The organism is Vibrio xiamenensis (assembly GCF_900100015.1).
In the GTDB taxonomy this organism is placed as follows: Bacteria; Pseudomonadota; Gammaproteobacteria; order Enterobacterales; family Vibrionaceae; genus Vibrio; species Vibrio xiamenensis.
The window spans coordinates 1-115,343 of sequence record NZ_FNDD01000015.1 but is presented as its reverse complement, the minus strand read 5'-3'; the positions used below and the strand labels follow the sequence as shown (position 1 = coordinate 115,343).

Below are 115,343 nucleotides of genomic sequence, written 5' to 3'. Positions count from 1 at the left end.
TCGATTCGATTCAAATTTTCCAAACCATTTTGAAAACACCTGATAACAAAATGGTTGTGGTACCAAACTCATCGGTTATCGGTGGCCCAATTACCAACTACTCAACTCACGACACTCGTCGTATCGATTTGATCATTGGCGTTTCTTACGGCGCTGACTTGGCGAAAACCAAAGAAGTGTTGATGAAAACCATTGAGGCAGAATCGCGCCTATTAAAAGACCCAGCGCCAACGGTTGGTGTTCTAGAGCTTGGCGATTCTTCAGTGAATTTTGCGGTTCGTCCTTGGGTGAAAACCGCGGATTACTGGCCGGTATACTTTGATTTGATGCAACAAATCAAAGAGAACTTGGATGCTGCGGGTATCGAAATTCCATTCCCACAAATGGATGTGCATCTTGACCGTGTTGACGCACCTGCGCCACAAGGTGAACAAGAATAAGCACCAAAGCGCTATAAAAGAGAAAAGCGAGGAATGATTCCTCGCTTTTTTTTGCACTTAGAAAAGTGCATTCAGGGTGACGGACTGACTAAAAAGGAGTTTTATAATTGTTTGCTGAGCATAAATGCGATGGTAAACATCATTACAGCGATCAAACCATCGATGATCCTGCGCACTTTAGGCTGCGATAAAATATGGCTCATTTTCGATGCAGCATAAGAAAGGCTGTAGAACCACACAATCGATGCGAGCATAGTGCCAAGCGCAAATGCAACACGCTCTAAACCAGAAAATTGACCGCCAAGCGAACCAAGAATGACCACGGTATCGAGGTAAAGGTGTGGATTAAAGACGGTGACCCCAATCGCGCCGAGAATCACGCCTTTGCGACCTAAACTCATCGCGGTTGGCGTTTCCTCTTCGTTTGGCTGCGCAGTTTTTAGTGCGCTTTTTAGCGATAACGCACCATAGACAGTTAAAAACACCATGCCCGCAATGGTCACGCCGTAAAGCAGTGTTTGACTTTGTGAAAGCAATGCTCCACCACCAAACATACCCAAAGAAATGAATAGCATGTCTAGCAAACTGCAAGTGGTCGCGGTAGTGAAATGATGGTGACGCTTAATCCCTTGATTGAGCACGTAAGCGTTTTGTGCCCCAATTGGAATGATCATAGTTGCGCCTAGTCCAAACCCTTGCAACAGAACCCAGAAATTCATTACTTCTCCAAACGATGAATATTTCAGAGCGCGAAAGATATTATAAATTGGGATTATTAGTATAATGAATAATTCTAATTAATTATTAGTATCTCTAATGGTGATAAATGCGTGGTTTAGATTACAAAGGCATTGAAGCTTTGGATGCGGTACTTGCGGCAGGGAGTTTTGAACGAGCAGCGATGATGTTGTTTATTTCGCAATCTGCTGTGTCTCAGCGGATTAAGCAACTTGAGAAGTTCGTTGCCCAGCCAGTATTGATTCGAGAGCAGCCGCCGCGGCTGACAGAAATCGGTAAAAAGCTAATGGGCTTATATCGGCGAGTGAAGTTGATGGAGAGCGAGTTGCTTCCAGACTTAATGAATGAAGCACTCGATAAACCACTGAAGGTATCAATTGCCACCAATGCAGATAGCCTCTCCACCTGGTTGCTTCCCGCCCTAGAGCCTGTGATGAAACGTCGCCATGTTGAAGTCTCGATTCAAGTCGATGGTGAGGCGCGAACCATTGAAAAGGTCAGAAGTGGGGAAGTCTCTGGGGCGATTGGCTCCGGTGCGCATCCGGTGTCTGGTTGCCTAGCCGATTATTTGGGACGAATGGATTATGTATGTGTTGCCAGTCCAGAATTCTATCAGCGGTATTTCGCTGATGGTGTCAATCAGCACAGTTTAGTTCAGGCTCCATCCGTGTCTTATAACCAGTATGATGATTTACATCAGCAGTTTCTCAGCCAATTTTTCGGCTTATCGATTCAGGGGACCGTGCGCCATCAAGTGGCGAGCGCGGAAGCGTTTGTTAAGCTCGCGCAATCTGGTGTGGCGTACTGTTTAATTCCCAAACTCCAGATCCTTACTGAATTGGAACGAGGAGAGCTGATTAACGTCACGCCTAAATGCTATCTGTCTTGTCATATTTATTGGCATCACTGGCAGGCCGAAAGCGGTATTCTGAAAGAGATCAGTCAGGCGATTATTGATTATGCCCGAGCTGTGTTAGAGCAGGAGTAAAAGCGTTAAGCTTTTGCAAGATTGGCGCTAAAGTGATGGTTAATTCGCCATAATTGCCTAATATGGTGAGTGGAATCGTGTTTAGGTATGCAAACAAATGACAAAACTTTCGCTTATTGCAGTGTGCTCTTCATTGATGTTAGGAGTGAGTGCTCCGGCATTGGCCGTCGATTTTCCTCACTTGACCACTTCAGGCTATGGTGAAGTAGTCGCCAAGCCAGATATGGCGACGTTCTCAGTCAGTGTGGTTGAATCAACCATGACCGCAGAGCAAGCTAAATCAAAAGTTGATGATGTCGTTGGGCGTTTTTTGAATAGTTTAAAGCAAGCCGGAGTAGCCGATAGCAATATCGCCAGTTCCAATCTTTATCTGACGCCACAGTATCATTATCCAAAAGACGAGAAACCGGAATTAGTCGGTTATCGCGCTTCTCGAAATGTAGCCGTGACAGTGAAAGATATCAGCAAGCTTAACCAGTTTCTTGAAGTCGCTTTGGTTGACGGTATCAATCAAATTGACAATATTCAGCTCACTGTCAGTGATGAGGCGATTTATCAGGAGCAGGCTCGCCAAGCGGCGATTAAAGATGCGAATCAGAAAGCTCGATCCCTCGCGAAAGGGTTTAATCGCGATCTCGGTGATGTGTGGGAAATTCGTTACAACAACTCGAATACTCAACCCGTGCTACTTAAAAGCATGAAGATGGATAGTTCAAGAATGGAATCGGACAGTTACCAAGACGCATCGATTACGATTCGAGATCGAGTAGAAGTAGTTTACAAACTAGAGGATTAGTTATTTTCATAAAAGCTAACCTTAAGTTTAAAAAAATCATCATCCTTAAGTGATAAAACTTTAACCAAATTGATTAAATACTATATAATCCTCACCTTTTTATAAGTTAGGTTTTGGGTTGTGAAGTATCGTCGTACGTTGATTAAAGTGCTCATCGCGGTTGTCGTGCTGATTGTCGCTATGACAGCGCTTTATCACTACCAACGTGTACAAGAAATTTATCAGCAGAACCTTTCAGAAACGACAGCGCGCGCGCGTGAACATATTGCCTTTACTCAAAGCGAATATGAGCACTCATTTACCGCGTTTCGTAGCACCCTTGAACTTGTCGCTGGTGGCCAGGTTTTTCAACAATTTCTGCGCACTTCCAGCACGCCTGAGCAGCAGCGATTGGTGAAACATTGGCAAGTGTTACTTAAGTCGCAACCGATGTTTTTGTCCCTGTCTTTTGTGGATATTCGCGGTAACTATCCTGTGACCACGGCCGCTAACGAGAGAGCTCTCGGCGATAAACCTAAGATTTCAGCGGCGTTGATGAAAGAGAATATTCTCAAATATGCCGAAAGTATCGATGACGGTCAGATCGCGCTGTGGGATAACCGTTTTTCAATCAGTGACACGTTACAAAATCATCAAAAGCTCAAAGCCAAGCTCATTAGACCAGTGAGTGTGAATGGCCAACGCGTGGGTTATTTGGTTCTCAGCCTCAATACTGTCAAAATATCGGACCGTATAAATACCAGTTCCGATCCTTTAATTCGATCTTATGTGATTGATCCTCAGGGATATTTTGTGATAAATCGCCTGCCTGAAGCGCTATCGCATCAAGTTGACTCCTCTAATCAATTGCTCAAATTCGCCCAGTTTTTCCCTAAATCTTGGCAAAAAATGCATCAGTTTGAGGATGGGTTTGTGGTAGAAAATGGTACCTTGAACGTTTTTCAAACGATGTATTTATCCAACCAACACCGAGCATATGTTGTTATTTCATTGAGTGAATCACAACTGATGAGCTTCGCTGCCGATGAAATTTACGCGTTAAACCGAGAGACGGGGTTTGCACTGTTTATCAGTTTGTTGGTATTTGTGCCGACGATTTTCGCTCTGATGTATTATCGTCGTAACAGTATTGATAGCCACTTAGCCCGTGCGGCATTAAGTGGAATGTCGGCAGTGATGATTTTGGATCGTTACTGCAAAACGGTGTTGGTGAATCCGGAATTTTCGCGTTTAACTGGCTTATCAGGGCCGTTGGTTGAATCAAAAAATGTGCTTAAAAGTTTACTTGGCCCTAGCCATATAGGTCTGCTTAAAAGTATGTTTAGCGAAGTGAAGCAGAACCATATCTGGGAAGATGAGGTGATTCTGTATTCTGGTGAGCGAGAGATTACCACCATTATGCGAGTACAAAGCTCGTTTAATAGCAAAGGTAAGCTCAGCTATTACATCGTGTCTTTTGTTGATATCAGTGAACGTAAGATGCTTGAAGAAAAGCTGCGCATACTGAGTGAGAAAGATACTATGAGCGATCTGTGGAATCGACGTAAATTTGAGCTGGAATTGCGCCGTTGTGCGATGACATCTCAACTGCACCACAGCTCGAAACCAACATGTTTAGCGCTTATCGATATCGACCATTTTAAACGCATTAACGACGAACTTGGCCATGATGAGGGCGATCGTATCATCAGCCATATTTCTAGGGTCATGGCGTCACAAGTTCGGTACAGCGATTTTCTTGCTCGTATTGGTGGTGAAGAATTTGCGGTGATCATGCCTAACACCAGTATCTCGGATGCCAACCTTGCGCTTAATCGTCTGCGCGAGCAAGTGCAAAATGATGATTCAACACATGTGACAGTCAGTATTGGCTTTACCCAACTTACAACCGACTATACCCGTAGCTATAAATGCGCCGATATTGCCTTATATGAGTCAAAGACCATTGGACGAAATCAAGTTTCAGTGTGTTTGGATTGTGAAGAAATTGCTTAGTTGATAGCGATATAAAAATGCCGAGGCAATGCCTCGGCGTTTTTATATTATGAAAAACAAGCGATGACGGCAGGTTAAGCTGCTGCAATGCTTTTTTCAATGGCCATCATTGAGTTGGACAGATGAGTTTCCAAAACTTCAGCCGCTGCTTTGGCATCCTTAGCTAAGGCAGCTTTCATCAGTTTTTCATGCTGTTCAATATTGTAGAGGTCTTCGTTCTCTGGGTGCGATGTAATAGCGAAATAACGATAGCGTTTGATCTGATTAATCAAATCATTAAAAAAGGCCATCATGGTTTTAGAGTTGGCACCTTCCACTAAAGATTTGTGGAATTGCATATGGCGTTCTTCCCATTCCGTCCAATCGCTATCGGTCTTGGGTGTATCCAAGCGAGAGAATTTGTGGAAAGAAGTGAGTACATCAAGTTCCCAATGTTCATCACCAGATTGAATAGCTTTTTGCAAAAGAACTGAAGAAACAACACGTAAGCTATCAAAGAGATCTTTGAGTTCATCTTGGCAAACTGACGCAACCCAACTGCCTTTTTGGGGTTCGAGTTTAACGTACTTAGACCAAGAGAGTTGAACCAGTGCTTCACGAATAGGAGAAGCGCCTACGTTATATTTTTCTTTTAGTTCTGCAACAACCAATTTTTGTCCTGGGCGCAGTTGACCCGTGAGTATATCATGGCGTATAAACTTAGAAACCTTATCGGTTAAAGTTGGACTAGACACGACGGTTACCTCTGAGCATCCTTGTTACAATTTTAGTATTAGCAGTATGTTATACTGTTTCTATTGGATAATACCGTGCGCGATCAGGTCCGACAAGAGAAAGAATAAATAAAAAAGAGGGCTTTAGCCCTCTTTTTGTCATTTGTTTGATATGTGTCTTGTTTATTATAAAACGTGTACAGACGCAGTGTTAGTTGTACCCGATGCAACTAATGCACCAGAGACCATAACAACGATATCACCTTTTTTACCTAGACCAGTTTCTAATGCCATTTCTTTACCTAAGTGGTAGAAAGCATCAGTGTTCTCAATTGAGTCAACCACGATAGGTGTTACGCCTTTGCTTAGTACAAGCTGAGCTGCAGTTTTCTTGTTAGTTGTTAGAGCAAGAATGTTTGCAGTTGGGAAGTACTTACGAACAGAACGCGCTGATTTACCGCCTTCAGTTGCAACAACAATCAGTGGTGCAGCCAATTTCTCTGCTGTATCTACAGCACCTTTACATACCGCTTCAGTGATACGTAGACGTGGGCTGTCAAGACGTGAACCTAGCTCTGCTTTTACGGCAGCGTCGGTGCGAGTCGCGATTTGCGCCATGATAGTCACAGCTTCTACTGGGTATTTACCTTTCGCAGTCTCGCCAGATAGCATTACCGCATCAGTTCCGTCCATGATGGCGTTCGCAACGTCACCCGCTTCTGCACGAGTTGGACGAGGGTTTTTGATCATCGAATCTAGCATTTGAGTTGCAGTGATAACCACTTTACGTGCGCGGTTACATTTTTCGATCATCATTTTTTGCGCGAAGATAACTTCTTCTGCTGGGATTTCAACACCTAGGTCGCCACGAGCAACCATGATGCCGTCAGAAAGCTCAAGAATTTCGTCGAAGTTATCAACACCTTCTTGGTTTTCAATTTTAGAGATGATTTGGATGTTTTCGCCGCCGTTCGCTTTTAGCACTTCGCGGATTTCTTTCACGTCAGAACCTTTACGGATGAAAGAAGCAGCAACGAAATCAACACCTTGCTCACAACCAAATTTTAGGTCGCCTTTGTCTTTATCAGATAGAGCTGGAAGGTTTACAGAAACGCCAGGTAGGTTAACACCTTTGTTTTCACCTAGAGCACCGTTGTTCAGTACTTTACATTTCACTTCTGTGTCTGTTGTTGATAGCACTTCCATTTCGATCAGGCCATCGTCAACAAGAATAGTGTTACCTGCTGATAGATCTTTAGCAAAACCTGGGTAAGTCACAGCAACAGTGTCTACGTTACCAACAACGCTTGTGTCAGTAGTGAAAGTGAATTCTTGACCCGCAACAAGCTCTACATCATTACCGCCTTCAAGCTTGATAGTACGGATTTCAGGACCTTTAGTGTCTAGAAGAATAGAAAGAGGTTTACCTGTGGTTTCCATTACTTTGCGGAAGTTCGCGATACGAGTGCCGTGTTCTTCGAAATCACCGTGAGAGAAGTTCAGGCGCATTACGTTCATGCCTGCGTTCACTAGCTCAGTTAACTTCTCTACAGATTCGGTTTTAGGGCCAATCGTACAAACGATTTTGGTCTTTTTCATGGAAGATACTCTCCGGTAAATAATTATAGTTACAATTTGAAATTTGGTTCGCCTGCCTAAAGTCCGCCTTTTACGTCTTAGTTTTGACGAATCTTTGCCTATCTTTTATAGGCGGCGGTCAGACTTCAGAACTGAAAGTCTTACAAAAAGTTTAGTCATTTTATGACTAACTTGTATGGGGCTATCGGTGGTTTTTTCAGCGATATTCACCTAAATGCGACACTAGACCCCAAAAAATTTGTTCAATTCTGTAATTTTTTTTCTTTTCGCGGACGAATTCTACCACCGAATTATTTCAATATCACTGCTTTAGAATTGTCTTAGGACAAGGTTTTAACAGTAAAGATTAATTTTTTGGTTCAAAATAAATGGACATTAAAGTTTCGATTCGACTACAATAAGTTTTACTTCGAAACCTTTATTGCGATTTTAAATGTCGAAACGAAATACTCAGCTTAGACGCTTATCGATCTCTAACTTAGTTAATGAGCAGGGAGAGGTCAGTGTTGAAGAGCTTTCCCTCAAATTTGAAACCTCAGAAGTGACTATCCGTAAAGATCTTGCCTCGTTAGAAAAGAATGGCCAGTTATTGCGTCGTTATGGTGGTGCAATTGCGTTACCGAAAGAAGTCGTAAGCGATGAGTTCGATAAAAATGTTTCGATTCGTAAGATTGAGGTGGCGAAAGCCGCCGAAAAATTGATTCGAGATCACAACCGTATCGTTATTGATAGTGGCAGTACGACAGGGGCTTTGATTGAGCAGTTGAACCGCAAGCGTGGCTTAGTGGTGATGACCAACTCGCTGTCACTCGCGAATGCGATTAATGAGTTGGAAAGTGAGCCGACGTTATTGATGACAGGTGGTACTTGGGATGCGCACTCTGAATCCTTTCAAGGGCAAGTCGCTGAGTCTGTTCTGCGTTCTTACGATTTTGATCAGCTTTTTATTGGTGCCGATGGTATCGACCTTGATCGCGGTACCACCACGTTCAATGAGCTGGTTGGCTTAAGCAAAGTCATGGCAGAAGTGTCTCGCGAAGTGGTGGTGATGGTGGAATCTGAAAAGATCGGCCGCAAAATCCCTAACCTAGAATTAGCTTGGGATTCGATTGATGTATTGGTGACCGACTCAGGATTGTCTGAGCAACATTTGGCACAAATCGAGTCTCATGGCGTAAGAGTTATTCGCGCCAATTAATCATTTTTGCTCTCGCGGCTAGGCGAGAGTACCAGTCATATTTATAAAAATAGTGGAGAACAATTATGTGTGGAATCGTTGGTGCTGTTGCACAGCGTGATGTCGCAGAAATTTTGGTTGAGGGTTTACGTCGCTTAGAGTATCGCGGTTACGACTCTGCTGGTGTTGCAGTGGTCGATGCGCAATCTAATCTGACTCGTATTCGTCGTCTTGGTAAAGTTCAAGAGCTGGCGGACGCGATTGACGCTCAAGAAGTGGTCGGCGGTACTGGTATCGCTCATACGCGCTGGGCGACTCACGGTGAGCCTTCAGAAGTGAACGCGCATCCACACATCTCCGCTGATATTTCTGTGGTTCACAACGGCATCATTGAAAACCACGAAGAGCTACGTGAAGTGCTTACTGAGCGCGGCTATCAATTTGTTTCTCAAACCGACACTGAAGTCATCGCTCACTTAGTAGAATGGGAAATGCGCAGTGCAAGCTCGCTACTAGAAGCAGTGCAAAAAGCGGCCGTACAGCTTGATGGTGCCTACGGTACAGTTGTATTTGACCGCAAAGACCCAAGTCGTGTTGTGGTTGCTCGCTCGGGTAGCCCAATTGTGATTGGCCTTGGTGTTGGCGAAAACTTTTTAGCGTCAGACCAATTGGCACTGCTCAATGTGACACGTCGTTTTATCTATCTTGAAGAAGGTGACGTGGCTGAGATTACGCGTCGTGAAGTGAATATCTTTGCAGCAGATGGCCAGGCTGTCGAGCGTGAAGTGGTTGAATCAAGTGCAGAACACGATGCCGGCGATAAAGGTCAATATCGTCACTTTATGCAAAAAGAAATTTACGAGCAGCCAACAGCACTTATCAATACCATGGAAAGCCGTATTTCAGGTTCATCGGTAGTCACTGAAAGTATTGGTGTCAATGCCGCAGAAATTCTGGAAAAGGTTGAACACGTTCAGATTGTAGCTTGTGGTACTTCGTATAATGCGGGTATGACTGCGCGCTACTGGTTTGAAGCTATTGGCGGCGTAAGTTGTGACGTTGAGATTGCTTCTGAGTTCCGCTACCGCAAATTCGTCACTCGCCCAAATAGCTTGTTGATTACGTTATCTCAATCAGGTGAAACCGCCGATACCCTTGCCGCGCTGCGTTTGGCGAAAGAGAAAGGCTACATGGCAGCGATGACGATTTGTAACGTAGCAGGCTCGTCTTTGGTTCGTGAATCTGATTTTGCATTTATGACTCGCGCGGGCGTTGAAATTGGTGTGGCATCAACCAAAGCTTTCACGACTCAGTTGTGTGCCATGCTGATGCTTGTTACCGCGCTTGGTAAACAGAAAAAACTTATCGATCAAGCGAAAGAGAAAGAGATCGTTGATGCCCTTCATGCGTTACCGAAACAGATCGAATCAGCATTAAAACTGGAAAAAGAAATCGAAGCACTTGCCGAAGATTTTGCTGATAAGCACCACACGCTATTTTTGGGTCGTGGTGAGTTTTATCCAATTGCGATGGAAGCGTCACTTAAGCTTAAAGAGATCTCTTACATTCACGCAGAAGCTTACGCTGCTGGTGAATTGAAGCATGGTCCATTGGCGCTGATTGATGCGGATATGCCAGTGGTGGTGGTTGCGCCAAGCAATGACTTGCTTGAAAAGCTTAAATCGAACGTTGAAGAAGTCCGTGCTCGTGGTGGTTTGTTGTATGTCTTCGCTGATGCCGACGCAGGTTTTGAAGGCGATGAGACAATGAAAATTATCACCATGCCGCATGTTAGCGAAATTACGGCGCCTATCTATTACACCGTGCCAATGCAGCTGCTGTCTTACTACGTTGCTTTAATCAAAGGTACGGACGTTGACCAACCTCGCAACTTAGCAAAAGCGGTAACGGTTGAGTAAAACCAACCTTTAAAATCAGTAACCTAAAAAGCCCGAGTGTCCACTCGGGCTTTTTTATTGGTTCATCGAGGCTTTTTTGAATAAAGCTGCTTTTATCTCTAGAAAGAAGTAATCGATATCTTGATAACTGTAACCCATTGTTTGATTAACTTTATCTTGTTGTTTATGCCTTCAAGCGTACATGCATGGAGTGGTTAAGGTTTAGAAGCAAAAGACCGTGAAAGTAGGCTTCAGCTTTCTCCTAAAGTTCAATCGGGTGCTTGGATACCGCTATCTTAACGTTTCCCCCACCATGCTCTCCACAACGCTTTCACTTGATCAACTCTGATTGTATCCAATCGAGGTTGCTTTTATCGAATACTTACATCTACCCAGTCAATAACTCGTTAATATCAATGTACGTGACGAGTGAAACAGGTCTCCTAAAATGATACGCCACGGTTATGGTTTGTATGTTTTTGGGGGGAATCTATGTATTAATTGTTTCTTTATTTTTAATCATAATTTGTATATTAAATAAACTTTAGATTCCAAATTTATTCTCTGTTTTTCTCTTGTAGTCCTATCCTTACTTTTATTTTTTTATAATTTAAACAATATTGAAGATCTAGTATTAAGGTTAGTTTTGTTTTTTGTTTTAGCTAGTATTTTTATATTAAATTTACCTGGTTTTATAGTGTATGTTTTAGATTTGTTCGCTGTTTAAATTATTGTTTTTAAATTGTTATTTTCAGAATTATGAAAATGAAAAAATGACATTCCTCTGACCTAATATATAAACTTCCTTGTGTTATAGTCTGCGTGCTTTCTACTGATTAATTTATATCCAGAAAATAATTTTAAATTTAAATTCAAAATTTAAATGTGAGTAGCATTGTAAATAATATTTTTCAATACGAATAAGTTGCGTGTATTGGAAGGTGTTTTTTACGATTTTATTTTTAACTAATTGTAATTTAGAGATAAAAATCTTCTTTTAGGTAAGAGTTTATTAAAGGCTTATGTGATTTGCCGAAATATCAATGGGCGGTAGCGTGCCTATTTTTTTGTTTGTTATAAATAAAAAATATTTATTTCGGTAATTTATTTGTCTAACTCATTGTTACTGTAACATTAAAGTAATATTGAGAGATTCTTTTATTGTTGTTTTAGCAAATTACGGTGTATTGCTGTTTTTCTACTAAGTTTGTGACGTAAATGAAATTTAATAAGAAATTAGCACTGGTAGCATTAATTTCGGTATATATGACTGGATGTGCAGTGCCAGGTTCACATCTCGATATCTCTGACAAAAATGTAGTAAATACTGCAGAAGAGGATTCGCCTTATGTGCGCGATAGCTCGATGTCTGACAAAGTGAATGTGTTTCCATTAACAGCAAAAAATGTTTCATTTTTTGGAGGGGAGATTGCTGTCAATTCCCAGCCAAACCAAATGCTGGACACATTAATCGCCCAATATGAATATCATATCGGTATTGGTGATGTACTGGATATCACCATTTGGGATCACCCTGAATTGACTATTCCTGCAGGTTCTTACCGTAGTGCGGAAGAGTCAGGTAACTGGGTTGGTGCTGACGGTACGATTTTTTACCCTTATGTCGGAATGGTTCATGTACTGGGTAAAACTGTAAGCGAAGTACGCTATGAGATCGCCAAACGATTAAGCCGTTATATCGAAAGCCCTCAAGTTGATGTACACGTGGCGGCGTTCCGCTCGCAAAAAGCATATATCACCGGGGAAGTTAACCAACCTGGCCAGCAAGAAATTACCAATATACCAATGACGATCCTTGATGCTGTCAATAAGGCCGGTGGATTAGCTGAAGATGCAGATTGGCGCGATGTTACTTTAACTCGCAATGGTAGCATCGAACACTTATCACTATATGCGTTGATTCAAAAAGGCGACTTGACCCAAAACCGATTACTGCAACCCGGAGATATTCTGCACGTTCCACGGAATGACGGCCAAAAAATCTTCGTTATGGGCCAAGTGAATGCGCCACAGATGCTTAAGATCGATCGAGAGGGTATGACATTAACCGAAGCTCTAAGTACAGCGGGTGGTATCGATGAATTGTCTGCGGATGCAACTGGCGTGTTTGTCATTCGCTCCTCTCTCGACAAGACCGAATCTTTGGCCGATGTATATCAGCTCGATATCAGTGATGCGTCATCGTTAGCTGTAGGAACTGAGTTTCACCTCAAACCTTATGACATCATTTACGTGACGGCTGTTCCTTTATCTCGTTGGAACCGTGTGATTAACGAGTTGATGCCAATGATTGATGAAGTTCATTCGTTGACAGAGACCACGAATACAATTCGTAACTGGCCATAAACATATTTGGTTGCGGTTGTGATGCCTTGACTGAGGGAGAAATCATTCTCCCTCGAATATAGCCATCTTTACTGGCAAATTTTCTTATCCAACCCAACCAACTCTCCTATTTTCCGAAGCACTTAAGTGTATGGACTGATTTTCAGGCACATTCCAGAGAAGAACTGAATCCGATGACTTCCCAAGCTTTACCTCCATCATCCTCTGATGAATATCCAGATCAAATTATTGATTTAAATAAAATCTTTGCTCTATTTTTTGATGCTAAATGGATCATCATCGTCACAGTTGCCATTTTTGCTTTGATTGGTATCGGCTACGCCATGGTGGCAACTCCCGCATATCGAGCCAATGCACTTATCCAGATTGAAGAAAAATCTCCTGGTGGTGTGTCAAATTTGATGAGCGATCAACTGAGTGACATTTTTTCTGCAGAATCGAGTACGCCTACAGAAATCCAGATTATTAAATCGCGAATGATCTTGGGTAAGACGGCTGAGCGTTTCCATCTCGATATTCTGGTAACACCACACTATTTCCCAGTTGTGGGCAAGTTAATTAATCGTCTAAAAGGCGAGAACCATTCTATACAGGTCTCGAAATTTGATATTCCTGAAGATGCAGCTGATGGGGCGTACAAACTCGTTATCCTTGATAGTGATACTAAGCAATATCAACTTGTACAAAATGATGCGGTAATTTTACGAGGCGTAGCAGGTGAAACGCTCGAAAAAGATGGCTATCAGCTGTTGGTCGATGATTTTGAATCTAGTAACGGGTTTGAATTTTATATTCAAAAACGCAGTGATTTGGACGCGATTAAATCTTTATCTGACAACCTTACCATCAGTGAAATTGGTAAACAAACGGGTATCGTTGAGCTCGATTTAGTTGGGGGAGATCCAGAACAAATCGAACAAATGCTTGATGACATTCAGCAAAACTATTTTTTGCAAAGTACTCAGCGTAACGCTTCTGAAGCAGAAAAAAGTCTCGAATTCTTAAGAAAGCAGTTACCTAATATAAAGTCTGAGTTAGATAGAGAAGAAAACCAACTTAACGAATATCGTCAGAAAAATGAAACGATCGATCTGAGTATGGAAGCTAAGGCTAAACTCGATGCAATGGTTGCGCTTGATGCACAGTTAAATGAGCTAACTTTCAAAGAGAGTGAAATTAGCCAAAAATTCACCAAAGATCACCCTGCTTATATCGCATTAATTAAGAAACGCAATACCTTACTCGCACGAAAAAACAGCCTTAATAAAGACATTAAAAATCTGCCAAAAACACAGCGAGAGATCTTGCGCATGACGCGAGACCTAGAAGTCGATCAACAGATCTACGTGCAACTGATGAATGAGATGCAAGAGTTGAGCATTGTTAAAGCAGGAGCTGGCGGTAACGTTCGCATTCTTGATCATGCTCGATCATCAATTCATCCGATTAAGCCAAATAAACCTATGATCGTCATCATGGCTTTGATCGCTGGTGTTGCGCTTAGCGTCGGCTTTGTATTGGCGAGAGCGGGAGTTAAAGCCCTACTGTTTGGTGGTGTTGAGCAAACGTCAGAATTTCAAAGCTTGGGTCTTCCTCTCTATGCCAGGGTTCACAAATCGAGTGCCGAGATAAAGTTGAGTAAGAAGCGTCAACGTAAAAAGTCGGTCAGACAACCTTTTGAAAGCCAATTACTTGTCGGACATAGTGCAACAGATAATGCCCTTAAAGGAATAGAAGCGCTTCAATCGAATTTACGCTACGCACTGTTAGATAAACAAGCCAATAATGCTTTGATGATCACCAGTCCAACTGAGTCTGCGGGTACATCATTTATCGCAGCTAACTTCGCGGCCTTGATGGCGGAAAAAGGCGAGAAAGTATTATTAATTGATGCCGATATGCGTCAACGAAAAAGTGATAAGCCCTTTGCTTTGAATTGTGAAATAGGCCTTTCAGACTATCTGATTGACAACGTGACTTTTGAGCAAGTCGCAAAATCCACTTCAATTACAAATTTAGATGCTATCGCATCCGGTGCTATTCCACCAAATCCGGCCGAGCTACTCGCATTACCAAGTTTTAATAAGCTGCTGAGCTGGGCGGCGGAACAATACGATTTAGTCATCATCGATACTCCTGATTCTCAAACAGGACAAGAGGCGTTGGTGATTGGGCCTTTAGTTAATAGTGTGTTGTTGGTTGCTCGCTATGGCAAAACGGCAACAACAGATATTGAGTTGACTCAGCAAAAATTCACCCACGCAGGTTGTTCTATTAAGGGCGTTATATTCAATGCCGATGAGAATAAATCTTAAGCGTGTCGCTAACTATCACTTTAGTTATTCATGAACAAGATTGCTTTATCAGTAAATCCATAACTAACCCTTGGATTTACTATCCTAATTTATCGACTTCTAATTAGATTTCGAACGCTAAGAGAAAATAAATGAAAGTTGCAATTATAGACTTCAGCTTAAAAAGAAATTTGAGTGAGAAAATTAAAAACTCTTTAGATGACCTTAATGTCAATTATGACAGTTATTATATGGAATCAAGTGAAGACTTAAATAAAATTTCTTCAGGTGGTTATAGCCATGTAGTGGTAAGAGCTCCTTGTGATATCAATGAGCGTAAGCAGCTTGCTAATGAAGTCATATATTTATTGGAAAATTATACCAACATAAAAGTATTGCCTACTTTAAAAGAGTTGCTTCCTTACGAAAATAAGCGGTATTTGAGTTTGTGCTTAGAGATGAACAATATTCCTCATCCGAAAACGAATGTATTTTTTACCAAAGAATCTGCGACTAACTTTATTAAATCAGCGCAATATCCGGTGATTTACAAGTCCAATATTGGTGCTGCTTCATCGGGTGTAAGAATCATTGAAAATGAAAAAGAAGCTAATTCGGTTATTAAGAAAGCTTTTGGTCTTCATCCTTATATGGCCCGCGGTAATGCACCAACTAGAAAAAAATGTGGTATTACTCTTCCTGAAGTTGGTCGCTCTGAGAAACATTTTGTTTTATTTCAAAAGATGGTCAAGTTTAAGTGGGAATGGCGTTTAATTAAAGTGAATGATTACGTAATAGCTTACAAGAAACTCCAGGACGAAAATGGTTTTTCAAGTGGTTCTGGTAAGTTTGGTTACGGATTACCCCCAGAAGAATTGCTAAAACTTAATGAAGAGAACTCAAGAAAACTAGGGATCAATGTTGCCGCCTTTGACTATTTTGAAACAGAAGATGGCCAATTTTTGGTAAATGAAATTCAATGTTTATTTGGTGCTAAACCTGACTACAAAGATTACGATTCAAAAATGTTTGATGAAAATATGAATCCAATATATATCCAAGTGGATAATGGTAATTTTAATGTTATGCAGGGTGATATATGCAAACATGAAGTTTGGGATTTAAGAATGAAAGAGTTCTTAAACCTCTGAATTTCATAAATTGAATTTTAATTAATATTTTAGTTTTAACCATTTAGGGTTGTTTTGAAAAATCCAATTTTAAAAAATATACTAAGTGTCGGGTTGGTTGAAGGTTTATCTTTAATCATCCCTATCGCCACGATGTCTTTGTTGAGTCGTGTCATTAGTGTTACTGAGTACGGTAACTACCTGCTCTTCATATCTATTGTGGTTTTTGGACATACATTTGCAGATTTTACCTCCCAGATAAAAGGTATAAGGGAAAGTGCAAATGTAGATGATAAAGATGGATATGATAAAATATATTATCGAGTTCAGTTTAAAAGATTTATTTCTGTATCAGTATACTTTTTTATTGTTCTTGCATTTTTATTTTTTATAGGTAATAAGGAGCTTTTAAATAAATTTTCAATTTATGGTTCAATATATCTATTTGGTTATGTGCTTACATCAGCATGGTACTATCAATCAATAAATAAAATGGAAAAGCTTGTAATTAATACTTTAATTACAAAAGGCGGCGCTTTGATTGCAATATTTTTATTTGTAAAAGGCGATGATGATATAGGGGTTCTTTATATATCTACTGCCTGTACCATGCTTTTGTCAGGTTTATTGTTAAGATATAATTTAAATAATTATAATATTAAGTTTGGGTTCTTAAGATACCCTATTAACATCTTCAGAGAGATTAATTCAGATTTAAAAGTCTTTTTGGGATTGTTAATGCCTAATTTATATAACTCTATTCCAGTTATTGTATTTGGGTCTTTATATAATGATAAAAACTTTGTTTATTTTGCTTTGGCTCAAAGACTTGGGTCCATTCTTTTTACCGCCCAAAAAGTAATGCAGAAAGCACTTTACCCTATCATTGTGAAAGATAAGGATAATACAAAGTTCCTTAAGAATTTATTATTATTTAATGGTAGTTTGGCAATGATATTTATCATATCAAATTACTTGTTTGGTGGTCAGTTAATTGACGCATTTTTAAGCGAAAAGTACGCTAAAGTACACTTGTATTTCTATCTTATATTATTTGGTCTTTTGTTTAGTGGGATGAGCTCTGCTCTAACTACTGCATATCTTCTACCTAATGGTTTGGATGACATATATTCGAAAGTGTCTATTAGAGTTTCTATATTCGCATCTTTAATATCAGTTGCTCTTGGTTATCTGTACGGTGTGTTTGGAGTATTGGTTTCTATTACTATTGCACGGATATTATTGTTCTCATATTACAGCTTTCATTGCATTAAATTTAGGAGATTGAATAATGAAAAATATAGCAGTTCTAATGAGTGTATATAAGAACGACAATTATGATATGTTTAAAAAAGCTTTGAATTCCATGAGAAATCAAGTCGGCGATTTTAATATACATGTATATTTAATGCTTGATGGTCCAGTGGAAGAAGCGATTGTTGATTTTATCCATGATCTTAATGAGCCAGATAAGATATTTGTATTAAATAATGAGAAATCAAAAGGTTTGGCTTTCTCTCTAAATCGGTTAATGGAATCTGCAACAAGAAAAAAAATTACATATGATTTTTTCGCTCGAATGGACTCTGATGATATATCCCGATTGGATAGATTTAAGATACAAGTAGAAGAACTTGAACAATCTGATATCGATATTGTCGGTTCAGATATGATTGAGATTGACGAAAATGAAAATCATCTAAGTTATAAAAGAATGGCTAAAGACAATAATGAAATCATAAAAAATATTGTTTATCGCTGTCCATTGAATCATCCATCCGTCACATTTAAATCTCATGTTATCTATAATGGTTTGCGGTACAACGGAGAGCTTAAGAATACTCAAGACTACTTTATGTGGGTAGATGCATTGAAAAAAGGATATAAGTTAGGAAACGTAAATCTACCTCTCCTTTATTTTAGAGTGTCCGGTGATTTTTTATCTCGTCGCACAAGTAAAAAAGCGATGAATGATGTTAGAGCCAGACTCTATGCGTCAAAAGAACTTAATAAAAAGAAATTTAAGATTAAGGATTACTTATTTATCCTAAGTATTTTAATTGTTAGGTTTTCACCAAAATTTGTAATGAAATTTGTATATAAGATGACAAGAGAGTCAATGGCATGAGTAAATATAACGGTTTCGAAAAGAAAATTGCTCAATTTTTATCTAATAACCCTAAGATAAAGAATAATATAAAATTTTTATATCAATTGACGCTTTCATATGTTTACCGCCCAAAGTCAAAATTAAGCGTTGAATCTGGTTATGATTTGGTTTGCTTAGGTGATGACAATAAAGAGAGTTTTTATGGCTATTATGACCACTCTCCAATTAATGATTCTAATCTTGTTGCGTATTTCGAACTCAATGATAAATCTGGAAAAACTAGCAAGTTACCCAGAGATTACCGGGGTAGCGTCGCAGTAGTTGTTAAGTCGCTAGATACAAGTAAAGTGATTTACCGTGGAGAATCTCGCGCATATAACTGGCAGCAAGGGGCTAGAATTCAGTGGTTAAATGATGAATGTATCATTTTTAATGATTACGATGCAGAGAGTAATCATTATTTTTCCAAAGTTGTTAATATCCTCACTTCAGAAGAGAAAAGGTTCGAACTTCCAGTTGCTGATGCATATTCTGACGAATTCTTTATCACTCTAGATTATAAAAAATTAACAAATCTTCGACCAGATTATGGCTATTTTCACCATTATGAAGATAAGACATCAGATCAAGATACAATCATCTATTCAGTAGATATTGATACTGGTGAAAGTAAAAAAATGTTTTCTCTTTCTGATGTGGCAGATAAAGGGGTTTCTTTAGAGTTTCAAAAAATTAATCATATAATGATATCACCTAATGGTGAGAGTTTTATCTTTATGCACCGTGTTAATGAAGGTAAGCGAAGACAAGATAATCTCTATTTATTTGATATTACTACAGCCAATATGGTCAAGTTGAACACAGGTTCTATGGTTAGTCATATGTGCTGGGTTGGAAATGATAATTTATTTGGGTATTTATCTGATAAGGATAATACTCCAGGTTTTTATCATGTTGATTTAAAAAATAATATTTTAACTCCAGAAAAAGCTTTAGCCGGGTTTAGTGATGGACATCCATCATATAACGAAAAAACTAATGAGCTGGTATTTGATACATACCCCGATAAATCGCGCTTACAAACTCTATATAAATTTGACCTATCTACTAAAAAGTTAGATTCGATTGCTAAGTTTTATCATTCAATGAGCTATGTCGGTGAAAGCCGCTGTGATCTTCATCCTCGTTTTCTAAGTGATGGTTCAGTCTGTGTCGATACTGTATATACAGATAGCCGTAAACTAGTCAAGCTTGCAAGGAAATAATCATATGGCGGCCAAGCTAAATAAAGTAGCCTTTGTTATTCCTTCAATGGGGAATGGCGGAGCAGAGCGTGTATTTCGCGACGTGATCATTAACTTAGATAGTGAGTGTTTCGAAGCACACCTCATCACACTGGTTTCTGATGGGCAAAATATCGATTCGGTTAGACATTTACCAAACGTGCATATTCATAGCATCCAGGGTGGGAAAATTCTCAATCCAGTAGCGATTTTGAAAATGCTTAAGCTGCTACGCAGAGAAAAGTTCACGACCATAATCAGTACACTGATGCAACTTAATGTCATCTTGGGTCTTTGCAAAGGATTCGTATCAAGCAAATCAAAGTGGATTGCTCGCGAGGCGAATATTCCATCTATTTATATTAAGTCTAAAAACTACAACTCTTTATTTGAGCACCTGTATACCAAAGCGATGAATAATTTTGACCTGGTGATTGCGCAATCAGACGATATGTTAGAAGACATGCGTGACAGCTACGGTATTTCTACCCAGATCGTGAAGATAAACAATCCTTCACCTATAGCTGAACCAGTGGTATATCAGCGAGTTATACGTGATGAGCAATGTTTAGAACTGGTTACCGTTGGTCGATTAAGCTACCAGAAAGGCTTTGAGCGTTTAATTCGAACAATGGCACAAGTTAAGCGTAAGTTTCGCCTACGTATTTTTGGTGATGGGCCATTTAAAGCCGATCTAGAAAAGGTCATTGCCGAGTTAGGGCTTGAAGAATCGGTATTTTTAATGGGGATCGAAAGAGACCATGACAAAGTCTATAAAGATGCAGATTGCTACCTGCTCTCATCCTATTTTGAAGGCTTTCCTAACGTATTATTAGAAGCACTCAGTTACGGCTTACCTTGTATCGCTTTTGATGCTAAAGGTGGTATTAACGAAATTATTAATCAAAGCTTTATTGGTAGAGTTGTCAATAGCCAAGAAGAATATGCACAAACTGTCGAGTCGTTTGAACGAGATAACTACAGTTCAGAACAAATCCAAAGGAATGGCACCGAGCGCTTTAATCCTAAGTTGATCTATAAACAGTACGAGCAAGTGTTGATTAATTAGATGAATGTTTATTACATTGTCGCTGGGCCTTTAATCCTATTTAGTTTCTTGTCTCTTGGATTAAAACATAAGAATAATTTGGGTGTTGGTTTTTTAGTATTCCTCTCTCTGGTTATTCTCAATTATGTTCGAGGCCCAGTTGGTTCAGACTACCTTCCCTACGATGCTATTATCTCAGGTGTAGGAAGAATGGGACCAGATTCGTACGCGTACTTAGAATCAGGTTTCCGGCATGTAACGTATTTTCTTAAATGTATATTTGATGATAATGTCCATGTTTTTGGTGTATACGGGACATTTATTCTCTTGTGTATATATATTGGAATAAGCCGACTAAAAATTAATGTTGTTATTTCTTTAGTCCTTTATTTTCTGTTGTTCTATATTAACTATTTATTTAATGGGTTACGTCAAGGTATCGCTATGGGGCTATTTATTCTAGCTTTACGCGATATTCTTTATGACAATAAGAAAGGTGTTTTTTCTATTGGCTTAGCTGCTTATTCTTTCCACTTTTCTGGTATTTTTGTTATTGTTTCATACTTCTTTTCTAAGCTCGATATAAAAGTAGTTTTCTACATACTTATCGGTTCTTTGCTAATGTCTGTCGTTGGTCTGTCGAGTATTCTATTTCAGATATTTTCAGCAGCAGGCATGGTTTCAAAAGTTGAGATGTATCAGAAGTTAAGCGAACCAACCAGTTTTGTTCAATATATAATGCGGTTAATTTTATTAGCTATGGTTGTATATTGTTATCTGGAGAGTCGTTCTGTCACTATGATGGAGCCTTTGGTCAAAGTTTATTTGTTAGGAACTATTTTATTTTTCCTATTTGTTGACCAAAATGTCTTCGCAACACGTATTAATATGTTCTTTAGAGTCGCGGAAATTGCGGTGTTTTCGTCTTATGTTAGTTTAAGTAAAACGCCACCCATAAATAAAATTATTATGTTGGTAGCGGTTCTTTTTATTTATACGTCTCAATTTAATGTAATGATTAATTTAGAAGATAACTTATTTAAATTTAACCATTTATTTGGTGGAAAACTATGAATGAAAAATGTGTGATGATTTCTGGTGTTGGTTGGAATGATAATTTCCAAAGACATCAGAAATTTGCTAATTTTATCTCAGATGATTGTGATGTTATTTACCTTCAAGGTGTTGTTGCATCTGGGTTTAAATTCGATAAAATTTTTGGATATGTAAATAAAATATTAGGTACGAAGAAGAAAGAAACTAATAAGCGTATTTCTAATGAGAAAAATGCTAATGTAAAAGTTGTATCTGTATTTACTCTCCCATCCACAAATTTCATCTTTAGAAATATCAATAAGATCTTAGTAAAAAAATATGCTAAGAAGGTTGGTAAAGTAGATTACTTAATTAATTACCTTCCAATTGATACGTCGACAGAATTCGTTAAGGAACTCAAACCTAGAAAAGTTATCTACGATTGTGTAAGGAACTTTAGTGCTTGGCCACAATACCCTAACGATATAGATAAACAGGAAGATAAATTCACTAAGCTTTGTGATGAAGTTTGGGTTGACTCATTTTACTTAAAAAACAAGTTTACTAATGGATATAATATTCCAGTTAAACAAATTTTACCTACGTACGATGAACGTATTTTTCAAAAAATCCCTGTAAAGGATAAAATTGAAAATTTTGTTTATTATGGGTTGGTCAGCAATAAATTAGATATTCCGTTATTAACTAAAATAGCTAAGAAATATAATTTGTATATTGCAGGTCCAATCGAAAAGGGCTGTGAATTACCAGAAGGTGCTCATTACCTTGGTTGCTTTGAGCAAAAGGAACTTTTTGAGAAAGTTAGTGAAATTGCTGATGCCTTTATTATCCCTTATGTTGGCAAAAACATGGAAGGTGTTATTCCTGCAAAAACAACCGAGTTAATGGCCATGGGGCTTCCTGTTTATATTAGTTCTTTCTATGACTCTAGAGAGTTAAGTGATATTTTTTATGTCTATAATAGTCATGATGAAATTTTTAATTATATATATAGTTATTCACCAGAAGAGTTTAAAACTCGCTCTAATAAAGGGTTGAGTTTTTCAGAAGAAAATAAAGATACAATGTTAAAGAGTAAAGTAACTCTAAGTTAATCTTATTATAAAAAATAATTATCCCTATAAATCTGACTTAATTGATTGCAGGTTAGATTTGTCTTCATACATCTCAAAACTACCATTCCTTTTAAATTAAATAGTGAAAGGCGTGTTTTTTGGTACATACAATCAGTTGGTAAATAAAATGAAATACCTTGTTACCGGTGCCGCCGGTTTTATTGGAAGTGCAGTTGTTGATAAATTGACTGATCAGGGCTTTCAAGTCGTTGGTATCGATAATCTTAACGATTATTACGATGTTAATTTAAAGCATGCTCGTTTAGCTCGTATTGAGCATGAAAATTTTGAATTTATTGAATTAGATATTGCTGACCGTACTAAGGTCGCTGCATTGTTTGAAGTACAGCGGTTTGATCGAGTAATCCACCTCGCAGCGCAGGCTGGTGTTCGCTATTCGATTGATAACCCAATGTCTTATGCCGACAGTAACCTTGTTGGTTATATGAATATTCTAGAAGGTTGTCGACATGCGAAAATTGAACATTTGATTTACGCTTCTTCTAGTTCTGTATACGGTCTTAATGAATTAGTTCCTTTTCATACTTCTCATTCGGTTGATCATCCAGTATCTCTTTATGCTGCAACCAAAAAGTCAAATGAGTTGATTGCTCACAGCTACTCTCATCTTTATGACATTCCAACTACTGGTCTTCGATTCTTTACTGTGTATGGCCCGTGGGGACGTCCTGATATGGCACCGTTTATTTTTACGAAAAAAATTATTGAAGGACAGACCATTGATATAAATAACAACGGTGATATGTGGCGTGACTTTACTTACATCGATGACATTGTAGAAGGTATTGTTCGTGTAGCTGATGTTATTCCGACTCGCAACCCTACTTGGAAAGTCGAAACCGGGACTCCTGCATCAAGTTCTGCTCCCTACCGTGTTTATAATATCGGTAATGGTAGTGCGGTGAATTTGATGGAATTCATCGGTGCGATTGAATCTGAGCTCGATATTGAAGCAAAGAAAAATTTCCGAGAAATGCAACCAGGTGATGTTTACCGTACTTTCGCTGATACAGAAGATCTCTATGACGTTATCGGTTATCGCTCTCAAGTCAATGTTAAACAAGGCGTTGCTGAGTTTGTTAAGTGGTACCGCGAATTCTATAAAGTCTAAGTTTCTTCATTTATTTGATATATCAACGAATACACATTTATCGACTCATCTAGATTAATTATATTTTTTTAATCTTTTATAGAATGAAGTTCTGTAAGTTGGAGTTATATGGTTAATGGCATGCTTATTTAATTGTGCCATTAACCTAAATTTATATGATGGTTGATATTTTATTAGTAGATGGGACGAATTAATTGTCGTTCATGAAGTAACTTTATCTTTTTATGCTGTAACCGTATATATACGATTATGAAAAGGTGCTTTGGTGCAAGCCAAAGTTAATAAAGTTTTATGTCTGTAAAAGAAATTTTACTATTCACATTCTGTCTTTCGTTTGCCAGTTTATTTTTATTCCGTAAGCTTGCCCAACATGTTGGGTTAGTAGATAAACCAAATGAACGTAAGCAGCACTCTGGTTCAATTCCTTTAGTTGGTGGTATTTCTGTTTTTATATCAGTAATTGCAACTTTCGTGTTTTTTTATAAGTTGAATACTACTCGAGAAGCCATTTATTTTTGTGCGATTATTTTGCTTTTTATCGGTGTGTTGGATGATAGATTTGATATAAGTGTCAAATTTAGAATTCTTGTCCAGTTTGCAATTGCACTATTTATGGTGTTTGTAACTGGAAAGAAGATTCAATACTTTGGTAATTTTATGGGGGATGACGCAATTTTTATTGACCGATTCTCCAGTGTGATTGTTACGATGCTAGCGGTTACCGCTACGATCAATGCTTTTAATATGGTTGATGGTATTGATGGTTTACTCGGTGGCTTAACATGTGTGACCTGTACTGCGTTAGCTTTTGTATTTGCCGTCAATGGTGAACGTTTCTATTTCATTATGTGCGCCGTTATCGTCGCTGCTTTAGTTCCCTATATTATGCTTAACATGGGTATTCCATTTGGTAAGAAATATAAAGTTTTTATGGGCGATGCAGGGAGTATGGTGATTGGTTTCATTGTTATTTGGTTAACGATTCAAGCAACTCAATTTAGTCGTATCGATCATGATATTGAAATGCGTCCAGAAGCGGGTCTTTGGATCATGGCAGTACCAATTATGGATATGATCACCGTGATTATTCGCCGTATCAGTACTGGTCGTTCACCATTTCAAGCCGATCGTGAGCACTTACATCACATTTGTTTACGTTTAGGGTTATCGTCAAATCAGGCAATGGTGAGCATTTGCGCACTGGCTTTCATTCTAGCTGTGATCGGTATTCTTGGTGAGATTTATCGAGTTCATGAGACAAGTATGTTCTGTGGCTTTTTGGTTGTTTTTGCTGGCTATTTTGTAGCTAAAAACTATGCGATCAGGGAACTCGACCGTAAAGAGCTCAAAATAGCTTAATGTTATTCAGAAATAAGAAAGCCCGCATAAGCGGGTTTTTTTGTATCTGAAATTGAGCTACCGGAGTATTGATTGTGGTATTCACTACATCAAAACGGGCTTTCTTTGTCGAGGTGATTGCAGATCTCAACAATGGCTAATGAAAGCCCAGATTTAATAACTTGCTGCTGGCGTTGAAGCTGCAGTTGGTAAAAGCTCAGATCGATATCATCATCAGGTTCGGGAAGATCGAATTGCATCATGCCCATCTGCTGCACGAGATTGAGCTTTTGAATCGCATCGAGAATTTGTGGATCGCTAAACTGGTAGTCTTTACCATCATTGTTAAGCGTGTTTTTGAGCTTAATGAGACGCTCAATATCGTGATAAATCGCGTCCGGCAATACACCCAAACCAAATAGCAGTTTTAATCGAACAGAAAGGTTTCCCAGCGGGCCTGTATCATGTAGTAATGGCCCAACAACAGACTGAACTGCAAAGTTATCTTTACGAAAGATTCTTTGCATTAAGATGTCTATGGAGTCATTTAACACTTCAACCGCTGTGATAAAAAAGCCTCTGACGGATGGGGCATTATTGAGTTTCTCGATGATCTCGGTTTCGTTAAATTGGTCTGCCATACATTATTATGTGGTTATACAGAGGGAGCTTAGCTCCCTCTGACAGCTTTATAACTGATTAAACAAGGCTTCGATTTTTTGTACCTCTGGGCTATTTTCATCTAACCCGCTGTAGTGAGCGAGAGTTTTCTTGAGACCTTGTTGTTGCAGCGTGTTTTGCAGCTCGACCGCTTGAGGGTCGGTTTCATTATGGTATTTGAATGCTGCTGCAATTCCCTTCAGCAACGCTGCGTTATCGGTGTTGTACTCCATTGTACCGAGTAATGGCTTTATTAATCTATCATTTGGACCCAATTTTCTGATTGGTTGTCGACCAACGCGATCTACCTCATCAACTAGGTACGGATTTGCAAAGCGGCCTAGGATTTTTTCAATGTATGCTGCGTGAGCCTCTCGGTCAAAGCCATAACGTTGAATCAATACTTCGCCACTTTCTTGCATTGCCTGCTTAACGTCTTGACGAATCTCTGGATCAGAAATCGCTTCACGTATGGTTTTATGGCCTTTTAGGCAACCTAAATAGGCGGTAATACAGTGACCAGTATTAAGAGTAAACAACTTACGTTCAACAAACGCCATCAAGTTGTCGGTTGTCTCCATTCCTTTTACTTCGGGAAGCTGACCTTTGAATTGCGTTTGATCAACGATCCATTCACTAAAGCTTTCGACCGTCACTTCAAGAGGATCATCGTTGGCTGCTTCTGCTGGAGGCACAATGCGATCCACAGCAGAATCTACAAAGCCGATCAATTGTTCCGCTTTGGCGTGTAAACTTTGATCCAAATGTTTGAATACTTCGGCTTTTAAGTGAGTGGTACCGCGGACCATGTTTTCGCAGGCGATGATATTGAGTGGCGCTTCATTGCCGCTTGCAAAGCGCTTTTCCAAACCTTTTGCGATGGTTTTAGCGATAATGTCTAAAACGTTTGGGCCAACCGCTGTGGTGACCAAATCGGTTTTAGCAATACGCTCGAGAACATCATCGCTGTTGGAATTGACGGCTGTAACATGGGTTACGGTATCGATTTGGCACTCAGTGCCGACCACTTTTACTTTGTATTCTTGCTTATGGCTGAGTTGGTCGACCAGTGGCGCATCGACGTCTGCGAAAGTGACTTCGATGTCTGCATCAGAAAGGAGTTTACCAATGAATCCACGGCCGATATTACCAGCACCAAAATGAACTGCGTTTTTCATCATACTTACCTTAAATAATATCAATACAAGATTGCCAGAAAGGGAGGCCAGCATGGGGGATGCGTGGCCTCGAATTGCTTAGGAGCAAGTTGCCGTTAAGCGGCTTGGTGACCCGAAAGAATGTTGATTACGTCTTCAACATTGGTCGTTTGGGTGAGTTTTTCGATGTTATCTGGATCATCTAAGGCGTTAGTGATGGCAGTAATGACTTGAATATGCTCGTCATTTTTCGCAGCAATACCAATGACCAACTTAGCGACGTCTTCTTTATCATCACCAAATTGTACGCCAGATGGGTACTGACAGATGACGATACCGGTTTTGATCACGCGATCTTTTGCTGCAACCGTGCCATGAGGAACGGCAATCGATTCACCAAGGTAAGTCGAGACCATTTGCTCACGTTCAAACATCGCATCCACGTATTCTGGTTCTACATAACCAAGCTCAACCAACTTGTTACCTGCGTAACGAATCGCTTGTTCTTTGTTCTCTGCTTCTAAACCTAAATGAATGTTATGGCGCTCTATTTGAAAAACCGCTGGTTGCGACTCTGCTAGGTTGTCTTCGTTGGCGGCCAACAGAGACATTTTGATGTTTTGGTCATCATTAGCTGCTTTCAAACTGCCTTGTGCATCAGCCAGTTTAGACACCAATTGGTTATACATTTCACTGTCGAGGAAGTTCGTCAGAGAAACATGGTATGCATTTGGCACGTACTTACGTGCACGCTCGGTCAAATCTTTATGAGTAATCACGATGTCCACGCCTTCTTCTAAGTTGTTGATTGCTAAGTTGGTTACATTAATATTCAAACCTGCTTGTTGAACTTTTTTACGTAACATACTTGCGCCCATTGCACTTGAGCCCATACCTGCGTCACACGCAACGATGATGCTCTGTACGTTAGCCATATCGAGCTCAGTTGAACCGTTTTGGCTTGAAGCACCTTTTGAGCTCGCTTTCATGTCTTTCATTTGCGCGGTGGCGTTTTCAAGTGCATCGGCGTCGCCGTCTTGCTCGGTATTACGCTGTGCTTTCATTAGTAGTGAAGCAACGGTAAATGAAACCAGTGCTGCAGCGCCGATAGAGCACAATACACCTGGGATAGAACTTTTCGATGCCATCAGCAGTACGGCAAAGATAGAGCCAGGTGAGGCGGGTGAAACGATACCTGCATCAAACACAGTCAGGGTGAATACGCCAGTCATACCACCTGCGATAGCAGCAAGGATCAGACGAGGATTCATCAAAATGTACGGGAAGTAAATTTCGTGAATACCACCAAAGAAATGAATGATCGATGCGCCGCCCGCAGTTTGTTTCGCGGTGCCTTTACCAAATACCATGTAAGCAAGCAGGATACCTAAGCCAGGACCTGGGTTCGCTTCGATAAGGAAGAAGATCGATTTACCCGTTTCTGCTGATTCTTGGATTCCAAGTGGAGAGAAAATACCGTGGTTGATGGCGTTGTTCAGGAATAGAATTTTCGCTGGTTCAACAAAGATCGATGTTAGCGGCAGTAGATGAGCTGAAACGAGGAAGTGCACGCCAGATGCTAACACGCTAGAAAGAATCTTAACGAAAGGACCAATAAAGTAGAACGCGAGAATCGCTAGGATCATACCAATGATGCCAGCTGAGAAGTTGTTAACCAACATCTCAAAACCGCTTTTGATTTTACCGTCGACTTTTTTATCGAACGTTTTGATAGCCCAACCACCAAGAGGGCCAGCCATCATCGCACCCATAAACATTGGAATATCGGTACCGACGATCACGCCCATAGTGGTAATGGCGCCAACTACCGCACCGCGCTCTCCGGCAACCAATTTACCGCCAGTGTAACCAATGAGCAGAGGTAGAAGGTAAGTAATCATTGGGCCAACCATGGATGCCAATGCTTCGTTCGGCAACCAACCAGTTGGAATAAATAGAGCTGTAATAAAGCCCCATGCAATAAATGCCCCTATGTTGGGCATAACCATGTTAGACAGGAATCGACCAAAATTTTGTATCTTGACCTTTGCGTCTGGTGATATCATAACAGTTCCCCGTTCGATGTTCTGATAGACATTGTTGTAGTAACGGTTTGCCAAAACCGTTTATTGTTTGCTTAGTACCCAATCAATTTACCACACAATTTCCAAATAGAGCTGAGGACGGGGTTTTCGTGATCAGCCCCATATAAAAACCATCCGGCAAGAGATTTTTATGTGATCGCCATCAATGATTGACGGTGTAAATAAATTACAAATTTATAAATTTGTATTTGTCAATAAATTTGGTAGTGATGTATGTCACTTATATTTAAATTGTTAATAAAAATATATTGAGATGTTGATCACATTTGAATGCTTAAATTTATATATGTTCGAAAATTAAGTGATCTACATCTCGATTTTTGCGGCATTTAATGGCTCCGCCAGATTTTCAACCAGCAAGATTCGGAGTTTTGAAACTTTGTGACAAAGTTTTTCGTTACTCTTTCATTCATCGCATCACTCAATTTTTGTTAAAGAATTTGAGGTAGCGAAGCAACCATATCTCGGCACCAAATATCACCAGCAAGCCTAAACAAAACCAAAGAAAGGCACTTGGATTCTCGGTTCCCGGTATGCCGCCGATATTGATGCCGAGTAAACCGGTTAAGAAACTGGTCGGCAGGAATATCGCAGCCACAACCGTAAACAGATAGCTATTTTGGTTGACCTGCTCGTCATGCAAATGGCGAATCTCATCTCGCATCAAGTCTAGTTCACCCAAGTAGAAATCGATAGTTTCGTTAATACGAGTAATGTTATTGAGCGCGTAGTGAGCATGATGTTCATGCTGCTGCATCGGCGAGGTTTCGGACTCGGAAAAGTCACGAATGGCATACAGTTGTGGACGAATAAAACGCTTGATTCTCAATAGCGCTTTTTGAGTATCGATTGCGTCATGAGTGGTGCTGTCGTTAATGTCGAACGCATTGATCGCAGCATCGATGTCTTCGAGATAGAGATCGATCTTATTGCTCAATCCATCAATGATCTGCAATAACAGTTCGGAAAGATCGTTTGGACCTTTTTGTTTTTCAAGTGCTTGGCGGATCTCCAAGATCGAACGGGACGGAATTTTACGTGTCGAGATCAAAGTGCCGTTGTAGTAAAGGATTCGAACGCTGAGCATGTTTTCAGGCGTGTCGTTACTGTTCATATTGATGCCACGTAAGATCAACATAAAGTTATCAGTATCGTATTGATGAAACGAAGGACGAGTTTCGTCGGCAAGCAGGTGCTCAACGGTACTGTCTGGAATGCCATTGTTTAATAGCCAGCTGCGAAGGTCGGGATTCATGCGTTCACAGTGGTACCAATGGTTGGGTTGTAGCTTTGAGTCATCAAGCGGTTGCTGAATCGCTGGGGAGGCATTGAAGTCCCAGTGGTCAATCATAAAGCCCATCAAAAAGTCCTTTAATCTTAAATGATTAAACGATTATGTGAGCATAAATTCGGTTTTGTCCAGAAACATAGCGTCAGGCTCAATTGGCCTGACGCTATGTGTTTTCGGTGCTTAGCCGTGAGCACACTGGTTGTTATGGTGGAGGTTGAGATATTGCTTAGCTTGTTCGTTACCCATATAGCGCCCGAGTGTTTTCGATTCTACGTCGGTAAGATCAACCAAAATTAAGCCGTCGAGCGAATGATTAAAATCGGCGTCGACATTGAAACTGACCAATTTGCCATTCAGGCCAAGGTATTGGCGTAGCAGTACGGGAACACCGCGACCTTGGTCGAGGCGACTAATCACTTTAGACAATAACTGGATATCAGCCAAAGCGGTGAGCATATTGGTGTTCCATTGGCTTTGTTTACCAAGTGGTGAAATGGGTTTGACGTGTTCTGCACGTTCGAGATCGTAATGATGCAAAGTTAACGTCTGTGCCAGCAGCTGGCGCGCGCTATCACTATAGTCGTTGCTGATGCTGACTGGGCCATAGAGATGGGTGTAGTGGGGATGTTTGTAGACGAAAGTGGCGATGCCTTTCCACAATAGCAGTAAAGCTGTCATCGATTTCTGATACTCACTGGCGATAACTGAGCGCCCTAGTTCAATCGAGTGGCCCATTTTGTCGATAAAGGCTTGGTCATAATCGAATAAAGTTCTGGAATACAAACCATCAAGTCCGCGGCGCTTTAGCAGTGTATCCACTAATCCTAAACGATAGGCGCCAACTAATTGCTGTTTGTCTTTATCCCAAATAAATAAGTGGTGGTAGTCGTCATCATACAGGTCCAAATCCAGCGCTTTCCCCGTGCCTTCGCCTACTTGGCGAAAGTTGAGCTCTCTTTGACGACCAATTTCATGCATCAGCGCGGGAATGTATTTAGCTTGAGTGCAGTAGACATCAAACTCTTGGTGCGACAGCAGATGGTGGTCGTTTGGAATATGTGCAATATCATCGCTTAGCGTCTGGGCTGGCAGACGTGGCGCGATGTCACTGGTGGCGTTATTGGAGCTACGGCTTGGTTGACTATGTTTCAGCGTATGATCAGCCTGACCGAGTAGATAGGTGTTGAGACGCAAATAGTTGACCATTTTTAGGTCGTCGAGCTTACTGATCTCTTTATATTTGATGGCATCGCCAATAAAGAGCTCAATACACTGTGCTTGTTTATTCAGCAGTTCTCGTCCGAGCATCAAAGTACGTAGCAGCGGATGAACCTTGCCCGCCAGATAAAAGCGACGTGAATTTTGGCCTTTGATAAACACTGGTACGGTCGTGGCTTGGTGTTTGTTGACTAAAGATGCGACCGAGCGGCTCCACTCTTTGTCTTCCAGCTTTTTAGTTTTGCTGTCGACCATTTTTGATACTTCACCGGCCGGAAATAGCAGTAGCAAACCTTGTTGCTTGAGGTGGCGGTTTGCTTCACGCAGTGCCAGCAAATTGGCTTGATGGGCGTTTTTGCCTTCAAACACATCAACACCAATAAACAGTTGATCTAATTCAGGAACGGTCTTGAGATATTGATTGGCGAGGATTTTTACATCACTGCGTAGCATCAGTAGCAGCTCCGCTAAGATGACCCCTTCGACACAACCGAGCGGGTGGTTGGCGACCACTATGGTTGGCCCGCTGGTGGGAACCTCAGAAAGCGTACCTTGAGTGATCTGATAATCAATCCCGAGCACTTCTAAGGTAAAACGCAAAAAGCCCCGAGTATCTATTCCCGCCGGTCGCTTAGCGTAAAACTTATCAAGCTTGTTTAACCCTGTTGCCCATTCTGCAACACCTTCACCAAGGCCAAACGGCGTTTTCCTTGGCAATCGAAACGGACTTGCAATTCCCATATGGTCTTATCTCGCTAATCAAGTTAGGGAGATGGTAGAAAAGCCATGTTTCACTCACGAGACAGTTCAGTGAGTGTTTGATGATGTTCGTATGACGATTTGATGAAGAAAGGCGAATTTTCGAGGGGCAAGTAATGGCTTGGTGTAACGCTCACAATGGCAAAATACAAAGCTTAACTCGCTCACAAAACGACAGCTTTATGCTGGGAAGTCAGCGATTTATTGCTAATGTTGCTAATGCGAAAGCACACTATTATAAAAGAATGTCAATTGTCACTTTGCTTTGTTGCTGTAGGTAACGGGAACCCATGGGTTCCCGTTATTTTTGGGCGCAATTTGCAGGCTGGCTAGGGCATCAGAACACGAATATCTTTTTCTTCCAACTCTTGTTTAACACTGAGGGGAAAGTGGCTGTCGGTGACCACAAGGTCAAATTTTTCGATATCCAGCGCATGAAAGGTGGCAATCTTGCCGTACTTTGAAGAGTCTGAGACTAGCACCACGCTTTGTGAAGCCTGAGCAATTGCGCGTTTGACGATCACTTTGGGCTCACTCGGCGTCGATAAACCGTGCAAGTTCCAAGAGGATGTCGATACAAATGCGATATCAATATTCATGGTATTGAGAAAGTCTGCCACTTTACTGCCGACACAGGATTGATTCTCGCGATCCACCCGTCCACCGGTATGGTAAACCTCACATTGGCTATGCTGCATAAAATAAGCGGCAATCACAAAATCATTAGTAATAACAGTAAGGTCGCTACGCTCGGCAAGTTGATGAGCGAGTTCCAAAGTGGTTGTTCCTGCATCAAGGTAAATCGTGGCGCTCTCGGTCACCAGCTGGCTGGCCAATACGCCAATTGCCGCCTTTTCTTGTGCCTGCTGCGCTGCTTTAGCATCGTGAGAAGGCTCCTGATGAAGCAACTGAGTTAATTGCACCCCACCAGAAACGGACAGCACTTTTCCTTGCTGTTCCAATTTAACAATGTCACGACGAATCGTCATATGCGACACATCTAAATGTTCAACCAGCTCATTAATGCTGATCACTTTCTGTGAAGAGAGCAGGGACAAAATGGTTTTCTGACGTTCTGCTGGAATCATGATTGATGGTTACTCGCTGTTTTTTCACATATTAACAGTACCGATTATGGATGTGAAGTTATGTTAATTATTGTTAATTAGGTCTCGTTTGTGATGCAAACATTACGATTCATGTCCGTTATATTGGTGATTCAAAATCAAGTACTTATCAATATCATGTGAATTATTGTGTTTATTTGTGATTTGTGTACGATTTTTAATATGTGTTTCACATATAATCACAACAAATAACATTAATTAACACTCTGCATTAAATTGACCAGCGAGAAAAAGAGTATGAATGAGCAAACAACAAAATCGGTCGCGGTAATCGGATTGGGTTCTATGGGTATGGGCGCAGCGAAGTCTTGTGTTCGTGCTGGATTAGATGTCTATGGCGTCGATTTGAATCCGACCGCACTACAAACTTTAAAAGAATTTGGCGCTAAACAAGTCGCCGAAGATGCCAATCTATTTGCCAATAAACTCGACGCTGTGTTGCTGCTGGTGATCAACGCCAAACAAGTCAAATCAGTATTATTTGATTCTGGTTTAGCTAGTAATCTTAAGCCGAAAACAGCCGTAATGGTTTCCGCTACGATCTCGGCTCAAGATGCGAAAGAGATCGAAGCCAAACTGAAAGAATTTGATTTGATCATGCTTGATGCTCCGGTTTCTGGCGGGGCGGCGAAAGCGGAAACAGGCGATATGACGGTGATGGCGTCAGGTAGCGCTCAAGCGTTTGCCAAACTGGAACCTGTACTACAAGCGACCGCTGCCAAAGTGTACAACATCGGTGAAGAGATCGGGCTTGGCGCGACAGTTAAAATCATCCACCAACTGCTAGCAGGCGTTCATATTGCTGCGGGCGCTGAAGCAATGGCTTTGGCTGCCAGAGCGAATATTCCCCTCGATACCATGTACGAAGTCGTGACCAACGCGGCGGGCAACTCATGGATGTTTGAAAACCGCATGAAGCATGTAGTGGATGGGGATTACACCCCAACCTCGATGGTCGATATCTTTGTTAAAGACCTCAACTTGGTTGCCGACACGGCTCAGGCGCTCAAATTCCCACTGCCGCTCTCTAGCGCAGCTCTCAATATGTTCACTTCCGCCAGCAATGCCGGTTTTGGCCAACAAGATGATAGCGCAGTTATCAAAATCTTCAGTGGTATCGACTTACCTGGCGTGGAGAAGTAAGCATGTTATTAGGAGTGATTGCCGACGATTTTACTGGTGCAACCGATATTGCGGGATTCTTAGTCGAAAATGGTATGCGTACCGTACAGCTCAATGGTGTGCCGTCTGCTGAGATCGACGTAGATGCCGATGCCGTCGTCATTAGCTTGAAATCTCGTTCTTGCCCAGTTGAACAAGCGGTATCCCAATCGCTAGAGGCGTTGGCATGGCTAAAAGCTCAAGGTTGTCAGCAGTTTTATTTCAAATATTGTTCGACGTTTGATAGCACAGCCAAAGGAAACATTGGCCCAGTCACGGATGCGCTGCTTGATGCGCTAGAGCAAGACTTTACGTTGGTTTGCCCAGCGCTCCCTGTCAATGGTCGCACTGTGTTCAACGGTCATTTGTTCGTGTTGGGCGAGCCACTCAATGAATCTGGTATGCGCCATCATCCGGTGACCCCAATGACAGATTCAAGCTTAATTCGTTTGATGAACGCTCAGTCACGCGGTGAGGCGGGACTGGTCAACTATCAGGTAATCGAGCAGGGCACGGCGGCAGTGGTCGAAGAATTTGCCAAATTGCGCGCACAAGGGCGTCGCTACGCTGTGGTTGATGCTTTCAATGCCAATCATTTGAGCATTTTGGGCGCGGCGAGTCAGTCGCTAACTTTGATCACTGGTGGCTCTGGTCTTGCGGCAGGGATTGCGCAGAATTGGGCAGATCATCTGGCGGATCAAAGCGCGGCAAAAACCGCCGGTTTGCCAACCAAAGCCAAAAGTGTGGTGCTATCCGGATCGTGCTCTTTGATGACCAATCAACAAGTGGCGGTGTATCGCGATCAAGCGCCGAGCTTCTTAGTCGAAGTTGAAGCGTGTTTAGAAGATCAAAGTTATGTCGATCATGTGTTTGCATGGGTGATGAACAACATTGATAGCGATTGGGCACCGATGATCTATGCCACCCAACCGGCGGAACAGCTACACAAGATCCAAGCAAAATATGGCGCTCAAGTCTCAAGTGAAGCCGTGGAAGCTTTCTTTAGCCGTCTTGCTCATCAACTGAAAGAAGCGGGTGTGAAGAACTTTATTGTCGCTGGTGGCGAAACTTCCGGCACCGTAACGCAAAGTTTGGGAGTGCAAGGTTTTCATATCGGTCCGCAAATTGCCCCGGGCGTACCTTGGGTGAAATCGGTTGATGGATCGCTGTGTTTGGCACTTAAGTCTGGCAATTTTGGTGATGAGCATTTCTTTGCAAAAGCGCAGGAGTTTTATCTATGACTGAACAGCAATTGAGAGAGCAAATGGTGACGCTCGCTCGTTCGATGTTTGAACGTGGCTACGCCACCGGCGGCGCGGGCAATTTATCCCTCAAACTGCCAAGTGGCGATGTACTTGCCACACCCACGGGGTCATCGTTTGGTCGCTTAGTCGCCGATGAGCTATCAGTGGTCGATCTTGATGGCAACTTATTGTCGGGTAAGCGCGCTTCGAAAGAGGTCGCTTTTCACCTCGAAATTTATCGTAACAACCCGAATTGCAACGCGATTGTGCATTTGCATTCGACATATCTCACTGCGCTGTCGTGCCTTGATAATCTCAACATGGACAACGCCATTCGCGCATTCACACCTTATTACGTGATGCGGATTGGTGAGCTTCCGGTGATTCCTTACCTTCGTCCGGGCGAGCCTCGCATTGCGACTGAGCTTGGCAAACGAGCGGCGGATTATCGCGCCTTCTTACTGGCTAATCATGGCCCGGTTATCACTGGCGTTGATCTTGAAGATGCTGTCGATAATGCTGAAGAGCTGGAAGAAACAGCTAAGTTGATGTTTTTATTGAAAGATCATCCGGTTCGTTACCTTACTGATGATGAGGTGAACGATCTGAAAGGGAGAGGAAAATAATGGCTAAATTTGCTGCTAACTTGACCATGTTGTTTAACGAGGTCGACTTCTTACAACGCTTTGAAAAAGCCCATCAAGCGGGATTTAAAGCGATTGAATTTCTTTTTCCTTATGACTACGAGCCACAGCAGTTAGCACAACTGCTTGAGCAATATCACTTTGAGCAAGCGTTATTTAACATGCCTCCGGGTGATTGGGGTGCCGGCGAGAAAGGTATGGCAGCCCTGCCTGGGCGAGAACAAGAATTTAAGGCCAGTGTTGATACCGCGCTGTTGTACGCCAACGCGCTAAATTGCAAAAAAGTGCATGCCATGTCTGGCATTGTCGATAAGCGCTATAGCTACCAGCAACATGTTGATACGTTTATTGCCAATATTCGCTACGCGGCAGATAAGTTTGCTCTGCACGGCATTGAGTTGGTTATCGAACCCCTCAATACCCGTGACGCACCTGGGTATTTCGTCGCTCATCAACGTGATGCGGCTGCGCTTATTGCTCAGGTTGAACGCCCGAACGTTAAGCTTCAACTGGACCTCTACCACGCCCAAATTATGGATGGAGACTTAAGCGTACTGATCAAAGATTTGGCGCCGGTTACTGGTCATATCCAAATTGCGTCAGTGCCTCACCGCAATGAACCATCAGAAGGAGAACTCAACTATCCGTACTTGTTTGATGTGCTTGATGAGTCTGGTTATAGCGGCTGGATTGGCTGTGAATACAAGCCGAAAGCAGGCACCGAACAAGGTCTAAGCTGGGTAAAACGTTACTTATAACGTCAGCTTGGTTTAGTAATAACGTCTTGGCTATTTATCGACTGCCTCGCAGCGAGGCAGTGGCTACTCATAACTACAAAATAGATAAATCCAATAGGAAGTGAAACATGGACTCTGCTCTAATCGGTATCATACTTGGCATCGTGGCCATGATGGTAATGATCATCAAAACACGTATCCCCGTCGCTCTCGCGATGGTTATTGCTAGTATCATCATGGGCTTATTCGCTGGCATGGCGCCAACCGAAGTCGTCAATGCGATCAAGGCTGGCTTTGGCGGCGTGCTTGGTGGTATCGGGCTGATTATCGCCTTTGGTGTCATCATGGGCGCATGCTTTGAACGCTCTGGCGCAGCGGTAAGAATGGCCAAGACCTTTGTGAAGCTATGCGGCAAAGGGCGCGAAGATATCGCACTTGGTTTTACTGGCGTTCTGGTCGCAATTCCAGTTTTCTGTGACTCTGCCTACATCATTTTACACTCACTCGTTCGCGCTATTTCGCGCAATACAGGTAAGTCATCAGTCGGACTGGGTGTCACGCTGGCACTTGGTTTGCTGATTACCCACGCGCTTGTGCCGCCAACACCAGGCCCGGTTGCTGTCGCGGGCATTCTGGATGTAGATCTTGGCGTCTACATGTTGTGGGGACTGATTGTATCAGTACCTATGATGTTGCTGTCGCTGTTCTACATTCGTAAAGTCGGTCAAGAATATTACCGAGTACCGAATGGTGAAAACTGGATTACCAGCCAAGCGGATTGGGCGAATCTTGAGAAAGTGCAAGAAAGCGATGACAAAGATCTACCCAGCAATTTCCTATCATTTGGCCCGATATTGATTCCTATCGTATTGATTCTGACCGCAACCTTGGTCGGTAAAGGTGATTCATTATTCCATGCCGTGGTTGCTTTGTTGGGTAACCCCGTTGTCGCTGTGGGTCTTGGCGTGTTGTTGGCACTTTACGGTTTGACTCGCAATATTGAACGCAAAGATATGATCGGCTCAATGGACGATGCGCTTTCAACCACAGGCCTGATTTTGGTTGTGACGGGCTGTGGCGGCGCGATGGGCGCAGTGTTAAAAGCGTCAGGTGCTGGCCCACAAGTGGCAGAAGCGATTGCCAGCAGTGGCATTCCACCACTGCTTGTTCCTCTTGCGATTGCTTCTATGTTGCGTTTGATTCAAGGCTCAGCCACCGCATCTATGATGGTTGCTGCAACCATGACATTGCCGCTGGTGGATACCCTAGGGCTCGACCCGGTATTCGTGGCTCTCGCATGTGCGGTAGGCCCAGTCGGCTTCTCACACTTAAACGACTCTTACTTCCATATTATCAGCCGCACTCTAGGCATTACTGAGTTGGCCGATCAATTGAAAGTGTGGACGGTGACATCAACGATTGCTTGGGCAATTGGTGCCAGTATTGTCATGCTACTTAACCTGATCTTTGGTCAAGGTGGCACGTTAATCGACCCAATCGTTCCATTTGCAGTACTAGGTTGCATCATGTTGTGGATGAGAAAAAAGCAATCAACGCCCATCTCAACCCAACGCAGTGAAGCTTAATCAGCTTTAGGTCACCTATGATCTAATTGCTTTGGGTTACCTATGATCCAAAAGGTCTGAGTGCTGCTCAGGCCTTTTTAACTTATTGAAATTAATATAATTCCATTCGTTGTCATCGCTACCCCAATAAGCCGATGCCTCATTCACTTTATTATCAAGCGAAGCTCTAGGCGCCATAGAAAACGTATTCACTTTAACCACAGCAATACAGTCGTTAATGGTTCTATATAGAGGTGTGTGCACTTAAAAGCGGTTGATGTCGTTCACTTTCATCGCCATCATGTTTGAGTCGTGCTGCGTTTCACTGAGTCGGCGGTCGATATGGCAGTCGGTGTTAGGCGCTAAGTGTTGTTCTATGCGTAAACAAAGCCATCAACAAGGGATGACAAGGAGTATTATGTCCTGCTTATTGAGTACTCGCGTTGTGAGCGGTTTATCTAAGCTGGCTGAGCAATTGGAAAAGCTGGATTGCGATGGTGAGAGTATTCGGGTCTGGGTTTTCGCCGACCACACATCACGTACTAAAGCGCAGAAGGCGCTTCGTGAACTCGGTTTTGATATCGAGATCTTAAGTGCTTACAAACCCTTGCTGCACTATTTTCTTGAATCTGTTGATTTGTCTAACCAGACATTTGAACGAGTCGAAATTTTTTATCCGCAAAATCAACATGCTGCGCCAACTCGATTTTTGTTGGAAGCCTACCCATTAGCCGCATTGATTGACAGTAAATCTGTGGTATTTACTGCCGATTCAAACCTTGAAAGCCATTATCGAATTCGCGTGTATCGAGCACAACAAGATGTACAAGAGATAGTGGTTTTAGCGCCAAATATAGTATGCCAAAGTGCGACTGGAGAGCTTGTGTTTAGGCCGACGGGCTGGATACAAGTTCTTGATAAGCAAGGTCGACTGAGTAAAGAACTGCGCTTAGAAAGCGACTTTGAGCAAGTGTTTGAGTTGTTGATGACAAGTATTCAAGCTTATGACTGGCCGAGCCATTCACCGTATTTTGAACGCTTGGTCATTGATGTCAAAGTGCCTTATCAAGACGATGCCATCGGCTATGAGCACGAGGTGGTGAGCTTAAAAGAAGCGCTGCATGAAGACCTGTATTTTTCGATACAAGAGTGGTTTAAGTATCAAGAAGGAAAAGTGCTGAGTGCTCGAGACAGTCAGCCTGGGCAAATTGTGCCTTTGATTCACGATAGCCATGATGGTCAGTATCATCTTGAGCTGCGCCTTGAACCTTATACTTTACATGAGCCTTCAACCACGAGTTTGGAATTCGCTACGTTGGCGTTGGATGATTTGGACACTATTTCGCAGCCAATTTCCATCGCGCAGTTAGAGCGCCAATTTGACGATCTACCCGGCCAGAGATTCAGTGCTGAAACTGTCACAGGATTTAGGGTGAATGCCAAATACATTCAAGGTGACGACGCTGCGGTTTATATCAGCGGCGGACAGCACGCCAATGAAACCAGTGGTGTGGTGGGAGCATTGCGCGCTGCCAAGCAACTGTTACAAAAGAGCAATGCCCATTTGGTGATTTCACCGCTTGAAAATCCTGATGGTTATTTGCTTAATCATGAGTTTATGCAGCTCAATCCGCAGCACATGAACCATGCCGCCCGTTATACCGTGTTAGGTGACGATCTCGAATATCGTCAATGTGCGCCATTTTATGAGCAAACGATTCGTCACCAAGCAACCCAGTTCTCTAAGGCGAAGCTGCACATTAATCTACACGGTTATCCGAGCCATGAATGGACGAGACCGTTATCGGGCTATGTTCCACAAGGCTTTGAAATGTGGACGATTCCCAAAGGTTTCTTTTTAATTGTTCGTTATCAAGATGATGACTTTTGGGCCGAATATGCCGAGCAGTTTATTCAACAACTGACCGCACAACTGGCGCTTAATCAGCAGATTGTTGAGTTTAATCGTCGGCAGATAGCGCTTTATCAGCAGCATGCGGGTGACACCGGGTTTCGCATTGTTAACCAGTTTCCTTGCTTTGTGTCTAAAGTGGAGGAGTGCGACATACCATTGCAATTGATTACAGAATTTCCCGATGAAACGCTATACGGAGAAGCGTTTGTATTTGCGCATGAAATTCAACAGCAAACCGTTGTCACTGCTTACCAAGTGCATCAGCGATTATGGCAGCAGTACAACTGAGCCATCATCTCTGACGACTGGGCGCTTATTGTATCGGTTTTGGCGACAATAAAAATGGGGGCTTATGCCCCCATTTTTGCTGATACTGTGGTGATCCACTTTCGTGGTTCAGTCATTAGTTAAAGCGTGGTGCCGGTTGTTGCCCTGGCTGCCCTTGTTGCCCTGGCTGCCCTTGTTGACCATGTGGTGCTGAGCCCTGTGGAGCGCCTTGAGCTGGTTGGGCGCCATGATGAACTGGACCTGGCGGATGCATTACACAAGCGGAGCATAGTAGTGCTAGTGTGCCAATAATCGCGAGTTGAACGGGTTTAAATTTACTGCGCATTGCTACTTCCTTTTAATATTGTTGTTTTGACGACATGGTTACCTTAAAACAAAAAAACAATGTTCAAAATAACAAATGCAATTCTTTACTCACTGTTGACAGAAGTTGACGCAGATCTCGTTTGAGTTGACATACACAGTATGGATAAACGTGATGAGAGCAATCCCGCTACCACAACGCAGCGGGATAACAGGGGAGGATTAAGCGGCGAGTTGGTAGTTTAAGTCGTCAACGTCCATCAGTAAGGTGTAGCTGCTATCATCGATATACACAGTAACCGCAGAGATATCATCACTATCAAAATCAGCTCTGTCGACCAACGCTTGCTGCTCTTCGGTTAACTCAGAAACGTAAATTTCGTTAATATCATCTGAAATTTCTACGCTGCCATTCACGACCAAGCCATCATCTGCCGAGGCGTTATCAGCCAGTAGTGCTTGATCCAAAACTAAGGTGCCGTTTTGATAATCCACATACTCAAAGTTGTAGAAATCAAGGTAGGTAGGATCTTCTTCAATAATTAAAGTATCGAAGTCATCACCGCCTTCGCCGCCGTCCAGTTCAAAGCTATATAGTTGGGAAATATCTTCGCCACCGTCGTCGATCTCTATTGCAAACAGGACGTTTTGCGCATCTTCGCCAAATTCATAGTTAAATGACGCCATATTCCCGCCCAATTCTTCGGTCGTGTAAGTATCGACTAGCTGATAAATTATTTTGTCGGTGGTATACGTAAAGTAATCTAAGTCAACCGTGAGGTCATAACTGTTGTCACCGATAACTAATGTGATTTCCGTCGGAGTGTAATCATCTGTGGTGTAATATGGGCCATATTCCGCGATATTTAAATGAAAATGGCTATACACCCGATATGACGTTTCTAATGTGATATAAGTGGTATCGACATTGGTGGTTAATTCCGCGTTGCCAATGATCGCGAGTTCATCAGAGTTATTGGCTAGAGTTTCTTCGTCAATAATTAAGGTTTCATTAGGGTTAATGGCAACCGTTTCAAAATTCGTGAAGGTTACCCCGTTTACATCGTCAACGAGATAAATCACATCAGTGCCATCTCCTCCGTCAACATAACGTTCAATATCACTATTGGCCGCGGAAGCGAGTTGATACACAAACCGGTCGTCATCGGAACCAAGCGTTACTGAAAATTCAAGCCATTGTGTACTTTCGTAGCTGTAAGAACTCCACAGATCAAAGTACTCAAAACCATAGTAGGCCATCCAATAAGTAATGCCGGAGCTGGTATGGGTATTAGGAAAATCAAAGCTGCTGTAGTCGATATCGGATTCTTCCATTAACAGCGTATATGTGCTGCCATCAATGGTTAAATTAACCGCGACGATATCTTCAGAATCATAGCCACTTTCGTTAACCAGCGCTTGCTGTTCGTCAGTCAGTTCGGTAATCGACATACTGTCTAAACTAATGTCATCAGCTAGGGTGACTTTTCCGTTAACGATCAAACCTGAACTAGAAGATGCATTATTTTCTAGTGTTTCTAAGTCTAAAGTGAGAGTGTCACCATCGTCGAGTTCGACGTATTCGAAATTCACGAAGTCGACATCGGCACTTGAAGACTCAGATAGAATGAGGCTATCAAAACCATCTCCGCCATCGACGTCGCGTTGTTGACTACTACTTGCTTGAGCATAGAGTGCACAGCGAAATGTATCGTTGCCATCACCAAGATCAACGTCAAATTCAGTCCATTGGGTTGACTCTGTATCACTTGTGCCGTCGAGGCTAAAGTAAACTTCATCGTCCCCAGAGCCAAGCGTAATACTGTATAAATTACTCCAATGGTCATTGTTGCTGTATGGCGACAGATAAAGATAGAGATTATCCGTTGTATCCGCTAAATCGATGGTGGCGCGTTTGGCCTGAAGAATGGAAATGTATTGGTAACTTCCTCCTTCAATGTATACGTCAACAAAATCACTAATACTGAGACCAACATAGTCGCCATCGATGACGGCGATTTCTTTAGTCTCTGTCGAATTCCAGCCAGCGAGATTTTCTATGCTGAGGTTTACGTACCCATAGACGTTGGTGTCGATATAATCTTCTTGATAGTAGCTTCCGTCACTTAATGTAATTTCATCGCCATTTGAGATAGTTAGCGATGCTGCGGAGCCATAACCTTTGCTGTTGGTATTACCTACCAATATTTGAGTCATTATGAATGTCCTCTATTCTGATGATTCCTTTGATTGTTTGGTGAATGTCTTGTTAATGTCATGGAATTGTCAGTTGAGTATATATTCAGCAAGCAGAGAAATGCTTTATCTACAAGGGTAATTGGTACTTTTATAGAACTTGGCTATTTTTCAATCAAATTGATGATATTTGTTAGTAAAATAAAGGCAGCGAGCAGAAAGGTGTGGTTAGTATCAGCGGAAAAATGGATAGAAATTACTAATTACGGTTGTTTTTAATACTTAGAATGAGTTTTGATTATCGGAAGCGAGTCGTTAATCTCCCTATCTTCAATTGGATTTTTTTTGGATTAAAATTTTATTTATTGACCTTATTTTAGTTAATAAATCTAATTGAATGGATGTTTTTAGGGCTCATGTAGAAAGTAAAAAGCCTGAAAACAAGATTGCTTTCAGGCTTCTTTAATTTGGTGGCCCCTCCCAGACTTGAACTGGGGACCAATCGATTATGAGTCGACTGCTCTAACCACTGAGCTAAGGGGCCAATGCTGAGCGAGAATTATAGGGGAAGCGGCTAAGGCTGTCTAGGGAGTATCTAGGCTAAATGCGCTTAGTTTTTATCCACTTAAACGCGATGCCAACAAAAAAGGTGAGCTTATGCTCACCTTTTCATCGTTTCGAACTATCTTATTCGTCCAAGAAGCTACGCAGTGTTTCTGAGCGGCTTGGATGACGAAGTTTACGTAGTGCCTTCGCTTCAATCTGACGGATACGTTCACGTGTTACATCGAACTGCTTACCTACCTCTTCAAGCGTGTGGTCGGTATTCATATCGATACCAAAGCGCATACGCAGTACTTTGGCTTCACGAGGCGTTAATCCTGAAAGAACATCGCGTGTTGCTGCTTTTAGACTGGTAGCTGTTGCTGAGTCCAATGGCAGTTCAAGCGTTGTATCTTCAATAAAGTCACCTAGATGCGAATCTTCGTCGTCACCGATTGGTGTCTCCATTGAGATTGGCTCTTTGGCGATTTTTAGCACTTTACGAATCTTGTCTTCTGGCATTTGCATACGCTCTGCCAACTCTTCAGGAAGTGGCTCTCGGCCCATTTCTTGAAGCATTTGACGCGAGATACGATTCAGTTTGTTGATCGTTTCGATCATGTGCACCGGAATACGAATCGTACGTGCTTGGTCAGCGATTGAACGTGTGATTGCCTGACGAATCCACCAAGTTGCGTAGGTTGAGAATTTGTAACCACGACGGTATTCAAATTTATCAACCGCTTTCATCAAACCGATGTTACCTTCTTGGATAAGATCCAAGAATTGTAAACCACGGTTGGTGTATTTCTTCGCAATAGAGATAACCAAACGTAAGTTGGCTTCAACCATCTCTTTCTTCGCACGGCGAGCTTTGGCTTCACCGATCGACATGCGACGGCTGATATCTTTAATGCTTTGAACGCACAAAGAAGTTTCGTTTTCGATAGTTTTTAGCTTTAAGATCGAACGGCGAATGTCGTCTTCATGACGTTTGATCTTGTCAGCATATGGTTTATCTGAAGCCAAAACTTCATCTAACCAAGCTTCGCTAGATTCGTTGCCTGTAAACAGAGCAATGAACGATTTCTTCGGCATTTTGCCGTATTCAACTGCTGAGCGCATAATTAAACGCTCTTGAGTACGAACACGTTCCATCGAGGTACGTAATTCTTGTACAAGGTAGTCAAACTGTTTTGGCGTCAGACGGAACTCTTTAAATACATCCAACATTAACTCGCCAGCGGCATCGGCTTTCGTGCTGCTTTCACCGTGCTCGTTGATGGCTAGCTGATAATCTTGGTATGTATTACGTAGAGAAGTGAATTTCTCTAGCGCAAGTTCTGGATCGATACCGACATCTTCGCTTTCTTCTTCGTCGCTGTCGTCTTTATCGTCGTCATCGTCGTCGTCATCACTGTCGTCATCTTCATCTGCAAGATCTGATTCAGCGAGTTCAGAACCGATGTGGGTCGCGGTCGGCGCTGCTGTTTCGTCAGCGTCAGGATCAACGAAGCCGGTAATAAGGTCGGTTAGACGTAGTTCTTCAGCTTGAACTTTATCGAATTGCTCAAGGATGTATGGAATCGTACCAGGGTAGACTGCGACAGCGTTTTGAACTTGGTTGATACCATCTTCAATACGCTTAGCGATATCAATTTCACCTTCGCGAGTCAGTAGTTCAACCGTACCCATTTCGCGCATGTACATACGGACAGGGTCAGTGGTACGGCCTATTTCACTTTCCACACTAGAAAGCGCCGCTGCTGCTGCTTCCGCCGCATCTTCATCGGTAATGGTATCGTCATCATTCAAGGCAAGGTCATCGGCATCAGGGGCAGTTTCTACCACTTTGATACCCATGTCGTTGATCATCTGAATGATGTCCTCTACCTGTTCAGAATCTACGATTTCTGCAGGTAGGTGGTCGTTTACTTCGGCGTAGGTCAGATAGCCTTGCTCTTTGCCTTTAATAACAAGGAGTTTTAGCTGTGACTGCGGATTTTGATCCATAGACGGTATCCAACTTAGTATCTGGTGAAGGAATTAGTATGCGAATTGCAAACCATACATGTTAACAAATTAATTGGTTGCTGACTATTCAATTAGGGTTACGCTTTTAAATCTAGCATCAGTGCCATTAGCTCCCTTCTTTCGTCGACTGATAAGCCGACGCTTCTCTCTTTGGCCTGCAGTTTTTCAATTTGTTTCTCTACGCACTGGGCAAGAATTTTGTCCAATGAGTCTAAAAATATATCTTCTTGGTTGTCTTCATCGAGTGGAATTTCCCACCCTGCGAGACGAGACAGAAGTGCCTCATGACTGTGATTTCGCCAATGCTCTAAAAGCATTCCGGTGTTGATATGGGGATTGCCCCTACAATAATCAAGCACATCGACTAATAAACTCAATCCGGGTACGGGCAATTCTCGCACTGAGCCGAGATCGGGTATCAGTTGAGCATAGCTTGGATTCTGGATGAGTAGGGCAATCACTTCGCGCATTGGCGTTCGTTTGATCTCTTTGTGAGGCTGCGGACGCTGACTCTGTTTTTTGTCGTCTCTGCTGATTAACTGTTGCAGTTGACGCTCATCCATTAACCCTAGGCGTTTGCCCAGCAGTTCTCTTAAGTATAGTCGCAGAGTGCCGCCTGGCACCTTTTCTATTAAAGGAACTGCAAGTGCACTGAGCTTTGCCATCCCCTCTTTAGAACTAGTATCGACATCTTGCATCAAAGAGTTAAACATAAACTCAGAGAGTGGTATGGCATTTTTTACTTGTTGCTCAAACGCTTCTTTACCTTGCTGGCGAATATAGGAGTCAGGGTCTTCGCCATCAGGCAAGAACATGAATCTCAATTGCCGACCATCGGTGAGATAAGGTAGGGCATTTTCCATTGCTCGCCATGCCGCTTCACGGCCCGCTCTATCTCCGTCATAGCAACATACGACGTTACTGGTTTGACGAAACAGGACTTGCAAATGATCGCCAGTCGTCGAAGTGCCCAAAGAGGCCACCGAGTAGTCGACGCCGTATTGAGCGAGAGCAACGACATCCATATACCCTTCGACCACCAAAATCTGTGGTGGTTCTCGATAAGCCTGAAGTACTTCGTACAGTCCATAAAGCTCTTTGCCTTTATGGAAAATCGGCGTTTCAGGCGAGTTCAGGTATTTTGGTGTTCCATCGCCAATAACGCGACCACCGAAACCGATAACTCGTCCACGGCGATCATGAATTGGGAACATAATACGGCCGCGAAAACGGTCGTATCGATTACCTTTGTCATTTTCGATGAGCATGCCGCCAGAGACCAGCATCTCTTGAACTTGGTTACTTTGACCGAAGTTCTTACGCACTAAGTCCCATTCATCGGCGACATAGCCGATGGCGAACTTTTGGACAATCTCACCAGACAAACCACGATTTTTTAGATATTCAATCGCCGGTTTGCTACTGGCTTGCTTGAGCTGCTGACGATAAAACTGAGCAATACTGCCCATTAAATCGTACAGATTGCGTTTTTGCTCGCTGTTTGCGCGTGGTGCGGAAGACGAACTGCTACTATTGCCACCTTGGCGTTGTTCTCTTGGAACTTCGAGCCCTAAAAAAGAGGCCAGTTCTTCAATCGCATCTGGGAAATCAAGACGCTCATATTCCATTAAAAAATCAATGGCATTACCGTGAACACCGCAACCAAAGCAGTGGTAAAACTGTTTCTCTTGGCTGACTGAAAATGACGGTGTCTTCTCATTATGAAACGGGCAACACGCACTGTAATTTTTGCCTTTTTTCTTAAGTTTCACGCGCGCATCAATGATGTCGACAATATCCAGCCGAGCAAGAAGGTCATCAATGAAAGTGCGGGGAATATGTCCTGCCATAAAACCTAACAAAAAAAGAAACGCCGAAGGGGAGATACAAACAAGCCGTGCGTTCCATAGGATAGCACGGCTTGTTGCAATATTTTTTGAGTAAAACCTTAAGCGAGTTTAGCGCGAACTAAACCACTAACTTTACCCATATCTGCACGCCCTTGAATTTGAGGCTTGAGCACTGCCATTACCTTACCCATGTCTTGCATGCCAGCTGCTTGTGATTCGGTAACTGCACTTTCAATCAGAGCAGCGACTTCTTCGTTAGTCAGCGGTTGAGGCATAAAGTCCTCAAGAATCGTAATTTCAGCTTGCTCAGCGTCCGCCAAGTCTTGACGACCGGCAGCTTCATATTGAGCGACAGAATCGCGACGTTGTTTAACCATTTTAGTCAACACGGCAAGAATATCGTCGTCAGACAGAGTAATCCGTTCGTCGACTTCTCGTTGCTTGATGGCTGATAAGGCTAAACGTATAGTGCCAAGGCGCGGTTTGTCCTTGGCTTTCATCGCTAATTTTTGCTCTTCTTTGAGCTGGTCAATAAGAGCCATAACTAAGTCCTCTAAAGGATTCAGTTATTAGTACAAACGAACGCGACGAGCGTTTTCGCGAGCTAGCTTCTTAGCGTGACGCTTTTGAGCTGCTGCTTTAGCACGTTTGCGAACGGTAGTTGGTTTTTCGTAGTGCTCACGACGACGCACTTCAGAAAGGATACCTGCTTTTTCGCAAGAGCGCTTGAAACGACGTAGAGCTACGTCGAACGGTTCGTTTTCACGTACTTTAACTACTGGCATATGCCTTTCACCTCAGGGGTTATTCGTTAATGCTGGTATGAAAATTCCGAATCGGTTGAAATCGGTTTATAACCAGCTAGATCAAAAATGGTGCGGAATTTTAATCCGAACCAAGCGAGTTTGTAAAGCCTTTTGTCGATTATTGTCTGTACAAAATTTGTTTGAGACAGCAATTGCAGGTAAGATTGCCGCCAATTTCCATTGAGAACAAATTTCCTCGAGATAACCATGCGCATTCTAGGTATTGAGACCTCTTGTGATGAAACTGGCATCGCAATTTATGACGATGAAAATGGCTTGCTGGCCCACAAACTTTATAGCCAAGTAAAGTTACACGCAGATTATGGTGGTGTAGTGCCGGAGCTGGCCTCTCGCGATCACGTTAAAAAGACCATTCCACTCATTAAAGCCGCAATGGCAGAAGCTAACCTTACCGAAAAAGACATCGACGGTGTTGCATACACCGCTGGCCCAGGTTTGGTTGGTGCGTTATTGGTTGGTGCAACAATTGGTCGTAGCCTCGCGTATGCTTGGGGCGTTCCGGCGGTTCCGGTTCACCATATGGAAGGGCACCTTTTAGCGCCAATGCTTGAAGATAACCCGCCGCCATTTCCGTTTGTCGCGGTATTGGTTTCAGGTGGCCACTCGATGATGGTGGAAGTGAAGGGCATTGGTGAATACAAAATCCTCGGCGAATCGATTGATGATGCTGCCGGTGAAGCATTTGATAAAACAGCCAAATTGATGGGCCTAGATTACCCGGGCGGGCCGCTGCTTGCTAAGCTGGCGGAAAAAGGAACTTCTGGGCGCTTTAAATTTCCGCGTCCGATGACGGACCGTCCCGGTCTTGATATGAGCTTTTCCGGTCTAAAAACGTTTACCGCTAATACCATTGCTGCCAATGGTGATGATGAGCAAACTCGCGCAGATATCGCTCTGGCGTTTGAAGAAGCGGTATGTGACACCTTAGTGATTAAATGTCGCCGCGCGTTAGAGCAAACGGGCATGAAGCGCATTGTAATTGCTGGTGGTGTGAGTGCAAACCGCCGTTTACGCGCCGAGCTTGCTAAATTAGCTCAAAAAGTTGGTGGTGAGGTTTACTACCCGCGCACTGAGTTTTGTACCGATAACGGCGCCATGATTGCTTACGCGGGAATGCAGCGTTTACGTAATGGTGAAGTGGCCGATTTGGCGGTGCAAGCGACACCTCGATGGCCAATCGACCAGTTGACTCCTGTTACTGATTAATGCTGATAAACAATAACTTGATGCCGATTCAAAACAGCCACATTGATGGCTGTTTTTATTTTTCAGCGCCGTTATTTCAAACGCATTAATGATATTATTTGGTTTTCAACTTTGGTTTTATAAACGCGATGAGCAATATGATAAAGACGTTTACGGTAGATGGTCAGCAGATGGCGTACCAAGATTTTGGTCAAGGCCCAGTGATTGTTTTTGGCCACAGCTATTTGTGGGATAGCCAAATGTGGCTTCCACAAGTGGAAGTTTTAAGTCGCTCATATCGCTGCATTGTTCCTGATCTTTGGGCTCATGGTTTATCCCAAGCTGCTCCTTATAATATGACGAATTTGCGTGACTATGGCGCGCACATATTGGCCCTGATGGACTATTTAGGTGTCGAAGAATTCTCGATCGTCGGCTTGTCCGTCGGCGGAATGTGGGGGGCTGAAGTGGTGTCGCTCGCTCCGCAGCGGGTTAATTCACTGGTGCTGATGGATACTTTTGTCGGCTTGGAACCTGAAATCACCAATCGCAAATATTTCGCTATGCTGGAAACCATCTCGTTATCACAAATGGTCCCAGAGGCGATCATTCAAACCGTCGCGCCGCTGTTTTTCTCTAAATCAGTCAGAGAAGAGAATCCACGTTTGATTGAGCAATTTGAACGTCGCCTTGCGGGGATTCATGGTCAAGATGCGGCAGAAATTGCGCGAGTTGGACGCATGGTCTTTGGCCGCCGAGATATGATCGATGAAATTGAGACATTTCAGCTGCCGGTGCTGATTGCGGTAGGGCAAGAAGATGTGCCTCGACCGGTGCTTGAATCGTATTTGATGAATGACTGCATTGTTGGCAGTGAATTAGTCGAAATTCCAAATGCAGGGCATATTTCAAACCTAGAGCAGCCAGAATACGTGACTGAAACGTTGAGCCGCTTCTTGGCTAAGGTTTACGCCTAGCCATCACACAGGCAGGTGCTGAGAGAGACTCAATGGGCCTGCCGTCTACATTTTTTACGACAACACCAATTCTCATCTAAACGCTGAACTAAGGCGTTTTATTCGCTGAAATCGATGATGAAGTCTTAGCTCCGACTTTAGGTTCAGTGCCACTGACCAAGCGACGAATATTCTGATGGTGTCTTAACACGATAAGGCAACATAACATGGCAACTGGCAGAGTATATTGCGGCTTGATAAGCCAAGTATAGAAAGGCGCCAATAATACCGTGACGATTGCTGCTAATGATGAGTAGCGAAATATGAGTGCGACGACCAACCAGGTGAGCATAATCAGTAAAGTCAGATCCCATCCAATTGGCGCGATAGCTCCGAGCGCTGTTGCTACTCCTTTGCCACCTTTGAAATGAAAGAACAGCGGGTACATGTGGCCTAAACACGCTGAAATGGCCACGATCCCCAGAATCAAGGGTTCGATATGTAAGAAGTAGCCGAGCCAAACAGGAATCGTGCCTTTGAGCATGTCGCACAACAATACTGCTGCGGCACTTTTTTTACCGCCGATACGCATGACATTGGTGGCACCGGGGTTATGTGAGCCAACTGAACGTGGGTCAGGCAGACGAAGTAAACGACAGATCAAAACCGCACTAGAGATTGAACCTAGCAGATACGCGCAGATAATCATTGTCAGTGCTAATAAAGTCATAACCCATCGCCGTGTGAAACAGATGCTCGATAAGCAAGTAATTGATATCATACCCGCTCGTTATACATAGTACGATGTTTTACCGCATTTAGGTATCCGACCTGTAAGGGATAAAAACGCATGGATAAAGTCTTCATTAAAGATCTTACTGTCATTACCACCATTGGTGTTTACGATTGGGAACAGCAAATAAAACAAAAGCTGGTACTTGATATTGAAATGGCCCACGACAATCGCCCAGCGGGTATTAGTGATGACGTCAAAGATGCTCTCGACTATTCACAAGTTAGCCAAGCGGTCATTGAACATATTGAAAATGGACGCTTTTTATTGGTTGAGCGAGTTGCTGAAGAAGTGGCTGATATCATCCAAAGCCGTTTTGGTGTGCCATGGGTGAAAATTAGTTTGACCAAACCGGGCGCGGTTGCACACGCCAGTGGTGTAGGAGTCATCATTGAACGAGGTCAGCAATGACCAAAGTTTATATCGGCATCGGTTCGAATGTTGAGCGTGAAAAGCATATTCAACAAGCGCTCGTGCAGCTTAAAACCTTGGATGATGACGTGAAATTGTCCAAGGTTTATGAAAGCGATGCTGTGGGTTTCAAAAGTGAGGCATTTTACAATCTTGTTGCGGAATTAAAAACCGCGTTGAATTTAAAAGAATTCTCTTTGGCTTTGAGAAAAATCGAGTTTCACTGTGGGCGTGACAGCCAGGCGAAAAAGTTTGAACCACGAACGATCGATTTGGATATCCTGCTCTTTGGTGATGTAGTTTCAGACTCTCAACCTGAGTTGCCGCGTTCCGATATCTATCGCTATCCCTTCGTAATTCAACCTCTTTATGAACTTTGTCCGGAACTAATCTTACCGAAAGATGGTCGCACTGTTCGGCAAGTTTGGCTGCAAGCTAAAGATCTCCATTTTTTGAAAGAAGTAAAACCTTGGTTTGACTTTTAACCCAACAAGAGTACCTACATGGATATAATTCAAAGTGCTATTCTCGGTCTTATCGAGGGTATAACCGAATTTTTACCGATATCGTCGACAGGGCATTTAATCGTTGCCAGTGAATGGCTAGGCCTACCACAAACTGACAGCAATAAAGCATTTGAAGTGATTATTCAGCTATCTGCAATTTTGGCTGTTTTGACTAACTACAAAGAGCGATTTCAACCTAAATACTTCTCTCTTTGGGTGAAAGTATTCATCTCTTTTTTACCAATTGCTATCGTCGGCTTTATCTTCAAAGATTTAGTGAAGTCTTTGTTTACTATTAATGTTGTGCCAATCATGTTTATCGTTGGCGGTGTGATATTTTTATGGGTGGAACATTATCTCAAAGATAAACAGCCCCATACGTTAACCTTGGACGACATCAGTTATCGTCAAGCAGGGATTATTGGTTTTGCCCAAATCTTTGCTCTGGTTCCCGGCACGAGCCGCGCAGGCTCGACTATAGTGGGCGCGTTGTTAGCGGGCGTCAGCCGCACCGCCAGTGCTGAGTATTCATTCCTATTGGCACTACCAGTGATGGTTGCCGCCAGTGGTTTAGACCTTCTTCAGCATTATCAGGATTTTGCTGGTGAGCGAGCGATGCCATTGATCGTTGGTTTCGTGGTATCTTACCTTTCTGCATGGGTAGTAATGAAAGTCTTCTTAGCTTTCTTAAATCGTTTTACTTTCAATGCGTTTGGTATCTATCGAATATTATTTGGCGCAGCTTTGCTATATTGGCTGCACGCTTAAATATGATTCTGTTTTGGCCGCCTAATTAGGCGGTCAAATTTTATTATTTCATTACAGTTTATGATTTCACAATAGAGAGCTTCCTTCGCAATGAACTACTTTGAAGCGATTATTCTTGCACTGATTCAAGGTCTTACTGAGTTTCTTCCCATTTCCAGTTCTGCACATTTGATTTTGCCTTCCGCGATATTAGGCTGGGAAGATCAGGGCCTCGCGTTTGATGTCGCCGTCCATGTCGGAACCTTATTGGCGGTAGTGATTTATTTCCGCCATGAAGTCGTAGCGTTGCTCTCGGCATTTTTCGCCTCGATTTTTAAAGCGGATCGCAGTAAGGAAGCAAAGTTAGCGTGGATGATCGTGCTTGCCACCATTCCTGCCTGTGTGTTTGGCTTGCTGATGAAAGACATCATCGAGTTGTATTTACGCAGCGCTTGGGTGATTGCTGCTACAACCATCATCTTTGGTTTGTTACTTTGGTGGGTGGATAAAAACGCGCAGCTAAACAAAGATGAGTACCAAGTGGATTGGAAGAAGTCGCTGCTTATCGGTATTGCTCAAGCGGTGGCGATGATACCCGGCACATCACGCTCCGGGGCGACCATCACGGCGGCGCTTTACCTTGGTTTTACTCGAGAAGCGGCAGCGCGGTTTTCGTTTTTAATGTCGATACCGATCATTGTCCTTGCTGGTGGTTTTCTGACCACAGAATTAATTGCCAGTGGAGAAACGGTGCATGTCGGCTTTTTGATGACCGGCATTATCACTTCGTTTGTTAGCGCATACTTATGTATTCATTTCTTCCTTAAACTGATCTCTAAAATGGGTATGACACCGTTTGTGATTTATCGCTTGCTGCTTGGTGTCGGTTTGGCGCTATTTATGCTGCAAAGTTAATCAAGCGATGTAACGAAAACTTACAAAGTCAGATCTCTATCAAGACCACATAGAGCAATGTCGCTTGAAAAGCGTCGTTGTGGTATATATGTGGTCTTTAATTTTCTCCCCACTACGACAAACACTATGCGATTATTTTCTATAGCATTGTTAGCTCTGTTTGCTGTACTGCAATACACACTTTGGTTCGGAAAAAACGGCATCAACGACTTCGAAGGCGTTGAAAGTGAAATTCAAGTTCAGCACCAAGTTAATGGTAAATTGCAAACACGAAACAGTGAGATGTTCGCTGAAATCGATGATTTACGCCAAGGCTTAGATGCGATTGAAGAGCGTGCGAGACACGAGCTTGGTATGGTTAAAGAAGGTGAGACGTTTTATCGCATCGTCGGTGAGGAGCATAAATGACCGCTGATTCGAAATTTAGTGTGGTCGCGTTAGTACCCGCCGCTGGAATTGGCAGTCGTATGCAGGCGGACATGCCAAAGCAATATCTGCAAATTGACCAAAAAACCATTTTGGAACATACGGTTCACCGCCTTCTGGAACACGCCTTAGTGGACACTGTGGTGGTGGTGGTGGCCAAAGACGACCCGTATTTTCAAGCGCTTGATCTTAACCAAGATTCGCGGGTTATCCGTGTCGATGGCGGCAAAGAGCGTGCGGATTCCGTGCTGGCTGGCCTAAAATATATTCAACAACACCAATTGGCCTCATGGGTCATGGTGCATGACGCGGCTCGCCCATGCGTTCGTCTTAGCGATATCGATAAATTGATCGATGGGGTCGTCACTCATCCTGTCGGTGGGATTCTTGCCGCGCCTGTGCGAGATACAATGAAGCGCTCTGATGAGCATTCTCATATCTCGCAAACGGTTGAACGTGAAGCACTTTGGCATGCATTAACGCCGCAATTATTTCCACTTGAGACGCTATTAGACTCTTTGAACCGAGCTTTACAACAACAGGTGGTAATAACCGACGAAGCTTCTGCATTAGAGTGGGCTGGTTATCAACCTTTGCTGGTGGCGGGTGCGGCTGACAACATCAAAATAACTCAACCGGAAGATCTCGCTTTGGCGGAGTTCTACCTTAATAAAGATAAACAAGGATAAATCATGATTCGTATTGGTCACGGCTTTGATGTGCATAAGTTCGGTGGTGAAGGCCCTGTCATTATTGGTGGTGTTGCCGTTCCTTACGAACAAGGTTTATTAGCCCATTCTGATGGCGATGTCGCGCTACATGCATTATCTGATGCATTACTTGGTGCAATTGCCGCGGGCGATATTGGGCGTCATTTTCCGGATACGGATGATAAATGGAAAGGCGCGGATAGTCGTGAGCTTCTCAAAGATGTGTATCGCCGTGTTAAAGAGCAGGGCTATATTTTAGGCAATGCGGACGTCACGATTATGGCGCAAGCACCGAAAATGGCACCACATATTGAAGCGATGTGTAGCGCTATCGCTCAGGATTTAGAAACTGAGCTTAAAAATGTCAACGTTAAAGCGACCACTACCGAGCGTTTAGGCTTCACCGGTCGTAAAGAAGGCATTGCTGCAGAAGCAGTTGTGCTACTGATTAAAGCTTAAGAATATAGAAAGAACTTTCATGACAGATATTTTAGCGCCTTTTGCATACCTTCACGGTCAACCGACAGCGACCGCTAAGCTGAAAGCAAAAGATGAGGATTTTCAAGTTTACGAGCAGCTAGGTTACGAGTTTTTCGGTTCCGGTGAGCATTTGATGCTGCGTATTCGTAAACGCGGAGAAAACACGGCATTTGTGGCGAATGAACTTGCAAAAGCGTGCGGCGTGAAATCGAAAGATGTCAGCTGGGCTGGGCTTAAAGATCGCCATGCTGTTACCGAGCAGTGGTTAAGTGTGCATTTACCAAAAGGTGACACACCTGATTTCAGCGCTTTCCTTGCTCAGTATCCTCATATTCAGATCGTTGATATTCAGCGTCATAATAAAAAACTGCGTCCTGGAGATTTGCAAGGAAACCGCTTTGTTTTGACTTTGACCGATGTATCTGATGTGGCGCAAGTGGTTGAACGATTAGAAAATATTGTTAAATTAGGTGTTCCAAACTATTTCGGCGCACAACGTTTTGGTAATCAAGGAAATAACCTTGATGAAGCAAGACGTTGGGGGCGAGACAACGTCCGCACTCGTAACCAGAATAAACGTAGCTTGTACCTTTCGACAGCGCGCTCTTGGATTTTTAACCACATTGTGTCGGCTCGAATTGAACAGCAGCTATTTAATACTGTGGTATCTGGCGATATTCTATTGAAAAACAATGATTCGATGTTAGTGAGTGCTGACAAAGTCGCTGAATACCAAGCGAGTTATCAAACTGGTGAAGTCGCTATAAGTGCTGCGATGGCCGGTGATAATGCGTTACCGACTCAAGACACAGCACTTAAATTAGAGCAGCCACATATCGATGCTGAACCTGATTTAATGGCGCTGATCCGTGGCAACCGAATGCGTCACGAGCGTCGAGATATTGCGTTAAAACCTGAGCAGCTTGAGTGGCAGGTCGATGGCAACACCATCACACTGAGTTTTTCTTTACCTTCAGGTTGTTATGCAACATCAATTACTCGAGAATTGATCAACGAAGAGATTGTTGTACGAGAATATTCATCGCTCGAGAAATAATTGGAGGAAGTGTGTTGAAAATTTTGCTCAGTAACGATGATGGTGTGCATGCGGAAGGGATTCGAATCTTAGCCCAAGCATTGAGTAAAAAAGCACAAGTGATCATTGTTGCCCCTGATCGCAATCGCTCTGGTGCTTCAAACTCTTTAACGTTAGAGCAGCCATTGCGCGTGCGAGAAATTGAGCCTCAGGTGTATTCGGTGGAAGGTACGCCAACCGATTGTGTTCACTTTGCGTTAAACGAGTTAATGAAAGATGATCTACCGGATTTAGTGCTGAGTGGCATCAATCATGGCGCCAACTTAGGTGATGATGTTTTGTACTCTGGTACCGTCGCTGCGGCGATGGAAGGGCACTTTCTCGGCGTGCAGGCGATTGCGTTCTCTTTAGTCGGTAAACAACATTTTGCGACAGCGGCACATATTGCTTGCCAGTTAGTCGAACAGCATTTAAACAAACCGATTCCAACCAACCGTTTATTGAATGTTAATGTCCCTGACGTCGCCATTAATGAATTGAAAGGTACACAAGTGACACGTCTTGGTGCGCGTCATCATGCAGAAGATATGATTAAGCAAAAAGATCCTCGTGGTCACGATATTTTTTGGCTTGGCCCTCCTGGTAAGGAGCAAGATGCCGGTGAAGGTACCGACTTTCATGCTATTGAACATGGCTTTGTATCTGTGACGCCATTGCAAGTTGATCTCACCGCTCATGAATCACTACAGGCAATGGATCGTTGGTTAAAGGATCAATAACCATGGCCAAACCACAAGCAGAACGTTTGGTTGCTTTTTTGCAGGCGAATGGTATCAGTGATCAAGCTGTGCTGGATGCGATCTATCGTGTTCCGCGTGAGCGCTTTGTTTCTCAAGCTATGCTCCATCAAGCCTACGACAACAATGCACTTCCGATTGGTCAGGGGCAGACGATTTCCCAGCCCTATATCGTGGCAAAAATGACTCAGTGTCTGGAACTTCACCGTAACAGCAAAGTCTTAGAGGTGGGCACTGGCTCCGGTTATCAAACCGCAGTCTTGGCTCAATTGGTTGAGCATGTCTATTCTATTGAACGAATTAAAGCGTTGCAGTGGGATGCCAAGCGACGTTTAAAGCAGCTTGATATTTACAATGTTTCGACCAAACACGGTGATGGTTGGAATGGATGGCCGGCAAGAGGGCCTTTTGACGCAATTATCGTCACCGCAGCACCTAAGGTTGTGCCTCAATCTTTATTGGAACAGCTTTCAGAAGGTGGGGTAATGGTTATTCCGGTTGGTGATACCGAGCAGCAGTTATTAAAAATTACTCGTAAAGGAGAAGAATTTATCTCGCAGTCTATAGAGATGGTTCGATTTGTACCATTAATCGCGGGTGATTTAGCGTAGTTAGATGAAGAAAGCTTTCAAGTCGCGAATCTTAGTTACTATTGGATTGTTAAGTGCACTAACAGGCTGCGCTATGCACTCGCCTGCGCCGGTTTCCGGCTTGAAGAAAGACTACGGTAGCGTTTCTCGTGGTAGTTACCGAGGTAGCTACTATGAAGTTCAGAAGGGCGATACGCTGTACTTTATCGCTTACGTCACAGATAAAGATGTAAATGAATTGATTCGTTACAATCATTTACAAAAACCCTACACCATTTATCCCGGTCAAAAACTCAATTTATGGCGCCCAGTGTACAACCCTCCATCTTATGGTGGAACCGGAGCTGGCACTGAGGTCGCAGCCGTTGCAAGTACGGTAAAACCTAGTGTTCCGACGCCGAAACCTGCTCCAGTGGTTCCCCAAACCACGACGGTGGCAGCAGTCAAGAGTAATAACTCTAGTCAAGGAGTTAGCAAAAACACCCTCTCTCCGGCTCAAAAGTTGAGCAAAAAAGACGCAGAAAAGAGGGTTGAACAATCAAAATCAAAGGAGTATGTTGAATCTGCTGGTAAACAGAATGTTAATAAAAGTGTCAGCAATTCTAAACCTCAAAACGACAACATATCCAAGTGGTTATGGCCGACAAAGGGGAGAGTGATTAAGAATTTCTCTGCTGGGGATCAAGGGAATAAAGGCATTGATATCGCAGGACAGCGTGGTCAAGCCATCGTTTCTACAGCAGGAGGCACTGTCGTCTATTCGGGTAACGCACTCAGAGGTTATGGTAATTTAGTTATCGTCAAACATAACGACAATTATCTCAGTGCTTACGCGCACAACGACAAGTTGCTTGTACACGAAGGTCAGAGTGTTAAGGCAGGCCAAAAGATCGCTACAATGGGGAGTTCGGGTTCTAGTAGTGTTCGCTTGCACTTTGAAATTCGCTACCAAGGTAAGTCGGTGAATCCTAAACGCTACTTACCATAGTATTTACTTGAAAGAGTAAAATTAGCGGCATATTGAGCAGTAATGTCTTGCTATCTCGCCAGGGGGAGGCGTTATGAGTATCAGCAATACAGCAACCAAAGTCGAAGAATTTGACCAACAAGCCATTGATGCTATAGAAGCGGAAGACAACACGGAAACCATTTCTAATAGCGCACTCAAAGAAGAGTTTGATGCATCCACTAAAAGCCTCGATGCAACACAGCTTTATTTGGGCGAAATTGGCTTTTCACCTCTACTTACCGCGGAAGAAGAAGTCCTTTACGCACGTCGCGCCTTACGAGGCGACGAAGCTGCGCGCAAACGCATGATCGAAAGTAACTTACGTCTGGTTGTGAAAATCTCGCGTCGTTACAGCAATCGTGGTCTGGCACTGCTTGATTTGATTGAAGAAGGTAACCTAGGCTTGATTCGAGCGGTCGAAAAATTTGACCCTGAACGAGGATTTCGTTTCTCAACCTATGCGACTTGGTGGATTCGTCAAACCATTGAACGAGCGTTGATGAACCAAACTCGGACCATTCGCTTGCCAATCCATGTCGTTAAAGAGCTCAATATCTATTTACGCACTGCGCGTGAGTTATCGCAAAAGCTCGATCATGAACCAACCGCTGAAGAGATTGCGTTGCAACTCGACCGTCCGGTGGATGATGTGAGCAAAATGCTGCGTCTCAATGAACGAGTGAGTTCGGTGGATACACCGATTGGTGGTGGCGAAAGTGAAAAAGCATTGCTGGATATTATTCCTGATATCAACAATTGCGATCCTGAAGTCTCAACGCAAGATGACGATATTAAAGACTCACTGATTTTATGGCTCGACGAGCTCAATCCAAAACAGAAAGAAGTCCTAGCTCGACGTTTTGGTCTGCTTGGTTATGAGCCCTCTACATTGGAAGAAGTTGGACGCGAAATTAACTTAACTCGTGAGCGAGTGCGCCAAATCCAAGTAGAAGGTTTGCGCCGTTTACGTGAGATCTTGGTTAAACAAGGCTTGAATATGGAAAGCTTATTCAGCGTTGAAGAAGACTAACCATACGCTCGTTATCTGATTTAAACATGAAAAAAGCCTTGGCGGTTGCCAAGGCTTTTGTGTCTATATCGATAGCAAAGTTTATTTTTTACGTCTTGGGTAAACGCGCACTAACTTGATGCGGTTTTCTTCCAGTTCGACGATTTCCATCGGATGACTTGAAACCACTACACTCAGCTGGCTTTCGGGAATGTGTTCTAAATGTTCAAGAATCAAACCGTTTAACGTTCGTGGCCCAGAGGTTGGTAATTTCCATTTCAAGCCTTTATTGATATCTCGAATGTTGGCACTGCCTTCAATTAAGAAGCTGCCGTCACCTTGCGGCGTGATTTCTTCGGCCAAACTTGGCGCAATTGAAGTCGTAAACTCGCCGACAATTTCTTCCAAAATATCTTCTAATGTGACCAAACCGATAATGTCGCCATATTCGTCGACAACCAGGCCAATACGTTGTTTATTACGTTGGAACTTCAGTAATTGGACGTTGAGTGGCGTGCCTTCAGGAATGAAATAGACTTCATCGGCGGCGCGCAGCAATGTCTCTTTATTAAACTCATTTTTTTCCAACATCAGGCGGTAAGCTTCACGCAAACGCAGCATGCCAACCACTTCATCGACGTGATCGCGATACAGCACAATGCGTCCATGAGGTGAGTGTGTTAACTGGCGAGAAATCGACTTCCAGTCATCGTTGATGTCAATGGCACTGATTTCATTGCGTGGCACCATGATGTCATTAACCGTGACGTGCTCAAGGTCAAGAATAGACAGCAACATATCTTGGTGACGACGTGGAATAAGCCCGCCCGCTTCGTTTACGACCGTGCGCAGCTCTTCTGAACTTAAGTGATCATCACTGTTATGATCGACGCGAATACCCAGCAAACGGATAAAACCGTTGGTAATGAAATTGACGAACATCACCAGTGGTGCCATTAACTTCATCAGTATCATCAGCAGAATACTGCTGGTGAAAGAAACGCGTTCTGGGTAAAGAGCGGCGAGCGTTTTTGGTGTCACTTCTGAAAACACCAGAATAACCAGGGTTAGGGCACCTGTTGCAATCGCAACCCCCATATCGCCGTATAGGCGCATACCAATAATGGTGGCAATGGCAGAAGCGAGGATATTAACGAGGTTGTTACCAATCAGAATCAGACCGATGAGTCTGTCTGGTCGGTTCAAGAGTTTTTCCACTCGTTTCGCGCCCTTATGGCCGCTATTAGAGAGGTGCTTTAAGCGGTATCGGTTCAGTGACATCATGCCGGTTTCTGAACCTGAGAAGTACCCGGAAATAACAATAAGACACGCGAGTAGCGCAAATAAGATACCCGTTGATATGTCGTCCAAAGCTAAATAATTCCTTATCTATTTAATAAAAGAGTTTGGGCTTTAAGTGAAAAATAACCTTGTCAGGTTAATAAAACCAGTAAAAACAGCCTCAAACGTGTGGTCAATCAGATCAATGAAGGATGACTTCACGAACAAATCGGCTGCCGAAATACGCGAGAGTCAAAATCATCGCACCAACGACAGCAAACCAAGTGGCTTTGCGTCCACGCCAACCGCGTTGGTAGTGACCCCAAAGAAGTATCGAATAAACGATCCATGCGATAAATGACAAAATTCCTTTGTGCGCTTGCCCCTGAGCAAACATGTCACGTACGAACATAAAACCGGTCAGTAATGTGCCCGTTAAAAGAATATTACCAACCAGAATGATCTTGAAAAGTTGTCTTTCTACCATCATTAAAGGCGGTAGGTTTGGATTGATTGCTAACGCTTTTTTAGTTTTTAGTTTGCGATCCAGCCAGACCAACTGTAATGAGTAGAGAGCACCAATCGAAAGTGTTGAGTAGGCAAAAAGCGCTATCGAGATATGGATAAGTAATGCCGGTTCGTTCTCTAAGTGAGTAATGAAGGTGCCAGGTAACAAGGCGGCGGCTAACAAGTTCATGGCAGAAAAGCCATAAATCACAGGTAGTAAGAACCACAAGCGAGTTTTTATCATCGCAAGGCTCATGGTGAGCGAAATAATAAAGCCAACCAAAGAGGCAACGTTGAGCATACTCAGGTTTTGTCCCGAAGTAGCAAAAATGAGATCGCTAAGAAGCCAGCCGTGGAAGACCAAGGCACCAGCAGCACTGATAAAAACGGTTTTTACGCGAATACCTGTTTGTTGAACCAATCCTGGTACTATGGTCGCAATCGCCAAGACATAAAGAATGGCGGCAGCAACAGCAACTATGTTATCCATGAGTCTCTTATGTTGAAAAGCATTGGGCAGATTATACCTTGCATCATTTAGATGAGCTATGTCTATAGCGCAACTATTGTTATCGTAAGCGATCTAATTCGCATCGATCGGTGTCATGCTTTACGCGCCTAAGGTATACTCGTGATAATTTATCGCCGAAATCAAGCGAAGAGTAAAAGATGTTTGAGAATTTAACGGATCGATTATCCAAGACGCTGAAGAACATCAGCGGCAAAGGTCGTTTGACCGAAGACAATATTAAAGAGACTTTGCGTGAAGTCCGTATGGCGCTATTGGAAGCCGATGTAGCTTTGCCAGTAGTGCGCGACTTTGTGAAACGAGTGAAAGAAGGCGCGGTCGGCGTTGAGGTTTCAAAATCACTTACTCCGGGTCAAGAGTTCATCAAGATTGTTCAATCTGAACTTGAAGCCGTCATGGGTGAATCCAATGAAGCGCTAAACCTCGCGGCTCAACCGCCAGCGGTTATTTTGATGGCGGGCCTACAAGGTGCGGGTAAAACCACCAGCGTTGGTAAGTTATCTAAATTACTTAAAGAGCGTGATAAGAAGAAAGTCTTGGTGGTTTCTGCCGACGTTTATCGCCCTGCGGCGATCAAACAGCTCGAAACTCTCGCGACAGATATCGGTGTCGATTTCTTCCCGTCATCTCCCGACCAAAAGCCGATTGATATCGCGAATGGCGCTATCGATCACGCGAAGAAAAAATTCTATGACGTATTGATCGTCGATACCGCAGGTCGTCTTGCCATTGATGAAGAAATGATGGGCGAGATTCAACAGCTGCATAGTGCTATCAACCCAGTTGAAACACTATTTGTTGTTGATGCAATGACAGGTCAAGACGCGGCGAATACTGCGAAAGCGTTTGGTGATGCACTTCCTCTGACTGGTGTGATTCTAACCAAAGTTGATGGTGACGCACGTGGTGGTGCGGCGCTGTCGGTTCGTCATATTACCGGTAAGCCAATTAAATTCTTAGGTGTTGGCGAAAAAACCGATGCCCTTGAACCTTTCCACCCAGACCGTGTTGCGTCGCGTATTTTGGGAATGGGAGATGTACTTTCTCTTATCGAAGACTTGCAACGTAATGTCGATGAAGAGAAAGCACAAAAACTGGCGAAGAAGTTTAAAGAGAAAAAAGGTTTTGATCTTGAAGACTTCCGCGAACAACTTGGCCAGATGCAAAACATGGGTGGCATGATGGGCATGTTAGACAAATTGCCTGGTATGTCGCAGCTACCTGCTGGTGTCAAAGACAAAGTTGATGACAAGATGTTTAAGCAGATGGAAGCCATCATCAATTCGATGACTATGAAAGAGCGTCAACACCCAGACATCATTAAAGGCTCGCGTAAGAAACGCATTGCTGCAGGTTCTGGTGTTCAAGTGCAAGATGTGAATCGTATGCTTAAGCAATTTACCCAGATGCAGAAAATGATGAAGAAAATGCAGAAGGGCGGCATGAAAGGTATGATGCGCAACATGCAAGGTATGATGGGCGGTATGGGTGGAGGCGGCGGCTTCAATCCATTTGGTCGTTAATTTACCCCGCAAGGTTTAACCAGAGCGCAGCCGAAAATGGCTGCGCTCTTTCTATATTAAGGGGTTAGTTGCGGCGTTTCGGTTTTGTTATCTAGGTCACATTGCCGCTTTCGCCAATTGAGTGGCTAAAAAATAGCTAAACCCCTTGCAATGCGTCGGAATAAGGGTAAAATTCCGGAGCTTTATTTTGGCACGAGACCCCAAGTTATTTATTTAAGTAGCTTCTGGGGTTAATTTTATTTTTGAGAAAGCAAAGAGGACGATATGGTAACCATTCGTTTGGCACGTCACGGCGCTAAAAAGCGTCCATTCTATCAAATCGTAGTAGCGGACAGCCGCAATGCTGCAACTGGCCGTTTCATCGAAAAAGTAGGTTTCTTTAACCCTACTGCTAAAGGTCAAGAAGAAGGTCTACGTCTAGACCTAGATCGCGTTAACCACTGGGTTGGTCAAGGCGCATCTCTATCTGACCGCGTTGCTAAGCTAGTTAAAGACGCTCAAAAAGCGGCTTAATTGAGTAGCTTAAATCGATGGAAGGTAAAGAAACAATGAGCACGCAGAGCGAAAAAATTGTCGTCGGCAAATTTGGCGCGACTTATGGTATTCGCGGCTGGCTTAAAGTTTTTTCCTACACAGATAATGCTGAAAGCATTTTCGATTACAGCCCTTGGTTTGTTAACCAAAAGGGTGAGTGGGTTGAGCACAAAGTAGAAAGCTGGAAGCGCCATAACAAAGGTATGGTGGTGAAGCTGGAAGGCATGGATGTTCGTGAAGACGCGCATTTGATGACGAACTTTGAAATCGCAATTGACCCGGCGGTACTGCCTGAATTGTCAGAAGATGAATTCTACTGGCGTGAATTGTTCGGTATGCAAGTGGTGACCACAAAAGGTTATGACCTCGGCGTTGTAACTGACATGTTGGAAACTGGCTCGAACGATGTTTTGGTAGTGAAAGCCAATCTGAAAGATGCTTTCGGGCAAAAGGAACGATTAATCCCGTTTCTTGAAGAGCAGGTGATCAAACAAATTGATCGCACCGCTCAACGGATCGAAGTTGACTGGGATCCTGGATTTTAACTCCCCTGTGACGGAGTAAGAACACTATGTGGGTTGGCGTTATAAGCCTATTTCCTGAGATGTTCCGCAGCGTTACGGATTTTGGAGTAACAGGTCAAGCGGTTAAAAAAGGTCTTTTGTCAGTTGAAACATGGAATCCCCGTGATTTCACTCATGACAAACATCGCACTGTTGATGATAGACCTTACGGTGGTGGTCCCGGCATGTTAATGATGGTTCAGCCTTTGCGCGATGCCATTCAAGCAGCCAAACAAACCGCACCGGGAAAGACGAAAGTCATTTATCTCTCTCCTCAAGGTCGTAAACTCGATCAACAAGGAGTCGAAGAGCTGGCAACCAATGAGAACTTGCTTCTTATTTGTGGTCGCTATGAAGGGGTAGATGAACGCATTATTCAATCAGAAGTCGACGAAGAATGGTCGATTGGTGATTTTGTAATGACGGGTGGTGAAATTCCAGCCATGACGTTGATAGATTCAGTCTCACGGTTTATTCCTGGAGTGCTTGGAGATTTCGCGTCAGCAGAAGAAGACTCTTTTGCCAATGGCTTATTGGACTGTCCCCACTATACTCGTCCGGAGATTCTTGATGGTATTGAAGTTCCTTCAGTACTCAAGTCAGGTAATCACAAGGACATTCGTCGCTGGCGATTAAAGCAATCGCTAGGTCGTACTTGGCTAAGAAGACCAGAGCTCCTGGAAAACCTAGCTCTGACTGACGAACAGGAACTATTACTAGCCGAATTCATTAAAGAATATCGTGCTCAGTAACCTAATTTATTTAGTATCAGTTTATTCTAGGAATTTAAAAAATGAGTAACATCATCAAAGCTCTTGAGCAAGAGCAAATGAAATCAGACCTACCTAAATTTGCACCAGGTGACACTGTTGTTGTTCAAGTTAAGGTAAAAGAAGGCGACCGTGAACGTCTACAGGCGTTCGAAGGCGTAGTTATCGGTATTCGTAACCGTGGTCTACACTCTGCATTCACTGTACGTAAAATCTCTAACGGTGAAGGTGTTGAGCGTACGTTCCAAACTCACTCTCCAATGGTTGATAGCATCGAAGTTAAACGCCGTGGTGCAGTACGTCGTGCCAAGTTGTACTACCTACGTGAGCGTTCTGGTAAGTCAGCTCGTATCAAAGAGAAACTTGCTAAGAAGTAATGCTATAACCCGCATTCTCAGACGAAACGGAGCCTTATTGGCTCCGTTTTTTTTATTTCGGGATTTAAGCTGGTGGTATTTCACGCTAGCAGCGTCGTCGGTACTCATTTACGGGTGTAAACTCCGTTCCTCCTCCTTGCTATCGTAAAATACTCCGGCGCTTAAATTCACCGAAATGAACAGTGTTTGCTATGAGGTTGTGGTCTAACGGATTGTTTGAAAATAAAAAAGGCTGATGTTTGCACATCAACCTTTGATTCTTAAATTAGGAAAAGATTAGTATTGGTCTTCTGACCAACCATCGCTGTCAGACATATCTGGAGCGCCTGGTATGGATTTCTCTTCATCGGCCCATTCACCGAAATCAATCATTTGACATTTTTTGCTGCAGAATGGGCGGTGTGGGCTTTGTTCTCCCCACTCGACGTCAGCACCGCATTGTGGGCATTTGACGATTGTGATCTTTTTTTCCATCAGTAGAGCCTAGTTGTGGAATTTACGACATTTCGAACGCTATTGTTGACGCAACACGTCTCAAATGCAAATAGAGTGTTTACTGTCGTCGTGCTCGTCTAGCTGCAAACAGCCAGTTCAAAATCGATATCGTCGGAACAGGCTTGTCCGGTTTGAAAGTCGATAAATTTTATCGCGAAGCGATTTTTGTGGCCTGAAATCATTGGGTAGACACCAAAATGCAGAGGAATACTGAGGCGCAGAATATTGGCGTCTTCCGCATCACTTTGGTAGAAACCATTGGTCGCAATATGAGATTTGAACATGCCAGTTTCTCTGGCCAGCTTTAGCCACATTTCTAGTGCGTCGGCGAGCGCTTGCAGAGTTCCGACCCATTTAGCAGAATCGCGCGTTTTCACTTCGTCACTTAAATGAAGCCAATGATGCAGTGCTGGCAGGTCAAAACCGCATGCTCCGCCAGGTAAATTGAAACGTTGACGAATGGTACTCAGAAAACGGTCATCTTTCAGTGACTGGCCAAAACGTTCCGCTTGCATCAAAGCACCGTGAATGGTGTCGATATCTTGCAGCACGTGCTGCAGCATCTCTTGGTCAACGCCGTCCACATTTAGCCAGCTGCGGTAAGAGAGGCGCTGCTTTTCAATGTCTTTGGCAAGTTCGCTTTTAAGTTGGATCTGGTCGAAAATTTCTAAAAGGTCAAACAGGGAACGGAAGAACAGCAGATATTGAAGATCATCACTAAACTTAGCGGACACCTTAAGTTGACGCATTAAATATTCTACTCGTAAGTAGATTCGTGTCTTTTCGTTGAGTGGATGTTCAAAATAATGAGCTGTCATGCAATGAAGGTGCCTTTTTGTAACTTTGCTGTACTCATTTTCACAGATTTTCCCTACATAATGCTAGGTACTTTTGATGCAATTCTGTGATTTGAGGCAAAAGTTTCTGGTTTTTTGCGTCATTTTTAACCACATCGTCAGCAATAGCTAAACGCTGCTCACGATTTGCCTGCGCGGCTAGGATTGATCGAGCCTGTTGCTCCGAAACGTGATCCCTTTGCATGGTGCGCTCTAGCTGCACTTTCTCATTCACATCAATGACCAATACGCGGTCAGCCATGCTTTGCAGACCATTTTCCACCATCAAAGGAATCACCAGCAAAGCATACGCTGAATTGATGTTTTCAAGCTGCTCAAGCATACGCCGACGAATTAGCGGGTGAAGCAGTTGATTTACCCATTGCTTTTCATGCTCGTCGCTAAAAATGATTTCCCTTAGTTCACTACGATTAAGGCGACCATCAGGTAACAGAACTTTATTTCCATATCGAGACTCAAGCGCTTGTAAGCCTTCAGAGCCCGGTTCTACGACTTCTCGCGCCGCAACGTCGGCATCGACAATTTCAATGCCAAACTGATCATGAAACAGATTGGCGACGGTCGTTTTACCGCTGGCAATTCCGCCAGTTAGTCCAACAACAAAGGTCATGTTAGTACCCTAGATAGTAACGAAAATACCAAGCCATAAAAGGTTGCCCCCACATCATAATGCACCAACCCGCAATGGCTAGGTAAGGGCCAAAAGGAAACGCTTTATCGATGCCTTGCTTTTGCAGTCTAAGTTGAATGAGGCCGAAGATAAGGCCGACGACCGATGAAAGCAGCACCACAAACGGCAACGCTTGCCAACCAAGCCAAGCGCCAAGCGCTGCAAGAAGTTTGAAATCGCCAAATCCCATTCCTTCTTTTCCGGTCAGTAGCTTAAATACCCAATACACCAGCCACAAACTCAAGTAGCCACTAATAGCGCCGATGACCGAATCATAAAGTGAAATTGGGCCAAGCTCAGTCAAGGCAACCAGAATTCCTGCCCAAAGCAAAGGGAGTGTCAGTTGATCGGGCAGCAGAAGAGTCTCAAAATCAATTGCGGTTAGAGCCAGTAGCGTCAGACTAAATCCAATCAAAGTTATGGCATAGACGCCAAAGCCAAATTGCACGGCGACCGCGCAAGCAATGACTCCCGCAAGCAGTTCAATGAGCGGATAACGGGCGCTTATCGGCGCGTGACAATGGTGACATTGGCCTTTTAACATCAGCCAACTGATGATCGGAATATTATCAATCAACCGAAGTGGCGTTTGGCATTTCGGGCAGGTTGAGCGCGGTAAACTTAAGCTAAATTTACCTTGTGGAGGCTCGATATGATATTCCGGAAAACTGTCAGCGCATTCTTGGCGCCACTCGCGCTCCATGATGATGGGGAGCCGATAGATCACCACATTGAGAAAACTACCCACAATGACGCCAAACATGGCAGCCATGGTTGGAAATAACCAAGGGTAATAGTGAAAGGCTTCCATAAACGAGTCTCAAATCTAGGCTAAGCCATAAGCTTGGCACAGTTATCCTTCAAAGTGCGAGGATTTTACCCTAATACACTCATTAAATTAAAGATCGGCAGATACATAGCGATCACTAAGCCGCCAATAATGCTGCCTAATACGGTGATGATTAACGGCTCAAATAACTGGCCTAAGTTATCGGTGCGGTTTTCGACTTCGATTTCATAAATCGCAGCAATTTTATTGAGCATAGTGTCCAATTGTCCGCTCTCTTCGCCAACGGCGATCATCTGTTGCATTAATTCTGGAAACGCGCGGTATTCGCACATCGCAACTGAGATGGCACTGCCTTGAGAAGTCTGATGGTGGATTTGAGCAATGATATTTTGTAAGTGCAGATTATCCGTGGTGGCCTTCGCGTGGTTAAGGGCGCTCAGAATAGGCACTCCAGCTTGACAACTGATCGCTAGCGTACGGCTGAATTTTGCTAGTGCAGCTTTGGTGAGTAGTTCACCGACGATCGGCAGCGATAGACTGAAGCGACTTAGCATCGCACGAGCTTTAAGCGAACGTTTTAGATAAGAGCGAATTGCGACTGCGATGATGACCAGTGCCAGCATTGCCTTGATTGAGTAGCGAGACACGAAATTGGATAATTCAAGGACTTGGCGAGTAAACCAAGGTAGCGATGCACCAAAGCTTACAAACATACGTTCAAACTCGGGAATAACTAAGGTCAGCATCAAATAACACACCCCAAGTGCAATCACACTGACGACAGTTGGGTAAAGCAGCGCTTTAAACACTTTGGCTTTTAGCTGTTCGACTTTTTCGCGGTATTGAGCAATACGCGCCAGGCTTTGACCGAGTTGGCCGCTGAGTTCGCCATTGCGAATCAGTTGTAGATAGAAAAGGTCAAACAGGTCACTGGCCTTCGCTAAGGCATCAGACATGGCGCGGCCCGATTCTAATTCTCTTAGCAGAATAAAAATGATTGCTTGCAGCTCGGCTTTGGTCTGGGTGCGTCGCATCAGTTTTAGTGCTGGCACTAAGCTGATTCCGGTGGTGAGTAAAGTGGCAAGCTGTGCGGTCCATTGTGTGATGTCTTTATGCGTTGCGCGCTGGCGCGCCATTGCAATTGGTGAACATCGGCGCTCACGAACTTGGCGTAATTGAATATTACGCTCAGCGAGTTGTTGCTTAAGCTGCTGTTGACAGCAAGCGAGCATTTGCCCTGACTGTTTGCGCCCTTGTTTGGTCATGCCAAGCCAATGGTAGTGCTTCAAACGATTTTCCATCTAACCTTGCTCACTGGCTTGGTTGGGAGAAAGGGAAGTTATCATTCGCTGAGTAACACTCTTTCGAGTTCCGCATGGCTGGTGAGGCCTTGTGCCCATTTCTCAAGTCCGGCTTGATACAAACTGTGGCTGCCGTTTTGGCGCGCGATCTCCTCTAATTTCACGGCGGATTGTTGCTGGTTGATGGCGTGAGCAAGCGAATGGTCGAGTTTCATCACTTGATATATTCCGATTCGACCTGAGTAACCATGATGGCAATGGTCGCAGCCTTGAGGATTGGCATCGAACGGTGTGATGGCGTGTGAACGATCGAGCTGCTCCATCAGTTTAGCCGTCGGTACGCTGGGAACTTTGCAGTGAAGGCATAATTTACGTACCAGACGCTGAGCAATAATCAAGTTAAGCGAGGCGCTGACGTTATAGGGAGCGACACCCATTTGCATTAAGCGCGTGATACTTTGCGCGGCAGAATTGGTATGCAGGGTTGCCAGAACTAAATGGCCGGTTTGCGCCGCTTTGACTGCGATGTCGGCGGTTTCTTTATCACGAATTTCTCCAATCATCAGGACATCAGGGTCTTGACGTAAAAAAGCGCGCAAGGCGTGCGCAAAATCAAAGCCAATTTGCGGTTTGATTTCGACTTGATTGACCCCATCGAGCAGAATTTCAACCGGGTCTTCGGCGGTGGCGATATTGATGTTGTCTCGGTTGATATGGTTAAGGCCACTATAAAGCGAAACGGTTTTGCCGCTTCCCGTTGGCCCAGTAATTAAAATCAGACCTTGAGGTTGATTGAGCGCGTTGAGAAACAGTGATTGCTGATGCTTGGATAAGCCTAATTCTGGGATGGTTAATGCCGCTAAGCTTTGATCTAAAAGCCTAAGGACGATTTTCTCACCCCATACCGTTGGCAGTGTTGAGACCCGGATATCGAGGTTACTTTGCGGGGTGAACGTGAGCTGAGTGCGTCCGTCTTGCGGTAGCCTGCGTTCGGCAATATCAAGGTTGGCTAAAATCTTTACCCGCCCAGCAAGGCGCAGGCTCAGCGGCGGCGATACCTGAGTGATGGTGCTGAGCAATCCATCGATTCGAAAGCGGATACGATAGCCGTGCTGATTGGGTTCAAAATGAATGTCAGAGGCTTTTTGTGCGGCAGCTTGCTGAAGAATTTGTTCGATATATTGGCTAATTGAGTCGTCTTGAAAAGGGGCAGATTCATCATCGGGCGCTTGAGTGTTGGCGAAGCGATAACTTGTAGCGTTCTCTTGAACTTGATGACTAAACAGCGTTTGTAGCGCTGCCGCCAATTGTTGGTAATCTGCAACCACCAATTCAATATCCAATCCAGTGTGAAAGCGCAGCTCTGGCTCGAGTTCCGTATCCGTTGGGTCGGCAACCGCCACTGTGAGCTTACTATCGCACTGAATAGGCAATGCTATAAAACGTTGCCATACCGCGGTTAGATTAAATTGCTCACACACCGCTGGGTAATCAAAGTCGGTCAAATTGACATGCGGCAGTTGAAAGTAGTCGCTGAGGTATTGCGCCAATGTTTCAGATTGATGAGCCTTTATCGCTAACAGCGCGTCGATGGGGCTTAAAGGGCTAGCAATAATTTGCCCATATTGCTGCTCTGTCAGCCAATCGGTCTTGCGTAATAGGTTGGCAAGATTTGAGCTCATTACGGGCTCTCCGGGCAACTGCTTGGCACGATGTCGGCAGATTCACCACTGGCGAGTGTGGTGGAGCATTGCCAGCCACTGGTGGTGCGTGAATAAGAAATGGTGGTGTTAGTCGCAATCGCACTGCTTTGAAACGAAAACTCCAACGCGTTGGTTTTGATTTCAATGCTACCCAAAGTTGGTGTGCTGGCAGAAATGCCCAGAGCTGAAAATACTGCTGAGGATTGGCTCGCAGAAAACCCGCCATATTCCTGATAGTAGAGTTCAGCGGGAGTGAGTAGGGCTTTCATGGTGGCAAGTGCTGCGGAAAATTCAGCCTTCTTAACGTAATTTTGGTACGCAGGAAGCGCAATTGAAGAGAGTACGCCGATGATCGCAACCACGATCATCAATTCAATCAAAGTAAAGCCAAGCTGTTTAAGCTTGAGAGCAATAAGTGATGACATGTTTGGAGAGTTCGCCTGTGAATGTATTGGCGAAGCATAAGAGCCCATAAATGATTTGGCGGCGCTTGCGGCTCGAAGTGCGAGGCACTTGTTTTGGTTTACTGGGTATGTTGCGTGTCAATCACACAAATCTTTGTGCTAACACCAAGTTTTTAGTGCTTGGTGTTATTGCTTGGTATAGTTGCTTGGTATTGGCGCTTGGAAAGGGGAGCGAGGATCGAAAAACAGCAGACCTAAGCCTGCTGTTGCTATTTGATAATGGGTATTGCTAATAAGGAATTTACATGCGTTTGCTTATTTAAAGCGCATGGAAAGATCCATCGCTTTGACGTGCTTGGTCAGGGCGCCAACGGAAATGTAATCCACGCCTGTTTGTGCGTATTCGCGCAGCGTTTCCAGCGTAACATTACCGGAGTTTTCCAGCGCCGCACGTCCGGCATTGATGGTAACCGCTTCACGCATCATCTCAAGGCTGAAGTTATCGAGCATGATGATATCGGCGCCAGCTTCGATGGCTTGTTGCAGTTCGGCCAAGCTTTCGGTTTCAACTTCAACCGGTTTTCCTGGGTTTAACTGTTTGGCTGTCGCAATGGCTTGCGAAATGCCGCCACAGGCGATGATATGATTTTCTTTAATTAAGTAAGCGTCAAACACACCAATGCGGTGATTAAATCCACCGCCACATGCTACGGCGTATTTTAATGCGCTGCGCAGACCAGGAACGGTTTTGCGCGTATCCAACAGTTTACAGTCAGTGCCTTCGAGCGCTTTGGCATAAGTTGCCGTGATGGTCGCGCAGCCTGATAGCGTTTGGATGAAATTCATCGCGTTGCGCTCACCAGTAAGCAAAATACGTGCAGGACCTTTCAAATCACACAAGGTTTGATTGGGTTCCACATGGTCGCCATCTTGAACATACCATTTTATGCTGACTTCGCCGCCAAGTTGTTTAAACACTTCGTCTGCCCATGCTTGACCACAAAATACGCCGGCTTCGCGTGTGATGATAGTGGCTTCATTGACCGCATCAGCAGGAATTAAGCTGGCAGTGATATCTGCGGCTGGGTCTAAGGTGCCACCGAGATCTTCTCTTAGTGTATCGGAAACGGCGCGCGTGATTTCAAGCGGTAATTGTTGCTTGAGGTACTCAAGACGGGCTTGGCTGTTGTGGGTATCTTTCATAGCAAATGTTATCAAACCGAGTGGAACGGAGCGGGTATAATACGGCGTCTTCACTCCAAATTCAGCCATTAATCTCGCTTTTCGTTGGCGACGCGATAAAATCGCCACAGCGAGAATTTTTAAGGGGATGAAATGATAGACCAATCAGGATGGTATCAAAGGGCGAAACATGTGCCTTCGCCATTTTTTGATAAGCGTAGCGATGCCAGCGATATTTCACTGCTGGTGGTGCACAATATCAGTTTGCCGCCCGGGCAGTTTGGCGGCCCTTACATTGAGCAGTTTTTTACTGGCAAGCTCGATGCTAATGCGCACCCGTTTTTTAAAGTGATCCACAACATGGGCGTTTCGGCGCACTGCCTGATTCGTCGCGATGGTGAAGTTATTCAGTTTGTTTCGTTTCTAGATAGGGCGTGGCATGCGGGTAAATCATCGTTTGCTGGGCGAGAGAAATGTAATGATTATTCGATTGGTATTGAGCTAGAAGGCAGTGACTTTGTCGCTTATACCGAAGAGCAGTACCAAGCGTTAAGCGCATTAACTCAAACTTTGATGGCACGTTTCCCCGCAATTACCGCGCCGCGTATTACCGGGCATCAATACATCGCACCGCTGCGTAAAACCGACCCTGGTTTGGTGTTTGATTGGCGCCGCTTTCGCCAGTTGCTAAGTGAGAAATCGCAGTAACATTGCTAGGGCGCCAACAATGAGGCTGCCCTAAATGCCACATTTCGCGCGATTAAAGCGCGTCATGGTATTCAACCAGAATCTGTTCTACCCAAGCTTCAATACGCTCGTCGCTTAGCTCATATTGCGAGTCTTCATCAAGGGCGAGGCCGACAAAGTGGCTGCCGTCGTCAGTTAAGGCTTTTGAGGCTTCGAATTGGTAGCCTTGGTTTGGCCAGTACCCCAGAATTTTTGCTTGTGTCTTGACGATCTCGTCGTGAAGTAGGCCCATTGCATCCAGATACCATTCGCCATAGCCTTCTTGATCGCCGAGCCCGAACAAAGCGACGTGTTTGTCTTTTAGAGATATGCCATCGATTTGCTGCCATATCGCACTCCAGTCTTCTTGAATTTCGCCGAAATCCCAAGTTGAGATGCCTAAAATCAGAAAATCGTAGTCATTCATTAAAGAGAGTGGAGCGTCTTTGACATTGTGGACATCGACTAACTCTTCGCCGATCAATTGACGAATTTTTTCCGCTGCCATTTCTGTGTAGCAGGTGGTTGAGCCGTAAAACAAACCGATTTTCATAATTTCTTTTTCAATTCTACTGTTAACTAACAAATTCTAACCATAAACCTGCGCCTTTAACATGATAAATTTTGTAGCATTGTCCTATTCGCTCCCGTAGAGTGAAGCGTTAAGTTAGCGAAGAGGTGAGTCGTGGCAGAGCAAGGTTTGGCCGATCAAGGGCTGGTAGAACAGTTTTTAGATGCAATGTGGATGGAGCGTGGTCTGTCGGAAAACACATTAGCGTCGTATCGAAATGATTTGATCAAATTGCTGCAGTGGATGGAATCACACAACTATCGTTTGGATTTCATTAGTTTAAATGGCTTGCAGCAATATCAGACTTGGCTGGTGGATAAAGACTATAAGCAGACCTCGCGCGCACGAATGCTATCGGCGATTCGCCGTCTATTCCAGTATCTGCACCGCGAAAAAATTCGCGCCGATGATCCGAGCGCGTTGCTGGTCAGCCCGAAACTGCCCAAACGCTTACCCAAAGATTTAACCGAAGATCAAGTTGATGCGCTGCTGAGCGCGCCCGATCCCAACGATCCTTTAGAGCTGCGCGATAAAGCTATGCTTGAGCTGCTGTATGCCACTGGTCTGCGTGTCACTGAGTTGGTGAGTTTAACCATGGAAAACATCAGTTTGCGCCAAGGTGTGGTCCGAGTGACTGGTAAAGGTGGTAAAGAGCGTTTAGTGCCGATGGGCGAAGATGCGGTGGATTGGATTGAAACTTTTCTGGCTCAAGGGCGGTCTATATTGCTCGGTGAGCAGACATCCGATGTGGTGTTTCCAAGTAAGCGCGCTAAACAGATGACGCGGCAAACCTTTTGGCATCGCATTAAGCATTACGCTCTCCTTGCCGGCATCGATAGTGACAAGTTATCACCGCACGTATTGAGACATGCCTTTGCAACACACCTACTCAATTACGGTGCGGATCTCAGAGTAGTACAGATGCTGCTCGGGCATAGTGACTTATCGACCACGCAAATTTATACTCACGTAGCGACAGAAAGACTGAAACAAATTCACAATCAGCATCATCCAAGGGCTTAAAATTATTATGAAATTTTCCACTGTCATTCGCCGACTGGCTTTATTTTCTTTGCCTCTCTTTGTAGCGGCGTGTAACGCTGAAGAAACCACAGCGCCAAGCAGCAAGGCTGCCACTGCAGAGCAAAGCTTTGATAAAGCGCAGCTGACTCAGCGCTTCAGTGGTATGGGGCTGCAAATTATTGATATTACTGCAGCTGATATTCCCGGATTGTTGGAAGTCAAAACCAACGGCGGCATTCTATTTTCGTCATTAGACGGGCAATACTTTATTGCCGGTACGCTTTATCAGTTAGATGCTCAAGGCCACTACGAAGACGTATTGGCTAAACGCCAAGCGCCAATGAATGCCAAGAAACTGGCTGAACTTAGCGATCAAACTATTGAATATAAAGCCGATAAAGAAAAATACGTGGTCACTGTCTTTACTGATATTACCTGTGGTTACTGTGTGCGTTTGCACAGCCAAATGAAACAGTACAATGATTTAGGTATTACTGTGCGCTACATGGCATTTCCTCGCCAAGGCGCAACAGGACCGGTTGCGGACAACATGGCGGCAATTTGGTGTGCGGATGACAAAAAAGCGGCCTTAGATGCAGCGAAAACGAAGCGCCAAGTACCTGAGCCAAGCGCGAACATCGAACAGTGTAAGCAACTGGTTAAACACCACCATGACCTTGGCCAGCAGCTAGGCATTACGGGTACACCAGCGATTTTCTTGCCTAACGGCAAAATGATTGGCGGCTACCTGCCACCAGAGCAACTGCTCAAAGAGTTACAAAAAATTTAACAGATTGGACAGGCAGGCGATTCGCCTGCCTTATAAATTATGATTGAAATTCAACAACGCCCCGAGATAGATCTCTCTTTACTTCCTGACACCATTCCCGAGTTACTTCGCAAAATCTACATTCGTCGCGGCATTCGTGATATTGAGCAATTGAGTACGGCAGCGAAATCGTTGCAGTCCTACCAAATGCTCGATGGGATTGAGCGAGCGGTTGAGCTGCTGTACGCCGCGGTGCGAGAGAATAAACGTATCATTGTGGTCGGCGATTTTGACGCGGATGGCGCGACCAGCTCTGCTTTATCGGTATTGGCGCTACGTATGCTCGGTTGCCATAACGTCGATTATCTGGTCCCCAACCGTTTTGAAGATGGTTATGGCTTGAGTCCTGAAGTAGTCGATCAAGCGCTTGAACTGGGCGTTGAGGTGATCATGACTGTGGATAACGGCGTCTCTTCAATTGAAGGAGTGCGTTATGCCAAGCAACAGGGCATTCAAGTGGTGGTAACCGATCACCATTTACCGGGCCATGAACTGCCTAATGCCGATGCCATGGTTAATCCAAACCTTGCGACTTGCTCATTTCCGTCCAAAGCACTGGCTGGAGTCGGTGTGGCGTTTTATTTGATGATGGCGTTATGCGTACATATGCGCAAGGTGGGGTGGTTCAGCGAGCAGGGCATGGCTGAACCCAAGCTCATGGAACTCATTGATCTAGTTGCTCTTGGCACCGTCGCTGACGTAGTGCCGCTGGATGACAACAACCGTATTTTGGTTCACCAAGGCTTGCAGCGCATTCGTGCGGGTAAAGCGCGCCCAGGTATTCAGGCTTTAATCGAAGTCTCGAAGCGCGATGCTCGGCGTATGATTGCCACCGATTTTGGCTTTGCATTAGGGCCGCGGATCAACGCCGCTGGGCGTTTGGATGATATGTCATTTGGCGTCGAACTGCTAATGTCAAACAACATTCATGCTGCACGTCGCATGGCAAGTGAACTCGATGGCCTGAATCAAACCCGTAAAGAGATCGAAGCGGGAATGAAACAAGAAGCGATGGCATTTTGTGAGCGTCTGCAGTTTGGCGCTGATAGTGAACTGCCACACGGGCTGGTTCTGTTTCAACGCGACTGGCATCAGGGGGTCATCGGGATTCTTGCCTCGCGCATCAAAGAGCAATTTCACCGTCCAGTGATTGCATTTGCCGATGGTGGCGATGGCATGATTAAAGGTTCATGCCGTTCGATTCCCGGCCTACATATGCGTGATACGTTGGATAAAATCGACACTCAGAATCCGGGCTTGATCGTCAAATTTGGTGGTCATGCGATGGCGGCAGGACTCACCATTCCTGAAGCGCAATTTGAGCGTTTCGCGACGCTATTTGACCAAACGGTTAAACAAGACCTCGATGAAGCGGCTTTAAAAGGAATAGTGCTGTCTGATGGCGAGCTAACGCCTGAACAATTCTCGTTGCATACCGCGGAAATGCTGCGCGCGGCCGGGCCTTGGGGGCAAGCCTTTCCTGAACCAATTTTTGATGGTGAATTTAAAGTGTTGCATCAAAAGTTAGTCGGTGAAAAGCACCTAAAGTTGATGCTCGAACCGCTTTACAAAGGTCACCCGACCAACATAACGGTGGATGGTATTGCCTTTAATATCGACCTGCGCCGTTGGCCTGATGCATCGGTCAAAACCGTACGACTAGCCTATAAGTTAGATGTTAATGAATTCCGCGGAAACCAATCTTTACAAATAATGATTGAGCATATTGAAGCAAAGTAATGGAACAAAACAATATATAAAAAAATTAAGCCAGCAATCAGTTGCTGGCTTTTTTATTGGTTTCATTAATGTCTTTTGGCTCGGTGTAACAACATTGAGTAGTGAATCTTCACCTTTTGTTAAAACACGTCGAATATTGTGCCAGCGGGCTCTCAAAAGCGATTTTTGTTTACAATATGTAATTGGTAAGACCATTTATATTGTTGTTTTAATGCTTGATTGTTATCGGGCTGTTGAGGCTAGACTTCTTCTATGACTTAGGTCAATTTTGGGCTGGACAAAAACGTTTTAATTATGTTAATTTCTGCACCATCTTAAAATTGGTATTACCAATTGCCAGCAGAGTGACAGAATAATAATTATGGCTTATCAAAGGATTCGTCAGCCAAAACTCTCAGATGTTATCGAACAAGAGTTAGAACGGTTGATTGTGGAAGGAACACTTTCTGCGGGGCAAAAGTTGCCTCCAGAGCGTGAACTGGCTAAGCAGTTTGATGTGTCTCGTCCCTCCATTCGAGAAGCAATTCAGCGTTTAGAAGCCAAACGACTCCTGACACGTCGTCAAGGTGGTGGCACTTTCGTTAGTGACAACATTTGGACGAGCTTTTCCGATCCTTTGCTAAATTTATTGTCTAGTCATTCAGAAACGCAGCTCGATTTACTGGAAACTCGCCATGCGATGGAAGGTATCTCAGCGTATTTCGCGGCACTGCGTGGTACCTCTGAGGACTTTGCTCGAATCCAGGCCTGTCTAGAGCGAATCAGTGAGCAACAAGCAAGTAAAAATGTCGAAGCAGAATCTGCTGCGGTCATGGAATTCTTGATTGCCCTTACCGAAGCCGCTCATAACGTGGTCTTGCTCCACATCGTGCGCAGTCTTGCGCCGTTGCTAGAGCAGAACGTCTCTCAAAATTTAAAGCTATTACACCGCCGCGATGAAGTGGTGGAGAAAGTAAGTAAACACCGAGCTAACATTGTGGATGCGATTGTTTCAGGTCAGCCTGACAAGGCGCGCGAAATGTGTCATTCGCATTTAGCTTATATCGAAGAAACATTGTTGGATTTGACTCGCGAAGAGTCTCGTCGCGAACGTTCTCTTCGTCGAATTCAACAAGGCAATGACTCATAAAGAGTCATGCTCGTTTAAGTAGATCCAACCAACAGAAGGATAGATCGCCATGTCTGATATGAAGCATGACGTAGATGCACTGGAGACTCAAGACTGGTTACAAGCCCTTGAGTCAGTTGTACGTGAAGAAGGTGTAGAGCGCGCTCAGTTCTTACTAGAGCAAGTTCTAGACAAAGCACGTCTAGACGGTGTTGACATGCCAACCGGAATCACCACTAACTACATCAACACGATTCCAGCTGATCAAGAACCCGCTTACCCAGGTGATACCACTCTAGAGCGCCGTATTCGTTCCATCATTCGCTGGAACGCAATTATGATCGTTCTTCGTGCGTCTAAGAAAGATTTAGAGCTAGGCGGCCATATGGCGTCTTTCCAATCTTCAGCCGCATTCTATGAGACATGTTTTAACCACTTCTTCCGCGCACCGAACGAAAAAGACGGCGGCGACTTGGTTTACTATCAAGGTCACATCTCTCCAGGGATCTACGCTCGCGCATTCGTTGAAGGTCGTCTAACTGAAGATCAGCTAGATAACTTCCGTCAAGAAGTGGATGGCAAAGGTCTGCCTTCATACCCACACCCTAAATTGATGCCTGAATTCTGGCAATTCCCAACCGTATCTATGGGTCTGGGTCCAATCGCTTCTATCTACCAAGCTCGTTTCCTTAAATACCTAGAAGGTCGTGGTCTGAAAGATACTTCAGAGCAACGTGTATACGCTTTCCTAGGCGACGGTGAGATGGATGAGCCAGAATCACGTGGTGCGATTTCTTTCGCTGCGCGCGAGAAACTCGACAACCTATGTTTCCTAATCAACTGTAACCTGCAACGTCTAGACGGCCCTGTAATGGGTAACGGTAAGATCATTCAAGAGCTTGAAGGTCTGTTCAAAGGCGCTGGCTGGAACGTAGTTAAAGTTATTTGGGGTAACAACTGGGATTCTCTATTAGCCAAAGATACTTCTGGTAAGCTTCTTCAGCTAATGAACGAAACCATCGATGGCGACTACCAAACGTTCAAAGCTAAAGACGGTGCTTACGTACGTGAGCACTTCTTCGGTAAATACCCAGAAACAGCAGCGCTTGTTGCTGATATGACGGACGACGAAGTCTTTGCACTTAAACGTGGTGGTCACGAATCATCTAAGCTTTACGCGGCATTCAAAAACGCTCAAGACACCAAAGGCAAACCAACTGTTATCCTAGCGAAAACAGTTAAAGGTTACGGCATGGGTGAAGCGGCGGAAGGTAAGAACATCGCGCACCAAGTTAAGAAAATGGACATGACTCACGTACTACACCTACGTGACCGTCTAGGCCTACAAGACTTGATCTCTGACGAAGATGTGAAAGCTCTGCCTTACTTGAAACTTGAAGAAGGTTCAAAAGAGTTCGAATACCTACACGCTCGTCGTAAAGCACTACACGGTTACACACCGCAACGTCTGCCAAACTTCACTCAAGAGCTAGTGATTCCTCAAGTTGATGAATTCAAGCCACTACTTGAAGAGCAGAAGCGTGACATCTCAACCACAATGGCGTTTGTACGTACATTGAACGTGTTGCTAAAAGATAAGAACATCGGTCAAAACATCGTTCCTATCATTGCTGATGAAGCGCGTACTTTCGGTATGGAAGGTCTGTTCCGTCAAATCGGTATTTACAACCCGCACGGTCAGAACTACACACCTCAAGACCGCGACATCGTTTCTTACTATAAAGAAGCGACTTCAGGTCAAGTTCTACAAGAAGGTATCAACGAGCTAGGTGCTATGTCTTCATGGGTTGCTGCTGCAACTTCATACAGCACTAACAACTTGCCGATGATTCCATTCTACATCTACTACTCTATGTTTGGTTTCCAACGTGTTGGCGACATGGCATGGATGGCAGGTGACCAACAAGCTCGTGGTTTCCTACTTGGTGCAACAGCTGGCCGTACGACTCTAAACGGTGAAGGTCTACAGCACGAAGATGGTCACTCGCACATTCTAGCGAACACAGTACCTAACTGTATCTCTTACGACCCAACTTTCGCTTACGAAGTTGCAGTTATCATGCAAGACGGTATTCGTCGCATGTACGGCGATCAAGAGAACATTTACTACTACTTGACGCTAATGAACGAAAACTACCACATGCCAGCAATGCCAGAAGGCGCTGAAGAAGGTATCCGTAAAGGTATCTACAAGCTAGAAAGCTATGTTGGTGATAAAGCGAAAGTTCAGCTAATGAGCTCTGGTACTATCATGAATGAAGTACGCAAAGCTGCACAAATCCTAAGCGACGACTACGGTATCGCGTCTGACGTTTACTCTGTAACGTCATTCAACGAACTGACTCGTGACGGTCAAGCTGCTGAGCGTTACAACATGCTTCACCCTGAAGCCGAAGCGCAAGTGCCATACATCACCACCGCAATGGGTAGTGAGCCTGCAATTGCTGCAACGGACTACATGAAAAACTACGCAGAACAAGTACGTGCTTTCGTTCCTGCTGAGTCTTACAAAGTGTTGGGTACTGATGGCTTTGGCCGTTCAGACAGCCGTGACAACCTACGTCGTCACTTCGAAGTGAACGCCGGTTACGTTGTAGTTGCTGCGCTTAACGAGCTTGCTAAACGTGGCGATGTTGAGAAATCTGTTGTGGCTGAAGCCATTAAGAAATTCGACATCGACGCAGACAAAACAAACCCACTATACGCTTAATAAAGGTAGGAAAAGCAATGGCAATCGAAATTAATGTACCAGACATCGGTGCGGATGAGGTTGAAGTTACTGAGATTCTCGTAAGCGTTGGTGACAAGGTAGAAGAAGAGCAGTCACTGATCACAGTGGAAGGCGACAAAGCTTCTATGGAAGTACCAGCTTCAGCAGCGGGTATCGTGAAAGAAATCAAAGTTGCAGAAGGCGACAAGGTTTCTACTGGCTCTTTAATTATGATCTTTGAAGAAGAAGCGGGCGCGGCAGCGCCTGCTCCAGCGGCAGAAGCGGCGCCAGCGCAAGCAGCGGCTCCGGCAGCAGCTGAGCTTAAAGAAGTTCACGTTCCAGATATCGGTGGCGACGAAGTTGAAGTGACCGAAATCATGGTCGCGGTAGGCGATGCTATCGAAGAAGAGCAATCTTTGATTACTGTAGAAGGCGACAAAGCTTCTATGGAAGTTCCTGCGCCATTCGCAGGTACACTTAAAGAAATCAAAGTAGCCGCAGGCGATAAAGTATCGACTGGCTCACTTATCATGGTATTTGAAGTTGCGGGTTCAGGCGCTGTAGCAGCACCTGCACAAGCAGCGGCTCCTGCGCCAGCGCCAGCAGCGGCAGCAGACAAAGAAGTGAACGTACCAGATATCGGTGGCGACGAAGTTGAAGTCACTGAAATCATGGTTGCTGTTGGCGATACTGTGGAAGAAGAGCAATCTTTGATCACAGTTGAAGGCGACAAAGCGTCAATGGAAGTACCTGCACCATTTGCAGGTGTGGTTAAAGAAATCAAAGTAGCCGCTGGCGATAAAGTGTCTACTGGTTCTCTAATCATGGTGTTTGAAGTCGCAGGCGCAGCGCCAGCAGTGGCACCAGCTCAATCTGCAGCTCCAGCGGCGGCACCAGTAGCCAAAGCGGAAGCGCCTAAAGCGTCGGCTCCTGCAGCAGCGGGTGATTTCCAAGAAAACAACGACTATGCACACGCATCTCCAGTTGTACGTCGTCTAGCTCGTGAATTTGGTGTTAACCTTGCTAAGGTTAAAGGTACTGGTCGTAAGAGCCGTATCCTCAAAGAAGACGTGCAAAACTACGTGAAAGAAGCGCTTAAGCGTCTTGAGTCTGGTGCGGGTGCATCAGGTAAAGGCGACGGCAGTGCTCTTGGTCTGCTTCCTTGGCCGAAAGTTGATTTCAGCAAGTTTGGTGACACTGAAGTTCAACCGCTATCACGTATCAAGAAGATCTCTGGCGCGAACCTACACCGTAACTGGGTGATGATCCCTCACGTTACACAATGGGATAACGCAGACATCACTGAGCTTGAAAACTTCCGTAAAGAGCAAAATGCGATTGAAGCGAAGAAAGACTCAGGCATGAAGATCACTCCACTTGTGTTCATCATGAAAGCTGTGGCGAAAGCGCTTGAAGAATTCCCAGCGTTTAACTCTTCTCTATCTGAAGATGGCGAGAGCTTGATTCTGAAGAAATACGTAAACGTGGGCATCGCAGTGGATACACCAAACGGCCTAGTGGTTCCTGTGTTCAAAGATGTGAACAAGAAAGGTATCTACGAGCTTTCTGAAGAGCTAATGGTTGTATCGAAGAAAGCGCGTGCAGGTAAACTGACCGCTTCTGATATGCAAGGTGGCTGCTTCACTATCTCAAGCCTTGGTGGTATCGGCGGTACTGCATTTACACCAATCGTAAATGCACCTGAAGTCGGCATCCTAGGTGTGTCTAAGTCTGAAATGAAACCTGTGTGGAACGGCAAAGAGTTTGCTCCACGCCTACAACTTCCGCTATCTCTATCATACGACCACCGTGTGATCGACGGTGCAGAAGGTGCGCGTTTCATTAGCTACTTGAACGCATGTCTATCTGACATTCGTCGTCTAGTTCTGTAATAGAATAGATGACTTAGAGGCGGCAACTAAGCCGCCTCTACTAATTGAATTTGATGACAATTCGTTGAAGGCTCAGGTTTTCACAATCGAATTGTTGTCTGGCTCACAGGCTAAATGGATTTACTTTTCACACCATTAACATCTCTGTAAACTGTTGACGGTCTGAAATCTCGGTTAAAGCCCATAAATTACTTTAAACCTACAAAATCAATACCCACTCAGCCTGTTAGGGATAATGACTACAAGAGGTCAAAATGAGCAAAGAAATTAAAGCCCAAGTGGTTGTACTTGGTGCCGGTCCTGCTGGTTACTCCGCTGCATTCCGTTGTGCAGACTTAGGTCTGGACACTGTTCTTATCGAACGCTACAGCACGCTTGGCGGCGTGTGTCTAAACGTGGGTTGTATCCCATCGAAAGCTTTGCTTCACGTTGCAAAAGTAATTGAAGAAGCAAAAGCCCTTGCAGAGCACGGTATTGTCTTTGGCGAACCACAAACTGACATCGACAAAGTGCGTTTGTGGAAAGAAAAAGTGATCAACCAATTGACTGGCGGTCTTGGCGGTATGGCTAAGATGCGTAAAGTTAACGTTGTGAACGGTCTTGGTAAATTTACCGGTCCTAACAGCATCGAAGTTGAAGGTGAAGACGGTAAAACTGTTGTTAACTTTGACAACGCGATCGTTGCTGCAGGTTCTCGCCCAATCAAACTGCCATTCATTCCACATGAAGACCCACGTATTTGGGACTCAACAGATGCACTTGAACTGAAAGAAGTTCCTGGAAAACTGCTGATCATGGGCGGTGGTATCATCGGTCTAGAAATGGGTACGGTATACCACTCTCTAGGTTCGCAAATCGACGTGGTTGAAATGTTCGACCAAGTGATTCCTGCAGCCGATAAAGACATCGTTAAGGTGTACACCAAGCGCATTAAAGACAAATTCAACTTGATGCTAGAAACCAAAGTTACCGCTGTTGAAGCGAAAGAAGATGGTATCTACGTTTCAATGGAAGGCAAAAAAGCGCCAGCAGAAGCTGAGCGTTACGATGCCGTTCTTGTTGCTATCGGTCGTGTACCAAACGGTAAATTGCTTGAAGCTGAAAAAGCCGGTCTTGAAGTGGATGAGCGTGGCTTTATCAATGTTGATAAGCAAATGCGTACTAACGTACCGCACATCTTCGCTATCGGTGATATCGTTGGTCAACCAATGCTTGCTCATAAAGGCGTGCATGAAGGCCACGTAGCCGCAGAAGTGATTGCTGGTAAGAAACACTACTTCGACCCTAAAGTGATTCCGTCAATCGCGTACACTGAGCCAGAAGTGGCTTGGGTTGGTAAGACTGAAAAAGAAGCGAAAGCTGAAGGTCTTAAATACGAAGTGGCGACATTCCCATGGGCTGCGTCAGGTCGTGCAATCGCATCTGATTGTGCAGACGGTATGACTAAGCTTATCTTCGATAAAGAGACTCATCGTGTTATCGGTGGTGCGATTGTTGGTACCAACGGTGGTGAGCTTCTTGGCGAAATCGGTCTAGCGATTGAAATGGGGTGTGATGCAGAAGACATCGCATTGACGATTCACGCTCACCCAACCTTGCATGAATCTGTTGGTCTAGCTTCAGAAGTGTTTGAAGGCACGATTACCGACCTTCCAAACGCGAAAGCGAAGAAAAAATAATTCTGCCGCTTGAAATGCAAAAAACCGCTGATGAAAATCAGCGGTTTTTTATTGCTTGTTATACGACATATTTACTGTTCAGTCAGCTCGAAAGTTATGAGGCTTTCTTGTAAATAGACAGCATATCAAGGTAGTTTTCCGTCAGCTTAACAATCGCTTCTTCATTGTGTAAGCGATTAGACTGCACAAACAGTGAGTAACATAAGCCGTGGAATAGCGTTGCGAGGTCTTCAGGATCGTAGTCGCTGCATAATTCACCGCGCTCCATCGATTTTGCGAACATGTTTTGTACCAACAGTTGGTTGGTTTTGTTGGTGTTTACAAACAATGGCCACACTTCGTCACGCGTTGACGCACTCCACTCAAACCACACTTTTAACCAGTCGCAGTCGTGCACAACTAAGTTAACCATAGCGCTGGTGAGGTTGGTGATGTTGTCTTTGGCGTGAAGGTCGAGGTCGATGTTTTCGGTGAGGAAGTTTGAGAATTGGCGCACTACGTAGTTGAGTACGTCGTCAACCAGATCTTCTCGAGTAGGGAAGTAGTTAAAAACGGTCGCGACAGAGACTTGAGCGATGTCTGCAATGTCGGCGTGACCACCACGTCCGATACCGCGTTTGGCGAACACTTCAAGCGCAATTTCCATTAATTGTTGCTTACGTTTTTGCGGAGAAAGCCGTGTACGTGGCCTTTTTGCTATTGAGTCCATACGGGTTATTCCTTGCCAATTGAGTTGTCGTTGTTGGGCTTGTAGCCCTATATATTTAATTATTATTTGCTTTTCAGCTTTATGAGTGTAATGGTGCATATCATTTTGGTCAATCCTTTGGCTAAGTTTTATAATTAATTTTGTTATTTATAAAATGCATGATGGTTTATTTGGCTGACTATTTCAGCGTTCCATTTTCACTTCATTTCTATCAGTGGTAGACTTAGCGCCTTTCAAAAAGCGGCGTTGCCGTTTGGTTCTCAATACTGCCAACATCCAATCGAGATAGTTATGAAACACACAGTAGAAGTGATGATTTCTGAGCAACAAGTTCAGGAACGCATCAGCGAATTAGGTAAACAGATTTCAGCCCATTACCAAAATAGCGAAAACTTAGTCTTAGTTGGTCTGCTGCGCGGCTCTTTCGTTTTTATGGCGGATTTAGCACGAGCGATTGATGTTATCCACCAAGTCGACTTCATGACGGCTTCAAGCTACGGTAACAGCATGGAAAGCTCACGTGATGTCCGTATTTTGAAAGATCTTGATGACGACATCAAAGGCAAAGATGTGCTGTTGGTCGAAGACATTATTGATACTGGTAACACGCTTTCAAAAGTACGCGAAATTTTGTCGCTCCGTGAGCCAAACTCAATCAAGATTTGTACTTTGCTGGATAAGCCAAGCCGCCGTGAAGTCGATGTGGATGTTGAGTGGATCGGTTTTGGCATTCCCGATGAATTCGTTGTGGGTGTTGGTATCGACTACGCGCAGAAATATCGCCACCTGCCGTACATTGGTAAAGTGGTACCGCAAGAATAATTCAGATAAAAGAAAAGCCCACAGTGTGGGCTTTTCTTTTATCTATCGTGGCTGTTTGTGTGACAATCGTGGGACTCGTCACCCAGCGCAATAGCGCGCCTGATTTAACGACACAGCAGCTTTTTTTCTGGGTTTAATATCATTTGCAACGATGTTTGGTACGAGGCTTCCACGGTTTGTGGTGAATTGGAGCGAATGCCTAAATATTCCAAGCGACCATCACCAATACCGTAAACCACGCCATGAATTTCCACATCTTGGCCGCGATCCCACGCATTTTGCATAATGGTTGAATTACCTAAGTTATACACTTGCTCGGCCACGTTAAGCTCACCAAGTTTGTCGGCTTTGTCTTCTTCGGGCATTTGGTCAAGGTAGGTGCGGTGTTTGATGTACAAATCACGAATGTGCAGTAACCAGTTATTGATTAAGCCAAGTTGTGGGTTGTCAATCGCAGCACTCACACCGCCACAGCCATAGTGACCACAAACGATAATGTGCTTTATCTTAAGTACGTCAACGGCATATTGAACCACAGACAGGCAGTTTAAGTCGGTATGGATGACTTGGTTAGCAACGTTACGATGAACGAACAATTCGCCTGAATACAAACCGGTGAGACGTTCTGCCGGTACGCGGCTGTCAGAGCAACCAATCCATAAAAAGTCCGGCTTTTGACCTTCAGTCAATTTGGAAAAATATTCTGGTCGTTCGGCTTTGATCGATTCAGACCATTTTGAGTTATTTTCAAAAAGCTGTTTAATTTCCGGCATGTCAACGTTTTCCCTAAAATCTTAGCTTCAATATACACAATTCTTTTGGGCCTAACCTCATCTAATTAGTAACAAAATCACTGTTCAGATGTGTTCTCGCTTCCGAAATCGAAAACATCGTCAATAATGCGATGTTTTAGGTTGTTGAGGTCAATACGGTAAATGGTTTTTATTTACAGTATAGATGTAAGTAATTGTGTGTTTTCTACCAATAAATATTAGCTTAAGGGTTGAAAAATAGTCACTTCATCGGCATTTGTAGAGGGTCTCTAGCAAAAGAAGATGCTTTCGCATGTATGCATTAGAAATAGAACAGCTTCGAAAAACCTATGCAGGTGGTTTTGAGGCATTGAAAGGCATTAGCCTCACTGTCGAGCAGGGCGATTTTTATGCACTGCTTGGGCCAAATGGGGCGGGTAAATCGACCTCAATCGGAATTATCTCTTCTCTGGTCAATAAAACCTCAGGCAAAGTCAAAGTGTTCGGTTATGACATTGATACCGACCTTGAGCGCGCCAAGCAAAACCTCGGCTTAGTGCCGCAAGAATTTAACTTTAACCAGTTTGAAACTGTAGAGCAGATTGTTATGCAGCAGGCAGGTTATTATGGTGTGACACGCGCAGTGGCAAAGCAGCGCGCCGAAAAATACCTCACCAAACTCGATTTGTGGGATAAACGCGCCGAGCGTGCTCGTAACCTTTCTGGCGGGATGAAGCGCCGTTTAATGATTGCTCGCGCCTTAATGCATGAGCCGCAACTGTTGATCCTCGATGAGCCAACTGCTGGCGTAGATATCGAACTGCGTCGCTCGATGTGGGAATTTCTTAAAGAGATCAACCGTGACCAAGGCATCACCATCATTTTGACTACTCACTATCTTGAAGAAGCGGAAATGCTGTGTCGCCACATCGGTATTATCAACCGTGGTGAGTTGATCGAAAACACGACGATGAAAGCCCTACTTGGCAAATTAAGCGTCGAGACCTTCATCTTAGATTTGGGCGACTCGATTGACGAGGTTCCAGTGCTAGAAAATGTCAATTCCCAGCACTTAGTCGATGGTTCTTTAGAGATCGAACTGAATAAGACTCAAGGTTTGAACTCGGTGTTTTCCCAGCTCACTGAGCTTGGTATTACCGTGACCTCAATGCGTAATAAAGCCAACCGACTTGAAGAGCTGTTTGTCAGTATCGTTCGCCAGCAGCAAGAGCAAGGAGCCCATTAGTATGTATCAGTTGTATTGGACGGCATTTCGCAGTTTGCTGGGCAAAGAGATTAACCGCTTTATGCGTATTTGGGTGCAAACCCTAGTGCCGCCGGCGATTACCATGACACTGTATTTCATCATTTTTGGTAATTTGATTGGCTCGCGTATCGGTGAAATGAACGGCTTTAGCTATATGGAATACATAGTGCCGGGCCTGATTATGATGTCGGTGATCACCAACTCCTATTCCAACGTCGCATCGTCATTTTTTAGTGCCAAGATGCAAAAAAATATCGAAGAGTTGCTGGTGGCGCCAGTGCCAAACTACGTGATTATCGCCGGTTATGTGATGGGTGGTGTGACGCGCGGCTTGTTGGTCGGCGCATTGGTGACCTTTGTGTCACTGTTCTTTGTCGACTTAAATGTCGAACATTGGGGCGTGATTATCGCAACGGTATTTCTAACCTCTGTGGTGTTTGCACTTGGCGGTTTGATTAACGCTGTGTTTGCAAAAACGTTTGATGATATTTCAATTGTACCGACATTTGTATTAACGCCACTGACTTATCTTGGTGGGGTGTTCTACTCGATAAGCTTATTGCCGGAGTTTTGGCAAGGGGTATCCAAAATCAACCCGATCGTCTACATGGTCAACGCGTTCCGTTACGGTTTCCTCGGGGTATCGGATGTCGGGATTGTTACTTCGTTCAGCGTGCTGGCGGTGTTTGTCGTGCTGTTGTACGCCGCTGCCCATTATTTGGTAACGCGCGGTATTGGTCTTCGCAGTTAAAGTTTATTTCTAGTCAAATCAATAAAAAAGGTCGACATGATGTCGACCTTTTTTATTGATTTGCGAAAGTTTATCGCGGGCAACTTAAAGCATCGGGATGCATTATTCCGCGTTTGCTTCGCTGCTGTCTGATTCTTTACTTTCGGTATTAAGATCCACCACCTGATTATCAATCAAGCGAACTTGACCTAAATGCGCAGACATTAAAATGACCGCTTGCACGCTTTCTGGCGTCACTGTTGATAGCGTTCTGGCATCACGAATAAAGATTTCATCTGGATGTAAACCGGCAGCGCGCAGCTGATCGTTGGCATCTTCGATGATCGATGCGTAATCGCTGCGTCCGCCGCGAATCGCGCTGCTGATCCAACGCATGGTGCGAGCCAGCACTGGCGCGCGTTGGCGCTGATCTAACGTCAGGCGAGTATTACGAGAACTCATCGCCAAGCCATCCATTTCACGCACCGTAGGCACACCAATAATGATGATGTTCATCGCCATGTCTGAGACCATTTTGCGAATCACTGCAAGTTGCTGAAAATCTTTCTCGCCAAAGCAAGCGATGTCGGGCTGCACCATGTTAAACAACTTGGTCACGACCGTCGCAACGCCACGAAAATGACCAGGACGTGACGCGCCTTCGAGCATGGTGGAAAGCCCAGGAACATCAACAAAGGTGTGTTTATCCAAACCTTCTGGATACATGATTTCTGGCGTTGGCGTGAACACCAGATCCACAGATTCTTGGTTGAGTTTGCTTAAATCGTCTTCAAGAGTTCGTGGATAGCTGTTGAGGTCGTCCGCGCGGTCAAATTGCATCGGATTGACGAAAATGCTCGCGACGACGACATCAGCGACTTCGCGCGCCTTTCTAACGAGTGTCATGTGGCCTTCATGCAGGTTACCCATCGTTGGGACAAAGGCGATCGTTCGACCTTCACGCTTATACAGCTTGATCTGTTCTTTTAACGTGGTGATGTCAGCGACAGTTTGCATGAGTCAGTCCTCTAGGCAATCGTATGTTCAGAATCTGGAAACGCACCGGATTGTACGTCTTGAATATATTTAGCCACAGCTTCACGCATACTTCCCGTCTCTTCGAGGAAGTTTTTCGAGAATTTCGGCATATAATTGGCTGAAATACCGAACATATCGTGCATAACCAGAATTTGACCATCGGTTACATTACCGGCACCGATACCAATCACGGGAACTTCTAGCACTTCGGTAATTCGTGCTGCAAGTTCAGCAGGCACGCATTCCAGCAAAATGATTTGCGCGCCAGCTTCTTGTAAAGCCAATGCATCTTTAACCATGCGGTCGGCTTTTTCGCTGTCGCGGCCCTGTACTTTATAACCACCAAAAATGTTGACAGATTGTGGGGTCAAACCTAAGTGTGCACATACAGGTACCGCACGTTCGGTGAGCATTTTAACGCTCTCAACCAGCCATTCGCCGCCTTCGATTTTGACCATGTTTGCGCCCGCTTGCATGATTTTTGCGGCGTTCTCACACGCTTGCTGTGGGGTTGCAAAGCTCATAAATGGCATATCTGCCATCAGTAAGCTGTTCGGGCTACCAGCGCGAACACAGCGAGTGTGGTAGGCGATGTCATCGACAGTAACAGGCAGTGTGTCGTTGTGACCTTGCAAAACCATACCGAGTGAGTCGCCAACAAGCAGCACAGGCATCTCTTGGCTTTCAAACAGTTGGGCAAAGCTGGCATCGTAAGCGGTGGCCGAAGCAAATTTACGACCTTCCTGCTTCCACTTCATCAGGTCATTAATGGTGATTTTTTTCATGTTCTTGTCCTTAGCAGGGGTTGGCTAAAATGGCCAAATGCTGAGTCCGTTTCTAGCTACTGAGTTCAGTAGAGTCGGGAGCTCAGTCCCATCAGGGAAAGTTAAATTCGGTGCGATTTCAGCTAGCGGGTACAGCACAAATTCGCGCTGTTTCATGCCGTAGTGAGGCACGACAAGTCGCTCGGAATCGATCACCTGATCGCCATAAAGTAAGATATCTAGGTCTAGGGTTCTTGGTCCCCAACGCTCTTCTTTACGTACGCGCCCTTGTTCTAGCTCAATTGCTTGAGTGCAATCAAGCAAAGCCAGTGGCGTTAAGTTTGTGGTTATTTCTACGACTGCGTTGATGTAGTCGGGTTGATCTTGTGGCCCCATTGGCGTGCTGCTATATAGCGATGAGGCTTGAACAAACTGGCTATTGGGCAGCGTTTTTAATGCTTCAATTGCCAGTTTCGCCTGACTGACTGGGTCAGCCAGGTTACTGCCCACTGCAATGTATGCCGTGATCATGATGCGCTATTCGCCTTTTTCTTAGTATTCCGACGGCGACGAGGCTTAGGTTTTGGGTTAGCTCCATCGATGTCGGCAACCATGGCTTGACGCATATTGCGGCCCGCATTTTGAAAGGTTTCCCACCATTTCGCAAGCTGCTTTGTCTCTTCACCTTCGATTTCGCCGCGCATTTCGAGGAAATCAAAGCCGGCGCGGAACTTATTCAGCTCCATCAAACGGAAGGCTCTCTTACCGTTGCGACGTGGTAGACGCAGCTGCAATTGCCAGATTTCACGAATGGTCGCGGTATGACGACGTGGAATGGCAATGGTTTTGACTTGTTCGTCGATGATCAAGTTACCGGCTTCCATTACTGCATCGTAATAAGCGAAATTACGTGTTGCCATCAACTCATCGGCTTTCGCCAGCATTGGGTACCACAGCATTGCTGCAAACATAAATGCTGGATTAATGCGTTTACCTTCTTCAATGCGTTGATCGGTGGCATCAAGAACTAGGTCAAGCATCTGCTCGGTTTTCGATGAGTAATCTGCAGTGAAAAACTCAGAGATGGTCGGGAACAGGGGTTGGAATAACTGATATTCACGCATTAGGTGATAGGTTTCCAGCCCAAGCCCGGTCTGTAGCATTTTCAGCGACTCTTCGTAAAGGCGCGCTGACGGAATGTCTTTAAGCAAGTGAGCGAGGTGTTCAATCGGATCGGCGGTTTCTTCTTCGATATCGAAATCCAATTTTACCGCAAAGCGAATCGCACGCAGCATGCGCACTGGGTCTTCGCGATAGCGCGTTTCTGGATCGCCAATCAAGCGAATCAGCTTGTCTTCAAGATCTTCAACGCCGCCAGCATAATCGTGAATCGCATAGTTAGCGATGTTGTAGTACATGGCATTGATGGTGAAATCGCGACGCTCGGCGTCTTCATCAATACTGCCATAGACGTTATCACGCAGTAACATGCCTTCTTTCGATTGCTGGGCAATATGCTGAGTATTTTCTTGATGGTGACCACGGAAGGTCGCCACCTCAATAATGTCGCGACCAAACATAATGTGGGCGAGACGGAATCGACGGCCAATCAAACGACAGTTTCTAAACAGTTTTTTGATCTGTTCTGGCGTAGCGTTGGTGGCAATGTCAAAATCTTTGGGCGTGTGTCCTAAAAGTAAATCGCGCACACCACCCCCAACTAAAAATGCGTCAAACCCTGCGCTATTTAGGCGGTATAGGACTTTCAGCGCATTATCACTGATCTGCTTGCGGGAGATGTTGTGCTCTTCTCGAGTTATGAGATTCAAAGCGAGTTCTGGAAAATGCGTTGCCTCGCTAGGTTTTATATCGTTCTTATTCATGTGCTTTTGGCAATAATCACTAAAGCCAACCTTGCTTGGGTTATCCACTTAGGCCCGGTTAGGGATGAAATTTGCGGCTAATGATAGCTTAGCGCGACTCATTTGAGAATCTCGGTGTGATCTCAAGCGTGTCGGGGAGCTGACAAATCTGCCAGTTTTCGATGCCCCATTGGAGGATTTCACCGAGTGTAGCTTGTAATACTTGTTTAGGAATATCAAAGCCTAAAAAGTTCATTGCTGCAATCAGCGCCGGTCTTGGATTGCTATCATCAATCGCAGTGGCGTGGTTTTGCTTAGACAATTTTTGGCCATGTTCATCCAGTGCTAACGGTAGATGCAGATAACTAACGCATGGCTGATTGAGCAGTTTATAGAGGCTTATCTGGCGTCCTGTTGGCTCAATCAAATCTGCACCGCGTACCACTTCGGTTACGCCTTGGGCAATGTCATCTAATACTACCGCCAAGTTGTAGGCGAACAAGCCATCGCGACGTTTAATAATGAAATCTTCATCCGCCAGCGGGTTGGGAATGGCGATAACACCGTGGCGCTGGTCATCAAATTGATACACTGGATGGTGCATTTTGAGCCGAATGGCGCAGCCGTGCGAGTCCTGAATCTTAAGCTCGCGGCACGTGCCACTATAAAAGCCGCCAGTTTGTTTGATCTGCTTGCGTGTGCATCGGCAGTAGTAGGCATCGCCCTGTGAAAGCCAAGCATTAATTTGTTGTTGATAAAGAGAATGACGCTGACTTTGATAGACGATCTCGCCGTCCCACTCCAGTTGGTAGGCTTCAAGAGTGCGCAAAATCGCACTTGCGGCGCCCGGCATCTCACGTGGTGGATCTAGATCTTCGATTCTTACTAGCCACTGGCCGTGTTGAGAGCGCGCTTGAAAGTAACTTCCTAGCGCAGCGACAAGTGAACCGAAATGCAAAGGACCAGAGGGTGAGGGGGCAAAACGTCCGATGTATGTCATGAGTGTGCTCGCAAAGATTACGCTGTTGCTGTCACAGTAAATCGTTGAATTTTAGTTTGAGCGTATCAAACTAAAAGCGGTTCAAACTAAAAAGGGAGCGCAAGCTCCCTTTTAAATACTCAATGCAAGTGATTAGCCTTGCATTTGCTTTTCTTTGATTTCAGCAAGCGTTTTACAGTCGATACATAGATCAGCTGTTGGACGCGCTTCTAGGCGACGAACACCGATTTCAACGCCACAAGACTCACAGAAACCGAAATCATCGTCTTCGATTTTGGTCAGAGTCTTTTCGATCTTTTTGATCAAACGACGTTCACGGTCACGGTTACGTAGCTCTAAGCTGAACTCTTCTTCTTGAGATGCACGGTCAACCGGATCTGGGAAGTTTGCCGCTTCGTCTTGCATGTGGTGCACAGTACGGTTGACTTCTTCTCTTAGCTGGTTGCGCCAAGCTTCTAAAATCTTTCTAAAGTGAGCCAGTTGCTCAGGTGACATGTACTCTTCACCTGCTTTTTCCTGGTATGGCTCAACACCAGCAATGGCTAGGATGCCTAGCGCTTTCTTCTTTGATTCTGGCATGCAGCATCTCCTACTAACACCTAGTCAACTGCTCGAGCAGTTAATTTGAGGCGGGTATCTATAGCAAAAAGAATAGGGGGTGGCAAACACTGATTAGTAAAGTTATTGTCAATGTGAAGGCAACATCAATTTTTTGTCAGTTACACAATTCAATTGCTTCACACAGTGTCATACCCGTTTCAGTCACAACTGCTTTGTAGCAAAGCACCTCGACTCCCTGTCCTTGCGCTTGTTTCAATAATTTTGAATAGTTCGCGTCTATATGGTGTGCTGGAGAGACTTTTTCAATACCTGAGTGTAAAACAACAAACAAAAGTACCGATCTGCTTCCATTTCCCACCATTTCCATCAGTTCTCTTAAATGCTTTTGTCCTCTCGTGGTGACCGCATCGGGAAAGTAACCTTGTCCGGGTTGTGTATCATCCAACAAGGTGACACTTTTCACCTCTATATAGCAGCTAGGCTGAGTACTTGATTTGAGCAATATATCAATACGGCTATTTTCATTACCATACTTTACTTCGGTTTGAAGTTCATCATAGCCTTGCAACTCTTTGATTGCACCTGATTCGATCGCTTCTACCGCCAGCGGATTGGCACGCGCAGTGTTAATGCAAATGGTGTGCCCTTTTGTGGTCTCGACCAGTTCCCAGCTATTAGGGTATTTGCGCTTCGGATTATCGGAAGTTGAGTACCAGATTCGATCGCCAGGCGTCGCGCAGCCAGTCATCGCGCCAGTGTTAGCACAATGAATGGTACGCTGTGAGCCGTCTGGTAAAGTGATGTCGGCAAGAAAGCGTTTGTAGCGTTTGATTAAAGTCGCGGGCTTGAGAGCGGGTTCAAAGTGCATTTTTCTACTGTTTTTATGTACAATGTCTAGCGTCATTACACCACAAGGTTTCTGTATTGTCACAACTGCCGATTGAAACAGTGATGCCGCAATTGTTAGCTGCGGTGTCCGATAACCAACAAATTATTCTCAAAGCTGCACCAGGTGCGGGCAAATCTACCTGTTTTCCATTGCGTTTACTGCAAGCCAATTTGCTCGATGGCAAAATCATTGTACTGGAGCCGCGTCGGCTGGCCGCGCGCAATATTGCCGACTATTTGGCCAAGCAATTGGGAGAGCCGGTCGGCAAAACGGTCGGTTTTCGCGTTCGCGGCGAAACCAAAACCAGCCGTGACACTCGGTTAGAAATCGTCACTGAAGGCGTACTAACTCGCATGATTCAAAGCGACCCAGAGCTTAGCGGCGTTGCGATGGTGATGTTTGATGAATACCACGAGCGCAGCTTAAACGCGGATACCGGGTTGGCGCTGTGTTTGGAAATTCAACAGGCGCTGCGTGAGGATCTTAAGCTGGTGGTGATGTCGGCAACATTAGATCAGCACGCGCTGGCGCAAATGTTGCCCAGCGCCGCGTATATCGAGTCCGATGGTCGAGCATTTGCGGTTGAAGTTCGCTATCAGCCTTTGGCTGCCAATGATTCATTCACTGCAGTGATGGCGAGTAAAATCACCGCACTGCTTGGCAGCGAATCCGGTTCAATTTTGGCATTTTTGCCAGGCGTTGCCGCGATCAAAAATCTTGAACAGCGCCTGCAAGATCTCGCCAATGATGTTGATATCTGTCCGTTGTATGGTCAGTTAAGCCCAGCGATGCAGCAGCAGGCAATTGCTCCTGCCGCTGGTGGTCGGCGCAAAGTGGTGTTGGCAACCAACATTGCCGAAACCTCGCTCACCATTGAAGGCATTCGTATTGTGGTTGATAGCGGTTTAGAACGTCAGGCTTGGTTTGATTTACGTAGCGGCATTAGCCGACTTGAGCAGACACGTATTGCGCAATCTTCGGCTGAGCAACGCGCTGGTCGCGCTGGACGTATTGAGCCGGGAATTTGCGTGCGCCTGTACAGCGAAGCTCAGCTTAAGCAGCAAGCTCAGGTTCCGGTGGCGGAAATATTACGCAGTGATTTATCGTCTTTGGCGATGGAATTGGCGCAATGGGGCACTTCGCAAGTCAGCGATTTGTGTTGGCTGGATGTGCCACCTGCGGCGGCGATGGCCCAATCACGCGATCTGCTCCAAACGCTGGGCTTGATGGATGAGAACTTAATGCTGACGCCCGCTGGCCAGCAAGTGCAAGCCTTAGGAGTGGACCCGCGCATCGGTGCAATGCTGTGTTTTGCCAAACAAGATGTCAAGCTGACTCAAACTGCGGCACTATTGGCGGCGCTCTTGGAAGACCCCGAAAAGCAGCAAATTGACGTATTGCAAAGCCTACATCGTTTTGAACAAGGTCGACATCAAGCGCAAAAACGCGTTGCCCAGCGCTATAAACAGTTGGCTCAGCAGATGGGATGCCCGATTACCAACCATGTAAGTGACATTAGTAGTCAAAGTGCTGCCTTGCTGCTGTGCGCGGCTTTTCCTGATCGGATTGCTCAGCGCCGCAGTCATTCCTCAAGTACTTATCGGCTGGCCAATGGTCACGGCGCTATGTTGGATGAGCATGAGCCACTCGCCAATGAAGCGTATTTAATTGTGGTGGATTTGATGCGTAGTACCAATAGCCGTGAAGCCAGTCGAATTCTCATGGCTGCGGCGCTGGATATCAAGGCGCTCGAGTCGCAAATGCCTGCGCTATTTCGCCGCGTCGATTGGGTTGACTGGGACGATATGCGAGGCCGTTTAGTGGCTGAGCAGCGCAAGCAACTGGGTCAATTAGTCATCGAACGTCAAGCGCTTGCCTCCCCGCCACGCGAAAAAATGACGCAAGCTTTACTTAGTTATGTTCGCCGAAATGGTCTGGAAGTATTACATTGGACACCCCAAGCAGCAGGATTGCTTGAACGCGCACGTTGCGGCGCGATGTGGATGGCCGATGAAGCTTGGCCACCACTGACAAACGAGGCATTACTTGAGAAATTAGACGATTGGTTAGAACCGTATTTAATCGGTGTTCATTCGGTAAAATTGCTCAACAAAGTCGACGTCTATCAAGCCTTAATGGCTTATTTAGGTTGGCCTCTGAATCAATCAATCGATCAGTGGTTGCCTACGCATTACGTATTACCAACAGGGACCAGCAAAGCGATTCGCTATCAACAGGGAAAAAATCCGGTACTTTCTGTTCGCATGCAAGAAGTGTTTGGCGAACAAACCTCACCGACTGTCGCCAATGGCAAAATTAACGTGGTGATGGAACTGCTTTCTCCGGCGCAGCGTCCGCTTCAAGTGACCCAAGATTTAGCCGCCTTTTGGCAGGGGGCATATAAAGAGGTCCAGAAAGAGATGAAAGGGCGCTATCCCAAACATGTATGGCCTGATGATCCTGCAACCCATGTTGCAACAACTAAAACCAAACGACAGCTAAATTCATGACCGATAATAAAACGCCTAAAAAGCCGAGCACGAAGCGCCGCCCGACGGCAAAAAACAACGCATCTGCTAAAAAAAGCAGCGCTAACTCAAGCGGCCCACGCCGAAGTTGGTTAAAAGTGCTGTGGAGTATTGGCTGGAAAGTCGCGCTGGTGATGATCGCGATTCTCATTTTTGTAGGCATCTACTTAGACAGCATTGTGAAACAGCGCTTTGAAGGCCATCTGTTTGACTTACCAACGGTAGTTTACGCACGTATTCTCAATTTGGCGCCGGGCGATGACATCTCGCTTAAAGAAGTGCGCAATGAACTGGATGTGCTCAATTACCGTAAAGTTGCGCAGCCACATTATCCCGGCGAGTATTCTTCTTCGTCGACCAAAATAGAGATGATTCGTCGTCCGTTTGAATTTTCTGATGGTCCGGAGCCGGATCGTCACGTGATGTTGTATTTCAACGACTCGGGCTTGCAGCGCATTCAATCGCTTGAGCAAAGTGGCGACCTTGGTTACTTGCGCATTGAGCCGAAAATGCTCGGCATGCTGGAAAAAAATCAAGATGAACAGCGTTTGTTCCTGCGCCGCGATCAGTTTCCTGAAGTGATGGTGGATGCGCTGCTGGCAACGGAAGATCGCAATTTCTACCGCCATGATGGGATTTCGCTGGTGGCGATTGCGCGCGCATTTGTTGCCAATATTAAGGCTGGTCGCACGGTACAAGGTGGCAGTACCTTGACTCAGCAGTTGGCGAAAAACATCTTTTTATCCAGTGATCGCACCATCTGGCGTAAATTACGCGAAGCGTATATGGCGCTGATCATTGATTATCGGTACAGCAAAGATCGCATTCTCGAAGGCTATTTGAACGAAGTGTACCTTGGTCAAAGCCGTGGTGAAGCCATCCACGGTTTTGGTCTGGCATCGCGTTTATACTTTGGACAACCGATTGAAGAGCTGCGCATTGATCAATTAGCGCTGTTGGTGGGTATGGTCAAAGGCCCGTCTTACTATAATCCGGTGCGCTATCCTGAGCGCGCCAAAGAGCGTCGCGATTTAGTTCTTAAATTAATGATGCAGCAGGATATTTTAACGCCTGCTCAATACGAAGCGGCGGCCAGTCGCCCGCTGGATATTCAAGACAATCCACGCATTGCCAGCCGCCAGCCCGCTTATTTCGAGCAGCTGAAAGCGGAACTGAGTGAGAAAGTCGGCGATGCGTTCCAGTCAGAAGTTGGCCTGCGCGTATTTACGTCATTGGATCCGGTGTCGCAAAACGAACTCGAGCAGGCGATTGCACGCAAGATCCCTGATCTGGCTAAAGTCGCAGGTGACGATCTGGAAGCGGCGGCTATTGCGGTAGATCGTAACAGCGGTGAAATTCGTGCAATGGTCGGTGGTAAACGAGCTGGCTACGATGGCTTTAACCGCGCATTGAATGCCAGCCGCCAGATTGGTTCACTCGCCAAACCTGCTGTGTATTTAACTGCGCTGGAGCAGCCGGATAAATATAATTTGGCGACCACCTTACACGATAAGCCATTGACGCTAAAAGATAACAACGGCAATTTGTGGACGCCGCGCAACTATGACCGTGAATACCGTGGCGATGTGCCACTGTATTTAGGATTAGCTAAGTCGCTTAACGTGCCGACGGTGGCGCTGGGCATGCAACTGGGTATTCCCAATGTGGTGAACACGTTTACCAAACTTGGCGTTGATGAGCAGGAGATTCGTCCGGTACCTTCGATGTTCTTGGGCTCGTTTACCCTAACGCCAATTCAGGTCGCTCAAATGTATCAAACCCTGACTAATTCAGGTAAGAAAGCTCGTTTATCAGCGTTGCGCTCTGTGATCGATCTAGACGGAAAAGTACTGTTTGAATCGATTCCAAAAGTGAACCAAGCGGTCGATCAACAAGCGGCGTGGTTAACCACTTATGCGATGAAACGTGGCGTATTGGAAGGCACTGGCCGTTATTTGCAAAACCAGTTCAGCTGGGCGGCTCTGGCAGGGAAAACCGGTACCAGTAATGATACTCGTGATAGCTGGTTTGTCGGTGTCGACGGTCGTGAAGTGACCACGATTTGGGTTGGTCGCGATGATAACAAACCGACGCATTTAACTGGTTCATCGGGCGCGCTGAGAATCTACGCCGAATACTTAGGTCAACGTGTGCCACAAAAATTGGTATTGCCTTGGCCAAAAGGTATTACTACGCTAGGTTTTGCGAGCAATGGCCAAGGTGGATTAGAGCTGGATTGTAATGATCGCCAAAAACTGCCAGTCTGGGACCGTGATGGCGAGTTGAAAAAACAGTGCGAAGATCAACCCGCTCAATGGATTAAGCGCCTATTTACTTGGTGATCTGCTATTTAATTGGTGAGCTGTTATTTACTCGGTAATCGCTACCAAGTGTTGTGACTTATACTCATGTGGTCACGACGATTAGGTTATTTTCACTAAGCCATGTGGTGCACTATAGCGCTCATGGCTTAGTTGCTATTGAAAGCAAACATAATAAGGATACTACTCCAAGGTGCGATACGGTTTTATTTTGTCGTTATTGGCGTTAAGCACATCTTTGCACGCCGAATCATTGCCTACTGTTCCTGAACATCAGCCCAAAGTCGCCGTGGTATTGGCTGGCGGCGGCGCGAAAGGCGCTGCCCATATCGGTGTACTTAAAGCATTGGAAGATTTGCACATTCCAGTCGATTTCGTTACCGGAACCAGTATGGGAGCGTTCTTTGGCGGATTGTATGCCACCGGTATGAGCGCGGATGAAATCGAAGCTTTTATCTATTCCATCGATTGGAATAGTGGCTATCGTGACCGAGTCAGTCGCAGTGATAGGCGCATTCGCGACAAAGAGTATGAAGACAGATATCAGCTCACCACTGACATTGGTGTGCGTTGGGGTGAGGTTCGCGCTTATCGCGGCCTGGTGCAAGGTCAGGGGATGTTAAAGATCTTGCGCGAAACCTCGGGAAACCTGCCGAGTTTTAACTCGTTTGATGATCTTGCTATTCCCTATCGCTCGGTGGCGACCGATATCGTCAAGCTAGAACCTGTGGTGCTCGACAAAGGAAACCTTATCGATGCGATGATGGCGAGTATGTCGGTGCCAGGCGCTTTGCCGCCATACCACCTTAATGGGCGCTTATTGGTTGATGGCGGCGTGATTAACAATATGCCGGTCGACATTGCGCGTAAAATGGGCGCCGACGTGGTAATCGCTGTTGATATCAGTACCGATTACAAAACCGAAGACGATTTTAAAACCCTGTTTACCGTTGGTGAGCAGTTGTCGAATTATCTGGTGCGTCGCAGCACCAAAGAGCAAGCTGATACTCTGACCGATAGCGATTATCTGATTCGCCCTGAAGTCGGCGATATGGAAACCACCGAATTCCAGAAAATGCCCGAAGCGTATGTGAAAGGCTACGGCGCGGTCATGGCGATGAAAAAGCAGTTGGCCAAGTTAGCGCTGTCGCAAGCGGATTATCAGCGTTATGTGGATCATAAAGAGGAAGTGCGCAAGTCTTTGCACTATGGATCGCAGACCAAAGTCGACAAAGTAGTGATCAACAATAAAACTCACTACAGCGATCGTATTTTGCAGAACAAACTCAACCTTGAAGCTGGCAAGACTTATGATTCCGAAGATCTCGAGCAGCGAGTGCAAGATCTCTACGCACTGGATCGTTTTGAGTTGATTAACTATCGCTACCAAGATATCGATGGTGAAGATACCTTGATCGTCGATGTGAACGAAAAATCTTGGGGGCCAAACTACCTCAATTTTCGTTTCTTCCTTGAAGATGACTTTGATACCGAAAGCCAATATTCATTGGGCATGACACTCAACTTCACGGACTTAAATCAGCATGGCGCCGAATTGCGTACCAACCTTGAAATGGGGACTGATAAGCTGCTTGAAGCGCAGCTGTATTCGCCATTTTTCTCGCATGAAGAGGCGTTTACCACCTTTGGTGTCTCATATTCAGACGAGCAGCGTAGTGCGCCAGTTGATGGCTATGGTGATACCAATTTGCACGCCATTGATAACTTTTTACCGGTCAATTACAAGCGCTGGAGAGCCGAAATCGCGATGGGCTATCAGCCATCATTGTGGCGAGAACTTAAGATTGGTGCGCGTTATACCAACGGAATTGGTAATTTCTCAACTTTGCCAGCTTATGGTGAGATAAACTTTCATAGCATTGGCGCGTTTATTAACTATCGAATTGATTCGCTAGATAATTACAGTTTGCCAACTCACGGTGCATATTTGAACCTCGAGTACGTGGCCTCGCACGATAAGATTAACGACGAGCAACTGCAGTTGGATATCGTGTCGGGCTCTGATACTTCGCATGAGTTTCAGGCCAAATTTATCGGCGCGGTTACCAGTGAGCGGCATACTCTGATGGCGAATACCGATATCGAACTGGTGAGCAATAAAAACCAAACGGTACCGATTGATCCTAAAGAAATTGGTGGTTTTTTAAATTTATCCGGTGTGCCGCGTAATAGCTTGGTTGGTCAAAACAAAGCCTTTACCAGTTTGGTGTATCGTTATCGCTGGTTTGATAATGATTTTGGCTTGTTTACATCGCCGTTTTATCTCGGCGCGTCGTTGGAGTATGGTGGTGTATGGTCTGATCAAGACTTGCATCTCGATGAGTTGCCTTTGTATGTCGCAGGCTCGGTTTTTACCGGCATTGATTCGCCACTTGGGCCGATTATGCTCAGTTATGGTCATACCGAGCAGGGATATAATTCTGTGTACTTGATCTTAGGTACTACCTTTAAATAGTGCACTGGTTCAAGACATAGGATAAAACAGTCATATTCATCAATTTTTGTCCCAAGTTGCTATGTTGGTCAAAATGATGAGATTTTAATTTTTAGTTAAATTTGCTATTCTCCGTTCCACAGTTTGGCCTCTCTGGCGCTGTTTCTCAGTCAAAAATGAGTGATAAAAAGGCGAAAGGGAGCCAAGTTTCCAAGGATGTTCACTCCTCATTTTTAAAAAAATACAGGAGGAACCGCAATGAGAGGAAAAAGTCGTGCTTGAAGCCTACCGTAAACACGTCGCAGAGCGTGCTGCCGAAGGAGTCGTCCCTAAACCACTAGATGCAGAACAAACTGCTGGTCTGGTTGAACTTCTGAAAAATCCCCCTCAAGGTGAAGAAGAATTTATTCTTGACCTACTGGAAAACCGAATCCCACCTGGTGTTGATGAAGCCGCTTACGTAAAAGCTGGTTTTTTAACTGCAGTGGCGAAAGGTGAAGTCGAATCTCCTCTAGTCAGTCGCGAAAAAGCTGCCCAACTGCTTGGTACCATGCAGGGCGGTTACAATATTGAACCTCTAGTTTCTTTGCTTGAAGACGAGCAACTTGCCCCTATCGCAGTGAAAGCGCTGTCTCATACACTATTGATGTTTGATGCTTTCTACGACGTTGAAGAAAAAGCCAAAAATGGCAATGAATATGCTAAAACCATTCTCCAATCTTGGGCAGATGCCGAATGGTTCCTGAAAAAGCCAAAACTGGATGACAAAGTCACTCTGACGGTGTTTAAAGTTACTGGTGAAACCAACACCGATGATCTCTCCCCAGCACCTGATGCATGGTCTCGCCCTGATATTCCAGTGCATGCGTTAGCCATGCTCAAAAACGAGCGTGAAGGCATTGAGCCGGATCAGCCAGGAACCATTGGTCCAATCAAACAAATTGAAGCGCTAAAAGAGAAAGGCCACCAATTGGTTTACGTTGGTGACGTTGTTGGTACCGGTTCATCACGTAAATCGGCAACCAACTCAGTGCTTTGGTTTATGGGCGATGACATTCCATTCGTGCCAAACAAACGCGCTGGTGGTTTTGTCCTTGGCGGCAAAATAGCGCCAATTTTCTACAACACCATGGAAGATGCGGGCGCTTTGCCAATCGAACTTGATGTTTCGAAAATGAACATGGGTGATGTGATTGATGTCTACCCATACCAAGGCAAAGTCTGCGTTCACGGCACCGATGAAGTGTTGGCAGAATTCAAACTGAAAACCGATGTTCTGCTTGATGAAGTGCGTGCCGGTGGCCGTATTCCTCTTATCATCGGTCGTGGTCTGACTGACAAAGCGCGCGAAGCGTTAGGTCTTGCGCCAAGCGATGTGTTCTCTAAACCGGTTCCTGTTGCTGATTCTGGTAAAGGCTTTACCCTGGCTCAGAAAATGGTCGGTAAAGCGTGTGGTGTAGAAGGTATTCGCCCAGGCACTTACTGTGAACCGAAAATGACTACCGTTGGTTCGCAAGATACCACTGGCCCTATGACTCGTGATGAGCTTAAAGATTTAGCGTGTCTTGGCTTCTCGGCCGATCTCGTGATGCAGTCGTTTTGTCATACCTCGGCGTATCCAAAACCAGTTGACGTCAACACTCACCACACTCTGCCTGATTTCATCATGAACCGCGGCGGCGTATCACTGCGCCCAGGTGACGGTATCATTCACTCGTGGCTAAACCGCATGTTGCTACCTGATACTGTCGGTACTGGTGGTGACTCGCATACTCGTTTCCCTCTGGGTATTTCCTTCCCGGCAGGTTCTGGTTTGGTGGCGTTTGCTGCTGCAACCGGTGTGATGCCACTTGATATGCCTGAATCTGTGTTGGTTCGTTTTAAAGGTAAGATGAAACCGGGTATCACGCTACGTGATTTGGTACACGCGATCCCTTACTACGGCATTAAGCAAGGTCTGTTAACGGTTGAGAAAGCCGGTAAGATCAACGAATTCTCTGGTCGCGTACTAGAAATCGAAGGTCTTGAGCACTTAACTGTTGAGCAAGCGTTTGAGCTTTCTGATGCATCGGCTGAGCGCTCTGCTGCTGGCTGTACCGTGAAACTGTCGAAAGAGTCGATTTCTGAATACCTAAACTCTAACATCACCATGCTTAAGTGGATGATCTCTGAAGGTTATGGCGATCGCCGTACCATCGAGCGCCGCGTGACAGCAATGGAAGAGTGGCTGGCGAATCCAGAATTGATGTCAGCAGACAAAGACGCGGAATACGCGCACGTTATCGAAATTGATTTGGCGGAAATTGATGAGCCAATTCTTTGTGCGCCAAACGATCCAGATGACGCTCGTTTGTTGTCGGATGTTCAAGGTACTGCGATTGATGAAGTGTTCATCGGTTCATGTATGACCAACATCGGCCACTTCCGCGCTGCCGGTAAGTTGCTTGATAAGTACAATGGTCAGCTTGAAACTCGTCTTTGGGTGGCTCCGCCAACTAAGATGGATAAAGACCAGCTGATTGAAGAAGGCTACTACGGCATCTTTGGTCGTGCAGGGGTACGTATTGAAACACCAGGATGTTCACTGTGTATGGGTAACCAAGCACGTGTGGCTGAGAAGTCGACGGTCATGTCTACTTCAACGCGTAACTTCCCGAACCGTTTAGGTAATGGTGCGAACGTATTCTTGGCCTCAGCAGAGCTTTCTGCGGTGGGTGCGATTCTTGGTCGTATTCCGACTAAAGAAGAGTACTTGCAATACGCAGAGCAAATTGATGCAACGGCTGCAGATACTTACCGTTACTTGAACTTCCACTTGATGGGTAATTACGTTGAGAAAGCGCAACAGGTGATTTTCCAAGAGCCTGCGTAATACGCAATCGCTTAACGCGTAATAAAAGAAAAGCCGCTCGGTACTGCTGAGCGGCTTTTTTCGTTGTGGAGATTTAAATTTTTTAAGCGTGAATTTGATATAACGCTGCGACGTTGCGTGCAGTGAGCTCGATATTCACCGCCGCTTCTTTGAGCGCAGTTTCTAAGCTCACCGAGCTGTTGACCACAGCAAACACTGCGTCAATACCGTGCTCGTGGACGACGCCACAATCGTTGGTCAGGCAGCCAGAAATACCAATCACAGGTAGTGCATGGTTTTTAGCTTTGCGCGCCACGCCAATCGGGGTTTTACCGTGAATGGTTTGGCTATCGATTCGCCCTTCGCCAGTGATCACTAAATCCGCGTCGGCGATAACATCATCAAAGCTGACCGCATCCATCACAATTTCAATTCCAGGGCGCAACTTGGCACCAAGGAGTGCGACAAACGCTGCGCCAATACCGCCAGCTGCACCAGCGCCCGGCAGATGCTCAACTTGTTGGTCTAAGTCTGATGTCAGCACTTTGGCAAAGTGCGCCAAGTTGGCGTCCAATTGCTTAACCATCTCAGGTGTTGCGCCTTTTTGCGGGCCGAACACGTGTGATGCGCCTTTAGGGCCGCACAACGGGTTGTCGACGTCACAGGCGATTTCTAAACTCACATCAGCAAGGCGAGGATCTAAACCAGAGACATCAATGTGGGCCAATTTGCTAAGCTCACCGCCGCCAGCACCGAGTTGCTCGCCGTTTTCATCAAGCATTTTGATGCCCAAAGCTTGCGCCATGCCAAGGCCAGCATCATTGGTGGCGCTGCCGCCAATTCCCATGATGATGTGCTTAACGCCGCGATCGAGAACGGCTTTGATCAATTCACCAGTGCCAAAGCTGCTGGTGATAAGCGGGTTTCTTTGCTCACTTGGCACCAAGTGCAAACCTGATGCCGCCGCCATTTCGATTACCGCGGTTTCGCCATCGCCAAGCAAACCGAAGAAGCCATCAACTTGGTTACCCAGTGGGGCCGTGACTGGCACTGCAATGATAGAGCCGGAAGTGGCATCGACCAAAGATTGCACCGTACCTTCTCCACCATCAGCCATTGGCAGTTTGATGTATTGTGCGTTAGGCAGCACTTGGCGAAAGCCTTTCTCTATCGCCTGGGCAACTTCCATCGCTGTAAGACTCTCTTTAAACGAGTCTGGCGCAATGACAATTTTCATAATTTGTTTCTCCTAAAGTCCCGCTAGACGAAAAAGCCGAATACGCCGAATATCATTACGGATACGAAAGCAATCATCAAACCAACCGCGGATTCGTACGGGATCAATTTAAGACGTTCACGAATGTCCATGTGTACCGCACCGCCAGTGGCGTGGAAGAAACTCCCGTGTGGCATATGGTCAAGAACGGTCGCGCCTGAGTGAATCATTGCCGCGCCAGCAAGGGCTGGAACGCCAAGTTCAAGAATGGTGTGGCTAAATACGTTTGAGGCGACCGCAGTACCTGCAGTGGTCGACGCTGTTGCCAAAGACATCATTGCACCAGAAATTGGCGCGAGAAGATAGGAAGGCAAGCCAGAAGCGGTAAGCACATCAATTAATCCACCTTTCAGACCTGAGTGAGCGATGATGCCCGCTAAGGTACCTGTGCCTAAAAGCATCACAGCAACAGGCGCCATGCGGCTTAAACCGGAAACTGCAAAGTGGTTGGTGTCACGAAAACGTCCCATCACTAAGGCACCGACGAGGCCACCTAGTGGCAGGGCAATTAGCGGGTCAACATTGAAGTTGGCAATCGGACGCAGGGCAAGTAAGGCAATCGCAATCAAAGGCGCCACAATGGCAGCACCAAAACCGGGCAACTGGCTGTGATCAACCGAAACCACTTCGTGCTCAGCGACTTTAGAACCACGGTTCACCAGTTTTTTGGCAATAAAATACGCAAATACTAGCCCGCACAAGCCTGGAATAATGCCGGCTGCCATTACTGAGGTTAGGGGAACATGGAAGGCGTCTGCTGCGGCAATCGCATTTGGGTTTGGTGACATGACGTTACCCGCTTTACCACCACCGATCATCGCCAGCAAAATCGCCATTTTTGATAGGTCTGCGCGGCGCGCAATCGCAAGGGCAATTGGCGATACGGTGATCACGGCAACGTCTACAAACACGCCGACCGCAGTTAGAATCATTGTCGCTAAAGCCAGCGCTAACAAAGCGCGGGTTTCGCCCACCTTTTTAACAATGGTTTCAGCAATCGAGGTCGCTGCACCAGATTCAATCAATACGCCTGCGAGCACGCCTGCAGCCAAGATACGCAGTACAGCAGTGACAATACCTTGCGCGCCGCCAATCATTAATCCGACGGTTTCAGTGAGTGAGACACCGCCAATGACACCGCCAACCAGAGCACCGAGAATCATGCCATATGCTGGTGGGACTTTTTTCAAAATCAGTACGATAGCTACGACTAATGCCGCTAATGCACCTAATGTAGAGACTTCAACCATGTTCCAATTCCATAATATTAGTGGGTGTTTTTATGCACTGGTTACTATATGGAAAGTGCATGATTGCATCTTTGTTATATTGAACAAAAAAATACCACCGCAAAGCTGAGTTTATTGTGCAGTTGAACAACACTTGGCATTTGGTTAGTAGAAATTACTGGCTAAATATAACAAGGTTTTTTCATCTAACTTATTGAAACTTAGAGAGGTTATGGTTTCTATTTGTTCAAGACGGTAGCGCAGGGTATTACGGTGAATATGCAGCAACGCACTAGTTTGATGCAAGTCGCAATTTTGTGAAAAATATACGCATAAGGTTTTTAGCAGCACGCCTTTTTTGTCGTGTTGGTGCAGTTTTTCCATCGGCTTACGCAGCAGATCCGATTGCCATGAATGGTAACGAATACCACTTAATAGCACCGGTAACTTGTAGTCTTGATAGAAGAACATACTGCCGGAGTGATTGACGGTATGTTTGAGAGTTAATTTAGCGGTTTCAAAGGATTGCGATAACCCGGATAGTGAAGGGAAATACTCCCCAAGAGCAATTTTTATCGAAAATTGCGGCTCTTGCTTGACCCGTTTTAGCAGTTGCTGAGTGCGCTTTGCTTCGCTCTGCCACGACCAGCCTTGAGCCGTCAACGTGATCGGTTTTAATACCACCACTTCATTGGCGGACACCGACAAAATACCCACTAAGTTGTCTCTTTCGGGGTATTCAAGCAAATGTACAGTGCGTTGCAGGTGCTCCAAGGTCACCACATGCCCCTTTTTGGGGAAAACCTTAACCACGGCCGCGATACGGGGCTGGCTAAGGTCGAGATTGAGGCGCTGAGCAATCGAATTTAGCTGGTCTTCGTTGAGCGACGATCCTTTGATCAACTGAAGTAGTAGTTCTTCTCTATGGCGCTTATTCCACTGAATCTTGGACATCATATCGGCTTGTTCGACGATAAGCTCTGCGGTCATTTTGACCAGCTCACCATAATAACGCACTTCATTGGGTTCGCCAGAAATACCAACCACACCAATGGGTTGGTTCTGATAATGAATCGGTAAGTTGATGCCAGGTTTGACGCCTTTGAGATTCTCTGCGGTGGCGATATCAATGTCCACAACACGGTTATCATTGAGCGCCAGAATCGCGCCTTCGTGCTGCTGGTACAAGCGGTTGGGATCGCCCGAACCGATGATCCTGCCTTTCTCATCCATCACATTTATGGAGTAGTGGATAATTTTCATTGCGCGCTCGACGATCTGTCTGGCGATCACTTCGTTTAACTGCATGATTTGTGTGTGGAGTGTGCGGGCCGAATCAAGGATAATAACAGGGATAAATAATCACGCTATAGCGATCAGTCAATTGGAATCACCATGGACTATGAATTTAAGAAGAACACCTTAGACGGTAGTTATTATTGTGCTTTTTCGATGGGGCACGAAGTTCTCGGCAGATGGCTGCAAGAAGAGATCAATAAAGATCGCGTTAAGCTCAATGAGGTTTTTGATTTAATTGAAAAAGCCAAGCGTGCGCCAGGGCAATCTTTTTGCTTAATTGGAACCGAGATCAGCCTATTTATTTTGCATGATGAAGTCGAAATCAAGCAAAACGCCATGGATGGGAATGATGATGAACTTATTGATGAGGATTTTTCTATCTATGAGAGCGAAAGCATTAGTTTGTGTGGATTGCATGATTTTGAATTGATGCTGAATGAGTGGCACCGTTTCGTATTCGGTTAATTATCGGTGCACTGAATTGGTGAGTAGTAAAATATACGCATTATTTTAGGGAAAGGCTTGCACAATATTTGTGCAAGCCTTTTTGCTATTTGACGTGATATTTATTTATTTTCATATTTATCAATGAGTTAAAAAGTTGGCACAACACTTGTTTTGTTTATTTACCTGAAAAGGATGACTGCTTCAGAGAGGATGCAATGAAACTCATTAACGCCATAATCAAACCGTTTAAATTGGACGATGTTCGCGAAGCACTAGCTGATGTGGGCATCGAAGGTATGACTGTATCAGAAGTGAAAGGCTTCGGACGTCAAAAGGGCCACACCGAGCTTTATCGTGGTGCAGAGTACCAGGTGGATTTTCTACCAAAAGTTAAGTTAGAGATCGCGACTCAAGCTGAGAATGTAGACCGAGTTATTGAAGCCATTACTAAAGCCGCGCACACCGGCAAAATCGGTGATGGTAAAATCTTCGTTTACGATCTGAGCCATGCGGTTCGTATCCGTACTGGTGAAATGGATACAGAAGCGCTGTAAAAGAATAATAAGGATTGGAGTAATACTATGGAAATCGCAACAACAGTAACGGAGTTACGTTACGCACTTGACACCTTCTACTTCCTCATTTCCGGTGCGTTGGTTATGTGGATGGCGGCAGGTTTTGCCATGCTTGAAGCGGGCCTTGTCCGTTCAAAGAACACCACTGAAATTCTAACCAAGAACTTCGTTCTTTATGCAATCGCTTGTACTATGTACTTGGTTGTGGGCTACCACATCATGTACGTAGATAACGCAGAAGGTGGCTGGCTTCCTTCATTTGGTGCACTAATCGGCACTCAAAGTGAAGGCGCAGATCACTCTCTAGAATCTGACTTCTTCTTCCAAGTAGTGTTCGTTGCAACGGCAATGTCTGTTGTTTCTGGTGCAGTTGCTGAGCGTATGAAACTGTGGGCATTCCTAGTTTTCTCTGTGGTACTGACTGGTTTTATCTACCCAATGGAAGGTTACTGGACTTGGGGCGGCGGTTTCCTATCTGCAGCTGGTTTCAGCGACTTCGCAGGTTCTGGTATCGTACACATGGCGGGTGCAGCAGCAGCACTAGCTGGCGTGCTTCTACTTGGTGCACGTAAAGGCAAATACGGTAAGAACGGTGAGATTTTCCCAATCCCAGGTTCAAACATGCCTCTAGCAACCCTTGGTACCTTCATCCTATGGTTCGGTTGGTTTGGTTTCAACGGCGGTTCTCAATTGATGGTTTCTGACTTCGAGAACGCAACGGCAGTAGGTCAAATCTTCCTAAACACTAACGCAGCAGCAGCAGCAGGTTCTATCGCAGCACTTCTCGTGTGTAAAACCACTTGGGGTAAAGCAGACCTAACTATGATCCTTAACGGTGCGTTGGCAGGTCTTGTTGCTATCACAGCAGATCCTCTATCACCAAGCCCACTATACTCTGTTGCTATCGGCGCAGTAGCGGGTGCGATTGTAGTATTTGCAATCATCGGTCTTGATAAACTTAAAATCGACGATCCAGTGGGCGCAATCTCAGTTCACGGTGTATGTGGTTTCTTCGGCCTAATGGTTGTGCCACTAAGCAACGGCGATGCATCTTTCGGTTCTCAGCTTCTAGGTGCTGTAGTTATCTTCGCCTGGGTATTCATTGCAAGCCTGATCGTTTGGGGCATTCTGAAAGCAACTATGGGTATCCGCGTCTCTGAAGATGAAGAGATGGAAGGTATGGATATGCATGACTGTGGTGTTGGTGCTTACCCAGAGTTCGTTACTGTTAAATAATCGTTGATTTACAAAACGAAACGAAAAACCTGCCCTCGTGGCAGGTTTTTTTTTGTTAGCAGATTGTTTCGTCTTGCTGGGCTATTATAATCTTGTTGCTGATAATGATTATTAATTGTAAAGGACTGATTGATGAACAAGCTTTTTCCACTTTCTGCACTGGCCTGTAGCTTATTTAGCGCGTCAAGTTTTGCCGCACAAGAAGTGAATGTCTACTCTTACCGCCAACCATTTTTGGTCGAGCCGATGCTGGATGAATTCAGTCGTGAAACCGGTATTCGCGTCAACGTCAAATTCGCTAAAACCGGTATCGCGGAAAAGCTAGTTCAAGAGGGGGAATACAGTCCCGCTGATGTACTGTTGACCGTCGACATTGCTCGTCTTTCCGAACTGACCGATAAAGGCGTGGTACAGCCAGTAAATAGCGATATTTTAGAAGCCAATATTCCAAGCCAGTATCAAGATACCGATAACGAATGGTTTGGTCTTACTACGCGTACCCGCTCTGTCTACTCCTCTAAAGAACGCGTTGGTAAACTTGGTCAAGACTTCGACTATCTTGATTTAGCCAAGCCTGGATTCAAAGGTAAAATCTGTACGCGCAGCGGCAAGCATCCTTATAATATTTCGCTGATTTCTGCGATGATTGCGCATCATGGTGAAGCGGCAACCAAGCAGTGGCTTGAAGGCGTTAAAGCCAATCTGGCACGTAAACCTCAAGGTAACGATCGCGGCCAAGTAAAGGCGATCAAAGAAGGTTTGTGTGATGTGTCACTGGGCAACAGCTACTACTTAGGCAAGATGATGACGGATAAAGATCAGCAAGCGTGGGCTGAATCGGTTTACATCAATTTCCCGAATCAAAACAGCACCGGAACTCACGTTAACATTTCCGGCATGGCGATGGCCAAATATGCGCCAAATCGCGAAAATGCTTTGAAATTAATGGAATTTTTATCCAGCGATAAAGCACAGAGTATGTATGCAGAAATCAACTTTGAGTACCCGGTTAAGCAAGGCGTGAAGCGTTCAGAATTGGTTGCGTCTTGGGGCGACTTTAAAGCGGATACTCTATCACTGGATGAAATCGCAGCTCACCATGAAACTGCGATTAAACTTCTTGATGAAGTTCAATTTGATCTGTAATTGTTAAGCGCTTAAAACTCTTGCGCGGCAAACCAAGACACGCGAAGCCCAGTAAGTTAACTTACTGGGCTTATGCTTTGTAAATTAGGACATCATGAAAGATAACAACTTTATTTGGCAAACTGGCAGTGGAGTGCTTGCCGTACTGTTGGTATTGCCGATTGTGGCCATTTTTTACACCGCAGTGGGCGAAACAGATGAACTGTTTGCGCATCTTATGTCGACAGTGATGCCCACCTACACCTTTAATACCATTGCACTCACTGGCGGTGTCATGCTGCTGACCTTAGTGTTTGGTATTCCCAGCGCATGGTTAATGGCGATGTGCCGTTTGCCGGGCGAGCGCATTCTGCAATGGGCGTTAGTTCTGCCGTTAGCAATGCCTGGTTATATCGTCGGCTATATCTTTACCGATTGGTTTGATTTTGCTGGGCCGATTCAAGTTTGGCTGCGCGATGTCACCGGTTGGCAGGCCAAACAGTATTGGTTTCCTGACATTCGCACTCTGACTGGCGCGGCAATCGTTCTAGCGCTGGTGCTTTACCCTTATGTTTACTTACTGTGCCGCGCCGCTTTCATGGAGCAAAATGTGTCGCTGCTGCAATCCGCGCGCCTATTAAAATGCACCCCTTGGCAAAGTTTTCGCCGTGTCTCGTTGCCCTTAGTTCGTCCGGCGATCGCCGTCAGCTTATCGCTGGTGGCGATGGAAACCATCGGAGATTTTGGCACCGTGAGTTATTTCGCGGTGAATACGCTCACCACTGCGGTTTACGATACGTGGCTTGGCTATTCAAGCCTTACCGCGGCGGCGAAGATTTCAGCCATTATGTTGGTGTTTATCTTGTTGCTACTCAGCGCTGAGCGTTATAGCCGCCGCAAGCAAAAGCTGTTTCAAAACCAATTTACCAGCCGCGAGGATTTTCGTTATCTACTCAAAGGTTGGCAAAAAGTCGCGGCGCTGATTTGGTGTTGGGGGCTGGTGGCGGTTGCATTTTTATTGCCTGTTGGGCAATTGCTTATCTACGCGATCAATTATTTTGCCACAAGCTGGACGGCAGAGTTTCGCGAGTTCGCACTCAATAGCTTATATGTGTCTTTATCGGCGGCGCTGGTGAGTGTGGTGGTGGCGCTGGTGGTGAATTTTTGTCAGCGCGTGCAACCCAATAAATTGAGCTTAGGCAATATGCGTTTGGCGTCGATGGGCTATGCCGTGCCCGGCACTGTGTTAGCGATTGGTATTATGGTGCCTGTGCTCGCGCTGGATCATACCATCAATGACATCGCCAAATGGCTGGAATGGCAAAGGCCGGGGCTGATTTTTTCTGGCACTATGATGGCGCTGATTTTTGCTATGGTGGTGCGTTTCTCGGCGGTTGCGATTGGCAGTGTG

At 44.8% G+C, this 115,343-nt stretch carries 101 protein-coding genes, 1 tRNA gene and 1 pseudogene (1 of these 103 running past the window's edge); 62 read left to right on the top strand and 41 right to left on the bottom strand.

What is annotated here, in order from left to right; genetic code table 11:
• Positions 1-440: the end of a small-conductance mechanosensitive channel MscS gene (mscS, locus tag BLS03_RS13490; protein WP_093274838.1), read on the top strand. Its footprint begins 451 nt before the window's first position; 440 of the gene's 891 nt are visible here — the last part of the coding sequence; the start codon falls outside the window, past its left edge; it ends in the stop codon at positions 438-440.
• A gap of 101 nt (positions 441-541) precedes the next feature.
• Here mscS and BLS03_RS13485 read toward each other — a convergent pair whose 3' ends face one another.
• Entirely contained in the window at positions 542-1,159 is a 618-nt protein-coding gene (locus tag BLS03_RS13485; RefSeq protein WP_093274836.1) for a LysE/ArgO family amino acid transporter, read from the bottom strand.
• A gap of 107 nt (positions 1,160-1,266) precedes the next feature.
• Between BLS03_RS13485 and BLS03_RS13480 the strand changes: the two genes are divergently transcribed.
• The 3 genes from BLS03_RS13480 (at position 1,267) to BLS03_RS13470 (ending at position 4,957) form a co-directional block, all read left to right on the top strand.
• Positions 1,267-2,166, top strand: coding sequence for a LysR family transcriptional regulator ArgP (locus BLS03_RS13480; RefSeq protein WP_093274833.1), 900 nt, complete (start codon positions 1,267-1,269; stop codon positions 2,164-2,166).
• A gap of 97 nt (positions 2,167-2,263) precedes the next feature.
• Positions 2,264-2,962 (top strand): oxidative stress defense protein, encoded by a 699-nt coding sequence (locus tag BLS03_RS13475; RefSeq protein ID WP_093274831.1) that lies wholly within the window; start codon positions 2,264-2,266, stop codon positions 2,960-2,962.
• A 120-nt stretch (positions 2,963-3,082) separates the two neighbouring features.
• The gene (locus BLS03_RS13470; RefSeq protein WP_093274828.1) at positions 3,083-4,957 is read left to right on the top strand and encodes a sensor domain-containing diguanylate cyclase; all 1,875 of its coding nucleotides are present in this window, start codon (positions 3,083-3,085) and stop codon (positions 4,955-4,957) included.
• A gap of 74 nt (positions 4,958-5,031) precedes the next feature.
• Here BLS03_RS13470 and BLS03_RS13465 read toward each other — a convergent pair whose 3' ends face one another.
• Positions 5,032-5,691: a GntR family transcriptional regulator gene (locus tag BLS03_RS13465; RefSeq protein ID WP_093274825.1), complete on the bottom strand. Its 660-nt coding sequence runs from the start codon at positions 5,689-5,691 to the stop codon at positions 5,032-5,034.
• 165 nt (positions 5,692-5,856) lie between these two features.
• A complete protein-coding gene (gene pykF / locus BLS03_RS13460; protein ID WP_093274822.1) occupies positions 5,857-7,269 on the bottom strand; it encodes a pyruvate kinase PykF in 1,413 nt (470 codons plus the stop codon).
• A gap of 433 nt (positions 7,270-7,702) precedes the next feature.
• On the opposite strand from pykF, the gene BLS03_RS13455 reads away from it, so the two are divergent.
• Together BLS03_RS13455 and glmS are read left to right on the top strand one after the other, a co-directional pair.
• Positions 7,703-8,467 (top strand): DeoR/GlpR family DNA-binding transcription regulator, encoded by a 765-nt coding sequence (locus BLS03_RS13455; protein WP_093274820.1) that lies wholly within the window; start codon positions 7,703-7,705, stop codon positions 8,465-8,467.
• 65 nt (positions 8,468-8,532) lie between these two features.
• Entirely contained in the window at positions 8,533-10,365 is a 1,833-nt protein-coding gene (glmS, locus tag BLS03_RS13450; protein ID WP_093274817.1) for a glutamine--fructose-6-phosphate transaminase (isomerizing), read from the top strand.
• Between the two features lie 54 nt (positions 10,366-10,419).
• Here glmS and BLS03_RS26195 read toward each other — a convergent pair.
• Positions 10,420-10,559 (bottom strand): annotated as a pseudogene (locus BLS03_RS26195) (transposase); the annotation flags it as partial.
• A gap of 1,003 nt (positions 10,560-11,562) precedes the next feature.
• Here BLS03_RS26195 and BLS03_RS13445 point away from each other — a divergent pair.
• From BLS03_RS13445 to wecA, 11 genes are all read left to right on the top strand, one after another.
• Positions 11,563-12,711 (top strand): polysaccharide export protein, encoded by a 1,149-nt coding sequence (locus BLS03_RS13445; RefSeq protein ID WP_093274815.1) that lies wholly within the window; start codon positions 11,563-11,565, stop codon positions 12,709-12,711.
• A gap of 173 nt (positions 12,712-12,884) precedes the next feature.
• Positions 12,885-15,026 carry a polysaccharide biosynthesis tyrosine autokinase gene (locus BLS03_RS13440; RefSeq protein ID WP_093274812.1) on the top strand — a complete coding sequence of 714 codons (2,142 nt, stop codon included), beginning with the start codon at positions 12,885-12,887 and terminating at the stop codon, positions 15,024-15,026.
• A gap of 131 nt (positions 15,027-15,157) precedes the next feature.
• Entirely contained in the window at positions 15,158-16,156 is a 999-nt protein-coding gene (locus BLS03_RS13435) for an ATP-grasp domain-containing protein (protein WP_093274810.1), read from the top strand.
• A 54-nt stretch (positions 16,157-16,210) separates the two neighbouring features.
• Positions 16,211-17,461 carry an oligosaccharide flippase family protein gene (locus tag BLS03_RS13430; protein WP_093274807.1) on the top strand — a complete coding sequence of 417 codons (1,251 nt, stop codon included), beginning with the start codon at positions 16,211-16,213 and terminating at the stop codon, positions 17,459-17,461.
• Entirely contained in the window at positions 17,427-18,263 is an 837-nt protein-coding gene (locus tag BLS03_RS13425; RefSeq protein WP_093274805.1) for a glycosyltransferase, read from the top strand. The genes BLS03_RS13430 and BLS03_RS13425 overlap by 35 nt, the downstream gene beginning before the upstream one ends.
• Entirely contained in the window at positions 18,260-19,510 is a 1,251-nt protein-coding gene (locus BLS03_RS13420) for a hypothetical protein (RefSeq protein WP_093274802.1), read from the top strand. The genes BLS03_RS13425 and BLS03_RS13420 overlap by 4 nt, the downstream gene beginning before the upstream one ends.
• Positions 19,511-19,514: 4 nt before the next feature.
• Entirely contained in the window at positions 19,515-20,597 is a 1,083-nt protein-coding gene (locus BLS03_RS13415) for a glycosyltransferase (RefSeq protein WP_093274800.1), read from the top strand.
• Entirely contained in the window at positions 20,598-21,650 is a 1,053-nt protein-coding gene (locus tag BLS03_RS13410) for an EpsG family protein (protein WP_093274799.1), read from the top strand.
• Positions 21,647-22,726 carry a glycosyltransferase family protein gene (locus BLS03_RS13405; RefSeq protein ID WP_093274797.1) on the top strand — a complete coding sequence of 360 codons (1,080 nt, stop codon included), beginning with the start codon at positions 21,647-21,649 and terminating at the stop codon, positions 22,724-22,726. Before BLS03_RS13410 ends, BLS03_RS13405 begins: the two co-directional genes overlap by 4 nt.
• 148 nt (positions 22,727-22,874) lie before the next feature.
• Complete coding sequence (locus BLS03_RS13400; RefSeq protein ID WP_093274793.1) at positions 22,875-23,879, top strand: NAD-dependent epimerase; 1,005 nt, start codon at positions 22,875-22,877, stop codon at positions 23,877-23,879.
• A gap of 291 nt (positions 23,880-24,170) precedes the next feature.
• The gene (wecA, locus tag BLS03_RS13395) at positions 24,171-25,238 is read left to right on the top strand and encodes a UDP-N-acetylglucosamine--undecaprenyl-phosphate N-acetylglucosaminephosphotransferase (RefSeq protein ID WP_093274790.1); all 1,068 of its coding nucleotides are present in this window, start codon (positions 24,171-24,173) and stop codon (positions 25,236-25,238) included.
• A gap of 89 nt (positions 25,239-25,327) precedes the next feature.
• On the opposite strand, the gene BLS03_RS13390 is transcribed toward wecA, so the two are convergent.
• The 6 genes from BLS03_RS13390 to BLS03_RS13365 all read right to left on the bottom strand — a co-directional run bounded on the left by BLS03_RS13390 (position 25,328) and on the right by BLS03_RS13365 (position 33,495).
• A complete protein-coding gene (locus BLS03_RS13390; RefSeq protein ID WP_093274788.1) occupies positions 25,328-25,858 on the bottom strand; it encodes an MltR family transcriptional regulator in 531 nt (176 codons plus the stop codon).
• 48 nt (positions 25,859-25,906) lie between these two features.
• Positions 25,907-27,055: a mannitol-1-phosphate 5-dehydrogenase gene (locus BLS03_RS13385; RefSeq protein ID WP_093274785.1), complete on the bottom strand. Its 1,149-nt coding sequence runs from the start codon at positions 27,053-27,055 to the stop codon at positions 25,907-25,909.
• Positions 27,056-27,150: 95 nt separating this feature from the next.
• On the bottom strand, positions 27,151-29,100 hold the full coding sequence (locus BLS03_RS13380) for a PTS mannitol transporter subunit IICBA (protein WP_093274783.1): 1,950 nt from the start codon (positions 29,098-29,100) through the stop codon (positions 27,151-27,153).
• A 460-nt stretch (positions 29,101-29,560) separates the two neighbouring features.
• Positions 29,561-30,499 (bottom strand): CorA family divalent cation transporter, encoded by a 939-nt coding sequence (locus tag BLS03_RS13375; RefSeq protein ID WP_093274781.1) that lies wholly within the window; start codon positions 30,497-30,499, stop codon positions 29,561-29,563.
• Between the two features lie 111 nt (positions 30,500-30,610).
• Positions 30,611-32,389: a bifunctional lysophospholipid acyltransferase family protein/GNAT family N-acetyltransferase gene (locus BLS03_RS13370; protein WP_093274778.1), complete on the bottom strand. Its 1,779-nt coding sequence runs from the start codon at positions 32,387-32,389 to the stop codon at positions 30,611-30,613.
• 347 nt (positions 32,390-32,736) lie between these two features.
• Positions 32,737-33,495: a DeoR/GlpR family DNA-binding transcription regulator gene (locus BLS03_RS13365; RefSeq protein ID WP_093274776.1), complete on the bottom strand. Its 759-nt coding sequence runs from the start codon at positions 33,493-33,495 to the stop codon at positions 32,737-32,739.
• 276 nt (positions 33,496-33,771) lie between these two features.
• On the opposite strand from BLS03_RS13365, the gene ltnD reads away from it, so the two are divergent.
• From ltnD to BLS03_RS13335, 6 genes are all read left to right on the top strand, one after another.
• Positions 33,772-34,677: an L-threonate dehydrogenase gene (gene ltnD / locus BLS03_RS13360; protein WP_093274774.1), complete on the top strand. Its 906-nt coding sequence runs from the start codon at positions 33,772-33,774 to the stop codon at positions 34,675-34,677.
• A 2-nt stretch (positions 34,678-34,679) separates the two neighbouring features.
• A complete protein-coding gene (gene otnK, locus BLS03_RS13355; RefSeq protein WP_093274770.1) occupies positions 34,680-35,936 on the top strand; it encodes a 3-oxo-tetronate kinase in 1,257 nt (418 codons plus the stop codon).
• Positions 35,933-36,565, top strand: coding sequence for a 3-oxo-tetronate 4-phosphate decarboxylase (gene otnC, locus BLS03_RS13350; RefSeq protein WP_093274767.1), 633 nt, complete (start codon positions 35,933-35,935; stop codon positions 36,563-36,565). Before otnK ends, otnC begins: the two co-directional genes overlap by 4 nt.
• Positions 36,565-37,341 carry a 2-oxo-tetronate isomerase gene (otnI, locus tag BLS03_RS13345; RefSeq protein ID WP_093274765.1) on the top strand — a complete coding sequence of 259 codons (777 nt, stop codon included), beginning with the start codon at positions 36,565-36,567 and terminating at the stop codon, positions 37,339-37,341. Before otnC ends, otnI begins: the two co-directional genes overlap by 1 nt.
• Before the next feature lie 107 nt (positions 37,342-37,448).
• Positions 37,449-38,906: a GntP family permease gene (locus BLS03_RS13340; RefSeq protein WP_093274763.1), complete on the top strand. Its 1,458-nt coding sequence runs from the start codon at positions 37,449-37,451 to the stop codon at positions 38,904-38,906.
• A 397-nt stretch (positions 38,907-39,303) separates the two neighbouring features.
• Positions 39,304-41,088 (top strand): M14 family zinc carboxypeptidase, encoded by a 1,785-nt coding sequence (locus tag BLS03_RS13335; protein ID WP_093274762.1) that lies wholly within the window; start codon positions 39,304-39,306, stop codon positions 41,086-41,088.
• 115 nt (positions 41,089-41,203) lie between these two features.
• Here the strand turns inward: BLS03_RS13335 and BLS03_RS13330 are convergent, their stop codons facing one another.
• From BLS03_RS13330 to rpsU, 7 genes are all read right to left on the bottom strand, one after another.
• Positions 41,204-41,413, bottom strand: a complete 210-nt coding sequence (locus BLS03_RS13330; RefSeq protein WP_093274759.1) for a hypothetical protein — start codon at positions 41,411-41,413, stop codon at positions 41,204-41,206.
• 200 nt (positions 41,414-41,613) lie between these two features.
• The gene (locus BLS03_RS13325) at positions 41,614-43,608 is read right to left on the bottom strand and encodes a hypothetical protein (protein WP_093274757.1); all 1,995 of its coding nucleotides are present in this window, start codon (positions 43,606-43,608) and stop codon (positions 41,614-41,616) included.
• 447 nt (positions 43,609-44,055) lie between these two features.
• Positions 44,056-44,131, bottom strand: a tRNA-Ile gene (locus tag BLS03_RS13320).
• Between the two features lie 143 nt (positions 44,132-44,274).
• Positions 44,275-46,143 carry an RNA polymerase sigma factor RpoD gene (rpoD, locus tag BLS03_RS13315; RefSeq protein ID WP_093274755.1) on the bottom strand — a complete coding sequence of 623 codons (1,869 nt, stop codon included), beginning with the start codon at positions 46,141-46,143 and terminating at the stop codon, positions 44,275-44,277.
• A gap of 98 nt (positions 46,144-46,241) precedes the next feature.
• On the bottom strand, positions 46,242-48,014 hold the full coding sequence (gene dnaG / locus BLS03_RS13310) for a DNA primase (RefSeq protein ID WP_093274752.1): 1,773 nt from the start codon (positions 48,012-48,014) through the stop codon (positions 46,242-46,244).
• A 98-nt stretch (positions 48,015-48,112) separates the two neighbouring features.
• Positions 48,113-48,556 carry a GatB/YqeY domain-containing protein gene (locus tag BLS03_RS13305; protein ID WP_093274749.1) on the bottom strand — a complete coding sequence of 148 codons (444 nt, stop codon included), beginning with the start codon at positions 48,554-48,556 and terminating at the stop codon, positions 48,113-48,115.
• 27 nt (positions 48,557-48,583) lie between these two features.
• On the bottom strand, positions 48,584-48,799 hold the full coding sequence (gene rpsU / locus BLS03_RS13300) for a 30S ribosomal protein S21 (protein ID WP_001145625.1): 216 nt from the start codon (positions 48,797-48,799) through the stop codon (positions 48,584-48,586).
• A 228-nt stretch (positions 48,800-49,027) separates the two neighbouring features.
• On the opposite strand from rpsU, the gene tsaD reads away from it, so the two are divergent.
• Together tsaD and BLS03_RS13285 are read left to right on the top strand one after the other, a co-directional pair.
• Positions 49,028-50,047 (top strand): tRNA (adenosine(37)-N6)-threonylcarbamoyltransferase complex transferase subunit TsaD, encoded by a 1,020-nt coding sequence (gene tsaD, locus BLS03_RS13290; RefSeq protein ID WP_093274738.1) that lies wholly within the window; start codon positions 49,028-49,030, stop codon positions 50,045-50,047.
• Positions 50,048-50,187: 140 nt separating this feature from the next.
• Positions 50,188-51,003 (top strand): alpha/beta fold hydrolase, encoded by an 816-nt coding sequence (locus tag BLS03_RS13285; RefSeq protein WP_093274870.1) that lies wholly within the window; start codon positions 50,188-50,190, stop codon positions 51,001-51,003.
• An 88-nt stretch (positions 51,004-51,091) separates the two neighbouring features.
• Here BLS03_RS13285 and plsY read toward each other — a convergent pair whose 3' ends face one another.
• A complete protein-coding gene (gene plsY, locus BLS03_RS13280) occupies positions 51,092-51,712 on the bottom strand; it encodes a glycerol-3-phosphate 1-O-acyltransferase PlsY (RefSeq protein ID WP_093274734.1) in 621 nt (206 codons plus the stop codon).
• Positions 51,713-51,832: 120 nt separating this feature from the next.
• Between plsY and folB the strand changes: the two genes are divergently transcribed.
• From folB to rpoS, 12 genes are all read left to right on the top strand, one after another.
• A complete protein-coding gene (gene folB, locus BLS03_RS13275) occupies positions 51,833-52,186 on the top strand; it encodes a dihydroneopterin aldolase (RefSeq protein WP_093274731.1) in 354 nt (117 codons plus the stop codon).
• Positions 52,183-52,671 (top strand): 2-amino-4-hydroxy-6-hydroxymethyldihydropteridine diphosphokinase, encoded by a 489-nt coding sequence (gene folK, locus BLS03_RS13270; protein ID WP_093274728.1) that lies wholly within the window; start codon positions 52,183-52,185, stop codon positions 52,669-52,671. The genes folB and folK (BLS03_RS13270) overlap by 4 nt, the downstream gene beginning before the upstream one ends.
• 18 nt (positions 52,672-52,689) lie before the next feature.
• Complete coding sequence (locus BLS03_RS13265; protein WP_093274726.1) at positions 52,690-53,460, top strand: undecaprenyl-diphosphate phosphatase; 771 nt, start codon at positions 52,690-52,692, stop codon at positions 53,458-53,460.
• A 90-nt stretch (positions 53,461-53,550) separates the two neighbouring features.
• Positions 53,551-54,354, top strand: a complete 804-nt coding sequence (locus BLS03_RS13260; protein ID WP_093274724.1) for an undecaprenyl-diphosphate phosphatase — start codon at positions 53,551-53,553, stop codon at positions 54,352-54,354.
• Positions 54,355-54,480: 126 nt separating this feature from the next.
• Positions 54,481-54,762 (top strand): cell division protein FtsB, encoded by a 282-nt coding sequence (gene ftsB, locus BLS03_RS13255; RefSeq protein ID WP_093274722.1) that lies wholly within the window; start codon positions 54,481-54,483, stop codon positions 54,760-54,762.
• Entirely contained in the window at positions 54,759-55,469 is a 711-nt protein-coding gene (ispD, locus tag BLS03_RS13250; protein WP_093274721.1) for a 2-C-methyl-D-erythritol 4-phosphate cytidylyltransferase, read from the top strand. Before ftsB ends, ispD begins: the two co-directional genes overlap by 4 nt.
• A 3-nt stretch (positions 55,470-55,472) precedes the next feature.
• On the top strand, positions 55,473-55,949 hold the full coding sequence (gene ispF / locus BLS03_RS13245) for a 2-C-methyl-D-erythritol 2,4-cyclodiphosphate synthase (RefSeq protein WP_093274719.1): 477 nt from the start codon (positions 55,473-55,475) through the stop codon (positions 55,947-55,949).
• Positions 55,950-55,968: 19 nt separating this feature from the next.
• Positions 55,969-57,027, top strand: a complete 1,059-nt coding sequence (gene truD / locus BLS03_RS13240) for a tRNA pseudouridine(13) synthase TruD (protein WP_093274718.1) — start codon at positions 55,969-55,971, stop codon at positions 57,025-57,027.
• 14 nt (positions 57,028-57,041) lie between these two features.
• Positions 57,042-57,785, top strand: coding sequence for a 5'/3'-nucleotidase SurE (gene surE / locus BLS03_RS13235; RefSeq protein ID WP_093274867.1), 744 nt, complete (start codon positions 57,042-57,044; stop codon positions 57,783-57,785).
• A gap of 2 nt (positions 57,786-57,787) precedes the next feature.
• Complete coding sequence (locus BLS03_RS13230; RefSeq protein WP_093274715.1) at positions 57,788-58,414, top strand: protein-L-isoaspartate(D-aspartate) O-methyltransferase; 627 nt, start codon at positions 57,788-57,790, stop codon at positions 58,412-58,414.
• Positions 58,415-58,418: 4 nt separating this feature from the next.
• Positions 58,419-59,381 (top strand): peptidoglycan DD-metalloendopeptidase family protein, encoded by a 963-nt coding sequence (locus BLS03_RS13225; protein WP_093274714.1) that lies wholly within the window; start codon positions 58,419-58,421, stop codon positions 59,379-59,381.
• Positions 59,382-59,454: 73 nt separating this feature from the next.
• A complete protein-coding gene (gene rpoS, locus BLS03_RS13220) occupies positions 59,455-60,432 on the top strand; it encodes an RNA polymerase sigma factor RpoS (RefSeq protein WP_093274712.1) in 978 nt (325 codons plus the stop codon).
• A gap of 81 nt (positions 60,433-60,513) precedes the next feature.
• Here the strand turns inward: rpoS and BLS03_RS13215 are convergent, their stop codons facing one another.
• Both BLS03_RS13215 and BLS03_RS13210 read right to left on the bottom strand, forming a co-directional pair.
• The gene (locus tag BLS03_RS13215) at positions 60,514-61,782 is read right to left on the bottom strand and encodes an HlyC/CorC family transporter (protein ID WP_093274710.1); all 1,269 of its coding nucleotides are present in this window, start codon (positions 61,780-61,782) and stop codon (positions 60,514-60,516) included.
• Between the two features lie 112 nt (positions 61,783-61,894).
• Positions 61,895-62,689 carry a cytochrome C assembly family protein gene (locus tag BLS03_RS13210; protein WP_093274707.1) on the bottom strand — a complete coding sequence of 265 codons (795 nt, stop codon included), beginning with the start codon at positions 62,687-62,689 and terminating at the stop codon, positions 61,895-61,897.
• Between the two features lie 179 nt (positions 62,690-62,868).
• On the opposite strand from BLS03_RS13210, the gene ffh reads away from it, so the two are divergent.
• The 5 genes from ffh (at position 62,869) to rplS (ending at position 66,495) form a co-directional block, all read left to right on the top strand.
• On the top strand, positions 62,869-64,251 hold the full coding sequence (gene ffh, locus BLS03_RS13205) for a signal recognition particle protein (protein WP_093274706.1): 1,383 nt from the start codon (positions 62,869-62,871) through the stop codon (positions 64,249-64,251).
• A 264-nt stretch (positions 64,252-64,515) separates the two neighbouring features.
• Positions 64,516-64,764, top strand: a complete 249-nt coding sequence (rpsP, locus tag BLS03_RS13200) for a 30S ribosomal protein S16 (protein ID WP_005438039.1) — start codon at positions 64,516-64,518, stop codon at positions 64,762-64,764.
• A 17-nt stretch (positions 64,765-64,781) separates the two neighbouring features.
• Positions 64,782-65,330 (top strand): ribosome maturation factor RimM, encoded by a 549-nt coding sequence (gene rimM / locus BLS03_RS13195; protein ID WP_093274704.1) that lies wholly within the window; start codon positions 64,782-64,784, stop codon positions 65,328-65,330.
• Between the two features lie 26 nt (positions 65,331-65,356).
• A complete protein-coding gene (gene trmD / locus BLS03_RS13190) occupies positions 65,357-66,100 on the top strand; it encodes a tRNA (guanosine(37)-N1)-methyltransferase TrmD (protein WP_093274702.1) in 744 nt (247 codons plus the stop codon).
• 41 nt (positions 66,101-66,141) lie between these two features.
• Positions 66,142-66,495, top strand: coding sequence for a 50S ribosomal protein L19 (gene rplS / locus BLS03_RS13185; protein ID WP_093274699.1), 354 nt, complete (start codon positions 66,142-66,144; stop codon positions 66,493-66,495).
• A gap of 276 nt (positions 66,496-66,771) precedes the next feature.
• Here the strand turns inward: rplS and yacG are convergent, their stop codons facing one another.
• The 8 genes from yacG to nadC form a co-directional block, all read right to left on the bottom strand.
• Entirely contained in the window at positions 66,772-66,969 is a 198-nt protein-coding gene (yacG, locus tag BLS03_RS13180) for a DNA gyrase inhibitor YacG (RefSeq protein WP_093274698.1), read from the bottom strand.
• A gap of 98 nt (positions 66,970-67,067) precedes the next feature.
• Entirely contained in the window at positions 67,068-67,808 is a 741-nt protein-coding gene (gene zapD / locus BLS03_RS13175) for a cell division protein ZapD (protein ID WP_093274696.1), read from the bottom strand.
• Positions 67,809-67,848: 40 nt separating this feature from the next.
• Positions 67,849-68,457 (bottom strand): dephospho-CoA kinase, encoded by a 609-nt coding sequence (coaE, locus tag BLS03_RS13170; RefSeq protein WP_093274695.1) that lies wholly within the window; start codon positions 68,455-68,457, stop codon positions 67,849-67,851.
• A 1-nt stretch (position 68,458) separates the two neighbouring features.
• A complete protein-coding gene (locus BLS03_RS13165) occupies positions 68,459-69,328 on the bottom strand; it encodes a prepilin peptidase (protein WP_093274693.1) in 870 nt (289 codons plus the stop codon).
• Between the two features lie 65 nt (positions 69,329-69,393).
• Positions 69,394-70,608: a type II secretion system F family protein gene (locus BLS03_RS13160; protein WP_093274691.1), complete on the bottom strand. Its 1,215-nt coding sequence runs from the start codon at positions 70,606-70,608 to the stop codon at positions 69,394-69,396.
• A gap of 41 nt (positions 70,609-70,649) precedes the next feature.
• Complete coding sequence (locus tag BLS03_RS13155) at positions 70,650-72,290, bottom strand: GspE/PulE family protein (RefSeq protein WP_093274690.1); 1,641 nt, start codon at positions 72,288-72,290, stop codon at positions 70,650-70,652.
• Complete coding sequence (locus BLS03_RS13150) at positions 72,290-72,736, bottom strand: pilin (RefSeq protein ID WP_093274687.1); 447 nt, start codon at positions 72,734-72,736, stop codon at positions 72,290-72,292. The genes BLS03_RS13155 and BLS03_RS13150 overlap by 1 nt, the downstream gene beginning before the upstream one ends.
• A gap of 294 nt (positions 72,737-73,030) precedes the next feature.
• Positions 73,031-73,918 (bottom strand): carboxylating nicotinate-nucleotide diphosphorylase, encoded by an 888-nt coding sequence (gene nadC, locus BLS03_RS13140; protein ID WP_093274865.1) that lies wholly within the window; start codon positions 73,916-73,918, stop codon positions 73,031-73,033.
• 132 nt (positions 73,919-74,050) lie between these two features.
• Between nadC and ampD the strand changes: the two genes are divergently transcribed.
• Positions 74,051-74,605, top strand: a complete 555-nt coding sequence (ampD, locus tag BLS03_RS13135) for a 1,6-anhydro-N-acetylmuramyl-L-alanine amidase AmpD (RefSeq protein ID WP_093274680.1) — start codon at positions 74,051-74,053, stop codon at positions 74,603-74,605.
• 52 nt (positions 74,606-74,657) lie between these two features.
• Here ampD and fldB read toward each other — a convergent pair whose 3' ends face one another.
• Positions 74,658-75,176, bottom strand: a complete 519-nt coding sequence (fldB, locus tag BLS03_RS13130; RefSeq protein WP_093274678.1) for a flavodoxin FldB — start codon at positions 75,174-75,176, stop codon at positions 74,658-74,660.
• A gap of 132 nt (positions 75,177-75,308) precedes the next feature.
• Between fldB and xerD the strand changes: the two genes are divergently transcribed.
• The 7 genes from xerD (at position 75,309) to lpdA (ending at position 86,196) form a co-directional block, all read left to right on the top strand.
• Positions 75,309-76,217, top strand: coding sequence for a site-specific tyrosine recombinase XerD (xerD, locus tag BLS03_RS13125; protein WP_093274675.1), 909 nt, complete (start codon positions 75,309-75,311; stop codon positions 76,215-76,217).
• 7 nt (positions 76,218-76,224) lie between these two features.
• Positions 76,225-77,007 (top strand): bifunctional protein-disulfide isomerase/oxidoreductase DsbC, encoded by a 783-nt coding sequence (dsbC, locus tag BLS03_RS13120; protein WP_093274674.1) that lies wholly within the window; start codon positions 76,225-76,227, stop codon positions 77,005-77,007.
• A 39-nt stretch (positions 77,008-77,046) separates the two neighbouring features.
• A complete protein-coding gene (recJ, locus tag BLS03_RS13115; RefSeq protein ID WP_093274672.1) occupies positions 77,047-78,786 on the top strand; it encodes a single-stranded-DNA-specific exonuclease RecJ in 1,740 nt (579 codons plus the stop codon).
• A gap of 361 nt (positions 78,787-79,147) precedes the next feature.
• Complete coding sequence (gene pdhR, locus BLS03_RS13110; RefSeq protein WP_093274668.1) at positions 79,148-79,915, top strand: pyruvate dehydrogenase complex transcriptional repressor PdhR; 768 nt, start codon at positions 79,148-79,150, stop codon at positions 79,913-79,915.
• Between the two features lie 49 nt (positions 79,916-79,964).
• Positions 79,965-82,625 (top strand): pyruvate dehydrogenase (acetyl-transferring), homodimeric type, encoded by a 2,661-nt coding sequence (gene aceE, locus BLS03_RS13105; protein ID WP_093274665.1) that lies wholly within the window; start codon positions 79,965-79,967, stop codon positions 82,623-82,625.
• Positions 82,626-82,642: 17 nt separating this feature from the next.
• Entirely contained in the window at positions 82,643-84,517 is a 1,875-nt protein-coding gene (gene aceF / locus BLS03_RS13100) for a pyruvate dehydrogenase complex dihydrolipoyllysine-residue acetyltransferase (protein ID WP_093274662.1), read from the top strand.
• 254 nt (positions 84,518-84,771) lie between these two features.
• Complete coding sequence (gene lpdA, locus BLS03_RS13095; RefSeq protein WP_093274659.1) at positions 84,772-86,196, top strand: dihydrolipoyl dehydrogenase; 1,425 nt, start codon at positions 84,772-84,774, stop codon at positions 86,194-86,196.
• Between the two features lie 94 nt (positions 86,197-86,290).
• Here the strand turns inward: lpdA and BLS03_RS13090 are convergent, their stop codons facing one another.
• A complete protein-coding gene (locus BLS03_RS13090; RefSeq protein WP_093274657.1) occupies positions 86,291-86,905 on the bottom strand; it encodes a LuxR/HapR/OpaR family quorum-sensing transcriptional regulator in 615 nt (204 codons plus the stop codon).
• Positions 86,906-87,196: 291 nt separating this feature from the next.
• Between BLS03_RS13090 and hpt the strand changes: the two genes are divergently transcribed.
• A complete protein-coding gene (gene hpt / locus BLS03_RS13085) occupies positions 87,197-87,727 on the top strand; it encodes a hypoxanthine phosphoribosyltransferase (protein ID WP_093274656.1) in 531 nt (176 codons plus the stop codon).
• Between the two features lie 104 nt (positions 87,728-87,831).
• Here hpt and can read toward each other — a convergent pair whose 3' ends face one another.
• The gene (gene can, locus BLS03_RS13080) at positions 87,832-88,500 is read right to left on the bottom strand and encodes a carbonate dehydratase (protein WP_093274654.1); all 669 of its coding nucleotides are present in this window, start codon (positions 88,498-88,500) and stop codon (positions 87,832-87,834) included.
• Positions 88,501-88,792: 292 nt separating this feature from the next.
• Here can and BLS03_RS13075 point away from each other — a divergent pair, with 292 nt between their 5' ends.
• Together BLS03_RS13075 and BLS03_RS13070 are read left to right on the top strand one after the other, a co-directional pair.
• Complete coding sequence (locus tag BLS03_RS13075) at positions 88,793-89,725, top strand: ABC transporter ATP-binding protein (RefSeq protein WP_093274652.1); 933 nt, start codon at positions 88,793-88,795, stop codon at positions 89,723-89,725.
• Between the two features lies 1 nt (position 89,726).
• Complete coding sequence (locus BLS03_RS13070; RefSeq protein ID WP_093274651.1) at positions 89,727-90,497, top strand: ABC transporter permease; 771 nt, start codon at positions 89,727-89,729, stop codon at positions 90,495-90,497.
• Positions 90,498-90,599: 102 nt separating this feature from the next.
• Here BLS03_RS13070 and panC read toward each other — a convergent pair whose 3' ends face one another.
• The 7 genes from panC to sfsA form a co-directional block, all read right to left on the bottom strand.
• The gene (gene panC, locus BLS03_RS13065; RefSeq protein ID WP_093274649.1) at positions 90,600-91,493 is read right to left on the bottom strand and encodes a pantoate--beta-alanine ligase; all 894 of its coding nucleotides are present in this window, start codon (positions 91,491-91,493) and stop codon (positions 90,600-90,602) included.
• A gap of 11 nt (positions 91,494-91,504) precedes the next feature.
• Positions 91,505-92,299 (bottom strand): 3-methyl-2-oxobutanoate hydroxymethyltransferase, encoded by a 795-nt coding sequence (gene panB / locus BLS03_RS13060; RefSeq protein ID WP_093274645.1) that lies wholly within the window; start codon positions 92,297-92,299, stop codon positions 91,505-91,507.
• 24 nt (positions 92,300-92,323) lie between these two features.
• On the bottom strand, positions 92,324-92,809 hold the full coding sequence (folK, locus tag BLS03_RS13055; protein WP_093274642.1) for a 2-amino-4-hydroxy-6-hydroxymethyldihydropteridine diphosphokinase: 486 nt from the start codon (positions 92,807-92,809) through the stop codon (positions 92,324-92,326).
• Positions 92,806-94,161: a polynucleotide adenylyltransferase PcnB gene (pcnB, locus tag BLS03_RS13050; protein WP_093274639.1), complete on the bottom strand. Its 1,356-nt coding sequence runs from the start codon at positions 94,159-94,161 to the stop codon at positions 92,806-92,808. The genes folK (BLS03_RS13055) and pcnB overlap by 4 nt, the downstream gene beginning before the upstream one ends.
• 88 nt (positions 94,162-94,249) lie before the next feature.
• Positions 94,250-95,140, bottom strand: coding sequence for a tRNA glutamyl-Q(34) synthetase GluQRS (gene gluQRS / locus BLS03_RS13045; protein ID WP_093274636.1), 891 nt, complete (start codon positions 95,138-95,140; stop codon positions 94,250-94,252).
• Between the two features lie 132 nt (positions 95,141-95,272).
• Complete coding sequence (gene dksA, locus BLS03_RS13040) at positions 95,273-95,719, bottom strand: RNA polymerase-binding protein DksA (protein WP_093274633.1); 447 nt, start codon at positions 95,717-95,719, stop codon at positions 95,273-95,275.
• Positions 95,720-95,855: 136 nt separating this feature from the next.
• Positions 95,856-96,569, bottom strand: a complete 714-nt coding sequence (gene sfsA, locus BLS03_RS13035; RefSeq protein WP_093274631.1) for a DNA/RNA nuclease SfsA — start codon at positions 96,567-96,569, stop codon at positions 95,856-95,858.
• Between the two features lie 56 nt (positions 96,570-96,625).
• Here sfsA and hrpB point away from each other — a divergent pair, with 56 nt between their 5' ends.
• From hrpB to acnB, 4 genes are all read left to right on the top strand, one after another.
• Entirely contained in the window at positions 96,626-99,100 is a 2,475-nt protein-coding gene (hrpB, locus tag BLS03_RS13030; RefSeq protein ID WP_093274628.1) for an ATP-dependent helicase HrpB, read from the top strand.
• Complete coding sequence (gene mrcB / locus BLS03_RS13025) at positions 99,097-101,460, top strand: penicillin-binding protein 1B (protein ID WP_093274626.1); 2,364 nt, start codon at positions 99,097-99,099, stop codon at positions 101,458-101,460. The genes hrpB and mrcB overlap by 4 nt, the downstream gene beginning before the upstream one ends.
• Positions 101,461-101,632: 172 nt before the next feature.
• Positions 101,633-103,915 carry a patatin-like phospholipase family protein gene (locus BLS03_RS13020; RefSeq protein WP_093274624.1) on the top strand — a complete coding sequence of 761 codons (2,283 nt, stop codon included), beginning with the start codon at positions 101,633-101,635 and terminating at the stop codon, positions 103,913-103,915.
• A gap of 253 nt (positions 103,916-104,168) precedes the next feature.
• Positions 104,169-106,766 carry a bifunctional aconitate hydratase 2/2-methylisocitrate dehydratase gene (gene acnB / locus BLS03_RS13015; protein WP_093274620.1) on the top strand — a complete coding sequence of 866 codons (2,598 nt, stop codon included), beginning with the start codon at positions 104,169-104,171 and terminating at the stop codon, positions 106,764-106,766.
• An 82-nt stretch (positions 106,767-106,848) separates the two neighbouring features.
• Here the strand turns inward: acnB and BLS03_RS13010 are convergent, their stop codons facing one another.
• From BLS03_RS13010 to BLS03_RS13000, 3 genes are all read right to left on the bottom strand, one after another.
• Positions 106,849-107,982, bottom strand: a complete 1,134-nt coding sequence (locus BLS03_RS13010; protein ID WP_093274617.1) for a glycerate kinase — start codon at positions 107,980-107,982, stop codon at positions 106,849-106,851.
• Positions 107,983-108,005: 23 nt separating this feature from the next.
• Positions 108,006-109,271, bottom strand: coding sequence for a GntP family permease (locus BLS03_RS13005; RefSeq protein WP_093274615.1), 1,266 nt, complete (start codon positions 109,269-109,271; stop codon positions 108,006-108,008).
• A gap of 144 nt (positions 109,272-109,415) precedes the next feature.
• Positions 109,416-110,558 carry a sugar diacid recognition domain-containing protein gene (locus BLS03_RS13000; protein WP_093274613.1) on the bottom strand — a complete coding sequence of 381 codons (1,143 nt, stop codon included), beginning with the start codon at positions 110,556-110,558 and terminating at the stop codon, positions 109,416-109,418.
• Positions 110,559-110,645: 87 nt separating this feature from the next.
• Between BLS03_RS13000 and BLS03_RS12995 the strand changes: the two genes are divergently transcribed.
• The 5 genes from BLS03_RS12995 to BLS03_RS12975 all read left to right on the top strand — a co-directional run.
• Positions 110,646-111,014, top strand: a complete 369-nt coding sequence (locus BLS03_RS12995) for a YacL family protein (RefSeq protein WP_093274610.1) — start codon at positions 110,646-110,648, stop codon at positions 111,012-111,014.
• 197 nt (positions 111,015-111,211) lie between these two features.
• Positions 111,212-111,550, top strand: coding sequence for a P-II family nitrogen regulator (gene glnK / locus BLS03_RS12990; protein ID WP_093274608.1), 339 nt, complete (start codon positions 111,212-111,214; stop codon positions 111,548-111,550).
• A gap of 27 nt (positions 111,551-111,577) precedes the next feature.
• Complete coding sequence (locus BLS03_RS12985) at positions 111,578-112,807, top strand: ammonium transporter (protein ID WP_093274604.1); 1,230 nt, start codon at positions 111,578-111,580, stop codon at positions 112,805-112,807.
• 132 nt (positions 112,808-112,939) lie between these two features.
• Positions 112,940-113,953: a Fe(3+) ABC transporter substrate-binding protein gene (locus tag BLS03_RS12980; protein ID WP_093274599.1), complete on the top strand. Its 1,014-nt coding sequence runs from the start codon at positions 112,940-112,942 to the stop codon at positions 113,951-113,953.
• Positions 113,954-114,047: 94 nt separating this feature from the next.
• A partial coding sequence (locus tag BLS03_RS12975; RefSeq protein WP_093274596.1) for an ABC transporter permease occupies positions 114,048-115,343 on the top strand: 1,296 nt, incomplete at its 3' end.

What these genes read in the sequence shown, in the direction of transcription:
- rplS (WP_093274699.1), top strand. Translation starts at nt 66,142, where the DNA reads ATGAGTAACATCATCAAAGCTCTTGAGCAAGAGCAAATGAAATCAGAC.
- recJ (WP_093274672.1), top strand. Translation starts at nt 77,047, where the DNA reads ATGATTGAAATTCAACAACGCCCCGAGATAGATCTCTCTTTACTTCCT.
- rpoD (WP_093274755.1), bottom strand. Translation starts at nt 46,143, where the DNA reads ATGGATCAAAATCCGCAGTCACAGCTAAAACTCCTTGTTATTAAAGGC.
- BLS03_RS13435 (WP_093274810.1), top strand. Translation starts at nt 15,158, where the DNA reads ATGAAAGTTGCAATTATAGACTTCAGCTTAAAAAGAAATTTGAGTGAG.
- BLS03_RS13340 (WP_093274763.1), top strand. Translation starts at nt 37,449, where the DNA reads ATGGACTCTGCTCTAATCGGTATCATACTTGGCATCGTGGCCATGATG.
- BLS03_RS13075 (WP_093274652.1), top strand. Translation starts at nt 88,793, where the DNA reads ATGTATGCATTAGAAATAGAACAGCTTCGAAAAACCTATGCAGGTGGT.
- otnK (WP_093274770.1), top strand. Translation starts at nt 34,680, where the DNA reads ATGTTATTAGGAGTGATTGCCGACGATTTTACTGGTGCAACCGATATT.
- ftsB (WP_093274722.1), top strand. Translation starts at nt 54,481, where the DNA reads ATGCGATTATTTTCTATAGCATTGTTAGCTCTGTTTGCTGTACTGCAA.
- ffh (WP_093274706.1), top strand. Translation starts at nt 62,869, where the DNA reads ATGTTTGAGAATTTAACGGATCGATTATCCAAGACGCTGAAGAACATC.
- BLS03_RS13390 (WP_093274788.1), bottom strand. Translation starts at nt 25,858, where the DNA reads ATGGCAGACCAATTTAACGAAACCGAGATCATCGAGAAACTCAATAAT.
- BLS03_RS13440 (WP_093274812.1), top strand. Translation starts at nt 12,885, where the DNA reads ATGACTTCCCAAGCTTTACCTCCATCATCCTCTGATGAATATCCAGAT.
- BLS03_RS13415 (WP_093274800.1), top strand. Translation starts at nt 19,515, where the DNA reads ATGGCGGCCAAGCTAAATAAAGTAGCCTTTGTTATTCCTTCAATGGGG.
- BLS03_RS13070 (WP_093274651.1), top strand. Translation starts at nt 89,727, where the DNA reads ATGTATCAGTTGTATTGGACGGCATTTCGCAGTTTGCTGGGCAAAGAG.
- BLS03_RS13405 (WP_093274797.1), top strand. Translation starts at nt 21,647, where the DNA reads ATGAATGAAAAATGTGTGATGATTTCTGGTGTTGGTTGGAATGATAAT.
- aceF (WP_093274662.1), top strand. Translation starts at nt 82,643, where the DNA reads ATGGCAATCGAAATTAATGTACCAGACATCGGTGCGGATGAGGTTGAA.
- BLS03_RS13370 (WP_093274778.1), bottom strand. Translation starts at nt 32,389, where the DNA reads ATGGGAATTGCAAGTCCGTTTCGATTGCCAAGGAAAACGCCGTTTGGC.
- gluQRS (WP_093274636.1), bottom strand. Translation starts at nt 95,140, where the DNA reads ATGACATACATCGGACGTTTTGCCCCCTCACCCTCTGGTCCTTTGCAT.
- ispD (WP_093274721.1), top strand. Translation starts at nt 54,759, where the DNA reads ATGACCGCTGATTCGAAATTTAGTGTGGTCGCGTTAGTACCCGCCGCT.
- glmS (WP_093274817.1), top strand. Translation starts at nt 8,533, where the DNA reads ATGTGTGGAATCGTTGGTGCTGTTGCACAGCGTGATGTCGCAGAAATT.
- BLS03_RS13455 (WP_093274820.1), top strand. Translation starts at nt 7,703, where the DNA reads ATGTCGAAACGAAATACTCAGCTTAGACGCTTATCGATCTCTAACTTA.
- nadC (WP_093274865.1), bottom strand. Translation starts at nt 73,918, where the DNA reads ATGAAAGATACCCACAACAGCCAAGCCCGTCTTGAGTACCTCAAGCAA.
- lpdA (WP_093274659.1), top strand. Translation starts at nt 84,772, where the DNA reads ATGAGCAAAGAAATTAAAGCCCAAGTGGTTGTACTTGGTGCCGGTCCT.
- sfsA (WP_093274631.1), bottom strand. Translation starts at nt 96,569, where the DNA reads ATGCACTTTGAACCCGCTCTCAAGCCCGCGACTTTAATCAAACGCTAC.
- BLS03_RS12980 (WP_093274599.1), top strand. Translation starts at nt 112,940, where the DNA reads ATGAACAAGCTTTTTCCACTTTCTGCACTGGCCTGTAGCTTATTTAGC.
- BLS03_RS13375 (WP_093274781.1), bottom strand. Translation starts at nt 30,499, where the DNA reads ATGGGCTTTATGATTGACCACTGGGACTTCAATGCCTCCCCAGCGATT.
- BLS03_RS13420 (WP_093274802.1), top strand. Translation starts at nt 18,260, where the DNA reads ATGAGTAAATATAACGGTTTCGAAAAGAAAATTGCTCAATTTTTATCT.
- ampD (WP_093274680.1), top strand. Translation starts at nt 74,051, where the DNA reads ATGATAGACCAATCAGGATGGTATCAAAGGGCGAAACATGTGCCTTCG.
- BLS03_RS12985 (WP_093274604.1), top strand. Translation starts at nt 111,578, where the DNA reads ATGGAAATCGCAACAACAGTAACGGAGTTACGTTACGCACTTGACACC.
- BLS03_RS13425 (WP_093274805.1), top strand. Translation starts at nt 17,427, where the DNA reads ATGAAAAATATAGCAGTTCTAATGAGTGTATATAAGAACGACAATTAT.
- dsbC (WP_093274674.1), top strand. Translation starts at nt 76,225, where the DNA reads ATGAAATTTTCCACTGTCATTCGCCGACTGGCTTTATTTTCTTTGCCT.
- BLS03_RS13210 (WP_093274707.1), bottom strand. Translation starts at nt 62,689, where the DNA reads ATGGATAACATAGTTGCTGTTGCTGCCGCCATTCTTTATGTCTTGGCG.
- rpoS (WP_093274712.1), top strand. Translation starts at nt 59,455, where the DNA reads ATGAGTATCAGCAATACAGCAACCAAAGTCGAAGAATTTGACCAACAA.
- zapD (WP_093274696.1), bottom strand. Translation starts at nt 67,808, where the DNA reads ATGACAGCTCATTATTTTGAACATCCACTCAACGAAAAGACACGAATC.
- mrcB (WP_093274626.1), top strand. Translation starts at nt 99,097, where the DNA reads ATGACCGATAATAAAACGCCTAAAAAGCCGAGCACGAAGCGCCGCCCG.
- BLS03_RS13230 (WP_093274715.1), top strand. Translation starts at nt 57,788, where the DNA reads ATGGCCAAACCACAAGCAGAACGTTTGGTTGCTTTTTTGCAGGCGAAT.
- dnaG (WP_093274752.1), bottom strand. Translation starts at nt 48,014, where the DNA reads ATGGCAGGACATATTCCCCGCACTTTCATTGATGACCTTCTTGCTCGG.
- coaE (WP_093274695.1), bottom strand. Translation starts at nt 68,457, where the DNA reads ATGACCTTTGTTGTTGGACTAACTGGCGGAATTGCCAGCGGTAAAACG.
- BLS03_RS13330 (WP_093274759.1), bottom strand. Translation starts at nt 41,413, where the DNA reads ATGCGCAGTAAATTTAAACCCGTTCAACTCGCGATTATTGGCACACTA.
- rpsP (WP_005438039.1), top strand. Translation starts at nt 64,516, where the DNA reads ATGGTAACCATTCGTTTGGCACGTCACGGCGCTAAAAAGCGTCCATTC.
- wecA (WP_093274790.1), top strand. Translation starts at nt 24,171, where the DNA reads ATGTCTGTAAAAGAAATTTTACTATTCACATTCTGTCTTTCGTTTGCC.
- BLS03_RS13365 (WP_093274776.1), bottom strand. Translation starts at nt 33,495, where the DNA reads ATGATTCCAGCAGAACGTCAGAAAACCATTTTGTCCCTGCTCTCTTCA.
- BLS03_RS13335 (WP_093274762.1), top strand. Translation starts at nt 39,304, where the DNA reads ATGTCCTGCTTATTGAGTACTCGCGTTGTGAGCGGTTTATCTAAGCTG.
- BLS03_RS13160 (WP_093274691.1), bottom strand. Translation starts at nt 70,608, where the DNA reads ATGGAAAATCGTTTGAAGCACTACCATTGGCTTGGCATGACCAAACAA.
- otnI (WP_093274765.1), top strand. Translation starts at nt 36,565, where the DNA reads ATGGCTAAATTTGCTGCTAACTTGACCATGTTGTTTAACGAGGTCGAC.
- yacG (WP_093274698.1), bottom strand. Translation starts at nt 66,969, where the DNA reads ATGGAAAAAAAGATCACAATCGTCAAATGCCCACAATGCGGTGCTGAC.
- BLS03_RS13325 (WP_093274757.1), bottom strand. Translation starts at nt 43,608, where the DNA reads ATGACTCAAATATTGGTAGGTAATACCAACAGCAAAGGTTATGGCTCC.
- BLS03_RS13475 (WP_093274831.1), top strand. Translation starts at nt 2,264, where the DNA reads ATGACAAAACTTTCGCTTATTGCAGTGTGCTCTTCATTGATGTTAGGA.
- BLS03_RS13410 (WP_093274799.1), top strand. Translation starts at nt 20,598, where the DNA reads ATGAATGTTTATTACATTGTCGCTGGGCCTTTAATCCTATTTAGTTTC.
- BLS03_RS13010 (WP_093274617.1), bottom strand. Translation starts at nt 107,982, where the DNA reads ATGAAAATTGTCATTGCGCCAGACTCGTTTAAAGAGAGTCTTACAGCG.
- BLS03_RS13265 (WP_093274726.1), top strand. Translation starts at nt 52,690, where the DNA reads ATGGATATAATTCAAAGTGCTATTCTCGGTCTTATCGAGGGTATAACC.
- pcnB (WP_093274639.1), bottom strand. Translation starts at nt 94,161, where the DNA reads ATGAATAAGAACGATATAAAACCTAGCGAGGCAACGCATTTTCCAGAA.
- folK (WP_093274728.1), top strand. Translation starts at nt 52,183, where the DNA reads ATGACCAAAGTTTATATCGGCATCGGTTCGAATGTTGAGCGTGAAAAG.
- BLS03_RS13485 (WP_093274836.1), bottom strand. Translation starts at nt 1,159, where the DNA reads ATGAATTTCTGGGTTCTGTTGCAAGGGTTTGGACTAGGCGCAACTATG.
- BLS03_RS13150 (WP_093274687.1), bottom strand. Translation starts at nt 72,736, where the DNA reads ATGTCATCACTTATTGCTCTCAAGCTTAAACAGCTTGGCTTTACTTTG.
- BLS03_RS13090 (WP_093274657.1), bottom strand. Translation starts at nt 86,905, where the DNA reads ATGGACTCAATAGCAAAAAGGCCACGTACACGGCTTTCTCCGCAAAAA.
- can (WP_093274654.1), bottom strand. Translation starts at nt 88,500, where the DNA reads ATGCCGGAAATTAAACAGCTTTTTGAAAATAACTCAAAATGGTCTGAA.
- BLS03_RS13480 (WP_093274833.1), top strand. Translation starts at nt 1,267, where the DNA reads ATGCGTGGTTTAGATTACAAAGGCATTGAAGCTTTGGATGCGGTACTT.
- BLS03_RS13380 (WP_093274783.1), bottom strand. Translation starts at nt 29,100, where the DNA reads ATGATATCACCAGACGCAAAGGTCAAGATACAAAATTTTGGTCGATTC.
- hpt (WP_093274656.1), top strand. Translation starts at nt 87,197, where the DNA reads ATGAAACACACAGTAGAAGTGATGATTTCTGAGCAACAAGTTCAGGAA.
- BLS03_RS13000 (WP_093274613.1), bottom strand. Translation starts at nt 110,558, where the DNA reads ATGCAGTTAAACGAAGTGATCGCCAGACAGATCGTCGAGCGCGCAATG.
- pdhR (WP_093274668.1), top strand. Translation starts at nt 79,148, where the DNA reads ATGGCTTATCAAAGGATTCGTCAGCCAAAACTCTCAGATGTTATCGAA.
- glnK (WP_093274608.1), top strand. Translation starts at nt 111,212, where the DNA reads ATGAAACTCATTAACGCCATAATCAAACCGTTTAAATTGGACGATGTT.
- BLS03_RS13155 (WP_093274690.1), bottom strand. Translation starts at nt 72,290, where the DNA reads ATGAGCTCAAATCTTGCCAACCTATTACGCAAGACCGATTGGCTGACA.
- BLS03_RS13305 (WP_093274749.1), bottom strand. Translation starts at nt 48,556, where the DNA reads ATGGCTCTTATTGACCAGCTCAAAGAAGAGCAAAAATTAGCGATGAAA.
- BLS03_RS12995 (WP_093274610.1), top strand. Translation starts at nt 110,646, where the DNA reads ATGGACTATGAATTTAAGAAGAACACCTTAGACGGTAGTTATTATTGT.
- ispF (WP_093274719.1), top strand. Translation starts at nt 55,473, where the DNA reads ATGATTCGTATTGGTCACGGCTTTGATGTGCATAAGTTCGGTGGTGAA.
- fldB (WP_093274678.1), bottom strand. Translation starts at nt 75,176, where the DNA reads ATGAAAATCGGTTTGTTTTACGGCTCAACCACCTGCTACACAGAAATG.
- pykF (WP_093274822.1), bottom strand. Translation starts at nt 7,269, where the DNA reads ATGAAAAAGACCAAAATCGTTTGTACGATTGGCCCTAAAACCGAATCT.
- panB (WP_093274645.1), bottom strand. Translation starts at nt 92,299, where the DNA reads ATGAAAAAAATCACCATTAATGACCTGATGAAGTGGAAGCAGGAAGGT.
- tsaD (WP_093274738.1), top strand. Translation starts at nt 49,028, where the DNA reads ATGCGCATTCTAGGTATTGAGACCTCTTGTGATGAAACTGGCATCGCA.
- BLS03_RS13005 (WP_093274615.1), bottom strand. Translation starts at nt 109,271, where the DNA reads ATGGTTGAAGTCTCTACATTAGGTGCATTAGCGGCATTAGTCGTAGCT.
- folK (WP_093274642.1), bottom strand. Translation starts at nt 92,809, where the DNA reads ATGATCACGGCATACATTGCAGTGGGCAGTAACCTGGCTGACCCAGTC.
- rpsU (WP_001145625.1), bottom strand. Translation starts at nt 48,799, where the DNA reads ATGCCAGTAGTTAAAGTACGTGAAAACGAACCGTTCGACGTAGCTCTA.
- plsY (WP_093274734.1), bottom strand. Translation starts at nt 51,712, where the DNA reads ATGACTTTATTAGCACTGACAATGATTATCTGCGCGTATCTGCTAGGT.
- BLS03_RS13400 (WP_093274793.1), top strand. Translation starts at nt 22,875, where the DNA reads ATGAAATACCTTGTTACCGGTGCCGCCGGTTTTATTGGAAGTGCAGTT.
- otnC (WP_093274767.1), top strand. Translation starts at nt 35,933, where the DNA reads ATGACTGAACAGCAATTGAGAGAGCAAATGGTGACGCTCGCTCGTTCG.
- BLS03_RS13165 (WP_093274693.1), bottom strand. Translation starts at nt 69,328, where the DNA reads ATGGAAGCCTTTCACTATTACCCTTGGTTATTTCCAACCATGGCTGCC.
- BLS03_RS13385 (WP_093274785.1), bottom strand. Translation starts at nt 27,055, where the DNA reads ATGAAAAACGCAGTTCATTTTGGTGCTGGTAATATCGGCCGTGGATTC.
- folB (WP_093274731.1), top strand. Translation starts at nt 51,833, where the DNA reads ATGGATAAAGTCTTCATTAAAGATCTTACTGTCATTACCACCATTGGT.
- trmD (WP_093274702.1), top strand. Translation starts at nt 65,357, where the DNA reads ATGTGGGTTGGCGTTATAAGCCTATTTCCTGAGATGTTCCGCAGCGTT.
- BLS03_RS13225 (WP_093274714.1), top strand. Translation starts at nt 58,419, where the DNA reads ATGAAGAAAGCTTTCAAGTCGCGAATCTTAGTTACTATTGGATTGTTA.
- rimM (WP_093274704.1), top strand. Translation starts at nt 64,782, where the DNA reads ATGGAAGGTAAAGAAACAATGAGCACGCAGAGCGAAAAAATTGTCGTC.
- dksA (WP_093274633.1), bottom strand. Translation starts at nt 95,719, where the DNA reads ATGCCAGAATCAAAGAAGAAAGCGCTAGGCATCCTAGCCATTGCTGGT.
- BLS03_RS13445 (WP_093274815.1), top strand. Translation starts at nt 11,563, where the DNA reads ATGAAATTTAATAAGAAATTAGCACTGGTAGCATTAATTTCGGTATAT.
- ltnD (WP_093274774.1), top strand. Translation starts at nt 33,772, where the DNA reads ATGAATGAGCAAACAACAAAATCGGTCGCGGTAATCGGATTGGGTTCT.
- truD (WP_093274718.1), top strand. Translation starts at nt 55,969, where the DNA reads ATGACAGATATTTTAGCGCCTTTTGCATACCTTCACGGTCAACCGACA.
- BLS03_RS13260 (WP_093274724.1), top strand. Translation starts at nt 53,551, where the DNA reads ATGAACTACTTTGAAGCGATTATTCTTGCACTGATTCAAGGTCTTACT.
- panC (WP_093274649.1), bottom strand. Translation starts at nt 91,493, where the DNA reads ATGCAAACTGTCGCTGACATCACCACGTTAAAAGAACAGATCAAGCTG.
- aceE (WP_093274665.1), top strand. Translation starts at nt 79,965, where the DNA reads ATGTCTGATATGAAGCATGACGTAGATGCACTGGAGACTCAAGACTGG.